General features: G+C 66.6%; 118 protein-coding genes and 5 tRNA genes (2 of these 123 running past the window's edge). 89 read left to right on the forward strand and 34 right to left on the reverse strand.

Going from position 1 to position 106938, the window contains the following annotated elements; all coding sequences use genetic code 11:
• Window positions 1-581: the 5' portion of a hypothetical protein gene (locus tag AncyloWKF20_RS03255; protein WP_279316519.1), read on the reverse strand. Its footprint begins 319 nt before the window's first position; the window shows 581 of its 900 coding nt (coding positions 1-581); it begins with the start codon at window positions 579-581; its stop codon lies beyond the left edge, outside the window.
• Window positions 582-1050: 469 nt separating this feature from the next.
• Here AncyloWKF20_RS03255 and AncyloWKF20_RS03260 point away from each other — a divergent pair, with 469 nt between their 5' ends.
• A complete protein-coding gene (locus tag AncyloWKF20_RS03260; RefSeq protein ID WP_279316520.1) occupies window positions 1051-1953 on the forward strand; it encodes a class I SAM-dependent methyltransferase in 903 nt (300 codons plus the stop codon).
• Between the two features lie 5 nt (window positions 1954-1958).
• Here the strand turns inward: AncyloWKF20_RS03260 and AncyloWKF20_RS03265 are convergent.
• Window positions 1959-2033 (reverse strand) — tRNA-Thr (locus AncyloWKF20_RS03265).
• A gap of 290 nt (window positions 2034-2323) precedes the next feature.
• On the opposite strand from AncyloWKF20_RS03265, the gene AncyloWKF20_RS03270 reads away from it, so the two are divergent.
• The 3 genes from AncyloWKF20_RS03270 to AncyloWKF20_RS03280 all read left to right on the forward strand — a co-directional run bounded on the left by AncyloWKF20_RS03270 (window position 2324) and on the right by AncyloWKF20_RS03280 (window position 3877).
• A complete protein-coding gene (locus tag AncyloWKF20_RS03270; RefSeq protein WP_279316521.1) occupies window positions 2324-2746 on the forward strand; it encodes a cysteine rich repeat-containing protein in 423 nt (140 codons plus the stop codon).
• Between the two features lie 29 nt (window positions 2747-2775).
• Window positions 2776-3402, forward strand: coding sequence for an OmpA family protein (locus AncyloWKF20_RS03275; protein ID WP_279316522.1), 627 nt, complete (start codon window positions 2776-2778; stop codon window positions 3400-3402).
• Between the two features lie 133 nt (window positions 3403-3535).
• The gene (locus tag AncyloWKF20_RS03280) at window positions 3536-3877 is read left to right on the forward strand and encodes a RidA family protein (protein WP_279316523.1); all 342 of its coding nucleotides are present in this window, start codon (window positions 3536-3538) and stop codon (window positions 3875-3877) included.
• 113 nt (window positions 3878-3990) lie between these two features.
• Here the strand turns inward: AncyloWKF20_RS03280 and AncyloWKF20_RS03285 are convergent, their stop codons facing one another.
• Together AncyloWKF20_RS03285 and AncyloWKF20_RS03290 are read right to left on the reverse strand one after the other, a co-directional pair.
• Window positions 3991-5664, reverse strand: a complete 1674-nt coding sequence (locus tag AncyloWKF20_RS03285) for an MFS transporter (protein ID WP_279316524.1) — start codon at window positions 5662-5664, stop codon at window positions 3991-3993.
• A gap of 351 nt (window positions 5665-6015) precedes the next feature.
• A complete protein-coding gene (locus AncyloWKF20_RS03290; RefSeq protein ID WP_279316525.1) occupies window positions 6016-6918 on the reverse strand; it encodes an RNA methyltransferase in 903 nt (300 codons plus the stop codon).
• A 246-nt stretch (window positions 6919-7164) separates the two neighbouring features.
• On the opposite strand from AncyloWKF20_RS03290, the gene AncyloWKF20_RS03295 reads away from it, so the two are divergent.
• Both AncyloWKF20_RS03295 and AncyloWKF20_RS03300 read left to right on the forward strand, forming a co-directional pair.
• A tRNA-Tyr gene (locus tag AncyloWKF20_RS03295) sits at window positions 7165-7249 on the forward strand.
• Between the two features lie 32 nt (window positions 7250-7281).
• A tRNA-Gly gene (locus AncyloWKF20_RS03300) sits at window positions 7282-7355 on the forward strand.
• Between the two features lie 44 nt (window positions 7356-7399).
• Here the strand turns inward: AncyloWKF20_RS03300 and AncyloWKF20_RS03305 are convergent.
• Window positions 7400-8038, reverse strand: a complete 639-nt coding sequence (locus AncyloWKF20_RS03305; protein WP_279316526.1) for a TetR/AcrR family transcriptional regulator — start codon at window positions 8036-8038, stop codon at window positions 7400-7402.
• A gap of 234 nt (window positions 8039-8272) precedes the next feature.
• Between AncyloWKF20_RS03305 and AncyloWKF20_RS03310 the strand changes: the two genes are divergently transcribed.
• The 13 genes from AncyloWKF20_RS03310 (at window position 8273) to rpoC (ending at window position 24489) form a co-directional block, all read left to right on the forward strand.
• Window positions 8273-9112: a DUF3313 domain-containing protein gene (locus tag AncyloWKF20_RS03310; RefSeq protein WP_279316527.1), complete on the forward strand. Its 840-nt coding sequence runs from the start codon at window positions 8273-8275 to the stop codon at window positions 9110-9112.
• Between the two features lie 139 nt (window positions 9113-9251).
• Complete coding sequence (gene tuf / locus AncyloWKF20_RS03315; protein ID WP_267582836.1) at window positions 9252-10442, forward strand: elongation factor Tu; 1191 nt, start codon at window positions 9252-9254, stop codon at window positions 10440-10442.
• Window positions 10443-10688: 246 nt separating this feature from the next.
• Window positions 10689-10765, forward strand: a tRNA-Trp gene (locus AncyloWKF20_RS03320).
• A 178-nt stretch (window positions 10766-10943) separates the two neighbouring features.
• On the forward strand, window positions 10944-11141 hold the full coding sequence (gene secE / locus AncyloWKF20_RS03325; RefSeq protein ID WP_267582849.1) for a preprotein translocase subunit SecE: 198 nt from the start codon (window positions 10944-10946) through the stop codon (window positions 11139-11141).
• Between the two features lie 11 nt (window positions 11142-11152).
• The gene (nusG, locus tag AncyloWKF20_RS03330; RefSeq protein WP_267582848.1) at window positions 11153-11683 is read left to right on the forward strand and encodes a transcription termination/antitermination protein NusG; all 531 of its coding nucleotides are present in this window, start codon (window positions 11153-11155) and stop codon (window positions 11681-11683) included.
• Between the two features lie 184 nt (window positions 11684-11867).
• Window positions 11868-12470, forward strand: a complete 603-nt coding sequence (locus AncyloWKF20_RS03335) for a DJ-1/PfpI family protein (protein ID WP_279316528.1) — start codon at window positions 11868-11870, stop codon at window positions 12468-12470.
• Between the two features lie 117 nt (window positions 12471-12587).
• Window positions 12588-12965 carry a ribbon-helix-helix domain-containing protein gene (locus tag AncyloWKF20_RS03340; RefSeq protein ID WP_267582846.1) on the forward strand — a complete coding sequence of 126 codons (378 nt, stop codon included), beginning with the start codon at window positions 12588-12590 and terminating at the stop codon, window positions 12963-12965.
• 228 nt (window positions 12966-13193) lie between these two features.
• Window positions 13194-13643 (forward strand): 50S ribosomal protein L11, encoded by a 450-nt coding sequence (gene rplK, locus AncyloWKF20_RS03345; RefSeq protein ID WP_267582845.1) that lies wholly within the window; start codon window positions 13194-13196, stop codon window positions 13641-13643.
• 4 nt (window positions 13644-13647) lie between these two features.
• Entirely contained in the window at window positions 13648-14349 is a 702-nt protein-coding gene (gene rplA, locus AncyloWKF20_RS03350; protein ID WP_279316530.1) for a 50S ribosomal protein L1, read from the forward strand.
• 468 nt (window positions 14350-14817) lie between these two features.
• On the forward strand, window positions 14818-15336 hold the full coding sequence (gene rplJ / locus AncyloWKF20_RS03355) for a 50S ribosomal protein L10 (RefSeq protein WP_279316531.1): 519 nt from the start codon (window positions 14818-14820) through the stop codon (window positions 15334-15336).
• Window positions 15337-15386: 50 nt separating this feature from the next.
• A complete protein-coding gene (gene rplL / locus AncyloWKF20_RS03360) occupies window positions 15387-15761 on the forward strand; it encodes a 50S ribosomal protein L7/L12 (RefSeq protein ID WP_279316532.1) in 375 nt (124 codons plus the stop codon).
• Window positions 15762-16042: 281 nt separating this feature from the next.
• Entirely contained in the window at window positions 16043-20173 is a 4131-nt protein-coding gene (gene rpoB / locus AncyloWKF20_RS03365) for a DNA-directed RNA polymerase subunit beta (protein ID WP_279316533.1), read from the forward strand.
• Between the two features lie 125 nt (window positions 20174-20298).
• Window positions 20299-24489 carry a DNA-directed RNA polymerase subunit beta' gene (rpoC, locus tag AncyloWKF20_RS03370; RefSeq protein ID WP_279316534.1) on the forward strand — a complete coding sequence of 1397 codons (4191 nt, stop codon included), beginning with the start codon at window positions 20299-20301 and terminating at the stop codon, window positions 24487-24489.
• 203 nt (window positions 24490-24692) lie between these two features.
• Here rpoC and AncyloWKF20_RS03375 read toward each other — a convergent pair whose 3' ends face one another.
• Entirely contained in the window at window positions 24693-25115 is a 423-nt protein-coding gene (locus tag AncyloWKF20_RS03375; RefSeq protein WP_279316535.1) for an organic hydroperoxide resistance protein, read from the reverse strand.
• 174 nt (window positions 25116-25289) lie between these two features.
• Here AncyloWKF20_RS03375 and AncyloWKF20_RS03380 point away from each other — a divergent pair, with 174 nt between their 5' ends.
• The 38 genes from AncyloWKF20_RS03380 to AncyloWKF20_RS03565 all read left to right on the forward strand — a co-directional run bounded on the left by AncyloWKF20_RS03380 (window position 25290) and on the right by AncyloWKF20_RS03565 (window position 51937).
• Window positions 25290-25745 (forward strand): MarR family transcriptional regulator, encoded by a 456-nt coding sequence (locus AncyloWKF20_RS03380; RefSeq protein WP_279316536.1) that lies wholly within the window; start codon window positions 25290-25292, stop codon window positions 25743-25745.
• A gap of 459 nt (window positions 25746-26204) precedes the next feature.
• The gene (gene rpsL / locus AncyloWKF20_RS03385) at window positions 26205-26576 is read left to right on the forward strand and encodes a 30S ribosomal protein S12 (protein ID WP_018390597.1); all 372 of its coding nucleotides are present in this window, start codon (window positions 26205-26207) and stop codon (window positions 26574-26576) included.
• A gap of 11 nt (window positions 26577-26587) precedes the next feature.
• The gene (gene rpsG, locus AncyloWKF20_RS03390) at window positions 26588-27058 is read left to right on the forward strand and encodes a 30S ribosomal protein S7 (RefSeq protein ID WP_279316537.1); all 471 of its coding nucleotides are present in this window, start codon (window positions 26588-26590) and stop codon (window positions 27056-27058) included.
• A gap of 27 nt (window positions 27059-27085) precedes the next feature.
• On the forward strand, window positions 27086-29161 hold the full coding sequence (fusA, locus tag AncyloWKF20_RS03395) for an elongation factor G (RefSeq protein ID WP_279316538.1): 2076 nt from the start codon (window positions 27086-27088) through the stop codon (window positions 29159-29161).
• A gap of 63 nt (window positions 29162-29224) precedes the next feature.
• Entirely contained in the window at window positions 29225-30415 is a 1191-nt protein-coding gene (tuf, locus tag AncyloWKF20_RS03400) for an elongation factor Tu (protein WP_267582836.1), read from the forward strand.
• 96 nt (window positions 30416-30511) lie between these two features.
• The gene (rpsJ, locus tag AncyloWKF20_RS03405) at window positions 30512-30820 is read left to right on the forward strand and encodes a 30S ribosomal protein S10 (protein ID WP_013166261.1); all 309 of its coding nucleotides are present in this window, start codon (window positions 30512-30514) and stop codon (window positions 30818-30820) included.
• A 22-nt stretch (window positions 30821-30842) separates the two neighbouring features.
• Window positions 30843-31574 carry a 50S ribosomal protein L3 gene (rplC, locus tag AncyloWKF20_RS03410; protein ID WP_267582835.1) on the forward strand — a complete coding sequence of 244 codons (732 nt, stop codon included), beginning with the start codon at window positions 30843-30845 and terminating at the stop codon, window positions 31572-31574.
• Window positions 31574-32197, forward strand: coding sequence for a 50S ribosomal protein L4 (gene rplD, locus AncyloWKF20_RS03415; protein WP_279316541.1), 624 nt, complete (start codon window positions 31574-31576; stop codon window positions 32195-32197). The genes rplC and rplD overlap by 1 nt, the downstream gene beginning before the upstream one ends.
• The gene (locus AncyloWKF20_RS03420) at window positions 32194-32490 is read left to right on the forward strand and encodes a 50S ribosomal protein L23 (protein WP_213356472.1); all 297 of its coding nucleotides are present in this window, start codon (window positions 32194-32196) and stop codon (window positions 32488-32490) included. The genes rplD and AncyloWKF20_RS03420 overlap by 4 nt, the downstream gene beginning before the upstream one ends.
• Before the next feature lie 22 nt (window positions 32491-32512).
• Window positions 32513-33346, forward strand: coding sequence for a 50S ribosomal protein L2 (gene rplB / locus AncyloWKF20_RS03425; protein WP_267582833.1), 834 nt, complete (start codon window positions 32513-32515; stop codon window positions 33344-33346).
• Between the two features lie 17 nt (window positions 33347-33363).
• Entirely contained in the window at window positions 33364-33642 is a 279-nt protein-coding gene (rpsS, locus tag AncyloWKF20_RS03430) for a 30S ribosomal protein S19 (RefSeq protein WP_267582832.1), read from the forward strand.
• 10 nt (window positions 33643-33652) lie between these two features.
• Window positions 33653-34033: a 50S ribosomal protein L22 gene (rplV, locus tag AncyloWKF20_RS03435; protein ID WP_018390605.1), complete on the forward strand. Its 381-nt coding sequence runs from the start codon at window positions 33653-33655 to the stop codon at window positions 34031-34033.
• Window positions 34033-34740 (forward strand): 30S ribosomal protein S3, encoded by a 708-nt coding sequence (rpsC, locus tag AncyloWKF20_RS03440; protein WP_267582831.1) that lies wholly within the window; start codon window positions 34033-34035, stop codon window positions 34738-34740. The genes rplV and rpsC overlap by 1 nt, the downstream gene beginning before the upstream one ends.
• Before the next feature lie 29 nt (window positions 34741-34769).
• Window positions 34770-35183 (forward strand): 50S ribosomal protein L16, encoded by a 414-nt coding sequence (rplP, locus tag AncyloWKF20_RS03445; RefSeq protein WP_267582830.1) that lies wholly within the window; start codon window positions 34770-34772, stop codon window positions 35181-35183.
• 11 nt (window positions 35184-35194) lie between these two features.
• Window positions 35195-35404 carry a 50S ribosomal protein L29 gene (rpmC, locus tag AncyloWKF20_RS03450; protein WP_279316543.1) on the forward strand — a complete coding sequence of 70 codons (210 nt, stop codon included), beginning with the start codon at window positions 35195-35197 and terminating at the stop codon, window positions 35402-35404.
• Between the two features lie 10 nt (window positions 35405-35414).
• Window positions 35415-35663 carry a 30S ribosomal protein S17 gene (rpsQ, locus tag AncyloWKF20_RS03455; protein ID WP_013166271.1) on the forward strand — a complete coding sequence of 83 codons (249 nt, stop codon included), beginning with the start codon at window positions 35415-35417 and terminating at the stop codon, window positions 35661-35663.
• Between the two features lie 73 nt (window positions 35664-35736).
• Window positions 35737-36105: a 50S ribosomal protein L14 gene (rplN, locus tag AncyloWKF20_RS03460; protein WP_163073307.1), complete on the forward strand. Its 369-nt coding sequence runs from the start codon at window positions 35737-35739 to the stop codon at window positions 36103-36105.
• Window positions 36105-36422 carry a 50S ribosomal protein L24 gene (gene rplX, locus AncyloWKF20_RS03465; protein ID WP_279316544.1) on the forward strand — a complete coding sequence of 106 codons (318 nt, stop codon included), beginning with the start codon at window positions 36105-36107 and terminating at the stop codon, window positions 36420-36422. The genes rplN and rplX overlap by 1 nt, the downstream gene beginning before the upstream one ends.
• A complete protein-coding gene (gene rplE / locus AncyloWKF20_RS03470; RefSeq protein WP_267582827.1) occupies window positions 36415-36972 on the forward strand; it encodes a 50S ribosomal protein L5 in 558 nt (185 codons plus the stop codon). Before rplX ends, rplE begins: the two co-directional genes overlap by 8 nt.
• 57 nt (window positions 36973-37029) lie before the next feature.
• The gene (rpsN, locus tag AncyloWKF20_RS03475) at window positions 37030-37335 is read left to right on the forward strand and encodes a 30S ribosomal protein S14 (protein WP_267582826.1); all 306 of its coding nucleotides are present in this window, start codon (window positions 37030-37032) and stop codon (window positions 37333-37335) included.
• 13 nt (window positions 37336-37348) lie between these two features.
• Window positions 37349-37747, forward strand: coding sequence for a 30S ribosomal protein S8 (rpsH, locus tag AncyloWKF20_RS03480; RefSeq protein WP_267582825.1), 399 nt, complete (start codon window positions 37349-37351; stop codon window positions 37745-37747).
• A 21-nt stretch (window positions 37748-37768) separates the two neighbouring features.
• Window positions 37769-38302, forward strand: a complete 534-nt coding sequence (rplF, locus tag AncyloWKF20_RS03485; RefSeq protein WP_279316545.1) for a 50S ribosomal protein L6 — start codon at window positions 37769-37771, stop codon at window positions 38300-38302.
• A 12-nt stretch (window positions 38303-38314) separates the two neighbouring features.
• Complete coding sequence (rplR, locus tag AncyloWKF20_RS03490) at window positions 38315-38677, forward strand: 50S ribosomal protein L18 (protein WP_267582823.1); 363 nt, start codon at window positions 38315-38317, stop codon at window positions 38675-38677.
• Window positions 38678-38719: 42 nt separating this feature from the next.
• A complete protein-coding gene (gene rpsE, locus AncyloWKF20_RS03495; RefSeq protein ID WP_152301896.1) occupies window positions 38720-39271 on the forward strand; it encodes a 30S ribosomal protein S5 in 552 nt (183 codons plus the stop codon).
• Window positions 39272-39297: 26 nt separating this feature from the next.
• Window positions 39298-39489, forward strand: coding sequence for a 50S ribosomal protein L30 (gene rpmD / locus AncyloWKF20_RS03500; RefSeq protein ID WP_267582822.1), 192 nt, complete (start codon window positions 39298-39300; stop codon window positions 39487-39489).
• 22 nt (window positions 39490-39511) lie between these two features.
• Window positions 39512-40003 carry a 50S ribosomal protein L15 gene (gene rplO, locus AncyloWKF20_RS03505; RefSeq protein ID WP_279316546.1) on the forward strand — a complete coding sequence of 164 codons (492 nt, stop codon included), beginning with the start codon at window positions 39512-39514 and terminating at the stop codon, window positions 40001-40003.
• A gap of 55 nt (window positions 40004-40058) precedes the next feature.
• A complete protein-coding gene (secY, locus tag AncyloWKF20_RS03510; protein ID WP_267582820.1) occupies window positions 40059-41390 on the forward strand; it encodes a preprotein translocase subunit SecY in 1332 nt (443 codons plus the stop codon).
• Window positions 41387-41971: an adenylate kinase gene (locus AncyloWKF20_RS03515; RefSeq protein ID WP_279316547.1), complete on the forward strand. Its 585-nt coding sequence runs from the start codon at window positions 41387-41389 to the stop codon at window positions 41969-41971. Before secY ends, AncyloWKF20_RS03515 begins: the two co-directional genes overlap by 4 nt.
• Window positions 41972-42154: 183 nt before the next feature.
• The gene (gene rpsM, locus AncyloWKF20_RS03520) at window positions 42155-42523 is read left to right on the forward strand and encodes a 30S ribosomal protein S13 (RefSeq protein ID WP_279316548.1); all 369 of its coding nucleotides are present in this window, start codon (window positions 42155-42157) and stop codon (window positions 42521-42523) included.
• 114 nt (window positions 42524-42637) lie between these two features.
• Window positions 42638-43027: a 30S ribosomal protein S11 gene (gene rpsK / locus AncyloWKF20_RS03525; RefSeq protein WP_267582817.1), complete on the forward strand. Its 390-nt coding sequence runs from the start codon at window positions 42638-42640 to the stop codon at window positions 43025-43027.
• Window positions 43028-43118: 91 nt separating this feature from the next.
• Window positions 43119-44174, forward strand: a complete 1056-nt coding sequence (locus AncyloWKF20_RS03530; protein ID WP_279316549.1) for a DNA-directed RNA polymerase subunit alpha — start codon at window positions 43119-43121, stop codon at window positions 44172-44174.
• 87 nt (window positions 44175-44261) lie between these two features.
• Window positions 44262-44687 carry a 50S ribosomal protein L17 gene (gene rplQ, locus AncyloWKF20_RS03535; protein ID WP_279316550.1) on the forward strand — a complete coding sequence of 142 codons (426 nt, stop codon included), beginning with the start codon at window positions 44262-44264 and terminating at the stop codon, window positions 44685-44687.
• Between the two features lie 229 nt (window positions 44688-44916).
• Window positions 44917-46290 (forward strand): DegQ family serine endoprotease, encoded by a 1374-nt coding sequence (locus tag AncyloWKF20_RS03540; protein WP_279317867.1) that lies wholly within the window; start codon window positions 44917-44919, stop codon window positions 46288-46290.
• Between the two features lie 5 nt (window positions 46291-46295).
• On the forward strand, window positions 46296-47612 hold the full coding sequence (locus AncyloWKF20_RS03545; RefSeq protein WP_279316551.1) for a replication-associated recombination protein A: 1317 nt from the start codon (window positions 46296-46298) through the stop codon (window positions 47610-47612).
• A gap of 36 nt (window positions 47613-47648) precedes the next feature.
• Window positions 47649-48032 (forward strand): fluoride efflux transporter CrcB, encoded by a 384-nt coding sequence (crcB, locus tag AncyloWKF20_RS03550; protein ID WP_279316552.1) that lies wholly within the window; start codon window positions 47649-47651, stop codon window positions 48030-48032.
• 47 nt (window positions 48033-48079) lie between these two features.
• Window positions 48080-49186, forward strand: coding sequence for an RluA family pseudouridine synthase (locus tag AncyloWKF20_RS03555; RefSeq protein ID WP_279316553.1), 1107 nt, complete (start codon window positions 48080-48082; stop codon window positions 49184-49186).
• A gap of 310 nt (window positions 49187-49496) precedes the next feature.
• Window positions 49497-50930, forward strand: a complete 1434-nt coding sequence (locus AncyloWKF20_RS03560) for an exopolysaccharide biosynthesis polyprenyl glycosylphosphotransferase (RefSeq protein WP_279316554.1) — start codon at window positions 49497-49499, stop codon at window positions 50928-50930.
• 224 nt (window positions 50931-51154) lie between these two features.
• Window positions 51155-51937, forward strand: coding sequence for a polysaccharide deacetylase family protein (locus tag AncyloWKF20_RS03565; protein ID WP_279316555.1), 783 nt, complete (start codon window positions 51155-51157; stop codon window positions 51935-51937).
• A gap of 183 nt (window positions 51938-52120) precedes the next feature.
• Here AncyloWKF20_RS03565 and AncyloWKF20_RS03570 read toward each other — a convergent pair.
• Window positions 52121-52205: transfer RNA gene (locus AncyloWKF20_RS03570), tRNA-Leu, on the reverse strand.
• A 182-nt stretch (window positions 52206-52387) separates the two neighbouring features.
• Between AncyloWKF20_RS03570 and lipB the strand changes: the two genes are divergently transcribed.
• Window positions 52388-53110 carry a lipoyl(octanoyl) transferase LipB gene (gene lipB, locus AncyloWKF20_RS03575; protein ID WP_279316556.1) on the forward strand — a complete coding sequence of 241 codons (723 nt, stop codon included), beginning with the start codon at window positions 52388-52390 and terminating at the stop codon, window positions 53108-53110.
• A 6-nt stretch (window positions 53111-53116) separates the two neighbouring features.
• On the opposite strand, the gene AncyloWKF20_RS03580 is transcribed toward lipB, so the two are convergent.
• Window positions 53117-53401 (reverse strand): acylphosphatase, encoded by a 285-nt coding sequence (locus AncyloWKF20_RS03580; RefSeq protein WP_279316557.1) that lies wholly within the window; start codon window positions 53399-53401, stop codon window positions 53117-53119.
• Window positions 53402-53535: 134 nt separating this feature from the next.
• Here AncyloWKF20_RS03580 and mgtE point away from each other — a divergent pair, with 134 nt between their 5' ends.
• The 3 genes from mgtE to AncyloWKF20_RS03595 all read left to right on the forward strand — a co-directional run bounded on the left by mgtE (window position 53536) and on the right by AncyloWKF20_RS03595 (window position 58149).
• A complete protein-coding gene (gene mgtE / locus AncyloWKF20_RS03585) occupies window positions 53536-54939 on the forward strand; it encodes a magnesium transporter (protein WP_279316558.1) in 1404 nt (467 codons plus the stop codon).
• Window positions 54940-55023: 84 nt separating this feature from the next.
• Window positions 55024-57339 (forward strand): bifunctional diguanylate cyclase/phosphodiesterase, encoded by a 2316-nt coding sequence (locus AncyloWKF20_RS03590; protein ID WP_279316560.1) that lies wholly within the window; start codon window positions 55024-55026, stop codon window positions 57337-57339.
• A 12-nt stretch (window positions 57340-57351) separates the two neighbouring features.
• Complete coding sequence (locus AncyloWKF20_RS03595; RefSeq protein ID WP_279316561.1) at window positions 57352-58149, forward strand: YdcF family protein; 798 nt, start codon at window positions 57352-57354, stop codon at window positions 58147-58149.
• Window positions 58150-58248: 99 nt separating this feature from the next.
• Here AncyloWKF20_RS03595 and AncyloWKF20_RS03600 read toward each other — a convergent pair whose 3' ends face one another.
• Both AncyloWKF20_RS03600 and AncyloWKF20_RS03605 read right to left on the reverse strand, forming a co-directional pair.
• On the reverse strand, window positions 58249-58491 hold the full coding sequence (locus AncyloWKF20_RS03600) for a DUF3253 domain-containing protein (RefSeq protein WP_279316562.1): 243 nt from the start codon (window positions 58489-58491) through the stop codon (window positions 58249-58251).
• Window positions 58492-58543: 52 nt separating this feature from the next.
• Entirely contained in the window at window positions 58544-59245 is a 702-nt protein-coding gene (locus AncyloWKF20_RS03605) for a DUF599 domain-containing protein (RefSeq protein ID WP_279316563.1), read from the reverse strand.
• A gap of 284 nt (window positions 59246-59529) precedes the next feature.
• On the opposite strand from AncyloWKF20_RS03605, the gene AncyloWKF20_RS03610 reads away from it, so the two are divergent.
• From AncyloWKF20_RS03610 to AncyloWKF20_RS03625, 4 genes are all read left to right on the forward strand, one after another.
• Window positions 59530-59658: a hypothetical protein gene (locus AncyloWKF20_RS03610; protein WP_267582802.1), complete on the forward strand. Its 129-nt coding sequence runs from the start codon at window positions 59530-59532 to the stop codon at window positions 59656-59658.
• A 107-nt stretch (window positions 59659-59765) separates the two neighbouring features.
• On the forward strand, window positions 59766-60440 hold the full coding sequence (locus AncyloWKF20_RS03615) for a glutathione S-transferase family protein (protein WP_279316564.1): 675 nt from the start codon (window positions 59766-59768) through the stop codon (window positions 60438-60440).
• A gap of 30 nt (window positions 60441-60470) precedes the next feature.
• Window positions 60471-60905: a DUF1489 domain-containing protein gene (locus AncyloWKF20_RS03620; protein WP_279316565.1), complete on the forward strand. Its 435-nt coding sequence runs from the start codon at window positions 60471-60473 to the stop codon at window positions 60903-60905.
• Between the two features lie 60 nt (window positions 60906-60965).
• Entirely contained in the window at window positions 60966-61136 is a 171-nt protein-coding gene (locus AncyloWKF20_RS03625; RefSeq protein WP_267582799.1) for a hypothetical protein, read from the forward strand.
• Between the two features lie 4 nt (window positions 61137-61140).
• Here AncyloWKF20_RS03625 and panC read toward each other — a convergent pair whose 3' ends face one another.
• A complete protein-coding gene (gene panC, locus AncyloWKF20_RS03630; RefSeq protein ID WP_279316566.1) occupies window positions 61141-61998 on the reverse strand; it encodes a pantoate--beta-alanine ligase in 858 nt (285 codons plus the stop codon).
• Between the two features lie 129 nt (window positions 61999-62127).
• Here panC and AncyloWKF20_RS03635 point away from each other — a divergent pair, with 129 nt between their 5' ends.
• The gene (locus tag AncyloWKF20_RS03635; RefSeq protein WP_279316567.1) at window positions 62128-62850 is read left to right on the forward strand and encodes a VWA domain-containing protein; all 723 of its coding nucleotides are present in this window, start codon (window positions 62128-62130) and stop codon (window positions 62848-62850) included.
• A complete protein-coding gene (locus tag AncyloWKF20_RS03640; protein WP_279316568.1) occupies window positions 62847-63545 on the forward strand; it encodes a DnaJ domain-containing protein in 699 nt (232 codons plus the stop codon). Before AncyloWKF20_RS03635 ends, AncyloWKF20_RS03640 begins: the two co-directional genes overlap by 4 nt.
• 9 nt (window positions 63546-63554) lie before the next feature.
• On the opposite strand, the gene AncyloWKF20_RS03645 is transcribed toward AncyloWKF20_RS03640, so the two are convergent.
• On the reverse strand, window positions 63555-65225 hold the full coding sequence (locus tag AncyloWKF20_RS03645) for a D-alanyl-D-alanine carboxypeptidase (RefSeq protein WP_279316569.1): 1671 nt from the start codon (window positions 65223-65225) through the stop codon (window positions 63555-63557).
• A gap of 353 nt (window positions 65226-65578) precedes the next feature.
• Here AncyloWKF20_RS03645 and AncyloWKF20_RS03650 point away from each other — a divergent pair, with 353 nt between their 5' ends.
• From AncyloWKF20_RS03650 to AncyloWKF20_RS03670, 5 genes are all read left to right on the forward strand, one after another.
• Window positions 65579-65917, forward strand: a complete 339-nt coding sequence (locus tag AncyloWKF20_RS03650; RefSeq protein ID WP_279317868.1) for a phasin family protein — start codon at window positions 65579-65581, stop codon at window positions 65915-65917.
• A gap of 339 nt (window positions 65918-66256) precedes the next feature.
• Entirely contained in the window at window positions 66257-66589 is a 333-nt protein-coding gene (gene clpS, locus AncyloWKF20_RS03655) for an ATP-dependent Clp protease adapter ClpS (protein WP_279317869.1), read from the forward strand.
• A 31-nt stretch (window positions 66590-66620) separates the two neighbouring features.
• Window positions 66621-69077 (forward strand): ATP-dependent Clp protease ATP-binding subunit ClpA, encoded by a 2457-nt coding sequence (clpA, locus tag AncyloWKF20_RS03660; RefSeq protein WP_279316570.1) that lies wholly within the window; start codon window positions 66621-66623, stop codon window positions 69075-69077.
• Window positions 69078-69249: 172 nt separating this feature from the next.
• Entirely contained in the window at window positions 69250-69984 is a 735-nt protein-coding gene (locus AncyloWKF20_RS03665; RefSeq protein WP_279316571.1) for an AzlC family ABC transporter permease, read from the forward strand.
• On the forward strand, window positions 69981-70334 hold the full coding sequence (locus tag AncyloWKF20_RS03670) for an AzlD domain-containing protein (RefSeq protein WP_279316572.1): 354 nt from the start codon (window positions 69981-69983) through the stop codon (window positions 70332-70334). Before AncyloWKF20_RS03665 ends, AncyloWKF20_RS03670 begins: the two co-directional genes overlap by 4 nt.
• 12 nt (window positions 70335-70346) lie before the next feature.
• On the opposite strand, the gene AncyloWKF20_RS03675 is transcribed toward AncyloWKF20_RS03670, so the two are convergent.
• The 4 genes from AncyloWKF20_RS03675 to AncyloWKF20_RS03690 form a co-directional block, all read right to left on the reverse strand.
• Window positions 70347-70769 (reverse strand): HIT family protein, encoded by a 423-nt coding sequence (locus tag AncyloWKF20_RS03675; protein WP_279316573.1) that lies wholly within the window; start codon window positions 70767-70769, stop codon window positions 70347-70349.
• A gap of 48 nt (window positions 70770-70817) precedes the next feature.
• On the reverse strand, window positions 70818-72116 hold the full coding sequence (locus AncyloWKF20_RS03680; protein WP_279316574.1) for a GNAT family N-acetyltransferase: 1299 nt from the start codon (window positions 72114-72116) through the stop codon (window positions 70818-70820).
• 135 nt (window positions 72117-72251) lie between these two features.
• The gene (locus tag AncyloWKF20_RS03685; protein ID WP_279316575.1) at window positions 72252-73016 is read right to left on the reverse strand and encodes a glycerophosphodiester phosphodiesterase family protein; all 765 of its coding nucleotides are present in this window, start codon (window positions 73014-73016) and stop codon (window positions 72252-72254) included.
• Between the two features lie 3 nt (window positions 73017-73019).
• Window positions 73020-73481 carry a RidA family protein gene (locus AncyloWKF20_RS03690; RefSeq protein WP_279316576.1) on the reverse strand — a complete coding sequence of 154 codons (462 nt, stop codon included), beginning with the start codon at window positions 73479-73481 and terminating at the stop codon, window positions 73020-73022.
• 147 nt (window positions 73482-73628) lie between these two features.
• Here AncyloWKF20_RS03690 and AncyloWKF20_RS03695 point away from each other — a divergent pair, with 147 nt between their 5' ends.
• Entirely contained in the window at window positions 73629-74456 is an 828-nt protein-coding gene (locus AncyloWKF20_RS03695) for a cell envelope integrity EipB family protein (RefSeq protein ID WP_279316577.1), read from the forward strand.
• Here the strand turns inward: AncyloWKF20_RS03695 and AncyloWKF20_RS03700 are convergent.
• Together AncyloWKF20_RS03700 and AncyloWKF20_RS03705 are read right to left on the reverse strand one after the other, a co-directional pair.
• Window positions 74413-75780 (reverse strand): DNA polymerase IV, encoded by a 1368-nt coding sequence (locus AncyloWKF20_RS03700; RefSeq protein WP_279316578.1) that lies wholly within the window; start codon window positions 75778-75780, stop codon window positions 74413-74415. The two genes, AncyloWKF20_RS03695 and AncyloWKF20_RS03700, sit on opposite strands and share 44 nt — an antisense overlap.
• Window positions 75781-75792: 12 nt before the next feature.
• The gene (locus AncyloWKF20_RS03705) at window positions 75793-76095 is read right to left on the reverse strand and encodes a DUF3572 domain-containing protein (RefSeq protein ID WP_279316579.1); all 303 of its coding nucleotides are present in this window, start codon (window positions 76093-76095) and stop codon (window positions 75793-75795) included.
• Between the two features lie 120 nt (window positions 76096-76215).
• On the opposite strand from AncyloWKF20_RS03705, the gene AncyloWKF20_RS03710 reads away from it, so the two are divergent.
• The gene (locus AncyloWKF20_RS03710; RefSeq protein ID WP_267582782.1) at window positions 76216-76587 is read left to right on the forward strand and encodes a response regulator; all 372 of its coding nucleotides are present in this window, start codon (window positions 76216-76218) and stop codon (window positions 76585-76587) included.
• 276 nt (window positions 76588-76863) lie between these two features.
• Here the strand turns inward: AncyloWKF20_RS03710 and rpmG are convergent, their stop codons facing one another.
• The 5 genes from rpmG to rnr form a co-directional block, all read right to left on the reverse strand.
• Window positions 76864-77031 (reverse strand): 50S ribosomal protein L33, encoded by a 168-nt coding sequence (gene rpmG / locus AncyloWKF20_RS03715; protein ID WP_267582781.1) that lies wholly within the window; start codon window positions 77029-77031, stop codon window positions 76864-76866.
• Between the two features lie 120 nt (window positions 77032-77151).
• Window positions 77152-78306, reverse strand: a complete 1155-nt coding sequence (locus AncyloWKF20_RS03720; RefSeq protein WP_279316580.1) for an MFS transporter — start codon at window positions 78304-78306, stop codon at window positions 77152-77154.
• A gap of 122 nt (window positions 78307-78428) precedes the next feature.
• Entirely contained in the window at window positions 78429-79169 is a 741-nt protein-coding gene (locus AncyloWKF20_RS03725) for an NUDIX domain-containing protein (protein WP_279316581.1), read from the reverse strand.
• A gap of 8 nt (window positions 79170-79177) precedes the next feature.
• Entirely contained in the window at window positions 79178-79627 is a 450-nt protein-coding gene (locus tag AncyloWKF20_RS03730; protein WP_279316582.1) for a DUF983 domain-containing protein, read from the reverse strand.
• 15 nt (window positions 79628-79642) lie between these two features.
• Complete coding sequence (rnr, locus tag AncyloWKF20_RS03735; protein ID WP_279316583.1) at window positions 79643-81904, reverse strand: ribonuclease R; 2262 nt, start codon at window positions 81902-81904, stop codon at window positions 79643-79645.
• Window positions 81905-82144: 240 nt separating this feature from the next.
• Between rnr and AncyloWKF20_RS03740 the strand changes: the two genes are divergently transcribed.
• Entirely contained in the window at window positions 82145-83623 is a 1479-nt protein-coding gene (locus tag AncyloWKF20_RS03740) for an MDR family MFS transporter (protein WP_279316584.1), read from the forward strand.
• 35 nt (window positions 83624-83658) lie between these two features.
• On the opposite strand, the gene topA is transcribed toward AncyloWKF20_RS03740, so the two are convergent.
• Window positions 83659-86334, reverse strand: a complete 2676-nt coding sequence (gene topA, locus AncyloWKF20_RS03745; RefSeq protein ID WP_279316585.1) for a type I DNA topoisomerase — start codon at window positions 86332-86334, stop codon at window positions 83659-83661.
• A 289-nt stretch (window positions 86335-86623) separates the two neighbouring features.
• Here topA and AncyloWKF20_RS03750 point away from each other — a divergent pair, with 289 nt between their 5' ends.
• On the forward strand, window positions 86624-86836 hold the full coding sequence (locus AncyloWKF20_RS03750) for a hypothetical protein (protein ID WP_279316586.1): 213 nt from the start codon (window positions 86624-86626) through the stop codon (window positions 86834-86836).
• On the opposite strand, the gene dprA is transcribed toward AncyloWKF20_RS03750, so the two are convergent.
• From dprA to AncyloWKF20_RS03770, 4 genes are read right to left on the reverse strand one after another with little or no spacing between them, the layout of a single operon-like run.
• The gene (dprA, locus tag AncyloWKF20_RS03755) at window positions 86833-87945 is read right to left on the reverse strand and encodes a DNA-processing protein DprA (protein ID WP_279316587.1); all 1113 of its coding nucleotides are present in this window, start codon (window positions 87943-87945) and stop codon (window positions 86833-86835) included. The two genes, AncyloWKF20_RS03750 and dprA, sit on opposite strands and share 4 nt — an antisense overlap.
• A gap of 12 nt (window positions 87946-87957) precedes the next feature.
• Complete coding sequence (plsY, locus tag AncyloWKF20_RS03760) at window positions 87958-88563, reverse strand: glycerol-3-phosphate 1-O-acyltransferase PlsY (RefSeq protein ID WP_279316588.1); 606 nt, start codon at window positions 88561-88563, stop codon at window positions 87958-87960.
• A 51-nt stretch (window positions 88564-88614) separates the two neighbouring features.
• On the reverse strand, window positions 88615-89931 hold the full coding sequence (locus AncyloWKF20_RS03765) for a dihydroorotase (RefSeq protein WP_279316589.1): 1317 nt from the start codon (window positions 89929-89931) through the stop codon (window positions 88615-88617).
• On the reverse strand, window positions 89924-90877 hold the full coding sequence (locus tag AncyloWKF20_RS03770) for an aspartate carbamoyltransferase catalytic subunit (RefSeq protein ID WP_267582770.1): 954 nt from the start codon (window positions 90875-90877) through the stop codon (window positions 89924-89926). The genes AncyloWKF20_RS03765 and AncyloWKF20_RS03770 overlap by 8 nt, the downstream gene beginning before the upstream one ends.
• 170 nt (window positions 90878-91047) lie before the next feature.
• Here AncyloWKF20_RS03770 and AncyloWKF20_RS03775 point away from each other — a divergent pair, with 170 nt between their 5' ends.
• Window positions 91048-91443 (forward strand): hypothetical protein, encoded by a 396-nt coding sequence (locus AncyloWKF20_RS03775; RefSeq protein ID WP_279316591.1) that lies wholly within the window; start codon window positions 91048-91050, stop codon window positions 91441-91443.
• A gap of 62 nt (window positions 91444-91505) precedes the next feature.
• On the opposite strand, the gene AncyloWKF20_RS03780 is transcribed toward AncyloWKF20_RS03775, so the two are convergent.
• From AncyloWKF20_RS03780 to AncyloWKF20_RS03790, 3 genes are all read right to left on the reverse strand, one after another.
• Complete coding sequence (locus AncyloWKF20_RS03780; protein ID WP_279316593.1) at window positions 91506-92438, reverse strand: AEC family transporter; 933 nt, start codon at window positions 92436-92438, stop codon at window positions 91506-91508.
• A gap of 5 nt (window positions 92439-92443) precedes the next feature.
• Entirely contained in the window at window positions 92444-92938 is a 495-nt protein-coding gene (gene ruvX / locus AncyloWKF20_RS03785) for a Holliday junction resolvase RuvX (RefSeq protein WP_279316594.1), read from the reverse strand.
• A 169-nt stretch (window positions 92939-93107) separates the two neighbouring features.
• Window positions 93108-93551 carry a helix-turn-helix domain-containing protein gene (locus AncyloWKF20_RS03790; RefSeq protein WP_279316595.1) on the reverse strand — a complete coding sequence of 148 codons (444 nt, stop codon included), beginning with the start codon at window positions 93549-93551 and terminating at the stop codon, window positions 93108-93110.
• 93 nt (window positions 93552-93644) lie between these two features.
• Here AncyloWKF20_RS03790 and AncyloWKF20_RS03795 point away from each other — a divergent pair, with 93 nt between their 5' ends.
• Window positions 93645-94886, forward strand: a complete 1242-nt coding sequence (locus AncyloWKF20_RS03795; RefSeq protein ID WP_279317870.1) for an MFS transporter — start codon at window positions 93645-93647, stop codon at window positions 94884-94886.
• Between the two features lie 95 nt (window positions 94887-94981).
• Window positions 94982-95686 (forward strand): metal-dependent hydrolase, encoded by a 705-nt coding sequence (locus AncyloWKF20_RS03800; RefSeq protein ID WP_279317871.1) that lies wholly within the window; start codon window positions 94982-94984, stop codon window positions 95684-95686.
• A 65-nt stretch (window positions 95687-95751) separates the two neighbouring features.
• Here the strand turns inward: AncyloWKF20_RS03800 and AncyloWKF20_RS03805 are convergent, their stop codons facing one another.
• Complete coding sequence (locus AncyloWKF20_RS03805; RefSeq protein ID WP_279316596.1) at window positions 95752-96687, reverse strand: hypothetical protein; 936 nt, start codon at window positions 96685-96687, stop codon at window positions 95752-95754.
• 144 nt (window positions 96688-96831) lie between these two features.
• Here AncyloWKF20_RS03805 and AncyloWKF20_RS03810 point away from each other — a divergent pair, with 144 nt between their 5' ends.
• From AncyloWKF20_RS03810 to AncyloWKF20_RS03835, 6 genes are all read left to right on the forward strand, one after another.
• On the forward strand, window positions 96832-97218 hold the full coding sequence (locus tag AncyloWKF20_RS03810) for a hypothetical protein (protein ID WP_267582763.1): 387 nt from the start codon (window positions 96832-96834) through the stop codon (window positions 97216-97218).
• A gap of 38 nt (window positions 97219-97256) precedes the next feature.
• Window positions 97257-97535 (forward strand): hypothetical protein, encoded by a 279-nt coding sequence (locus AncyloWKF20_RS03815; protein ID WP_279316597.1) that lies wholly within the window; start codon window positions 97257-97259, stop codon window positions 97533-97535.
• 104 nt (window positions 97536-97639) lie between these two features.
• Window positions 97640-97927: an Asp-tRNA(Asn)/Glu-tRNA(Gln) amidotransferase subunit GatC gene (gene gatC, locus AncyloWKF20_RS03820; protein ID WP_279316598.1), complete on the forward strand. Its 288-nt coding sequence runs from the start codon at window positions 97640-97642 to the stop codon at window positions 97925-97927.
• 5 nt (window positions 97928-97932) lie between these two features.
• Window positions 97933-99414: an Asp-tRNA(Asn)/Glu-tRNA(Gln) amidotransferase subunit GatA gene (gene gatA, locus AncyloWKF20_RS03825; RefSeq protein ID WP_279316599.1), complete on the forward strand. Its 1482-nt coding sequence runs from the start codon at window positions 97933-97935 to the stop codon at window positions 99412-99414.
• Window positions 99414-99710, forward strand: a complete 297-nt coding sequence (locus tag AncyloWKF20_RS03830; RefSeq protein WP_279316600.1) for a chorismate mutase — start codon at window positions 99414-99416, stop codon at window positions 99708-99710. The genes gatA and AncyloWKF20_RS03830 overlap by 1 nt, the downstream gene beginning before the upstream one ends.
• A gap of 105 nt (window positions 99711-99815) precedes the next feature.
• Window positions 99816-101255: an esterase-like activity of phytase family protein gene (locus AncyloWKF20_RS03835; RefSeq protein WP_279316601.1), complete on the forward strand. Its 1440-nt coding sequence runs from the start codon at window positions 99816-99818 to the stop codon at window positions 101253-101255.
• A gap of 22 nt (window positions 101256-101277) precedes the next feature.
• Here the strand turns inward: AncyloWKF20_RS03835 and AncyloWKF20_RS03840 are convergent, their stop codons facing one another.
• The gene (locus AncyloWKF20_RS03840; protein WP_279316602.1) at window positions 101278-101550 is read right to left on the reverse strand and encodes a DUF6455 family protein; all 273 of its coding nucleotides are present in this window, start codon (window positions 101548-101550) and stop codon (window positions 101278-101280) included.
• 155 nt (window positions 101551-101705) lie between these two features.
• On the opposite strand from AncyloWKF20_RS03840, the gene gatB reads away from it, so the two are divergent.
• Window positions 101706-103199 carry an Asp-tRNA(Asn)/Glu-tRNA(Gln) amidotransferase subunit GatB gene (gene gatB, locus AncyloWKF20_RS03845; RefSeq protein WP_279316603.1) on the forward strand — a complete coding sequence of 498 codons (1494 nt, stop codon included), beginning with the start codon at window positions 101706-101708 and terminating at the stop codon, window positions 103197-103199.
• Window positions 103200-103261: 62 nt separating this feature from the next.
• Here gatB and AncyloWKF20_RS03850 read toward each other — a convergent pair whose 3' ends face one another.
• Window positions 103262-104167, reverse strand: coding sequence for a LysR substrate-binding domain-containing protein (locus AncyloWKF20_RS03850; RefSeq protein ID WP_279316604.1), 906 nt, complete (start codon window positions 104165-104167; stop codon window positions 103262-103264).
• Between the two features lie 140 nt (window positions 104168-104307).
• Between AncyloWKF20_RS03850 and AncyloWKF20_RS03855 the strand changes: the two genes are divergently transcribed.
• The 3 genes in view from AncyloWKF20_RS03855 to AncyloWKF20_RS03865 are tightly spaced (at most 15 nt apart) and all read left to right on the forward strand, a layout consistent with a single transcriptional unit that may run on beyond the window.
• Window positions 104308-105294 (forward strand): tripartite tricarboxylate transporter substrate binding protein, encoded by a 987-nt coding sequence (locus AncyloWKF20_RS03855; protein WP_279316605.1) that lies wholly within the window; start codon window positions 104308-104310, stop codon window positions 105292-105294.
• A gap of 12 nt (window positions 105295-105306) precedes the next feature.
• Window positions 105307-105756 (forward strand): tripartite tricarboxylate transporter TctB family protein, encoded by a 450-nt coding sequence (locus AncyloWKF20_RS03860; protein WP_279316606.1) that lies wholly within the window; start codon window positions 105307-105309, stop codon window positions 105754-105756.
• Between the two features lie 15 nt (window positions 105757-105771).
• Window positions 105772-106938: the 5' portion of a tripartite tricarboxylate transporter permease gene (locus AncyloWKF20_RS03865; RefSeq protein WP_279316607.1), read on the forward strand. It continues 333 nt past the right edge of the window; the window shows 1167 of its 1500 coding nt (coding positions 1-1167); its start codon is at window positions 105772-105774; its stop codon lies off the right edge, out of view.

Below are 106938 nucleotides of genomic sequence, written 5' to 3' on the forward strand. Positions count from 1 at the left end.
GCGGCCGGCGCGTTCTTGGCCGAGAGGCTCGACGCGGAAGATCCGAGCGCACTCGCGCCGAGCGGACCCTTGGCGAGCTGGGCGGTGCGCGGCAGGTCCGGGGCGACCTGCGGGCGGCGGGGGCCGCTGATCGAGAGTTCGCGGCGCAGCTTGGCCCAGGTCTCCGCGAGTGCGGACGGATCCCAGCTCGGCTCCTTCTCGTCGATCTCCCACTTGGCGAGTGTCTCGGGCGTGGCGACGCCGGAATCGACGCGTGGGCGCGATTCGGCGGCCGGGGCATCGGCGCTTGCGGTTTCCTGCGGCTTGGCCGCGGCCGTCTCAGCCGTCGCGGTCACCGCCGCGGGCGGGGTGCTGACCAGCAAAGCGGGCGTGCTCACGGCGACAGCCGCCACCGCCGCGCCGGGAACGGCGACGTTCCACTTGCCGGTTTCCCACTCGTTGATCGCCCACATGACCGCCGCGCCGAGGCCAGCCCCGGCGCAGACATCGGTAATGCCGACGCCCGGCACGACGGCCAGATACAAGGCGCAGATCACGGCGACGCCGACATAGCACGCAGGTGCACGCCACTTGGATTGCATGTGCGGAATCCCCCGATCCCCTCGGATTTGATTCAACATAGCTGATTCGAAGGAATCTGAGGGCCTTACGCGAAATAAATGATGCGGAATCTCGGCGCCCGCGCCGCCAGCCGGGACCGCGCCCGCATCCTTGCCGCGCGGCGTGCCCGGCGCCGTCCGCGAGCGCGCTCTTCGGGCCGATTCCAACGCCGGTGGCGGCCTCTCGCGGGGTGTGTCGCGGCGGTGAGGGTAGGGCAAGAAATTGCGGATGTATTATGTATTATAGAAGTTGCGGATTGCTGGAATTATTGGGCAATGCCATTGTGTTGGCGTTGGGTTAAAAGCATCGTCGTAAGTAATCGCTGCCACCTCGTCAGAATTGGCGTGTGTCGATGCGGACGACAGCGTGCGGGACTTTAGTGCCGTGCAGGCCCGGCGATCGTCTCCGACCGCCGGGGGGAGCAGGCAGGCCGCCTGCGTGGAGGGGCGGATGCTGGCAACGCTGAAGACGCCTTTGTCGCGGCTGCGCCGCATCGTGCATTACGGGCGGCTCGCAGAGGCTAACCCGTTCCTGCGCTTCGCCAAGCCCGGCCATTTCTACTCGCCGGTGCCACCTGCTGACCTGCTGCTGGAGCGCCCCTCGCGGGAAGCGCGACGCGCCATGACCGAGGTGCCCGGCGTCGATCTGCGCGCCGACGCCCAGCGCGCGCTCGCCGCCCGGCTGATCGCGCGCTTCGGCGGCCTGCCGGACAGAGGGGAGAGCGCGCGCTACCGCCAGAACAACCAATTTTTCGAATTCGCCGACGCCTGGTCCACCTATGCGATGATGCGCGACGTTCAGCCCCAGCGGGTGGTGGAGGTCGGTTCCGGCCACTCCTCCGCGCTGATGCTCGATACCGTCGATGCCGATCCGTCCCTCAACCCCCGCTTCACCTTCATCGACCCGTTCCCCGAGCGGCTGTTGGCCCGGTTGAGCGCTGCGGACAAAGAGCGCAGCGAGATTCGCGTCGAGCGGCTTCAGGACGTGCCGCTAGAGGTGTTCACGGCGCTGGAGGCCAACGACATCCTGTTCATCGACAGCTCGCATGTCGTGCGCACGGGGAGCGATGTCGACTTCGCCTTTCGTGAGATCATCCCGCGCCTCGCGCCGGGAGTCGTGATTCATATTCACGACATCCTCTGGCCGTTCGAGTACCCCGAGCATTGGCTGAAGGAAGGCCGCGCCTGGAATGAGAGCTATTTCGTCCGCAGCTTCCTGCAGTTCAATGAGCGCTTCGAGATCCTGCTGTTCAACGCCTATCTGGCGTACCACCACGCGGATCTCTTCGCCGACACGCTGCCCGACTTCGTCGCGCGGCGCGGCGGGAGTCTGTGGCTGCGACGGGTGAGGTGACGAACTGGTGCCGGCTGAGGGGATCGAACCCCCGACCTTCGGTTTACAAAACCGCTGCACTACCGCTGTGCTAAGCCGGCGCGCCGCGTTGTCCGGCGCTGGCGGGCGCGGACCGGGCACCGCCGTCTTCCCGCAACTGGCGCCGGGCGTCAAGCGGGGCCGAGGGGGAAGCACGCGAGCCGCGCGCCGGCAATGGGTCGGGATGGCGGATTCATCGTGAATCTGGCCCGTCTCACCCAGAGTTCCTGACGCGGATCATTGCGTGTGACCTTGGGTTCTGCGACAGGAATACCATCGCGGCTCGACACGGTCGTCGAGTCGGAGCGGCCATGCGCCGCGCGATATGACTCGCACGGGAGGCGAGATGCACATGAAGGGAATGGTAATCGGGTTGGGGGCCCTCCTGCTGGCGGCGAGCGCCGGCACGGCGTCCGCGCAGACCATGAGCTACGCCCAGGCTGGCGCGCTCATCGCCAAGAGCTGCGGCCCCTCGATCGAGCGTTTCTGCTCGAACTTCAATATCGGCACTGGCGACGTGATGAACTGCCTGACGCAGCACCAGGATCAGGTGCCGCGCGCGTGCTTCGACGATTTCGCTGCCGCGCAGGCCTCGATCGCCAAGCGGGTCGCCGCGCAGAACGGTTCGTTCAAGATCTGTGCGCCGAGCGCTCAGGAATTCTGTTCGGGCGTGCAGCCGGGTGACGCCAACATGCTGAACTGCCTGCTGGCCTCGACCAAGGTCGTGCGTCCGGCGTGCAAGCAGGTGCTGCTCGACGCCGGCTGGGCGAACTGACGCAAACGGCAACGAGGGATAGACAGATCATGACCCGTTTCACCCGTTTCGTCGGCGGCCTCGCGCTCGCCGCGGCGCTTGCCGCTCCGCTGGCCAGCCCGGCCTCGGCGCAGACCGACCTCACCAACCAGCAGATCCTTCAGGGGCTGTCGGGCGTCACCAACAATGACCCCTCGCTCACCGTCGAGCTGCTGCGCAAGATGGCGCAGGACGCCGTCGCCGCGAACAAGCCGCTGTCGCTCGACAAGTCCGCGATCGCCAAGCTGCTCGACAAGCTGGCGCAGATCACGGTGCAGATTCAGTTCGCGCTGAACTCGTCGATCATCCGGCCGGAGTCCTATGAGACGCTGGGCGCGATCGCCGACGCGCTGCACCACCCGATCCTGTGGAACTACAAGTTCGTCGTCGTCGGCAACACCGACACGACCGGCACGCGCGCCTACAACCTGAAGCTCAGCCAGGAGCGCGCCGACGCCATCGTCCAGGCGCTCGTGGTGGTCTATCAGGTCTCGCCGGACCGTCTGCAGGCGCTCGGCCTCGGCCAGGAGGCGCTTCAGGTGCCCTCCAAGCCCGAGGATCCGATCAACCGCCGCGTGCAGATCTTCAACATCGGCACGCTGGGCCCGATGCCGAAGGCCGTCACCAACCCGCAGTGATGCGCGGCTGACCGCCGACGCGTGACCCGAAGGGCGGGGGCGGCGCTCCCGCTTTTCCTGTGCTACCAAGGCCGGCCGGTTCGCTCGAGGGCGTTCCGCCGGCCTTTCCTTTTTGAAAACCAGAGTTTGTCAGATGAGCATCAAGAGAATCGAGATCGGCCCGCGCATGAGCCAGGCGGTGGTGCACGGCTCCGTTGCCTACCTCGCCGGCCAGGTCGCGCTGGGCGATGGCGTCGCCGCCCAGACCAAGGGCGTGCTCGAGCAGATTGACGCGCTGCTGGCCGCCGCCGGCACCGACAAGACCAAGATCCTCGCCGCCACCATCTATCTCGCCGACATCTCGAAGTTCGGCGAGATGAACGCGGTGTGGGACAGCTGGGTCGCCGCCGGCCACACCCCGGCCCGCGCCACGGTCGAGGCCGCGCTGGCCACCCCGGATTATCTGGTCGAGATCGTCGTCACCGCCGCCGTCTGATCGGCGCCTGCGACAACAAAAACGGCCCCGTCCTGCGACGGGGCCGTTCTCGTTTGGGCGGTTCTCGTGTGTGCCGGCGGCACCCGGAGGCGCCGCCGGAGATGTGCGTCGGACTAGTGCCAGTCGTCGAGATTGCGGTTCTTGGTCTCCGGCAGGAAGATGACGCCGATCACCACGGTCATCAGAGCGACGATGATCGGGTACCACAGGCCGGAGAAGATGTTGCCGGTGGCCGCCACGATGGCGAAGGCGGTGGGCGGCAGGAAGCCGCCGAACCAGCCATTGCCGATGTGGTAGGGCAGCGACATGCCGGTGTAGCGGATGCGGGTCGGGAAGAGTTCGACCAGCAGCGCGGCGATCGGGCCGTAGACCATCGTCACATAGAGCACGAGGACGAAGAGAAGGCCGATCAGGGTGAGGGTGCGCTGGTCGCTCAGCACGCCGGCAATGGTCGGCTGCTTCACGATGCTGGCGTCACCCGCCTTGGGGTAGCCCGCGCCCTGCGCCGCCGCGACGATGGCCGCGCCGACCTTGTCGGTATCGGGGATGGTGACCGCCGTGCCATTGACCGTTGCGGCGGTCGCGGAGCCGGCGGGGCCGGGCACCAGCTCGTAATGCATCGAGTTGGTCGCCAGCGTGCGGCGGTAGACGTCGCAAGGCCGGGTGAAGACGCGCACGCCCACCGGGTCGAACAGCGTGCCGCACTGCTCCGGATCGGCGGCGATCTGGATCTTCACCGTCTCCGTCGCCTCGATGAGCTTCGGATTGGCGACGCGGGCGATGTTCTCGAACAGCGGGAAGTAGGTCACGGCGGCGATGAGGCAGCCGGCGATGAGGATCGGCTTGCGGCCGATCTTGTCCGACAGCCAGCCGAACAGGATGAAGAACGGCGTGCCGATGAGCAGCGAGGCGGCGATCAGCAGATTCGCCGTTGTGCCGTCGACCTTCAATGTCTGTGTAAGGAAGAACAGCGCGTAGAACTGGCCGGTGTACCAGACCACCGCCTGGCCGGCCGTGCCGCCGAACAGGGCGATCAGCGCGATCTTGGCGTTGGACCAGCGGCCGAAGGCCTCGGTCAGCGGCGCCTTGGAGCGGGTGCCCTCCGCCTTCATCTTCTGGAAGGCCGGAGATTCGCTCAGCTGCAGGCGGATCCAGATCGAGAAGCCGAGCAGGATGATCGACAGCAGGAACGGAACGCGCCAGCCCCAGGCGTTGAAGTCTTCCGGCGACATGGACAGGCGCAGGGTCAGGATGACCAGCAGCGACAGGAACAGGCCGACCGTCGCGGTGGTCTGGATCCACGAGGTATAGAAGCCGCGGCGCCCGTGCGGGGCATGCTCGGCCACATAGGTCGCGGCGCCGCCATACTCACCGCCGAGCGCGAGGCCCTGGGCGAGGCGGCAGATGATGAAGATCACCGGCGCGGCATAGCCGATCGTGTCATAGCCGGGCAGCAGGCCGACCACGAAGGTGGCGATGCCCATGAGCGTCATGGTGACGAGGAAGGTGTATTTGCGGCCGATGAGGTCGCCGAGGCGGCCGAAGAAAAGCGCGCCGAACGGGCGGACGGCGAAGCCGGCGGCAAAGCCGAACAGAACGAAGATGAACTTGGCCGTGTCATTGCTGCCGGGCACGAAGGTCATCGCGATGTTCGCGGCCAGCGAGCCCGCGAGATAGAAATCATACCACTCGAAGACCGTGCCGGCGGAGGAGGCGATAATAACCTTCCTCTCTTCCTTGGTCATGGGCGCCGCCTTGGCGGGCGCCCCTCCCGTCGTTACGCTCATGGTGTCGTCCCTTCCCCAGAAAAATCGCGTGAAAGTGCGTTCGCGCATCGCCGCGATGCACGTTAAAAACACCAGGCTCCTGGTGGAGCCGTGTCAGTATTTGCCGAACGATCTTGTGAGTTCCTCTGGGAACACCGTCGCTCGGGTCGTTTCCTCCCGAAAGCGGCCCGCGTGAGAGCGTTTGCGGCGCCGGTCCCGGATGTTGGCGCGCGGAATTCTTGCGTTCCGCCACTGCCTCAAAGGAAAGCTTGGCGAAAACGTAACCGTTTGACGATTGGCAATTGGTCGTAACAGCGGCTCTTCCGCCTTGCGGAAGAATTGTGCCGGCTCAGCGTGCGGTAATTCTGGCGCTCAGCCGGCGGGCTGGCCAATGGCGCGCCGCGCGATATGCAGGGCGAGGACGGCGGCGTTCGACACGTTGAGGCTGACGATGGCGCCGGGCAGGTCGATGCGCGCGAGCGTGTCGCAGGTCTGGCGGGTGAGCTGGCGCAGCCCCTTGCCCTCGGCGCCGAGCACCAGCGCGACCGGACGGCGCAGCGGCGTGTCGACGAGGTCCGCCGGCCCCTCGCTATCGAGGCCAACCACTTGAACGCCACTGTCTTTCAGCTCTTCGAGGGCACGGGCGAGATTGCCGACGAAGCAGAACGGCACATGCTCCAGCCCGCCGCTGGCGCTCTTGGCCAGTACGCCCGTGGCGGCCGGGCTGTGGCGCGCGGTGGTGATGATCGCGCCGACCTTCAGCGCCGCCGCCGAGCGCACGATGGCGCCGACATTGTGCGGGTCGGTGATCTGGTCGAGCACCAGCACGAGGTCGTTCTCGGCCGCGTCCACGAGCTTCAGCGAGGGCAGGGGATCGCACTCGGCAAAAAGCCCCTGATGCACCGCATCCGGCCCCACAAGGCGGTCGATCTCGCCGGGGCGTACCTGTTCGGGGGTGACCTTGAGCGGAATCGATTCGTCCTCGAGCCGCTTCAGCGCGTTTTCGGTCGCCATCAGCCGGCGCACCTTGCGGCGCGGATTGCGCAGGGCTTCCACCACGCTGTGCCAGCCATAGAGGATGGCGACATCGTCCGGCCATTCGCCGAAGGGGCGCCCGGCCGGCCGGGGGCGAGCCCCGCCCTTGCTGCCGCCACCCTTGCTGAAGCCGCCGCCCCCACCATAACCGCCGCCGAATACCTTGCCGCCGCCACGGCCAAAGCCGGGCTTTGCGGGGCGGGCGGGACGGTCGGACGGGGGTTTGGGACGGTCGTTCATGCCGCCTTCTGTCATGCCGCGCGGCGCTTGGCAATTTGCCGTGCGGGCGCGCGCCACTTGTCAGGCGGGCGCGCCATGCGGGGCGAGGTTGTCCACCGCCGCGGTGACGGCTTGGCGGGCGGGGTTGACAGGGCAGGGGCACCCCACCATAAAGCGCGCCGCACGGTGACGGCGCATCCTGATGTGTTGTCACCGACGGCCGTAACGGCCGGTGGTCGATGCCCTCGCGGCGCGACCGACGTGCGAGGGGGAGTGTCCCGAGCGGCAAAGGGGGCGGACTGTAAATCCGCTGGCTATGCCTTCGTAGGTTCGAGTCCTACCTCCCCCACCACGTCGCTCTCCGCTATGCTTGCCTCGGCCCTCGCGGGTGTAGCTCAATGGTAGAGCAACAGCCTTCCAAGCTGATGACGAGGGTTCGATTCCCTTCACCCGCTCCAGCCCTCATCGCGTCGTCTGATGGCCGCTCGCCGTTGAGGGATGATCAGGACGAATCACCAACCGTGCCGTTGATTGCCGGCAGGCGCGTGTCGGCGGCGCAGGCCAAGGCATCAAACGCCTTCTGAACGCAGGTCGCCAGCGACGCGGCGCTATCCGTCTCCACCCATTGGTCCATGCCGAGCCGCAGGGCGCCAACCGCCATCATCGCCGCCGCCTGCAGATGCGGGAGGTGATGAGGCGCCGGCCAGACGCGCCGCAAGGCCTCGACGATCGCCATTTCAAGCTGGCGCAGGCGCACGAGCCGCCCGGCATTGAGCTCATCGGCGCCGTGCAGAAAGCGGGCCGTCTCCACTGCGAGATTGGCGTCGATCGCGCCGGCGAAGTCGATCATGCCGGCTTTGAGCAAGCTCAGCGGCGGCTGGTCGGGCCGGCCGGCGGCTATGCCCGCCACGAGCGCCTCCAGAAAGCGGTCGATATGCTGGAAGACGATCTCCTCCTTGCTGGCGACGTAGGAGAAGATCGACCGCCGCGAAATGCCCGCTGCTGCCGCGATGTCGTCCAGCGTGGTCGCGCCATAGCCCTTCGCCAGAAACAGCTGAAGCGCCGCCTCGCGCAGCCGCTCCTGCGTCTGATGGCGCTTCAGCGCGCGCAGCCCTGTCGACGTTCGGGCCGTGTCCGCCATCGTTCTCGGCTCCCCGCGCTTCTGCCCGACGCGCCGCACCGGCCGCGCTCACGGGTCATCTGACCTTTGGACGACCTACGCCACAGATCGGCCATAGACAACTTGCACCGAGTGCAAACTTGCACTCAGTTGGTTGGTTCCATGATGATGATCAGCGCAGATCCGGGCCGGGAGCGGGCGGGCGGCGAGAGGGTTGGTCCGCCGGCCACCGCAGCGCGGGGTGTCCCTCCGCCCATGGACGGCGTGCGGGCGATGCGCGTGCTGGGGCTGATGGCGGGGCTGGCGGTCGGCGGCTGTGCCAATGCGCCGCTCGAGCAGGGTGGCACGCTGTCCTCCTATGCCGACCTCAAGCCGTCCAACGGCGTGCTCACCCAAGCTGCGCTGCGCGCCAACAAGGAGCAGGTGCTGGCCGCCCGCACGGTGCGCATCGTGCCGACGCGCTTCACCCCGGCGGCGCTGGAGGTGCCGTTCACCGACAAGCAGCGCGCGCTTGTTGCCAATGCCGTTGACCGCGCCCTCTGCGCCGGACTCAGCGAGCGCTTCGAGGTCGTGGCGGCCGATCAGCCTGCTGACCTCACCGTGCGGGCGAGCGTTACGCACATCACCCGTACCGACGCCACCATGGTCGCCGTTTCCAAGGGGCTCGGCATCGCCAAGAGCGTTGTGCTGCCGGATGTGATCGCCCCGACGCCGCGCCTGCCCATCGGGCTCGGCAGCCTTTCCATGGAGGCCGGCGCCTACGGGCCGAGCGGCGATCAGGTCGTGGCGATGACCTGGGCGCGTGGCGCCAGCGCGCTGGTTGGTGCCTCGCGCGCGGCGGAGGAGGGCGACGCCTATGTCCTCGCCGCCGAGTTCGGCGCCGATTTCAGCAGGCTGGTGGCGACCGGCGACACACCATTCGGAAAAATGCCGGACCTGCCCTCGGCCGAGAAGATCGGCGCGGCATTGAAGGGCACGCCGAAACATCCCGCCTGTGCCGCTTTTGGCCGCACGCCGGGCTTTGCTGACATGGTTGGCGACGGTCTCGGGTTGCCGCCCGACTGGACCGACAAGGGCGCAGCGCCGGCACCCTGAGGGCGGGGATCGCCCGTCTCTCCCCGACATCGCGGGACAGCGACGCCACAATTGCCGTGTGGCACTTGCGGAATTCTAGGAAACCGCCTATCCCACGCCCCGATTTTCGCGGCCCGTATGTCGCTGAAGGAAACGAGTTATGGCCAAAGAGAAGTTCAACCGTTCGAAGCCTCACTGCAACATTGGCACGATTGGCCATGTTGACCATGGCAAGACGTCGCTGACGGCGGCGATCACGAAGGTTCTTGCGGAGTCGGGCGGCGCGACGTTCACGGCGTATGACCAGATCGACAAGGCGCCGGAAGAGAAGGCGCGCGGCATCACGATCTCGACGGCTCACGTTGAGTACGAGACGGCGAACCGCCACTACGCGCACGTCGACTGCCCCGGCCACGCCGACTATGTGAAGAACATGATCACCGGCGCGGCGCAGATGGACGGCGCGATCCTGGTCGTGTCGGCGGCTGACGGCCCGATGCCGCAGACCCGCGAGCACATCCTTCTGGCCCGTCAGGTCGGCGTTCCCGCCCTGGTGGTGTTCCTGAACAAGTGCGACATGGTCGACGACGAGGAACTGCTTGAGCTCGTCGAGCTCGAGGTTCGCGAGCTTCTGTCGAAGTACGACTTCCCGGGCGACGACATCCCGATCATCCGTGGCTCGGCGCTGGTGGCGCTGGAGAATGGCGACCCGAAGCTCGGCCGCGACGCGGTTCTGAAGCTGATGGAAGCGGTCGACAGCTACATCCCGCAGCCGGAGCGTCCGGTTGACCAGCCGTTCCTGATGCCGATCGAAGACGTGTTCTCGATCTCGGGCCGCGGCACGGTTGTGACCGGTCGCGTCGAGCGCGGCATCATCAAGGTCGGCGAGGAAGTCGAGATCGTCGGCATCCGCCCGACCATCAAGACGACGGTGACCGGCGTCGAAATGTTCCGCAAGCTGCTCGACCAGGGCCAGGCGGGCGACAATGTCGGCATTCTGGTGCGCGGCACCAAGCGTGAGGACGTGGAGCGCGGCCAGGTCGTGTGCAAGCCGGGTTCGGTGAAGCCGCACACGAAGTTCAAGGCCGAGGCGTACATCCTGACGAAGGAAGAGGGCGGCCGCCACACGCCGTTCTTCACCAACTACCGTCCGCAGTTCTACTTCCGCACGACGGACGTGACGGGCATCGTGACGCTGCCGGAAGGCACGGAAATGGTGATGCCGGGCGACAACATCTCGGTTGACGTGGCGCTGATCGTTCCGATCGCGATGGAAGAGAAGCTGCGCTTCGCCATCCGCGAAGGCGGCCGCACCGTCGGCGCCGGCGTCGTCGCCGCCATCATCGAGTGATGATCCGCGGGGCGCTCCGGCGCCTCGCCCGAGACCCGCGCCAGCCACTGGCGCGGGTCTCGTCGTCTTCGGCGCCTGCCGATGACACGCCGATCGAGATTCGGGCCGTCAGTTCCGTGTCTTGGAGTTCCCCGCCGGCACGTCTTCCACACAGCCGGATGTGGAGCGAGGCGTCTGATCCGCTCTCCTCTCTTTACACGGGATGGACGGATCAACTAGGAAGACGCGGTCCGCGACGCGGACTGTAGGAGTGTAGCTCAACTGGTTAGAGCACCGGTCTCCAAAACCGGGGGTTGGGGGTTCGAGTCCCTCCACTCCTGCCACCCTCTCCGCCGGTGGCAGGCAAGGCAGCAAACGTCCCTTTGACGCGAAGCCGCTTTGCGGGCTATACGCCCGCTTCGCGCGTTTGGACGAACCGATCGCGGAAGGGCCCTCCCGGATCCTTCGCGACACACACAGGTGGCGGCGCGGCCCCTGCCACAGAGGCGTTTCGAGACGAAGATGGCGAAGACGAATCCGGTCGAGTTCTTTCAGCAGGTGCGCGCGGAAGCCCGCAAGGTCACCTGGCCGACCCGTCGCGAGACGTTGATCACCACCGCCATGGTTTTCGTCATGGTCGTGCTGGCCTCGCTCTTCTTCCTGGTTGCCGACCAGGTCTTGAGCTTCGTCATCGCGCATATCCTGCAGATCGGTCGTTGAGGAGACACCCGATGCCGATGCGCTGGTACATCGTCCACGCCTATTCGAACTTCGAGAAGAAGGTCGCCGATTCCATCAAGGAGCAGGCGGCGCAGCGTGGGCTCACCGATCTGTTCGAGCAGGTGCTGGTTCCGACCGAAAAGGTCGTCGAGGTGCGCCGTGGCCGCAAGGTCGATGCCGAACGCAAGTTCTTCCCGGGCTATGTGCTGGTGAAGATGGACCTCACCGACGAGGCCTTCCATCTCATCAAGAACACGCCGAAGGTCACCGGCTTCCTCGGCGCCGACAACAAGCCGATGGCGATTCCCGAGCGGGAGGCCATGCGCATCCTGCAGCAGGTTCAGGAAGGCATCGAGCGCCCGAAGCCCTCGATCAGCTTCGAGGTCGGCGAGACGGTCAAGGTCTCCGACGGCCCGTTCGCCTCGTTCAACGGCATTGTCGAGGAAGTCGACGAGGGGCGTTCGCGCCTCAAGGTCGCGGTCTCGATCTTCGGCCGTGCCACGCCGGTCGAGCTGGAATTTGGTCAGGTCGAGAAGACCTGACACGCCCACTAGGGCTGAGACGACGTTGCATCCCCGGGCTGGTCCCGGGGATTTTCGTTTTTGACGCCCCGCGCGTCCCCGCACCGGCAATAGCGGGTTAACACCCGCCCGCGCGCCACGCGCCTAGACTGGTCCTCCATCCGAGGCGGCGACGCCACGCCGCCCGTGATCCAGGGAGGACAAGATGGCTGCCAAGCGCATTCTCATGATCGTCGGCGACTTCGTGGAAGATTACGAGGTCATGGTGCCGTTCCAGGCGCTGCTCGCCGTTGGCCACACCGTCCATGCGGTGTGTCCCGACAAGAAGGCCGGCGACAGTGTGAACACCGCGATCCATGACTTCGAGGGCCAGCAGACCTATTCGGAGAAGCGCGGCCATAACTTCGCGCTCAACGCCAGCTTCGCCGATATCGACCCGGCCCGTTACGACGCCCTGGTCATTCCCGGCGGCCGCGCGCCGGAATATCTGCGGATGAACGCCCGCGTCATCGAGATCGTCCGTCACTTCTTCGACACCGCCAAGCCCGTCGCCGCGATCTGCCATGGCGCGCAGCTGCTGGCCGGCGCGCGCGTGCTGGAAGGGCGGACCTGCTCGGCCTATCCCGCCTGTCGCGCCGAGGTGGAACTTGCCGGCGGCATTTATGCCGACATCTCCATCGACGCTGCGGTGACCGACGGCAATCTGGTGAGCGCCCCGGCCTGGCCGGCACACCCCGCGTGGATTGGCCAGTTCCTCACCGTGCTCGGCACGCGGATCGTGCATGAGGAGGTGCGGCAGGCGGCGTGAGCCGGCATGCCGTGCGCGTGACACATCGCACGGCTTCGCCCGCGCGGCGAACGGGTCTATTCTGGCGGCGGCGGGCGTCCGGCCTGCCGCCGGCCATCCATCCCGAGGAGGCGACCCATGTGCAAGCTCTTCATCGAGGCCGACCGCACGCTGTGGCAGACGCGGCTGAAGTCGGTGCGCCTCAGCGGCTTCTCGACCAGCGTGCGGCTGGAGAACCTCTATTGGCAGGTGCTGGAGGAGATCGCCCAGCGCGACGGGATGAGCGTCTCGCAGCTTCTGGCCAAGCTGCATGAGGAACTCACCTTCGCCCATGGCGAGGTCGAGAACTTCGCCTCCTTCCTGCGCGTGTGCTGCGGGCGCTATCTCAGCCTTCAGCTCGAAGGCGACGTGCCGCGCGACATGGCGACACCGATCCGCAGCCTCGACGCCGATGCGATCCTTGCCCGAGAGGCGGGACGTGCCCGCGGCGGGCGACGCCTGCCAGACGCGGCCTGATCGGCGCTCGCAAAAGGGCAGGGGCCTTCCCCTGGCGCGCATTTTGCTGTAAGCGACCCTCGCATCCTAAGTGATGCCTACATCCGCGGGAGGCACGTCCGGTTCGCCAGCCGGAACACACGTGCCGCAACCGCGACCCGGAACCCACGTCGCCCACGGCTCCACATGGCCGTGCCGGCGTGTTTTGTGCTGATGGCCTGGCAGCCGTCAGTGCAGCAGGAGCCTTTCATGGCGAAGAAGATTACCGGCTATGTGAAGCTGCAGGTGCCGGCCGGCTCGGCCAACCCGGCCCCGCCGATCGGTCCCGCGCTCGGCCAGCGCGGCCTGAACATCATGGAATTCTGCAAGGCGTTCAACGCCCAGACCGCCCAGATGGAAAAGGGGATGCCGATCCCCGTCCTGATCACCGCGTATCAGGATCGTTCCTTCACCTTCGAACTCAAGACCCCCCCGGTCTCCTACTTCCTGAAGAAGGCGGCGGGTCTGGTCACGAAGAAGAAGCCCGGCTCGGGCTCGAAGACCCCCGGCAAGGGCGGCTTCGTCGGCAAGATCTCGCAGGAGCAGATGCGCGAGATCGCGGCGATGAAGATGAAGGATCTGAACTGCGACACCGTCGAATCGGCGGTCCGCATGATCGAGGGCTCCGCCCGTTCCATGGGCCTCGAAGTGGTGGGTTGAGCTGATGGCCAAGGTTTCCAAGCGTGTTCGCGCGGTGCGCGACGGTATCGATCCGGTGAAGCTCTACGGTCTCGACGAGGCCCTGGTGCTGCTCAAGGAGCGTGCCACCGCCAAGTTCGACGAGACCATTGAGGTCGCGATGAATCTCGGCGTCGATCCCCGTCACGCCGACCAGATGGTCCGTGGCGTCTGCAACCTGCCGAATGGCTCGGGCCGCACCGTGCGCGTCGCCGTGTTCGCCCGTGGCGCCAAGGCTGATGAAGCCAAGGCGGCGGGTGCGGACATTGTCGGCGCCGAGGATCTGCTCGAGACCATCCAGGGCGGCACGATCGACTTCGATCGCTGCATCGCGACCCCGGACCTCATGCCGCTGGTCGGTCGTCTCGGTAAGGTGCTCGGCCCGCGCGGCCTGATGCCGAACCCGAAGGTCGGCACCGTGACCATGGACGTCAAGGGCGCCGTCGAGGCGGCCAAGGGCGGCGCGGTCGAGTTCCGCGTCGAGAAGGCCGGCATCATCCACGCCGGCATCGGCAAGGCCTCGTTCCCGGTCGACAAGCTTGCCGAGAACATCCGCGCCTTCGCTGACGCCGTGGTCAAGGCCAAGCCGACCGGCGCCAAGGGCAACTATGTCCAGCGCATAGCGGTGTCCTCGACCATGGGCCCGGGCCTCAAGGTCGAGACCGCCTCGGTCCTGAACCCGGCCTGATGACCCGATCCGGCGGCCCCGCGGGTCGCGGGGCCGTGATCGGCTCAGGGTGGATTTGTCAAGCCCCGGATGCTATCAGGGGTGACAAATCCAGAACGACCCTCTATATGGGCGGTTTCGCGCTCGGCGACGAGTCGGGCGCGAGTCGATTAAATTTGAGGCTTTCATCCGAATAAAATCGGATGGAGAGGCCGGTAGGGCTCGCCCTGCCGGCTTTAAGTCCTGTCCGAGACTGCCGGCGCCCCTCGTCCGAGGTGGCTTAATCCCGCAGGGGCCAGCATAGACGGGGTACGACCGCGTGAAAGGTTCCGGTTTTCCGGGACTTGGATTTCGGCTCGAACCAGCGCCTTGGCCGGTTTACCGGTTCCCAAGGGGACAGGATGCTAACCGTTGCCACCCTTCCGGGTGGTGACAAGGCGCAAACCCGGCGGGGAAGGCTTTCTTCCTCGCCACCGGAGAGCAAGTGAAGTGGATCGAGCGCAAAAAGAAGAGCTCGTCACGTCGCTGTCCGATGTGTTCCAGAACACCTCGGTCGTCGTCGTGGCCCACTATTCCGGCCTCACCGTCGCCCAGATGTCGGCCCTGCGCCGTCAGATGAAGGCGGCCGGTGCGACCGTGAAGGTGGCGAAGAACCGCCTCGCGAAGATCGCTCTCGAAGGTTCGGAAGTCGCACATGTCGCGGCCCTGCTGAAGGGTCCGACCATTATCGCTTATTCGAGCGATCCTGTTGCGGCTCCGAAGGTTGCCGTGGAGTTCGCCAAGACCAACGACAAGTTCGTGATTCTTGGCGGCGCCTTCGGCAAGGCGGCCCTGAATGTGGATGGTGTGAAGGCTCTGGCCACCATGCCGTCCCTTGATGAACTGCGTGCGAAGCTGGTTGGCCTTATCCAGGCCCCGGCGACCAAGATCGCCCAGCTCAGCACCGCGCCGGCGGCCAAGCTCGCCCGCGTGTTCGCGGCCTATGCCAAAGAGAACGAAGCCGCGTGAGGCTTTACCGGTAATACTGGTTCGAACCGAAATCCAAGGACTTAAGTAAAATGGCTGACCTGTCGAAGCTCGTTGACGAGCTGTCCTCCCTCACCGTTCTCGAGGCTGCCGAGCTCGCGAAGCTCCTCGAAGAGAAGTGGGGCGTTTCCGCCGCGGCCGCCGTGGCCGTTGCCGCTGCCCCGGCTGGCGCTGCCGCGCCGGCTGCTGAAGAGCAGACCGAGTTCACCGTTGTCCTGGCCTCGGCCGGCGACAAGAAGATCGAGGTCATCAAGGAAGTCCGCGCCATCACCGGCCTGGGCCTCAAGGAAGCCAAGGATCTCGTCGAAGGCGCTCCCAAGGCCGTCAAGGAAGGCGTGACCAAGGAAGAAGCCGAGAAGATCAAGGCCCAGATCGAGAAGGCTGGCGCCAAGGTCGAGCTCAAGTGATCTGACGATCATTTCGAGGCCGCCGGTTTCCCCCGGCGGCCTCTGCCTTCGTCCACCGCCCTGGCGGGATGGGACGAGGCGGGAGGCCCCCGACGGCTTCCCCGACGATCCCGATGATGGGGGTCGTCCGGCGAGCCGTCGGATGCGCAACCCGGCAGGAGCGGCACAGTGTGCCGCGACCTGCCCGTATTGTTGCATGTGTGATGCGTCATCGCGGCTGTTGGGCATCTGCCCCTTGGAGCGGCTGACGCGACGGTTTTTCGGACGGAGCGAGGAGCGACATGGCGCAGACGTTCACCGGTCGTAAGCGGGTCCGCAAGTTTTTCGGCAAGATCCAGGAAGTGGCTGAGATGCCGAACCTCATTGAGGTTCAGAAGGCGTCCTATGACCAGTTCCTGCAGATCGACGAGCCGAAGGGCGGGCGTGCGGACGACGGCATTCAGGCGGTTTTCAAGTCGGTATTCCCGATCTCGGACTTTTCGGGCGCTGCCATGCTCGAATTCGTCCGCTATGAGTTCGAGCCGCCAAAGTACGACGTCGATGAGTGCCGCCAGCGTGGCATGACTTTCGCCGCGCCGCTCAAGGTCACCCTCCGCCTCATCGTGTTCGATGTCGATCCCGACACCGGCTCCAAGTCCGTCAAGGACATCAAGGAGCAGGACGTCTACATGGGCGACATCCCGCTGATGACCTCGAACGGTACGTTCATCGTGAACGGCACCGAGCGCGTCATCGTCTCGCAGATGCACCGCTCGCCGGGCGTGTTCTTCGACCACGACAAGGGCAAGACCCACTCCTCGGGCAAGCTCCTGTTCGCCGCGCGCATCATCCCCTATCGCGGCTCCTGGCTCGACATCGAGTTCGACGCCAAGGACATCGTGTTTGCGCGCATCGACCGCCGCCGCAAGATTCCGGTGACGAGCCTGCTCTTCGCCCTCGGTCTCGACGGCGAGGAAATCCTCAACACCTTCTACGAGACCATTTCCTTCACCCGCACGAAGGACGGATGGCGCATGCCGTTCGATCCCAAACGCATGAAGGGCTACAAGGCTGTCGCGGACCTTGTGGACGCCGATACCGGCGAAGTCGTCATCGAAGCCGGCAAGAAGATCACCGTCCGCCAGGCGCGCCTGCTCGCCGAGAAGGGCCTCAAGGCCCTCAAGATCTCCGATGAGGAGATGATCGGCCAGTATGTCGCCGAGGATCTGGTGAACCCCAGCACCGGCGAGATCTATGTCGAGGCGGGCGAGGAAGTCAGCGACAAGATGCTGAAGCAGCTTGTCGAGCTCGGCTATGACGACCTGCCGATCCTGGACATCGACCACGTCAATGTGGGCGCCTATATCCGCAACACGCTGGCCGTCGACAAGAACCTCACCCGTGAGGATTCGCTGTTCGACATCTACCGCGTGATGCGTCCGGGCGAGCCGCCGACGCTCGATTCCGCGCAGGCCATGTTCCACTCGCTGTTCTTCGATTCCGAGCGCTACGACCTCTCCGCGGTCGGCCGCGTGAAGATGAACATGCGCCTCGACCTCGACTGCCCGGACACGATGCGCGTGCTGCGCCGTGAGGACATCCTTGCGGTCATCAAGACGCTGGTCGAGCTGCGCGACGGCAAGGGTGAGATCGACGACATCGATCACCTCGGCAACCGCCGCGTCCGCTCCGTCGGCGAGCTGATGGAGAACCAGTACCGCGTCGGCCTGCTGCGCATGGAGCGCGCTATCAAGGAGCGCATGTCGTCCGTCGACATCGACACCGTGATGCCGCAGGACCTCATCAATGCGAAGCCCGTGGCGGCGGCGGTGCGCGAGTTCTTCGGCTCGTCGCAGCTCTCGCAGTTCATGGACCAGACCAACCCGCTGTCCGAGATCACGCACAAGCGTCGTCTCTCGGCCCTCGGCCCGGGTGGTCTGACCCGCGAGCGCGCCGGCTTCGAGGTGCGCGACGTGCACCCAACGCATTACGGCCGCATCTGCCCCATTGAGACGCCGGAAGGCCCGAACATCGGCCTCATCAACTCGCTGGCGACCTTCGCCCGCGTGAATAAGTACGGCTTCATCGAGGCGCCCTATCGCCGCGTGAAGGACAGCCAGGTTCAGGACGAAGTGGTCTATCTCTCCGCCATGGAGGAGGGAAAGTACTACGTCGCCCAGGCGAACATCCCGCTCGATTCGGAAGGTCGCTTCACCGAGGACCTGATCGTCTGCCGTCACGCCGGCGACGTTCTCCTCGTGACGCCGGACCGCGTCGACTTCATGGACGTGTCGCCGAAGCAGCTCGTCTCGGTCGCCGCCGCGCTCATCCCGTTCCTTGAGAACGACGACGCGAACCGCGCCCTCATGGGCTCGAACATGCAGCGTCAGGCCGTGCCGCTGGTGCGCGCCGATGCGCCCTTCGTCGGCACCGGCATGGAATCGATTGTCGCTCGTGACTCGGGGGCGGCCATCGCCGCCCGCCGCACCGGCGTCATCGACCAGGTGGACGCGACCCGTATCGTCATCCGCGCGACGGAAGAGAATGATCCGTCGAAGTCGGGCGTCGACATCTACCGCCTGCAGAAGTTCCAGCGCTCCAACCAGTCGACCTGCATCAACCAGCGTCCGCTGGTGCGCGTGGGCGACCGGGTGAAGAAGGGCGACATCATCGCGGACGGTCCTTCGACCGACCTCGGCGATCTCGCGCTCGGCCGGAACATCCTCGTCGCGTTCATGCCGTGGAACGGCTACAACTTCGAGGACTCCATCCTCCTCTCCGAGAATATCTCGAAGGGCGACATCTTCTCCTCGATCCACATCGAGGAATTCGAGGTGATGGCCCGCGATACCAAGCTCGGGCCGGAGGAAATCACGCGCGACATTCCGAACGTGTCGGAAGAGGCGCTGAAGAACCTCGACGAAGCCGGCATCGTCTATATCGGCGCCGAAGTGCAGGCGGGCGACATTCTCTGCGGCAAGATCACGCCGAAGGGTGAGTCCCCGATGACCCCGGAAGAGAAGCTGCTGCGCGCCATCTTCGGCGAGAAGGCGGCGGATGTGCGCGACACCTCGCTGCGCGTTCCCCCGGGCGTCACCGGCACGGTCGTCGAAGTCCGCGTATTCAACCGCCACGGCGTCGACAAGGACGAGCGCGCCCAGGCGATCGAGCGCGAGGAAATCGAGCGTCTGGCCAAGGACCGCGACGACGAGCAGGCGATCCTCGACCGCAACGTCTTCGGCCGTCTGGCCGAGATGCTCGATGGCAAGACCGGCGTGGCCGGCCCCAAGGGCTTCAAGAAGGATACGGCGATCACCCGTTCGGTGCTGGCCGACTATCCGCGCAGCCAGTGGTGGCAGTTCGCCGTCGCCGACGACCAGATGATGAGCGAGCTGGAAGCGATCCGTAACCAGTACGACGAGTCGAAGAAGCGCCTTGAGCAGCGCTTCCTCGACAAGGTCGAGAAGCTCCAGCGTGGCGACGAGCTGCCGCCGGGCGTGATGAAGATGGTCAAGGTCTTCATCGCCGTGAAGCGCAAGATCCAGCCGGGTGACAAGATGGCCGGCCGGCATGGCAACAAGGGCGTGGTCTCGCGCATTGTCCCGGTCGAGGACATGCCGTTCCTTGAGGACGGCACCCCGGTCGACATGGTGCTCAACCCGCTCGGCGTGCCCTCGCGCATGAACGTCGGCCAGATCCTCGAGACCCATATGGGTTGGGCCTGCGCCGGCCTAGGCAAGGTGATCGATCGGGCGATCGAGGCGTATCATCAGCAGAACGACATCGCTCCGCTGAAGGATGCCTTCGGCAAGATCTACGGTGAGGACGACACCATCGCCTCGCTGGACGAAGAAGGGCTCGTCGAGCTCGGTTCCAACCTGCGGCGCGGCGTTCCCATCGCCACGCCGGTGTTCGATGGCGCCCGCGAGGCGGACATCGAGCGCATGCTGGAACTGGCCGGTCTCGACAAGTCCGCGCAGTCCTCGCTCTATGACGGGCGCAGCGGTGACCAGTTCGACCGTAAGGTGACGGTCGGCTACATCTACATGCTGAAGCTGCATCATCTTGTCGACGACAAGATCCATGCGCGCTCGATCGGCCCGTACTCGCTCGTTACCCAGCAGCCGCTGGGTGGTAAGGCGCAGTTCGGCGGACAGCGCTTCGGTGAAATGGAGGTGTGGGCCCTTGAAGCGTATGGCGCTGCCTACACGCTGCAGGAGATGCTCACCGTCAAGTCCGACGACGTCGCCGGCCGTACCAAGGTCTACGAGGCGATCGTTCGCGGCGACGACACCTTCGAAGCGGGTATTCCCGAGAGCTTCAACGTTCTCGTGAAGGAGATGCGTTCGCTCGGCCTCAATGTCGAGCTGATGAACTCCAAGACCCTTTCGGCGGTGCCGGGCGCGGGCGAGAGCCTTCCAGCGGCTGAATGACCGACTGACTGACCAGCACGAGGGGCCGGACGCGGCCTATCGTGTTCGCCCTCGTCATAGACAGAACTTTCTGTGACCTCAGCGACCCGCGGCGGCGGGGCGGGGTCCAGCCGAAGGAGACGGCGATGAATCAAGAGGTCATGAATCTCTTCAACCCGGCGGCGCCGGCGCCGACTTTCGATCAGATCAAGATCTCGATCGCGAGTCCGGAAAAGATCCTTTCGTGGTCCTTCGGTGAGATCAAGAAGCCGGAGACCATCAACTACCGGACCTTCAAGCCCGAGCGCGACGGCCTGTTCTGTGCGCGCATTTTCGGGCCGATCAAGGACTACGAGTGCTTGTGCGGCAAGTACAAGCGCATGAAGTACAAGGGCATCATCTGCGAGAAGTGCGGCGTCGAAGTCACCCTCTCGCGCGTGCGCCGCGAGCGCATGGGCCATATCGAGCTGGCCGCCCCGGTCGCTCACATCTGGTTCCTGAAGTCGCTCCCGAGCCGCATCGGCCTGCTGCTCGACATGACGCTCAAGGATCTCGAGCGCATCCTGTACTTCGAATATTACTGCGTCATCGAGCCGGGCCTCACCCCGCTGAAGGAGCGCCAGCTCCTCTCGGAAGAGGACTATCTGCGCGCTCAGGAAGAGTATGGCGACGACTCGTTCACCGCGCTGATCGGCGCGGAGGCGATCCGCGAGCTGCTGCGCTCGATGGACCTGGAGAAGATCGCCGGCAATCTGCGCAAGGAGATCGCCGAGGCGACCACCGAGCTGAAGCCGAAGAAGCTCGCCAAGCGCCTGAAGATCGTCGAGGCCTTCCAGCTCTCCGGCAACAAGCCGGAATGGATGATCCTTACCCATGTGCCGGTCATCCCGCCGGATCTGCGTCCGCTGGTGCCGCTCGATGGCGGCCGCTTCGCGACGTCGGACCTCAACGACCTGTACCGCCGCGTCATCAACCGTAACAACCGCCTGAAGCGGCTGATCGAGCTGAAGGCGCCGGACATCATCATCCGCAACGAGAAGCGCATGCTTCAGGAAGCGGTCGATGCGCTGTTCGACAACGGCCGTCGCGGCCGCGTCATCACCGGCGCCAACAAGCGCCCGCTGAAGTCGCTCGCCGACATGCTGAAGGGCAAGCAGGGCCGGTTCCGTCAGAACCTGCTCGGCAAGCGCGTCGACTATTCCGGCCGTTCGGTGATCGTCGTCGGTCCCGAGTTGAAGCTGCACCAGTGCGGCTTGCCGAAGAAGATGGCGCTCGAGCTGTTCAAGCCCTTCATCTATTCGCGCCTCGACGCGAAGGGTCTGTCCGCCACCGTGAAGCAGGCGAAGAAGCTCGTCGAGAAGGAGCGTCCCGAGGTGTGGGACATCCTCGACGAGGTCATTCGCGAGCATCCGGTGATGCTGAACCGCGCGCCGACGCTGCATCGCCTGGGCATCCAGGCGTTCGAGCCGGTGCTCATCGAAGGCAAGGCGATCCAGCTCCACCCGCTGGTCTGCTCGGCCTTCAACGCGGACTTCGACGGCGACCAGATGGCGGTGCACGTGCCCCTGTCCATCGAGGCGCAGCTTGAAGCGCGCGTGCTGATGATGTCGACCAACAACATCCTGCACCCGGCGAACGGCGCGCCGATCATCGTGCCGTCGCAGGACATCGTGCTCGGCCTCTACTACCTGACCATGATGCGTGAGGGTGAGCCCGGCGAGGGCATGGCCTTCGCCAATATGGGCGAGATCGATCACGCCCTGGCCAACAAGGTCATCACCCTGCACACCAAGGTGCGCGGGCGCTATATCGGCGTGGACGAGAACGGCAACCCCGCCTCGAAGGTCTATGAGACCACGCCGGGCCGCATGAAGCTCGGTGAGCTGCTGCCGAAGAACGCCAAGACCCCCTTCGACGTCGTCAACAAGCTGATGACCAAGAAGGAGATCTCGAACATGATCGACACCGTCTACCGCCACTGCGGTCAGAAGGAGACGGTCATCTTCTGCGATCGCATCATGACGCTCGGCTTCACCAACGCCTTCCGCGCCGGCATTTCCTTCGGCAAGGACGACATGGTGGTGCCCTCCAAGAAGTGGGACATGGTCGAAGAGACCCGTGCGCTCACCAAGGAGTACGAGCAGCAGTACAATGACGGCCTGATCACCCAGGGCGAGAAGTACAACAAGGTCGTCGACGCCTGGGGCAAGTGCTCCGCGCGCCTCGCCGACGAGATGATGGCCGAGATCTCGGCGGTGAAGAAGGATCCGGTCACGGGTCGCGAGAAGCAGATCAACTCGATCTACATGATGGCCCATTCCGGCGCCCGTGGTTCGCGCGAGCAGATGCGTCAGCTCGCCGCCATGCGCGGCCTGATGGCTAAGCCGTCGGGCGAGATCATCGAGACGCCGATCATCTCGAACTTCAAGGAAGGCCTCTCGGTTCTCGAATACTTCAACTCGACCCACGGCGCCCGTAAGGGCCTCGCGGACACCGCGTTGAAGACCGCGAACTCGGGCTATCTCACCCGTCGTCTGGTCGACGTGGCGCAGGACAGCATCATCACGGTGCGCGACTGCGGCACGACGAACGGCATCGCGATGCGCGCCATCATCGATGCGGGCCAGATCGTCGCCACGCTCGGCTCCCGCGTGCTCGGCCGTACCGCGGCCGAGGATGTGATCGAGGGTGCGACCGGCAATGTGATCGTCCCGGCCGGCCACATGATGGACGAGGCCGATGTCGAGCGCATCAGCAAGGCCGGCGTGCAGGAGATCAAGATCCGCTCCGTGCTGACCTGCGAGGCCAAGAACGGCGTCTGCGGCACCTGCTACGGTCGCGATCTGGCGCGTGGTACGCCGGTGAACATGGGCGAGGCGGTCGGCGTCATCGCGGCGCAGTCGATCGGCGAGCCGGGCACCCAGCTCACCATGCGTACCTTCCACATCGGCGGCGCGGCGCAGCTCTCCGAGCAGTCCTTCATCGAGGCCTCGTTCGAGGGCACGGTGAAGATCCGCAACCGCAATGTGGTGCGGAACTCGGAAGGCGAGCTGATCGCCATGAGCCGCAACCTCTCCGTCCTGATCATCGATCATGACGGCTCGGAGAAGGCGGCTCACCGCATCCAGTTCGGCGCCAAGCTGAAGGTGGATGATGGCGACGCCATCAAGCGCGGCCAGCGCATCGCGGAGTGGGATCCCTACACCCGCCCGATCCTGACGGAAGTCGAGGGTACGGTCGGCTATGAGGATCTGGTCGAAGGCGCCTCGCTGAGCGAAACGGTCGACGAGTCGACCGGCATCGCCAAGCGCGTCGTCACCGACTGGCGCACCGGCCGTGGCTCGGAACTGCGTCCCTCGCTGGTGGTCAAGGGTGCCGACGGCAAGGTGCTGAAGCTGCCGCGCGGCGGCGATGCCCGCTACACGCTGCCGGTCGAGGCGATCCTCTCGGCCGATCCGGGTTCGCACATCAAGGCGGGCGACGTGCTCGCCCGTGTGCCGATGGAATCGGCCAAGACCCGCGACATCACGGGCGGTCTGCCGCGCGTGGCGGAGCTGTTCGAGGCGCGTCGTCCGAAGGATGCGGCGATCATCGCCGAAATCTCCGGCACGATCCGGTTCGGCAAGGACTACAAGAACAAGCGTCGCGTCACCATCGAGCCGCAGGACTCGAACGACGATGCGGCTGAGTACCTGATCCCGAAGGGCAAGCACATCCATCTGCAGGATGGCGACCTCGTCGAGAAGGGCGACTTCATCGTCGACGGCAATCCCGCGCCGCACGACATCCTGGCGATCAAGGGCGTCGAGGAACTCGCCGCCTATCTGGTCAACGAAATCCAGGAGGTCTACCGGCTCCAGGGCGTGCTCATCAACGATAAGCACATCGAGGTGATCGTCCGGCAGATGCTGCAGAAGGTCGAGATCGATGACGCCGGCGACAGCGACCTGCTCACCAACGAGCAGATCGATGCCTCCGAGCTGAACGAGATCAACGAGGTGCTCATCGCCGAAGGCAAAAAGCCGGCGGCCGGTCACCCCGTGCTGCTCGGCATCACCAAGGCCTCGCTGCAGACGCGCTCCTTCATCTCGGCCGCCTCCTTCCAGGAGACGACCCGCGTGCTCACCGAGGCGGCGGTCAACGGCAAGTCCGACGACCTCGCCGGCCTCAAGGAGAACGTCATCGTCGGCCGCCTCATCCCGGCGGGCACCGGCGCCCAGATGGCGAAGCTGCGCGTTACCGCAACGAGCCGCGACGAGCTCATCGCCGCGCAGAACGAGCAGGACGGCGTGGCGAGCAACGCCCCGCAGATCGAGGGCCCCGCGGCCGCCGAGTGATCGGCACCGCACGGCACATATAAGAAAGGGCCGCTCCTCACGGGGCGGCCCTTTTGCTTTAGCGGGCAGGGGGGGGACGGCGCACGCGGTGTCGCCGGTCTCGATGCGCCCCACATGCGCCACCCGCCGCAAAAAACAACAGGGCCGCCCCGTGAGGAGCGGCCCTGCGTCGTTTCAGGTCTCTGTCGGCAGGGTCCGCGCGATCAGGCGACGGTCAGGCGGACGTCCAGGCTGCCCTTGGTGGCGTGCGAGTAGGGGCACACGACATGGGCGCGCTGCACCAGATCTTCCGCCACAGCGCGCTCCAGGCCCGGCAGCTTGATGGTCAGCGCGACATCGAGGCCGAAGCCCTGGCCATCATCGCGCGCGCCGATGCCGACATCCGCCGTCACGGTGCTGTCGTCGGCGACCTTGATCTTCTGCTGGCCGGCGACGAACTTGAGGGCGCCGAGGAAGCAGGCGGAATAGCCGGCGGCGAAGAGCTGCTCGGGATTGTTGCCGGCGCCGCCGGGACCACCGAGCTCCTTCGGGGTGACGAGGTCGACCTTGAGAGCACCGTCCGCCGTCGCCGCCGAACCGGTACGCCCGCCTGTCGCCGTCGCCTGGGTCGCGTAGAGAACCTTCATGATCTTCTCTCCCATGTGAGGATGCCGCTGCATCCGAAAACCGTGCCGCGAAGAACCATCGCGTGCGATACAACCTGTCTAGCGACTCTCATTCCGTCTGTCCAGAAGAAAAATCGTGCACCAACAAATCGCGCGCGATATATATCGTTCAAGGGCAATGAAGGAGCCACGGCCATGGCGATGGACGACCTGCCGACCCTCGACGCGCAGTTCTGTTTCGCGCTCTACTCGGCGCTGCACGCGGTGACGCGGGCCTACCGCCCGGTGCTAGCGGAGTTGGGGCTGACCTACCCGCAATACCTCGTCATGCTTCTCCTCTGGGAGGAGGGAGAGCAGAGCGTCGGGAGCCTCGCCGCGCGGGTCCAGCTCGAATCGAGCACGCTCACCCCGCTGCTGAAGCGACTCGAATCTCAAGGGCTGGTCACCCGCCGGCGCAATCCCGCCAGCGAGCGGCAGGTGATTGTCGCCCTGACCGAGTCGGGGAGGGCTCTCCAGACGCGCGCTGGAGCGATGCCGGCCACCCTCCTGCGCGCGGCGGCCTGCCCGCCGGAGCAACTCGCGGCGATGCGGGACGGGTTGATGCAGATTCGCGATTCGATCGACTCATCTCTGCGCTCCACGCAGAACTGACCTTACGGTCGCGACTCCCGGCGCTAAGCGCCTGATTTTCGGTACACTCACGTGTCACAAAGCCCTGAAGCGACGCCGGATCGGCCCCGAACCCCGACCAATGCTTGCTTTCGGGCTTGACGAGAACCGAGTCGGCGCGTAGAAGGCGCCTACTTTCACGGCAGGCGGTTGGATTTACCGCGTTCGGACACCCTGTCTGGACACAGAAATCCAAGACGCTGCCGGGACGCATGCACGATCAATACCGGCGCATGATCGCGACTGACAGCTTGCTGTCGCGTGATCCTCTGAACGTTCAGCGCCCTCGGCCATGACTATGGCCGACGGCGCTTGTTTCGTTCGCAGCAATGGACCGTGCGGACTGTTCCGATCCGTCGAGAGCGAAATTGCGGTTGTAGCCGCGGAATTGGGTAGCGCGGAACACTCCTGTTCCGGCGCAGCGAGACGAAGGCGAGAGAAGTGCCGACGATCAACCAGCTGATCCGCAAGCCGCGGGAAGCCCAGAAGGCCCGGAACAAGGTTCCGGCGCTGCAGGCCAGCCCGCAGAAGCGCGGCGTTTGCACCCGCGTCTACACGACGACCCCGAAGAAGCCGAACTCGGCCCTTCGTAAGGTCGCCAAGGTACGTCTGACCAATGGCTACGAAGTCATCGGTTACATCCCCGGTGAGGGGCACAACCTGCAGGAACACTCCGTGGTGATGATCCGCGGCGGCCGCGTCAAGGATCTTCCTGGCGTGCGCTATCACATCCTGCGCGGCGTGCTCGATACGCAGGGCGTCAAGAACCGCAAGCAGCGCCGGTCGAAGTACGGCGCGAAGCGGCCGAAGTGAGGATTTGAGCGATGTCCCGTCGTCATCGTGCAGAGCGCCGTGAGGTCACCCCGGATCCGAAGTTCGGTTCCGAGGTTCTCAGCCGCTTCATGAACGCCGTCATGTATGACGGCAAGAAGTCGGTCGCCGAGGCGATCGTCTATGGAGCTCTCGATCTGGTCGAGAACCGCGCCAAGTCCGAGCCGCTGGGTGTCTTCACCCAGGCTCTGGACAATGTCAGCCCGGCCATCGAGGTGCGTTCGCGCCGCGTCGGCGGTGCCACCTACCAGGTGCCCGTCGAAGTTCGTCCGGAGCGCCGTCAGGCCCTGGCGATCCGTTGGCTGATCACGGCGGCGCGTGCCCGCAATGAGAAGACCATGGTCGAGCGTCTGTCCGGCGAGCTGCTGGACGCCTCGAACAATCGCGGCACGGCCGTGAAGAAGCGGGAAGACACCCACCGCATGGCGGAGGCGAACCGCGCCTTCTCTCACTACCGCTGGTGATGACGAGAGCCGGGACGAGGATCTGATATGTCGCGCATTCACGCTATCGAAGACTACCGCAACTTCGGCATCATGGCCCACATTGATGCCGGCAAGACCACCACGACCGAACGGATCCTCTATTACACCGGCAAGAGCCACAAGATCGGCGAAGTCCATGATGGCGCCGCCACCATGGATTGGATGACCCAGGAGCAGGAGCGCGGCATCACGATCACGTCGGCCGCGACGACCGCTTTCTGGCACGGCAAGCGCCTGAACATCATCGACACGCCCGGCCACGTCGACTTCACCATTGAAGTCGAGCGTTCGCTGCGCGTGCTCGACGGTGCCGTGTGCGTTCTCGACGGCAACCAGGGCGTCGAGCCGCAGACCGAGACCGTGTGGCGCCAGGCCGACAAGTACAACGTTCCGCGCATCGTGTTCGTCAACAAGATGGACAAGACCGGCGCTGATTTCTTCCGCTGCGTCGAGATGATCATCGACCGCGTGGACGGCAAGCCGGTGTGCTGCCAGCTGCCGATCGGTTCCGAGAACAACTTCAAGGGCGTCATTGACCTCGTCCGCATGAAGGCGGTCGTGTGGGACAATGAAGAGCTCGGCGCGAAGTATCATGACGAAGAAATCCCGGCCGAGCTGCTCGACCAGGCCGTCGAATATCGCGGCAAGCTGCTCGAGGCGGCTGTCGAGCTCGACGACGACGTGCTCTCCGCCTATCTCGACGGCGTTGAGCCGGACGAGGCGACCCTCAAGAGCCTGATCCGCAAGGCCGTAATCGGCCGCGTGTTCAACCCGGTGTTCTGCGGCTCGGCCTTCAAGAACAAGGGCGTTCAGCCCCTGCTCGACGCCGTCTGCGACTTCCTGCCGAGCCCGATCGACCGTGGCGCGATCAAGGGCATCGACTTCGACACCGAGGAAGAGACCGTTCGCAACCCGAGCGACTCCGACCCGCTGTCGGTCCTCGCGTTCAAGATCATGGACGACCCCTTCGTCGGCACGATCACCTTCTGCCGCGTCTATTCGGGCAAGCTCGAGACCGGCATGGGTCTGCTGAACTCGACCCGCGACAAGAAGGAGCGCGTTGGCCGCATGCTTCTCATGCATGCGAACAACCGTGAGGACATCAAGGAAGCCTATGCCGGCGACATCGTCGCCCTGGCCGGCCTCAAGGAAGTCCGCACCGGTGACACGCTCTGCGACCCGGCCAAGCCCGTGATCCTCGAGAAGATGGAGTTCCCCGAACCCGTCATCGAGATCGCGATCGAGCCGAAGTCCAAGGCCGACCAGGAGAAGCTGGGCCTCGCTCTGGCGAAGCTCGCGGCGGAGGATCCGTCCTTCCGCGTGTCGACCGATTTCGAAAGCGGCCAGACCATCCTCAAGGGCATGGGCGAACTGCACCTCGACATCAAGGTCGACATCCTGAAGCGCACCTACAAGGTCGACGCGAACATCGGCGCCCCGCAGGTGGCCTATCGCGAGACGATCACCAAGCGCACCGAAGTCGACTACACCCACAAGAAGCAGACCGGCGGTACGGGCCAGTTCGCTCGCGTGAAGTTCGTGGTCGAGCCGAACGAAGTCGGCAAGGGCTTCGCCTTCGAGAGCAAGATCATCGGCGGCGCGGTGCCGAAGGAATACATCCCCGGCGTCAACAAGGGTCTGGAGAGCGTGCTCGGTTCGGGCGTGCTGGCCGGCTTCCCGGTTGTCGACGTCAAGGTCGAGCTGGTTGACGGCGCCTATCACGAAGTCGACTCGTCGGCCCTCGCCTTCGAAATCGCCTCGCGTGCGGCGTTCCGTGAAGCCCTGCAGAAGGGCGGCGCGGTGCTCCTCGAGCCGATCATGAAGGTCGAGGTCGTCACCCCCGAGGACTACACGGGTTCGGTGATCGGCGATCTCAACTCCCGCCGTGGCCAGATCCAGGGCCAGGACATGCGTGGCAATGCGAACGTCGTGAACGCGATGGTCCCGCTGGCCAATATGTTCGGCTACGTCAACACGCTGCGTTCCTTCAGCCAGGGCCGCGCGACTTTCACCATGCAGTTCGACCACTACGAGCAGGTGCCGTCGAACGTCGCGCAGGAGGTTCAGGCCAAGTACGCGTGAGCGTCGGCCTGATCCTTCCAGCGAATTCGCATCCCATTCGAATACTGACCGACGGAGAGCACCGTGGCCAAAGAGAAGTTCAACCGTTCGAAGCCTCACTGCAACATTGGCACGATTGGCCATGTTGACCATGGCAAGACGTCGCTGACGGCGGCGATCACGAAGGTTCTTGCGGAGTCGGGCGGCGCGACGTTCACGGCGTATGACCAGATCGACAAGGCGCCGGAAGAGAAGGCGCGCGGCATCACGATCTCGACGGCTCACGTTGAGTACGAGACGGCGAACCGCCACTACGCGCATGTCGACTGCCCCGGCCACGCCGACTATGTGAAGAACATGATCACCGGCGCGGCGCAGATGGACGGCGCGATCCTGGTCGTGTCGGCGGCTGACGGCCCGATGCCGCAGACCCGCGAGCACATCCTTCTGGCCCGTCAGGTCGGCGTTCCCGCCCTGGTGGTGTTCCTGAACAAGTGCGACATGGTCGACGACGAGGAACTGCTTGAGCTCGTCGAGCTCGAGGTTCGCGAGCTTCTGTCGAAGTACGACTTCCCGGGCGACGACATCCCGATCATCCGTGGCTCGGCGCTTGTGGCGCTGGAGAATGGCGACCCGAAGCTCGGCCGCGACGCGGTCCTGAAGCTGATGGAAGCGGTCGACAGCTACATCCCGCAGCCGGAGCGTCCGGTTGACCAGCCGTTCCTGATGCCGATCGAAGACGTGTTCTCGATCTCGGGCCGCGGCACGGTTGTGACCGGTCGCGTCGAGCGCGGCATCATCAAGGTCGGCGAGGAAGTCGAGATCGTCGGCATCCGCCCGACCATCAAGACGACGGTGACCGGCGTCGAAATGTTCCGCAAGCTGCTCGACCAGGGCCAGGCGGGCGACAATGTCGGCATTCTGGTGCGCGGCACCAAGCGTGAGGACGTGGAGCGCGGCCAGGTCGTGTGCAAGCCGGGTTCGGTGAAGCCGCACACGAAGTTCAAGGCCGAGGCGTACATCCTGACGAAGGAAGAGGGCGGCCGCCACACGCCGTTCTTCACCAACTACCGTCCGCAGTTCTACTTCCGCACGACGGACGTGACGGGCATCGTGACGCTGCCGGAAGGCACGGAAATGGTGATGCCGGGCGACAACATCTCGGTTGACGTGGCGCTGATCGTTCCGATCGCGATGGAAGAGAAGCTGCGCTTCGCCATCCGCGAAGGCGGCCGCACCGTCGGCGCCGGCGTCGTCGCCGCCATCATCGAGTGATCTAACCAATCCCGAAGGGCGCGGGATGCTCGCGCCCTTTTTTCGTGGTGCTCGTAATAGAGCCCTATTGACGAGCCCTCTGGGAGCCTGAAGTCAATGAACGGCCAGAACATTCGGATCCGCCTCAAGGCGTTCGACCACCGCATACTCGACGCTTCGACGCGCGAAATCGTCTCGACGGCGAAGCGCACGGGCGCCCAGGTCCGCGGCCCCATTCCGCTGCCGACGCGGATTGAGAAATTCACCGTCAATCGTTCGCCTCACGTGGACAAGAAGTCTCGTGAACAGTTCGAAATGCGGACGCATAAGCGTCTGCTGGACATCGTCGACCCGACCCCCCAGACCGTGGACGCGCTGATGAAGCTCGACCTCGCTGCGGGTGTCGACGTCGAGATCAAGCTCTGAGAGAAGGCGAGGGGACACGGCCATGCGGTCAGGCGTCATCGCCCAGAAGGTCGGCATGACTCGCATCTTCAATGATGCGGGTGAACATGTTCCGGTCACTGTGCTGAAAGTCGATAATTGCCAGGTGGTTGCTCACCGTACGCTCGAGAAGAACGGCTACACCGCCGTCCAGCTCGGTGTCGGCAAGGCGAAGCCTCAGAACACCACCCGCGCCATGCGCGGCCACTTCGCGGTTGCGAAGGTTGAGCCGAAGCGCAAGCTCGCGGAGTTCCGCGTCGAAGAGGGTGATCTCATCCCCGTCGGTGCCGAGCTGACCGTCGATCACTTCGTGGTCGGCCAGTTCGTCGACGTGACCGGCACCTCCATCGGTAAGGGTTTCGCCGGTGGTATGAAGCGTCACAACTTCGGCGGTCTGCGCGCCACGCACGGTGTGTCGATCTCGCACCGTTCGATCGGTTCGACCGGTGGTCGTCAGGATCCCGGCAAGACCTTCAAGAACAAGAAGATGCCCGGCCACATGGGCGTCGACACCGTGACCACGCAGAACCTCAAGGTCGTTCTGACCGACGTTGAGCGTGGGCTGATCGCGGTTGAGGGTGCAGTCCCCGGTAACAAGGGCGGCTGGATCCTGGTGGCCGACGCGGTGAAGAAGAAGCTGCCGGCCGAAGCGCCGAAGCCGGGCAAGTTCCGTCTTCCGGGCTCCGAGGCCGAGGCGGCTCCGGCGGCTGAAGTTGCGGCCGAGGAGAACGTGTGATGGTCGAACTCGCGGTCAAAACCCTCGACGGCGCCGAAGCCGGCTCCGTGACCCTGTCGGACGAGATCTTCGGTCTCGAGCCGCGCCAGGACATCCTGCACCGCATGGTGGTGTGGCAGCTCGCCCGCCGCCAGGCCGGCACGCACCAGACCCTGTCGCGCGCGGACATCAACCGCACCAAGCGGAAGATGTACAAGCAGAAGGGCACCGGCGGCGCTCGCCACGGTGCGGCTTCCGCTCCGCAGTTCCGTGGCGGCGGCCGGGCGTTCGGTCCGGTCCAGCGCAGCCATGCCAGCGACCTGCCCAAGAAGGTCCGTGCGCTCGCTCTGAAGCACGCGCTCTCGTCCAAGGCGAAGGACCAGCGGATCGTCATCCTCGATGACGCCACGCTCTCCGAGCCCAAGACCAAGCTGCTCAAGGAGCGCCTGGCGGGTCTCGGCCTGTCGAACGCCCTCGTGATTTCGGGCGCCGAGGTGGATGCCAATTTCGGCCTCGCCTCGCGCAATATCGGTCACCTTGACGTGCTGCCCGTGCAGGGCATCAACGTCTACGACATCCTGCGTCGCCAGACCCTGGTTCTGACGAAGGCGGCTGTCGACGCTCTGGAGGCGCGCTTCAAATGAGTCTCGATCCGCGCCACTACGACGTGATCGTGTCCCCGGTCATCACCGAGAAGGCCACGGCGGCGTCCGAGCACAACAAGGTCGTCTTCAAGGTTGCTCTGACGGCTACCAAGCCGCAGATCAAGGAGGCGGTCGAGAAGCTCTTCGACGTGAAGGTCGAGAGCGTCAACACGCTGGTCCGCAAGGGGAAGACGAAGTTCTTCAAGGGCCGCAAGGGCGTGCAGTCCGACGTGAAGAAGGCGGTTGTTACCCTCGCCGAGGGTCACACCATCGACATCACGACGGGTCTGTGAGCCGGGATCAAGGATCAGAGACATGGCGCTCAAAACCTTCAAGCCGGTAACGCCGAGCCTTCGCCAGCTCGTCATCGTCGACCGCTCGGCCCTGTACAAGGGCAAGCCGGTCAAGACGCTGACCGAGGGCAAGAACGAGTCCGGCGGCCGCAACAATCTCGGCCGGATCACCGTCCGCTTCCGCGGCGGCGGCCACAAGCAGGCCTACCGCCTCGTCGACTTCAAGCGCGCCAAGCGCGATGTGCCGGCGGTCGTCGAGCGGATCGAGTACGATCCGAACCGCACCGCCTTCATCGCCCTCATCAAGTATGAGGATGGCGAGCTCAGCTACATCCTGGCCCCGCAGCGCCTCGCTGTCGGCGATCAGGTGATCGCGTCGAAGAACGTCGACGTGAAGCCCGGTAACACCGCGCCGCTCGGCAACCTGCCGGTCGGCACGATCGTGCACAACATCGAGCTGAAGATCGGCAAGGGTGGTCAGATTGCCCGCTCCGCCGGCTCCTACGCTCAGATCGTCGGCCGCGACCAGGGCTACGTGATCGTCCGCCTCAACTCGGGCGAGCAGCGTCTGGTTCACGGCGAGTGCTGCGGCACGGTGGGCGCGGTTTCGAACCCCGACCACATGAACACCAACCTGGGCAAGGCCGGCCGCAAGCGCTGGCTGGGCCGTCGCCCGCATAACCGCGGCGTCACCATGAACCCGGTCGATCACCCGCACGGCGGCGGCGAAGGCCGCACCTCGGGCGGACGTCATCCGGTCACCCCGTGGGGCTTCCCCACCAAGGGTAAGAAGACCCGGAAGAACAAGTCGACCGGCAAGTTCATCGTGTCCAGCCGGCACGCCCGCAAGAAGTGAGCGAGGGGAACTGAATTATGTCTCGATCGGTCTGGAAAGGTCCGTTCGTCGACGGCTACCTCCTCAAGAAGGCGGAAGCCGCGCGCTCGTCGGGTCGTCACGACGTGGTCAAGATCTGGAGCCGTCGCTCCACGATCCTGCCGCAGTTCGTTGGCGTCACCTTTGGCGTTTACAACGGCAACAAGCATGTGCCGGTCTCGGTGTCCGAGGACATGGTAGGCCACAAGTTCGGCGAGTTCGCCCCGACCCGTACCTATTACGGGCACGCGGCGGACAAGAAAGCCAAGCGCAAGTAGAGGTAGGGTCATGGGTAAGGCAGCTCGTCCGCGCACGCTCGCGGATACGGAAGCCAAGGCGGTTGCACGCAATCTCCGCGTGAGCCCCCAGAAGCTCAACCTCGTCGCGGGCCTGATCCGCGGGAAGAAGGTCGCGACGGCTCTGGCCGATCTGCAGTTCTCCCGCAAGCGGATCGCTGGCGACGTGAAGAAGTGCCTGGAATCGGCTATCGCCAATGCCGAGAACAATCATGAGCTGGACGTCGACGATCTCATCGTCGCCGAGGCGCATGTCGGCAAGGGTCTCGTCATGAAGCGCTTCGCGGCGCGGGCTCGCGGTCGCGCCAGCCGGATCGAGAAGCCGTTCTCGCATATCACGATCGTGGTCCGTGAAGTCGAGGAGAAGGCCTGATGGGTCAGAAAGTTAATCCCGTCGGGCTGCGGCTCGGCATCAACCGCACCTGGGACTCCCGCTGGTTCGCCAGCAAGGGCGAGTACGGCCAGCTGCTGCATGAAGACATCAAGATCCGCGAGATGCTGCAGAAGCTGCTCAAGCAGGCTGCCGTCTCCAAGATCGTGATCGAGCGTCCGCACAAGAAGTGCCGCGTCACCATCCACTCGGCGCGTCCGGGCGTGGTGATCGGCAAGAAGGGTGCGGACATCGACAAGCTCCGCAAGAAGGTCGCCGAGATGACCAACTCGGAGGTCTTCATCAACATCGTCGAGATCCGGAAGCCGGAAATCGACGCCCGCCTGGTGGCCGAATCAATCGCCCAGCAGCTCGAGCGTCGCGTGGCTTTCCGTCGCGCCATGAAGCGCGCCGTCCAGTCGGCGATGCGTCTGGGCGCCGAAGGCATCCGCATCAACTGCGCGGGACGCCTTGGTGGCGCTGAGATTGCGCGTCTCGAGTGGTATCGTGAAGGGCGCGTGCCACTTCACACCTTGCGCGCGGACGTGGATTACGGTACGGCCACCGCCTTCACGACCTACGGCACTTGCGGTGTCAAGGTCTGGATCTTCAAGGGCGAGATCCTCGAGCACGATCCGATGGCGCAGGACAAGCGCGCCGCGGAAGGTGAGTCGTCGGGTGGTCGCTCCTCGCGTCGCGACGCGGCGTGAATTGAGACAGAAGGAATAAGAGGCGCGACATGCTGCAACCGAAGCGCACAAAGTTCCGCAAGCAGTTCAAGGGCCGTATCAACGGCGCTGCGAAGGGCGGAACTGACCTCAACTTTGGCCAGTTCGGGCTGAAGGCCGTTGAGCCGGAGCGCGTTACCGCGCGCCAGATCGAAGCCGCGCGTCGTGCGCTGACCCGTCACATGAAGCGTGCCGGTCGCGTGTGGATCCGCGTCTTCCCGGACGTGCCGGTGTCGAAGAAGCCGACCGAAGTCCGCATGGGTAAGGGCAAGGGCGCTCCCGAATATTGGGCCGCCAAGGTCAAGCCCGGCCGCATCATGTTCGAGATCGATGGCGTGAGCCAGGATATCGCGCGTGAGGCACTCACTCTCGCTGCCGCGAAGCTGCCGATCAAGACGCGCTTCGTCGAACGCATCGCCGAGTGACGGAGGGAATGATGACGAAGGCTTCCGACATTCGGACGAAGACCGCGGACGAGCTCTCGGACGAGCTGCTCAAGCTGAAGAAGGAGCAGTTCAACCTGCGCTTCCAGAAGGCGACCGGTCAGCTCGACAACACGGCGCGGGTGCGTCAGGTCCGTCGCGATATCGCGCGGGTCAAGACCGTCCAGGCGCAGAAGGCCGCGTCCGCGGCCAAGGCGAAGTGAGGAGATAGCGATGCCGAAGCGTTTGCTGCAGGGCGTCGTGGTGAGCGACAAGCAGGACAAGACCGTCGTGGTCCGGGTCGAGCGCCGTTTCACCCATCCGCTGCTGAAGAAGACCGTCCGCCGTTCCAAGAAGTACCATGCCCATGATGAGGGCAATGTGTGGAAGGAAGGCGACACCGTCTGGATCGAGGAGCACCGCCCCTTGTCCAAGCTCAAGAACTGGATCGTGGTCCAGGGCGAGAAGCGGGCTGAAGTCTGAGCGCCCGGAAACGGGATTGAGGGGCGCGCGCCGGTAACGGCTGCGCGCGGTTTTTGCGAGAAATAGGTGCGTCATGATCCAGATGCAGACCAATCTCGACGTCGCGGACAATTCCGGTGCGCGTCGCGTCATGTGCATCAAGGTGCTTGGCGGCTCGAAGCGTAAGTATGCCCATGTCGGCGACATCATCGTGGTGTCGGTGAAGGAAGCTATTCCGCGCGGCCGTGTTAAGAAGGGCGACGTGATGAAGGCGGTCGTGGTTCGCACGGCCAAGGACATCCGTCGCGTCGATGGCACCGTGATCCGGTTCGACCGCAATGCGGCCGTCCTGATCAACAACAACAAAGAGCCGGTCGGCACGCGTATCTTCGGGCCGGTTCCGCGCGAACTTCGTGCGAAGAACCACATGAAGATCATCTCGCTGGCACCGGAGGTGCTGTGATGGCTGCCAAGATCAAGAAGGGCGACAAGGTCGTCGTACTCGCCGGTCGCGACAAGGGTCGCTCGGGCGAGGTGTTCGAGGTGCTTCCGAAGGAAGGTACTGCCAAGGTGCGCGGTATCAACCTGGTGAAGCGTCACCAGCGGCAGACGCAGACCCAGGAAGGCGGGATCATCTCCAAGGAGGCTCCCATCGACCTGTCGAACATCGCGATTGCCGATCCGAAGGATGGCAAGCCGACCCGCGTCGGTTTCCTTGTGCAGGCTGATGGCACCAAGGTGCGCGTCGCCAAGCGCTCGGGGGAGAAGATCGATGGCTGAGACCAACTACACGCCGCGGATGAAGGCTTTCTACGAGGAAAGCATCCGCAAGCAGATGGTCGAGCAGTTCGGCTACAAGAACGTCATGGAAGTGCCGGTCATCGAGAAGATCGTCATCAACATGGGCGTTGGCGAAGCGACCGCCGATACCAAGAAGGTGCAGACCGCCGCCGGCGACCTCGCGCTCATCGCCGGCCAGAAGCCGGTCGTGACCCGCGCCCGCCAGGCGATCTCGAACTTCAAGCTGCGCGAGAACCAGCCGGTCGGCGCGAAGGTCACCCTGCGCAAGACGCGTATGTACGAGTTCGTTGATCGGCTCGTGAACATCGCTCTTCCCCGCGTGCGTGACTTCCGCGGCCTGAACCCCAAGAGCTTTGACGGCCGTGGCAACTTCGCCCTCGGCATCAAGGAGCATATCGTGTTCCCGGAGATCAACTACGATAAGGTTGATCAGATGTGGGGCATGGACATCATCGTCTGCACGACGGCGAAGACGGACGACGAGGCGCGCGCGCTTCTGAAGGCCTTCAACTTCCCGTTCCGTCAGTAAGCATCCCCTTCCGGCAGTGGGGCTACGGCCCCAAACGCGGAGACTAGGAGCAAATTTATGGCCAAGAAGAGCTCGGTCGAAAAGAACGAACATCGCCGGAAGCTCGCCAAGAGCTACGCCGGCAAGCGTTCGCGTCTCAAGGCCCTGGTGAGCAACAAGGAACTGCCGATCGAGGAGCGCTTCGCCGCGGTCCTCAAGCTCGCGGAACTCCCGCGTAATTCGGCGAAGGTCCGCATCCGCAATCGTTGCGAGGTGACGGGCCGTCCGCGCGCTTACTATCGCAAGCTGAAGATGAGCCGTATCGCCCTTCGTGAGCTTGGCTCGCAAGGGCAGATCCCCGGCCTCGTGAAGTCGAGCTGGTGAGGAGGGCCTGACCATGTCCACGACTGATCCGATCGGTGATCTCATCACCCGCATCCGCAACGCTCAGATGCGCCGCAAGGAAACCGTGCTCACGCCCGGCTCCGTCCTGCGCGCCCGCGTTCTCGACGTGCTGGCCTCTGAAGGCTTCATCCGCGGCTATTCCGCGTCTGAGCCGGTCAATGGCCGCACCGAGTTCCAGATCGAGCTGAAGTACTATGACGGCGAGCCGGTGATCCGCGAGATTTCGCGCGTCTCCAAGCCGGGCCGCCGCGTCTACTCGTCGGTGAAGACCCTTCCCCGCGTCGCCAACGGTCTCGGCGTCGCTGTCGTCTCCACGCCCCAGGGTGTGATGGCGGACCACGAAGCCCGCGACAAGAACGTGGGCGGCGAAGTCCTCTTCACGGTCTTCTGATCGGGGAGGCAGAGAGAGCACATGTCCAAGATCGGCAAAGCCCCCATCACCGTCCCGGCCGGCGTCACCGCCACCGTGGAAGGTCAGACCGTCAAGGTGAAGGGCCCCAAGGGCGCCCTTCAGGTCAACGTCGTCGACGAGATCGACGTGAAGCTCGAGGCCGGGACGCTCCTGTTCGCGCTGCGTGGCGAGACCAACCGGCACAAGGCGATGTGGGGTCTGTCCCGCACGCTCGTCGCCAATGCCGTCGAAGGCGTGACCAAGGGCTTCGAGAAGAAGCTCGAGATCACCGGCGTCGGCTATCGCGCCGCTGTGCAGGGCAAGTCGCTCAGCCTGGCCCTCGGTTTCAGCCACGACGTGAACTATCCGATCCCGGAAGGGATCCAGATCGTCACGCCGAAGCCGACCGAGATCGTGATTTCCGGCATTGACCGCCAGCAGGTTGGTCAGGTCGCCGCCGAAATTCGCGATTATCGTGGCCCCGAGCCGTACAAGGGCAAGGGCGTCAAGTACGCTGGCGAATTCATCTTCCGCAAGGAAGGCAAGAAGAAGTAACGGAATCGAACCATGGCTCAGTTCAAGGACGCTACCGAGCGCCGCAAGGCGCGTGTCCGTCGTGCGATCCGCGCGACGGCGAACGGGCGGCCGCGCCTTTCGGTGCATCGTTCGTCGAAGCACATCTATGCGCAGATCATCGACGATGCGCGCGGCGTCACTCTCGCCGCCGCGTCTTCGCTCGAGAAGGATCTGCGGGACAGCCTGAAGACCGGCGCGGACGTCGCGGCGGCTCAGGCGATCGGCAAGCTCGTGGCGGAACGCGCCATTGCGGCCGGAGTGAAGGACGTCGTGTTTGACCGCGGCGCTTTCATTTATCACGGCCGTGTCAAGGCGCTCGCCGATGCCGCCCGCGAGGGCGGCCTCAACTTCTGAGATCACGAGCGGGATCCCCCGCAGAACGACGAGGATAAGATCATGGCTCGTGAACGTGAGCGTGAACGCGAGGATCGCGACAACACGTTCGTGGACAAGCTGGTCCACATCAACCGTGTCGCGAAGGTTGTGAAGGGTGGCCGTCGCTTCGGCTTCGCCGCCCTGGTTGTGGTCGGCGACCAGAAGGGTCGCGTCGGCTTCGGCCACGGTAAGGCCCGTGAAGTGCCGGAAGCCATCCGCAAGGCCACGGAAGCCGCCAAGCGCGCGCTGATCCGCGTGCCGCTGCGCGAGGGCCGGACCCTGCACCACGACGTGCATGGGCATCACGGCGCCGGCAAGGTGATCCTGCGTGCGGCTCCGGCCGGTACGGGCATCATCGCGGGCGGCCCGATGCGCGCTGTCTTCGAGACGCTCGGCATGCAGGACGTGGTGGCGAAGTCGTTCGGCTCGTCCAACCCGTACAACATGGTTCGGGCGACCTTCGATGCGCTGAAGAACCAGGACAGCCCGCGTCTGGTGGCTGCCCGCCGTAGCCTCAAGGTGTCGCAGCTTCAGTCGCGCCGTCGTGTCGACGACGCCGAAGCGACCGACTGACGCCCTGAAAGGTAGTGGAGCTTATCATGGCGAAGACCACCAATACGGTCACGGTCGAGCAGACCGGCAGCCCGATCCGCCGCCCCGGCGCGCAGCGGGCGACCCTCATCGGCCTCGGCCTCAACAAGCTCGGGCGTCGTTCGACGCTCGAAGACACCCCGGCGGTGCGTGGCATGATCTTCAAGGTTCGCCACCTCGTCCGCGTCGTCGAAGCGTGACGGCGTCGAAGGAGACAGGGCGATGAGCAACCTGAACGACATCAAGGACAATGCCGGCTCGCGCAAGAAGCGGATGCGCGTCGGTCGCGGCATCGGCTCCGGCAAGGGCAAGACCGGCGGTCGTGGCGTGAAGGGTCAGACCTCGCGCACCGGCGTCGCCATCAAGGGCTTCGAAGGCGGCCAGATGCCGATCCATCGTCGCCTGCCCAAGCGCGGCTTCCACAACATCTTCGCGCTGGATTGGAACGAGGTTTCCCTCGGCCGCATCCAGACCGCGCTCGATGCTGGCAAGCTCGACGCCAAGGCGACGATCACCCAGGCGGCGCTGGTCGAGGCGGGCGTTCTGCGCCGCGTCAAGGCGGGCGTGCGCGTGCTCGGTTCTGGCGAGCTGACGGCCAAGGTCACCCTCGAAGTGGCGCACGCCACCAAGTCGGCGGTCGAGGCAATCGAGAAGGCCGGCGGCAAGGTGACGCTTCTCGCGTCCAAGGCCGAGGCTGGCGAAACGGCGGCCTGACGCTTAAGTCAGGCCTACCGATCTTTTCAGGGCACAGTCGAGGGAGCGAAGCCCCATGGCCTCGGCAGCAGAACAGCTCGCGGCAAACCTCAATTTCGGTGCTCTGGCAAAAGCCGACGAACTCAAGAAGCGCATCTGGTTCACACTGGGTGCGCTTCTCGTGTATCGGCTGGGCACCTATATTCCGATGCCCGGGATCAATCCCGACGCGCTCGCGGACGTCTTCAAGACGGCGCAGCAGGGCATCATCGGCCTCTTCAACATGTTCTCGGGCGGCGCGGTCTCGCGCATGGCGATCTTCGCCCTGAACATCATGCCGTACATCTCCGCCTCCATCATCATTCAGCTCCTCACCACCGTCTCCCCGACGCTGGAAGCGCTGAAGAAGGAAGGCGAGGCGGGCCGCAAGACCATCAACCAGTACACGCGCTACCTCACCGTGGTGCTCGCCGTGTTCCAGTCCTACGGCATCGCCGTCGGCCTTGAAGGCTCGGGCGCGGTCGTGGCGGATCCCGGCTGGTTCTTCCGCATCTCGACCGTCATCACCCTCACGGGCGGCACGATGTTCCTGATGTGGCTGGGCGAGCAGATCACCTCGCGCGGCATCGGCAACGGCATCTCGCTGATCATCTTCGCCGGTATCGTGGCGGAGCTGCCCTCGGCGATCGCCAACACGCTGGAACTCGGCCGCCAGGGCGCGATCTCGACCGGCCTCGTGCTGGCGGTGATCCTGATGGCCGCCGCGGTCATCATGTTCATCGTGTTCATGGAGCGGGCCCAGCGCCGGCTGCTGATCCAGTACCCGAAGCGCCAGGTTGGCAATAAGGTGTATGAGGGCCAGTCCTCGCACCTGCCGCTGAAGCTGAACACCTCGGGTGTCATCCCGCCGATCTTCGCCTCCTCGCTGCTGCTCATCCCGACCACGGTCGCGAGCTTCATGCAGGGGCAGGGGCCCGGCTGGCTGACCACGGTGACCACGCTCATCGGTCACGGCCAGCCGCTGTTCATGCTGCTCTATGTGCTGCTGATCGTGTTCTTCTGCTTCTTCTACACGGCCATCGTGTTCAATCCGGCGGAGACGGCGGACAATCTGAAGAAGCATGGCGGCTTCATCCCCGGCATCCGTCCGGGCGAGCGTACCGCCGAGTACATCGACTATGTGCTGACTCGCATCACCGTCATCGGTGCGGCTTACCTTGCGATCGTCTGCTTGTTCCCCGAGATTCTCATCTCGTACGCAGCGGTGCCCTTCTACTTCGGCGGCACCTCCCTGCTCATCGTGGTGAGCGTGACCATGGATACCGTGGCACAGGTTCAGGGGCACCTGCTGGCGCATCAATATGAGGGTCTGGTCAAGAAGGCCAAGCTCAAGGGGAAGCGTCGATGAGGTTGATACTGCTCGGACCGCCGGGTGCCGGCAAGGGCACCCAGGCGCAGCGCCTGGTGGCACGCTACGGCATCGTGCAGCTGTCCACGGGTGACATGCTGCGCGAGGCGGTTCGGGACGGCACGCCGATCGGCCTCAAGGCCAAGGCGGTGATGGATGCCGGCAAGCTGGTGTCCGATGACATCGTCATCGGCATCATCTCCGACCGAATCGACCAGGCGGACTGCGCCAACGGGTTCATCCTCGATGGCTTTCCGCGGACCGTCGCCCAGGCCGAGGCGCTCGACGGCATCCTTGCCGAGAAGGGCCTGAAGCTCGACGCCGTGATCGAGTTCAAGGTTGACCAGGACAAGCTGGTCGACCGCATCCTGCAGCGGGCGCGCGAGACCGCCGCCCGCGGGGAGCCGGTCCGCAAGGATGACGACCCGGAGATCTTCAAGACCCGGCTCGCCGCCTTCAATCGCGATACCGCGGTCGTCGCTCCCTACTATGCGGAGCGCGGCCTGCTCACGGCGGTTGATGGCATGAAGCCGATCGACGAGGTGTCCGAGGCTATCGCCGGGCTGCTCGAGACCGTCTAGATCATCCGTGCGGCTTGACAGGGCGAGTGAATCGCCCTATGAGCCGCGCTTCACTTAATCGGGTGCCGCGCATCGACATCATTCAGTGATGTCGCGCGGTCTCGTGCGTATCTCCGCAGGGGCCGGGCTCCACCGGACGCGGGGTCATCTTCCGGCTTGCCGGACTCACATGGAGAAGCCGTCGTGGCTCGTATTGCAGGCGTAAACATTCCGACCAACAAGCGCGTCATCATCGCGCTTCAGTACATTCACGGCATCGGCCCGAAGTTTGCGGCCGAGATCGTCGACAAGGTCGGCATCGCCGCCGACCGTCGCGTGAACCAGCTCTCCGACCAGGAAGTGCTGCAGATCCGCGAGACCATCGACCGCGACTACATTGTCGAGGGCGATCTGCGCCGTGAAGTGTCGATGAACATCAAGCGTCTGATGGATCTCGGCTGCTACCGTGGCCTGCGTCACCGTCGTGGCCTTCCGGTCCGCGGCCAGCGCACGCACACCAATGCCCGCACCCGCAAGGGTCCGGCCAAGCCGATCGCCGGCAAGAAGAAGTGATCGGGCGGGCTTCGGCCCGCCTTTTCGTGCCGGCGCGCCCGCGCGCCGGTCGTTTCGTTTGTACATTGTCCCGAGCGCCTGGAATAACGGGCGCGCCTGAAGGATCCGAGGTCCATGGCCAAAGAAGCTACCCGCGTTAAGCGCCGCGAGCGCAAGAACATCGCCTCCGGCGTCGCGCATGTGAACGCGTCGTTCAACAACACCATGATCACGATCACCGACGCCCAGGGCAACACGATTTCGTGGTCCTCGGCCGGTGCCATGGGCTTCAAGGGTTCGCGCAAGTCCACGCCGTATGCGGCGCAGGTTGCCGCCGAAGATTGCGCCCGCAAGGCTGCCGAGCACGGCATGCGCACCATCGAGGTCGAGGTGTCGGGCCCCGGTTCGGGTCGCGAGTCGGCTCTGCGCGCCTTCCAGGCCGCCGGGTTCACCGTGACGTCGATCCGCGACGTGACCCCGATCCCGCACAATGGTTGCCGTCCGCGCAAGCGTCGGCGCGTCTGACGCTGTTTAACTGCGGCGGCGCGTCCCGCGCCGCAACAGCCGCTGCGTTTGGCATTCCCTCCCGGTGTTGGCCGGGGATGGTGTCGGCGGGTTGAATTCCCGAGGCACTGTCGAAAGCAAGGGTGACGTCGTGATTCAGAAGAATTGGCAAGAGCTGATCAAGCCCGAGAAGCTCGAAGTTTTGGTCGGCAGCGATCCGAAACGCCTTGCGACCGTGGTCGCCGAGCCGCTGGAGCGTGGCTTCGGCCTGACGCTCGGCAATGCGCTGCGTCGCATCCTGCTCTCCTCGCTGCAGGGCGCTGCGGTCACCTCCGTGCACATTGACGGCGTGCTCCACGAGTTCTCGTCGATCCCCGGCGTGCGCGAGGACGTGACCGACATCGTGCTCAACATCAAGGACATCGCCATCAAGATGGCGGGCGATGGTCCCAAGCGCATGGTGGTGAAGAAGCAGGGTCCGGGCATCGTCACCGCCGGTGACATCCAGACCGTCGGCGACGTGCAGGTGCTGAACCCCGAGCTGGTTCTGTGCACGCTGGACGACGGCGCCGAGATCCGCATGGAGTTCACGGTCGACACCGGCAAGGGCTATGTTGCCGCCGACCGCAACCGCCCCGAGGACGCGCCGATCGGTCTCATTCCGGTCGACAGCCTGTACTCGCCGGTGAAGAAGGTCTCCTACAAGGTCGAGAACACCCGTGAGGGTCAGATCCTCGACTATGACAAGCTGACCCTGACGATCGAGACCAACGGCTCGGTCGCTCCCGAGGACGCGCTGGCTTACGCCGCCCGCATCCTGCAGGACCAGCTCGAGATCTTCGTGAACTTCGAGGAGCCCAAGCGCGAGGCCGAGAGCCCCGCGATGCAGGAGCTGCCCTTCAACCCGGCGCTGCTGAAGAAGGTGGACGAGCTCGAACTCTCCGTCCGCTCCGCGAACTGCCTGAAGAACGACAACATCGTCTATATCGGCGACCTGATCCAGAAGACCGAGGCGGAGATGCTCCGTACCCCGAACTTCGGCCGCAAGTCGCTGAACGAGATCAAGGAAGTGCTCGCCAGCATGGGCCTGCATCTCGGCATGGAAGTGCCGGGCTGGCCGCCGGAGAACATCGAGGATCTCGCCAAGCGGTTCGAAGATCACTACTGAGCCACGTCTACTTCGTCTTTTACGCGGCGTTCGAGCCGTCACATTCACCCTTCGGCTCGAAAGCCGCCGTACGACAGGATACTCGCCATGAACCACGGCAAAGCCTATCGCCGGTTCAACCGGACCGCAGAGCACCGCAAGGCCATGTTTGCCAATATGGCCCAGGCGCTCATCACCCACGAGCAGATCGTCACCACCCTGCCCAAGGCGAAGGATCTTCGCCCGGTGGTGGAGAAGCTGATCACCCTCGGCAAGCGCGGCGGCCTCCATGCCCGCCGTCAGGCGATCGCGGAAGTTCGCGACGTCGCCGTCGTGCGCAAGCTCTTCGACGTCATCGGCCCGCGCTACAAGGAGCGCAACGGCGGCTACACCCGCATCATCAAGGCGGGCTTCCGCCACGGTGATTCGGCCGCCATCGCCGTGATCGAGCTGGTCGACCGCGACGAGAGCGCCAAGGGCGCCGCCGACCTCGCCCGCCACGAGGCGGCCAAGGCTGAGAACGCCGCGGCCTGAGCCCGGCTTTTTCCAGCGACACGATCGGGGCGGCTTCGGCCGCCCTTTTCTTTTGCGCGGCGGGCGCACGCGCCTACCCTTTTTCCGCCGCCTCGGGAGGGCTATATCTCGGGTCATGATGCGCACCCGCTCTCTCCTTCTCGCCAGCTTGTTTCTCGCCGCCAGTCTCGGGCCGATGCACGCGCAGGTGCCGGCGGGATCGCCCGCCGCCGCGCAGCCGGCGCCGCCCATGCCGATGCCGGTTCAGCCGGCTGGGCCGCGCGTGCCGGCCTCGCGCGCCGAGATCGGGCTGAGCTTCGCCCCCGTGGTGGCGAAGACGGCGCCGGCCATCGTCAATGTCTACGCGATGCGCGCGGTCCAGACCCGGCGCGGCGCCTCGCTGCTCGAAGACCCGTTCTTCCGCCGCTTCTTCGGCGCGCCGGACGGGCCGGGCTTCGGTGGCCCGAGCGAGCGCATCCAGCGGGCGCTGGGGTCGGGCGTGATCGTCGATCCCTCAGGCCTCGTCGTCACCAATAACCACGTCATCGAGGGGGCCGACGAGGTCCGCGTGGCGCTGGCCGACAAGCGCGAATTCGACGCCGAGATCCTGCTGCGCGACCCGCGCACCGATCTCGCCGTGCTGAAGCTCAAGGGCGGGAAGGGGGCTTTCCCCTCCGTCGTTCTGGGCTCGTCGGATGATCTGCTGGTCGGCGACATCGTGCTCGCCATCGGCAACCCGTTCGGTGTCGGCCAGACGGTGACGCAGGGCATCGTCTCGGCGCTCGCCCGCACGCAGGTCGGGATCACCGACTACCAGTTCTTCATCCAGACCGACGCGGCGATCAATCCCGGCAATTCCGGTGGCGCGCTGGTGGATGGCGCGGGCCGCGTGGTCGGCATCAACACCGCGATCTTCTCCCGGTCCGGCGGCTCGCAGGGCATCGGCTTCGCCATTCCCGCCGACATGGTGCGCGTCGTGCTGCAATCGGCGCTGAGCGGGGGCACCTCGGTGCGCCGCCCGTGGCTCGGCGCGACGCTGCAGTCGGTCAATCAGGACATCGCCGACAGCCTCGATCTCGCCCGTCCCGTTGGCTCGCTGGTGCAGACCGTGCGACCGGGCAGCCCGGCGGAAAAGGGCGGCCTGCGCGTCGGCGACCTCATTGTCGGCGTCGCCGGTCAGGAAGTCGACGACCCCGATGCCTTCGGCTACCGCTTCGCCACCCGCCCGCTCGGTGGCAGCGTGGCGGTAACGGTCGTCCGTCAGGGCAAGGAGCTGACCCTGCAGATCCCGCTCCAGCCGGCGCCCGAGAGCACGCCGCGCGAGGAGGTGACGGTGACCAACCGCTCGCCGCTCGGCGGCGCCACGGTGGTGAACCTGTCGCCCGCCGTCGCCGAGGAGTTGCGCACTGTCGAGGCGGAAAGTGGCGTCGTCGTGCTGGCGATCGTCGACGGCTCGCCGGCGGAGATGACCAATCTGCGCGCGGGCGATGTGATCCTTGAGGTGAACGGCGTGAAGATCACCCGCACGGCCGATCTGGTGCGGGTCACCGGCCAGCCGGCGCGGGTGTGGCGCATCACCCTCCAGCGCGGCGGGCGCACGCTCACCGCCATGCTGCCGGGTTGACGGCGTTGAGCGATCTCTTTGGCGCCGGCGGTCTGGACTCCTCGGTGCCCCGTCCCCTCGCGGACCGGCTGCGCCCGCAGAACCTTGCCGAGGTCGTCGGCCAGGAGCACCTCACCGGCCCCGACGGCCTGCTCACCCGGCTCGCCGGCGGGCGGTCCTTCGGTTCGCTGATCTTCTGGGGCCCGCCCGGCACCGGCAAGACCACCGTCGCCCGGCTGATTGCCCGGCAGACCGACCTGCATTTCGAGCAGATCTCTGCCATCTTCACCGGCGTCGCCGAGCTGAAAAAGGTGTTCGAGGCCGCGCGCGGCCGGCGCGCCGTGGGGCAGGGGACGCTGCTCTTCGTCGACGAGATCCACCGCTTCAACCGCGCCCAGCAGGACAGCTTCCTGCCCGTGATGGAAGACGGCACGATCACGCTGATCGGCGCCACCACGGAAAACCCATCCTTCGAGCTGAACGCCGCGCTTCTGTCCCGCGCGCGCGTGCTGGTGTTCAAGTCGCTCGACCCCGAGGCCATCGAGCGCCTGCTGCAGCGCGCCGAGGCGATCGAGGGGCGGCGCCTGCCGCTCCAGCCGGAGGCCCGCACCGCGCTCGCCGGCATGGCGGATGGCGACGGGCGCTATCTGCTCGGCCTGGTCGAGGAACTGCTTGCGCTGGCCGACGGCGCGGACCTCGACGTCGCCGCCCTGTCCGAGACGGTGCAGAAGCGCGCGCCGATCTACGACAAGGGGCAGGACGAGCACTACAATCTGCTGAGCTGTTTCCATAAGAGCCTGCGCGGTTCGGACGTGAACGCCGCCATGTACTGGGCCGCGCGCATGATCGTCGGCGGCGAGGATCCGGGCACCGTGTTCCGCCGCCTGTGCTGCGCCGCGTCCGAGGATGTCGGCATGGCCGACCCGCAGGCCATGCCCATGGTGGTGGCCGCCTGGACCGCCTTTGACCGCGTCGGCTGGCCGGAGGGCCGTCTGTTCCTCGCCCAGGCCATCGCCTATGTGGCGACCGCTCCCAAATCGAACGCCGCCTACGCGGCCTTCAACGCGGCCATGTCCCTGGCGCAAAAGACCGGATCGCTCGCGCCGCCGAAATCTATCCTGAACGCACCGACGAAGCTGATGAAGGATCTCGGCTACCACGCCGGCTATCGCTACGATCACGATTATCCGGATGCGTATGCCGGGCAGGAGTTCTTCCCCGACGAGCTGGCGGGCGAGCGCCGGCCGGAGCTGTACCAGCCGAATGAGCGCGGTTTCGAGCGCGAGGTGAAGAAGCGGCTGGATTACTGGGCGCGGCTGCGTGCCGAGCGCCAAAGTCGCTGAGAAACAGGCCGCGGACAGGAGCGAGGTTAGGCCGGCATGAACAGCATGGTGATGATCTTCATCGGGGCAGGCATCGGCGGCGTGCTGCGCAACGCCGTCAACATGCTGGCGATGCGCCTGTTCGGGATGCATTTTCCCATCGGCACCATGGCGATCAACATCGTCGGCTCCTTCGTGATCGGTCTCGTCGCCGGCTGGCTCACCTTTCGCGCCGAATGGGCGTGGAGCTATCACGCGCGCGTCTTCATCATCACCGGCATTCTCGGTGGCTTCACCACCTTCTCCTCCTTCTCGCTCGACACCGCCCTGCTGGTGGAGCGCGGCGAGATGGGGCTGGCGGCGCTCTATGTTGGCGGCTCGGTCGCCCTTTCCCTCGTCGCGGTGTTCGGCGGTCTGACCATCATGCGCGCTCTCGCGTGACGGCGGGCCTTGTCTCGGCTATGTGCTGGGGCAAGGAGAATTTCCACATGGCCGTAGAAACACGCCTCGTCGACCGCGACGAAGAGGGAATGCGGCTCGACCGCTGGTTCAAGACGCATTTTCCGGACCTGTCGTTCGGGCATCTGCAGAAGCTGCTGCGCGGCGGGCAGATCCGCGTCGATGGCGGCCGGGTGAAGACCAATAGCCGCCTGTCCGCCGGGCAGAGCGTCCGCATCCCGCCGCTCGACGAGAAGCCCAAGCTTTCCGCCGCCGATTTCCTGGACGCGCAGGAAGGCAAAGCCCCCCTGCGCGAGCGGGCGGCCCCCGGTGAGCGGGCGGAAGGCTCTGGCGAGCGGGCCGAGCCCTCCACTTCGCTCGCGGCGCCGGCCGTCAGACGCGCCAGTTCGGATGACAAGGACGCCGTCGCGCTCCGCCAGATGACGCTGTATGAGGACCGCGACGTTCTCGTGCTGAACAAGCCCTTTGGGCTGGCGGTTCAGGGTGGCTCCGGCACCTACCGCCATGTCGATGGCATGCTGGAGGCGCTGCGCGGCGATGATGGGCAGAAGCCGCGTCTTGTGCACCGCATCGACAAGGACACGTCCGGCATCCTGCTGGTCGCCAAGACCCGCCTGTCGGCCTCGACGCTCGCCAAGACCTTCCGCTCCCGTTCGGCTCGCAAGGTCTATTGGGCGCTGGTGCCCGGCGTGCCGCGCCCGGCGCAGGGGCGCATCTCGACCTATCTGGCCAAGGATGAGGCGGCCGAGCGCATGCGCGTCGCCCGCCACGGCGATGACGAGGCGAGCCACGCCATCTCGTATTACGCCGTCGTCGACCATGCGGCGCAGAAGATGGCCTGGCTGTCGATGAAGCCCGTGACCGGCCGGACGCACCAGCTGCGCGCCCATGCGGCGCATATCGGCCACCCGATTGTCGGCGATCCGAAATATTTCGATATTGAGAACTGGCCGCTGCCGGGCGGGTTGCAGAACCGCCTGCACCTGCTGGCGCGCCGCCTTGTCATCCCGCACCCGCGCGGCGACAAGCTGATCGATGTCTCGGCACCGCTGCCCCCGCACATGCAGCAAAGCTGGAGCGTGCTCGGATTCGACGCGACTCAGTACGATCCCATCGTCGAGGCGCCGGAGTCCTGACACTTCGGTCCGGCCCTACGGGGCCGTTCCCGGGCACCATGCTGCACTGCAACGTGTCCCCCGTGCAACGCTTGTGCAGGAAGTGCACATACGGACGACCTAATACCGTACCGCCCCATAGTCGTGGCATGGTTATCGCCTGTATCCTTCGTGCTAGTTGCAAATCATCGCTGTCTCGGCGCTAGAGCCGTTCGAAATCGCCCGTAACGATACGCCGACTGATGCGGAAAGTCGGTGGTCTGATGGGCGTGCGGCCTTGCTGACGAGGCGGTAGTGCCCATGAGTTGCCGGCTGTGGGGGACAGTCATCAATGAGCGAGATCGGAACTTTTTACGAGCTCTCCGAACGCACATCCGGTGAGGGGCGGAAGGACCGCGCGCGCTCGCGGGCGCTGTTGAGCCGCCATCGCAATCTCCTGCGTCTCAGCCTCATGCTGGGTGCTGTCGTCGCGGACATCGTGACGATTGCCCTGTCGGGTATTCTGGGCGGCGTGATCCGTCACGGTGATCTGTCGCCGAGTGAATGGGACCGGACGCTGGCGCTGCTTGCCCCGTCCTTCCTTCTCGCGGCGATCGCCCTGCGGGCCTACAACGTCCGCACGCTGCGCTCCTACAGCCGGTCGATCCTTCGGGTGCTCACGGCGCTGGTCATCGCCGCGGCCATCAGCTTCAGCGCTACCTTCGCGATGAAGGTCAGCGCCGAACTCTCCCGCCTTGAAGTCGGCTACACCCTGCTGCTCGCGGCCCTGCTGCTGGCCCTCATGCGGGCGGTCGGCGTCAGCATGATCCGCAAGCTGTTCTTCTCCGTGGTCGAGCCGCGCATCGTGGTCCTGACCGACGGTGTCGGCATGGAGCGTCGCACCGGCAACATGATGACCATGATGGTCAATGTGCGGAAGCACAACATCGTGCCGGCGCTGAGTGACCCGATGTTCTTCGACCGGGTGAGCCGCACTGTGCGTGACGCCGACCGGGTGGTACTGGCCTTCTCGGACGCCGACGAGCGGCTGAAATGGGCCGAGGCGATGCGCCTTAGCGGGCTCGACGCGGAAATCATCGCCGATCTCGGCGACGTGCAGCCGCTGGCGATCTCGCACTGGCAGAATCACACCACGCTGGTGATCTCGCGCGGGCCGATGAAGCTCGGCGAGCGACTGCTCAAGCGCGCCTTCGACCTCGCCGTTACCAGCGCCATGCTGCTGGTCGTCGGTCCGGTGATCGCCGTCTGCGCCGTTCTGGTGAAGCTCGACTCGCCCGGCCCGGCCTTCTTTGTGCAGGAGCGGGTGGGGCGCAACAATCGGACCTATCGCTGCTTCAAGCTGCGCACCATGCGGACCGACCTGCTCGACACGACCGGCAGCGTATCGGCCTCCCGCGGCGATCCGCGCGTGACCCGCGTCGGCAACTTCCTGCGCCGCACCAGCCTCGATGAGCTGCCGCAGCTCTTCAACGTGCTGAACGGCGATATGAGCCTCGTCGGCCCGCGCCCGCACGCGCTCGGCTCGCGGGCGGAGGGGGCGCTGTTCTGGGAACTGATCCCGGATTACTGGAGCCGCCACACCATGAAGCCGGGCGTGACCGGGCTCGCTCAGGTGCGTGGCTATCGCGGTGCCACCCATAGCCGTGTCGACATCGAGCGCCGCGTGGCGGCCGATCTCGAATACATCAATGGCTGGTCGCTCTGGCTCGACATCAAGATCCTCATCATGACGATAAAGGTCGCCGTTCACCACAACGCCTATTGAGCGCGCGCCCGCGCAGGTGCGCCAGGCTCTTCAGTGTGGCGCCGCCGCTCTTGCGGCGAAAGGGCCTCACCTGTTGCGCCGCCGCTCTGGCGGCGGAAGGTTCGTGACGTGTTGCGCCGCCGCTCCGGCGGCGGAAGGTTCGTGACGTGTTGCGCCGCCGCTCTGGCGGCGCTTGGGCGAACGGGGTAGCTAGGCGCGGGTTCGTTCCGCGCGCCGGAGTTGCCATGCGCCGCCTTGCCACGCTTGTCCTCGTCACCACCCTCGCGGCACTCCCCGCGCTGCCCGCTCTCGCGGCCACCGCCTGCGAGGGGCGCCTCGGCACGTCGCGCGTGATGGAGGTGCAGGCGGCTGGCCTGCAGGTCGGCACCAAGCATTTCCCGCAGACGCTCGATCTCGCCGAGGGCGAGGTGGTGCTGACCTTCGACGACGGCCCGCATCCCGGCACGACCGAGACGGTGCTGCGCGCGCTGGCCAAGGAATGCGTGCGGGCGACCTTCTTCCTCGTCGGGCGGGCGGCGGCGGCGCATCCCGAGATGGTGCGCCGGATCATCGCCGAGGGTCACACGGTCGGCCATCACAGCCAGACCCACCCGATGACGCTGGCGGATCTGCCCTTCGACAAGGCGGTCGCCGACATTGAGAAGGGGTTCGCCTCGGTCGACAAGGCGGCCTATGGCGCCGCCGGGCCGCATCCCCGCGTGCCGTTCTTCCGCTTCCCCGGCTTCGGCTCCTCGCCGGCTCTGCTGGACTATCTGGCCAAGCGCGGGGTGGGGGTGTTCGGGGCGGATCTCTGGGCGGGGGACTGGAACCCGATGACGCCCGAGCAGCAACTCGAGCTCACCATGACCCGGCTCGACCATGAGCGGCGCGGCATCATTCTGTTTCACGACACGCGGGCGCAGACCGCCAAGATGATTCCCGCCTTCCTCACCGCGCTGCGGGAGAAGGGCTACCATGTCGTGCATATCGTCCCGGCCGGCGTGGCGACGGCCGTCGCGCCGAACTGAGCGGGGAGGGGCGGGGCGCTGGCGCGAGGATGGCGCCCCGAAGGTCGGCCGGAAGCACCGACGGCGACCCGAAGGTCCAGCCAGAAACAACAACGGCGACCCGAAGGTCCAGCCAGAAACAACAACGGCGACCCGAAGGTCGCCGTGCGTCAGACTCAGAATGTAAGCACCATTCTGAGAGAATGGTGCGGTCGAGAGGACTCGAACCTCCACGGTGTTACCCACTGCCACCTCAAGGCAGCGCGTCTACCAATTCCGCCACGACCGCATCGCCCGGAGCCGGCTGGACGCTGTGAAGCGCTGGCCGGCGGGAGCGGGGCATCGTCTAACAGATCGATTGAGGGTCCACAAGAGCCGCGCGCCGGGCTGTGGACAGAGTTGCGCCGCGCGCACCGATGGCAGGTGGACAGGCGGGGAGACAGATGCGCGCGGAATGATTATCTCTGCGCCATGGACGCGACCACCAGCCCCGCCACCTCCGCCCGCGACGACCTTGCCGCCCGGCTTCTGCCGCAGCCCGGCAGCCCGCCCGTGCGCTGGCGGGTGACCCCCGGCTTGACCGACTATGCTGAGGCGCTGGCGGAGATGGACCGCCTCGCCGCCGCCATCGCCGGCGGGGAGGAGGACGAGCTGGTCTGGCTCATCGAGCATCCCCCGCTCTACACCGCCGGCACCAGCGCGCGCCTGGAGGATCTCGTCGATCCCGACCGCTTCCCGATCCATCCGGCCGGGCGGGGCGGGCAGTACACTTATCACGGCCCCGGCCAGCGCGTGGCCTATGTGATGCTCGACCTCAAGCGCCGCACGCCGGATGTGCGCCGCTACGTCGCCGCGCTGGAAGAATGGCTGATCCGCGCACTCGACGCCTTCAATGTGCGCGGCGAGCGCCGGGAGGACCGCGTGGGCGTGTGGGTGCGGCGCCCGGCGAGTGAGGAGGGCGAGGACAAGATCGCCGCCATCGGCATTCGCCTGCGCCGCTGGGTGACGATGCACGGCATCTCGCTCAATGTGGAACCGGACCTCACGCATTTCGACGGCATCGTGCCCTGCGGCGTGCGCGAGCATGGCGTGACCAGCCTCGTGGCGCTTGGCCGGCCGGTCGGCATGGACGATGTCGATCTCGCCCTGCGCCGCGAATTCGAGGCGATCTTCGGCCCCACCGTCGCCGTCTGAAGCGCGCTACACCGTCGGCCACACCTCGAATCCGTCCCCGCCGTCGTCCGGCGCCTCGCTGACCTCGATCCGGTCGACCCGCGCTGTCGGCGGGCCCCGGTGAGCGGCGGCGACCATCGCGTCGATAACGTCCGTCTCGCCGCGCAGCAGCGCTTCCACCGTGCCCTCGCGCCGGTTGCGCACCCAGCCCGTGAGCCCGCGCCGGCGCGCCTCGGCGGCGAACCAGGCGCGGTAGCCGACGCCCTGCACGCGCCCGCCGATGAGAAGTCGCACCGCCTTCATCGCCGTCATGAGACCTGACCTGTTGCCGGGGCACCACGCGCGCGCGGCATCGCTCGCACGCGACAGTGATCGGTTTGCCTTCCCGTAGGATGCTTCATAAGAACGGTTCACGTCACCCCATCCGAATCCGGCCGGAGAGCGGCATGCGCGAAGAGACCGATCTCGCCGCCTCCCGCTCGGGGCGCGGCCCGGAGCCGGAGGTCGATCCCATCGACGTGCCCGGCTTCGTCGAGGCCATCGTTGGCGCCATCGACGCGGGCGACGCCGATGTGCTGCGCGGTCTCGTCGCGGACCTGCATGAATCCGATGTGGCGCGCCTGCTCGAGGCGCTGCCGGCGTCCGAGCGGCCCCGCCTGATCGAACTGCTCGGCGCGGATTTCGACTTCACCGCGCTGACCGAGCTGGACGAGACCGTCCGCGTCCAGATTCTTCAGGGGCTGTCGACGCAGACCGTCGTCGAGGGCATGCGCGACCTCGATTCCGACGACGCGGTCTACATCCTCGAAGACCTCGACGACGACGAGAAGCAGGCGATTCTCGCCCAGCTGCCGATCCCGGATCGGGCGACCCTGCAGCGCAGCCTCGACTATCCCGAGGAAAGCGCCGGCCGGCGCATGCAGACCGAGTTCATCGCCCTGCCGCCCTTCTGGACGGTCGGCCAGGCGCTGGACTATATCGGCGAGACCGAGGGGCTGCCGGAGACCTTCTTCGAAGTCTTCGTGGTCGATCCGTCCTACCGCCTCAGCGGCTCGGTCCCACTCGACCGCCTGCTGCGCACCAAGCGCGGGGTAAAGCTCGGCGAGGTGCTGACGCCCGACCGCCATGTGGTGAACGTCACGGACGATCAGGAGGGTGTGGCCCGCGTCTTCGAGCGCTACAACCTCATCTCCGCGCCGGTGGTGGACAGCGGCGGCCGTCTCGTCGGTGTGCTCACCGTCGACGACATCGTCGACGTGATCCAGGAAGAGGCGGATGAGGATCTGAAGGCGCTCGGCGGCGTCGCCAGCGACGAAGAGCTGTCCGACAGTTTCTGGTACATCGCGCGCAGCCGCTTCACCTGGCTGTTCCTGAACCTGATCGCGGCCAATCTTGCCTCCTTCGTCATCTCCCTGTTCGAGGGGGAGTTGCAGAAGATGGTGGCGCTGGCGGTGCTTATGCCGATCGTCGCCAGCCAGGGCGGCAATGCCGGTACGCAGACCATGACAGTCGCCGTGCGGGCACTGGCCACGCGCGAGCTTCGGCCGAGCAATGCTGGCCGCATCATCGGCCGCGAGCTTCTCGTCGGGCTGTTCAACGGCGTGGTCTTCGCCGTCATCATGGCGGTCGTGGTCTTCGCCCGCTTCGGCGTGCTTGATCTCGGCTTCGTCATCGCCCTCGCCATGATCATCAATCTGGTGGCGGCCGCGCTGGGCGGCATTCTCATTCCGCTGGCGCTGGACCGCCTGAAGGTGGATCCTGCCGTCTCATCCGGGCCCTTTGTCACCACCATTACCGATGTGGTGGGCTTTTTTGCATTCCTCGGCATCGCTTCGCTCTGGTTCGCCTGATGCCGATTGTTTAAAAATTCGAAGGACTTCAACCGGCATTAAGAAACCCCGCCCTATCGTGCAGGTATCCAAGGGAGGGAAGAGATGTGGGCGCCCATCGGCCGGCTTCGCGGGCATGTTCCCGTAGCCCGGCCTGATGAACGGGCTGGGCCGACGCGTCGCCAGATTGGCAGCGCCCGGCTGGCGCGCACCGGTGACCGGATGATCCTCGCGGTGGCGCTGGTCATCGCCGCCGCCATCGCCTCCATGATCGCCTTCTCGCTGCTGGCCGCCGAGCGTGTCGACCAGGCCGCCCGCGACCGCTGGAACGTGCTCATCCTCGAAAGCCTCAGCCGGCGTGCCGGCGATCTGCAGCGCGATCTCGCCAGCTTCGCGCATTGGGACGAGTCGGTGCTGCGCACCGCCTATTTCCTTGATGTGAACTGGGTGCACGAGAATTTCGGCCGCTGGCTGCACGATACGCAGGGCCATGACCGTTCCTATGTCGTGCTGGAATCGGGGCTTGGCTACGCGGCCATCAATGGTTCGCTCATGCCGACCGACATCGCCCCGTTCGACGCCGATGCGATGCTGCCGCTGGTGCGCGGGGTGGAGGCGGCCTTCAAGGAGCAGGTGGCGCAGGCCGCTCTCACCACGCGGCAGAACGAGCGCCCGCGTGAACTGCCGCCGGTGTTCCGCGCCGGCTATATGCGCGTGGAAGGCCGGCCGGCTCTGGTCGGGGCGATCAGCATCACGCCGGATTACGGGCGCGTCGTTTCCCCGACGCGGGTGCCGCCCATCGCGGTCACCGTGGTCTTTCTCGATGCCGGCTTCCTGGGCGACCTGATCGCCGAGCTGCATGTCGTCGCCCCGACCATCACCAATGCGCCGCCGGAAGAGAGCCGGCAGTCGGTGTTGATCCCGTTCCATGACGGCACCATCGCGCCGGCCTGGTTGAGCTGGATTCCGGAGAATCCCGGCGCCTCGCTGCTGCGCGCGCTGCTGCCGGCGCTGATGGGGACGGCGATCCTGCTGCTCGCCGCGGCGATCATCATCCTGTGGTACGCCCGCCGGGCGACGCATGAGCTGGCCAAGAGCGAGGCGCTGGCCTCGCGCCTCGCCTATGTCGATTCGCTCTGCGGCCTCGCCAACCGGGCGATGCTGATGCGCACGCTGCGCGACCGGCTGGTGCGCGTCTCGCCGGGGGCGCGTCTTGCCGTGTTCTTCCTCGATCTCGACGGTTTCAAGGACATCAACGATACGCTGGGCCACCATGTCGGCGACATGCTGCTGGCCGAGATCGGCGCCCGCCTCGGAGCGCTGAAGCTGCCCTCGCTGCTGGCCTCCCGCTTCGGCGGCGACGAATTCGTGCTGCTCGCGACGGTCGGCGACGACGATCAGGAGATCGAGGCTATCGGCGCGGAGGTGCTCGACACGGTGCGGCGCCCGGCGCGTATCGCCGGTCAGATGCTGGCGCTCAGCGGCTCCATCGGCGCGACGGTGGCCCCGGACCATGGCACCGAGGCAAGCGAGCTCATCCGGCTGGCCGACATCGCCGTCTACCGCGCGAAGTCCGAAGGGCGCGGCTGTTTCCGCCTGTTCACCCCGCGCATGGAACGGGAGGTCGTGCGTCGCCGCGATCTGGAGATCGAGCTTCGACGCGCCCTCGCGGAGGGCGAGCTGGCGGTCTATTACCAGCCGCAATTCTCGGTCGATGGCGAAACCGTCATCGGCTTCGAGGCGCTGGTGCGCTGGCTGCACCCAGTGCAGGGCCTCATCTCGCCGGGCGAGTTCATCCCGGTGGCCGAGCAGTCCGGGCTGGTGACCGAGCTCGACATGTGGGTGCTGCGCCGCGTCTGCGAACAGACGCGCGGCTGGGGCGACACGAAGGTGGCGGTCAATCTCTCGCCGGTCGATTTCCGCAGCCGCGACCTCGCCGATACGGTGCGGGGCATCCTGCGCGAGACGGATTTCCCGCCGGAGCGGCTGGAGATCGAGATCACCGAGAACCTGCTGTTCGGCAACCAGCCGGAAGCTTTCGCCGCGCTCGCCGCGCTGCGCAATCTCGGCATTCGCATCGCGCTGGACGACTTCGGCAGCGGCTATTCCTCGCTCGGCTATATCCGTCGCTTCCGCGTCGACACGATCAAGATCGACCGCAGCTTCATCCAGAACATCGGCCATACCGAGGATGCCGCCGCGATCATCGACTGCGTCGTCCGGCTGGCGCGGGCGCTCGCCATCACCGTCACCGCCGAGGGGGTGGAGACGCGCGAGCAGCTGCGCTACCTCCAGTCGGTCGGCTGTCATCACGTGCAGGGCTTCCTGCTCTCCGCCCCGGTGCCACTGGTGAGCGTCGGCCGCTTTCTGGAGCGCACCGTGCGCGGCGAGGGGACGTCCCTGTCGCAGGCGCAGCGCTGAGCGGAGCGGCCCATGTTCTTCACCCTCTCCAAGCTCGTCTGGATGGCGGTCGTGCCGTCCACACTGCTCACCCTCACTGCACTCATCGGCCTGACTGTTCACCTCACTGCACCGCGCTGGCGGGTCGGGCGCGTGCTGATGGCGGTTGGAATCGTCGGCCTGCTCTTGGCCGGTCTGGGGCCGTTCGGGCGCATGATGACGCAGGCTCTGGAAGACCGCTTCCCCGCCTTCGTCGATGATGAGCAGCCGATAGCCGGTATTATAGTACTAGGAGGCGCGGAGCTGCCGGACATCACCGCCGCGCGCGGCCAGCCGGCCTTTCAGGAATCGGCGGAACGGCTTTTCGCCTTGGCCGATCTCAGCCGCCGCTACCCCGATGCCCGCCTCGTTTTCAGCGGCGGCAGCGGGCGCCTCGATCCCCCACCGATCGCCGAGGCAGACGTGATCCGGCAGGTGCTGCCGCAGATCGGCGTCGATCCCGGCCGTGTCACTTTCGAGGGGAGGTCGCGCAACACGGCAGAAAATGCACGACTTACCAGAGAGTTAGTCACCCCGGTCGCGGGCGAGCGCTGGCTGCTGGTGACCTCCGCCATGCACATGCCGCGCGCCATGGGCTGCTTCCGCGCGGCGGGATTCCCGGTCACCGCCTATCCAGTGGACTACCGCACGACGGGGCAGGGGGCCGTCTGGCGCCTGTTTGGCTCGGTGGCCGAGGGGCTGCAATTCGTCGACAGCGCGCTGCGCGAATGGGTGGGGCTGGTCGTGTATTATGTTACCGGTCGCACCAGCGCGCTGTTCCCCGCGCCCTAGAGCATTTTCGAGCGAAGTGGATTCCGGTTCGCGTGAAGAAAATGCGTCGAAACAATAAGCTAGAGCTTCTCCGGTGAACTGGAATTCACCGGAGAAGCTCTAGGCTTCGGGCGGGATGCCCGGCAGGCCGAGCCGATAGACACCGCGGAAATCGTCCGGGTCGACCGGCTTGCCCTTTCGATAGATCACCAGCCGCCCCTCCCGCGCCATGCGCTGCGCCACCCGCCGCAGCACCGGCAGCGCCGCCTGCCACTCCGGCCCCTTGGCCACACTGCGCGCCACATCCTCCGGCGCCACCGAGCGCCCAGCGGATTCCGCAACAGCCAGAATGGCTTGCTCCATGGCCTCCTCTGACGGCAGGCGCGGGCGAGGGGCAGTTTGGCTCGTCGGCTTCTCAGTCACGGCTGGTCTCCGGCTCGGGGTCATCCAGGATCCAATGGGCGTCCTTGCCGAACTGCCGGTTGGTCATGACGATGAAGATGGCGAAGGTGGCGGCCATGAAGGCCCATGCGTTCACATACCAGCCGAGATAGCCCAGCGCGAAGAAGAAGGCGCGCTGTCCCCGGTTGAAGTGCCGGCCGGCGAGCGTCGCCATGCGGGCGGCCTTGCGCACATGGATCTGCGCCTCCGGCGTCGCGGCATCGCGGGCGGGCGGCGTCGAGCCCAGCAGGATGGTGGTATAATTGAACAGTCGGTAGGCCCAGGCGAATTTGAAGAAGGCGTTGGCGAAAATCACCGTGAGCCCCAACGTCTTGAGTTCCCAACTGGTCCGGTTGGGCTCGACGAAGGGCAGGTCCATGAAGATCGCCATCACCGCGTCGGTGGATTGCAGGATCGCCAGCGTGGCACCGATCGCCAGCAGCGAGGTGGAGGCGAAGAAGGCGGTACCATTTTGCAGCGCGGCGACGATCTGGGCATCGACGATCCGGTTGTCGCGCAGCAGCATGCGCTGCATCCATTCCAGCCGGAACCGGTCCATGCGCCGGTTGAACGAGCGCCGCTCCGACCAGCCACCCTCCATCAGAAAGTGATAGACGATCCAGGAGCCGATGAAGGCGCTGAAGGCGATGGCGTCGAGATAGGTAAAGCCGAACATGGGGTTGGAGTGCCTTGCGCCGCAGGGCCGCGGCGAGACCGCAGGCTCCGTATGGTGATCCGTCGATCCGTCCGCTTCAAGAGCCGCCCGCGCGAATGCACAGCGGTGCGCGGGTGCCGAATCCAAGCTTGCGCGTGCCTAGCAGGGTTGCATGGGACGCGGGGGATTGTGACCATTTCGCGATTGCGAAAGTGATAACGTTTCATTAAGTTTTGTATCAATCCGGCGCGGCGAACAAACGAGGTTCCCGAGCGCCGAGAGGTGAACCTATCTAGGGATTTTCCATGTCTTCCCTTTCCGAGCACTCCTCCTGCTGGGGAGTTGCACGCTGGACGGTTGTCGCCTTCCTGGCCGCCGTCGCTCTTGTCTACATCTTCGGTGGCTTCCAGGCCGTTCAGGTCGCGGCGGGCTGAGCGGACGGTAGCTCGATCAATGGTGCTGATAGGCGCCATGACAGCTGTGCGTTTGCATCCGATGGTGCTCTCGTCGATGGTTAGCCCCTCATTCGGGGGACATGTCCATGGCGCTTAAGCTTATCATCGGAAACAAGAACTACTCATCCTGGTCGCTGCGGCCGTGGATCGCCCTTAAGGCGGCGGGCATTCCCTTCGAGGAGCAGACGATTGCACTCGAAGCCCCCGACTTTAAGGCGCAGGCCTATGCTGCCTCGCCGGCGGGCCGGGTGCCGGTCCTCATCGACGGCGATGCCGTGGTGTGGGAATCCATCGCCATTCTGGAACATCTCGCCGAGCGTTTCCCGGATCGCGGCTTGTGGCCCAGCGATCCGGCAGCGCGGGCGCATGCGCGCTCTCTGGCGACCGAGATGCATGGCGGCTTCGGCGCGCTGCGCAGCGCGGCGCCGATGAATCTGTGGCGCCCCATCGAGGTCCGTCCCATGCCGGACGCCGCCCTGAAGGATGTGAAGGTGCTTTCGCGCCGTTGGGCGGAGGCACGCGAGCGCTTTGGCCAGGGTGGCGATTTTCTCTACGGATCGTTCGGCGCCGCCGATGCGATGTTCGCCCCCGTGGCGACGCGGCTGCGCACCTATGGCATCCCGATGGATGCGACCACGCAGGCCTATGTCGACGCGATCCACGCGCATCCGGCCTTCGTAGAGTGGAAGACGCTGGCCCTGCAGGAGACCGGCATCGTTCCCGAAGACGAGGTCGACTGGCCGGTCGTCAAGCGGGTATAAGCCCTCTCCCCGCCGCCGGATCCGTCATTCATGCCGCTCCATCTTCTCAAGCTCTGCGTTGGCGCCGAGTCGGTGCAGGATCTCGAAGAGTGGATCGCGCAGGATCTGGCGGCCAAGGCGGCGCGCGGCGCCCCGGCGGAGCAGTTCCATACCACCCGCATGGTGCCGAATCGGGCGGCGGAGATCGTCGACGGTGGCTCGCTCTATTGGGTCATCAAGGGGGAGGTGGCCTGCCGCCAGCGGCTGACCGCGATCCGTCCCTTTGTGGCGACGGACGGCATCCGCCGTTGCCATCTGGTGCTGGAGCCCGTGGTGCAGCGTGTTCAGCCGCGCCCTCATCGTCCCTTCCAGGGGTGGCGTTATCTTACCGCCGCCGACGCCCCCGCCGACCTTTCCGAAGGCTCGGCGGACGTCGCGCTGCCCGAGACGCTTCGGCGGGAACTGCGATCGCTCGGCCTGCTCTAGGCCCTGAGGGAAACCCCATCCGGCCTGCCGCGTTGTCCCTGGCAACCAGGGAGACGAGCGATGAAACAGGATTCGGACGACCACCGCGAAATCGTCGGTGACGAGGTGGTGGTGAAGGCCAATGTCGAGGAGCGCCAGGCGGTCGAGGTGAAGCCCATGCGCTACGTGCTGGGCATCGGCATGGCGCTCGTCATCATCGGCTTCGCCATCAGCTACCTGACGGTAACATAAGGCCTCAACTCGGCACGGCGATGTTGTCGATGAGACGCGTCGTGCCGATACGTGCCGCCACCAGAAGCCGAACCGGCCCCTCGGCAAGCGATTGGATGGGCGCCAGCGTCTGAGCGTGGCGCGCCTCAAGATATTGAAGGTCAAAGCCAGCGCCAGAAACCGTGACCCGCGCCGCCTCAACAGCGTGGGCGATGGGGGTGCCGGTGGTAATCGCCGCCGCCGCATCATTAAGCGCGCGGTAGAGAACCGGGGCGGCCGCGCGTTCATCGGCTGAGAGATAGACGTTGCGCGAGGAGAGGGCGAGGCCGTCGGCCTCCCGCAGGGTGGGTACGCCGATGACGTTGAGCGGCAAATCGAGATCCCGCGCCATCCGCGTCACGACCTGAAGCTGTTGATAATCCTTCTCGCCGAACATCGCGACGTCGGGCGCCGCCTGAATGAACAGCTTGGCGACCACCGTGGCGACGCCGGAGAAGTGGGTGGGACGAAAGTCCGTTTCCAGACCGAGGGCCGGGCCGGTTAGCGATACCGTGGTCGCGAAGCCCTCTGGATACATCTCCGCGACATCCGGCACGAAGGCGAGATCAGCGCCGGCTGCGCTGGCCTTGGCGAGATCGGCCTCCAAGGTGCGCGGATAGCGGCTCAGATCTTCCGTCGGGGCGAACTGCGTCGGATTGACGAAGATGGTCAGCACCACACGGTCGGCATGTTGGCGCCCAGCGGTCATCAGCGCCATATGACCCGCATGGAGCGCGCCCATGGTCGGCACAAGCGCAATGCGTTCTCCGGCGGCGCGCCAGGCCGAAACCTGCTGGCGCAATTCCTGGACGGTGTGGACGGGCCGGACGGTCGTGCGGGGCATCGCGGCGGTCTCCTCATCGCAAGCGCCGGCACGGTCTAGCAAAGTCGTCCCAGTGGTCAACCATGCGCGAGGCGCTGTCTCGCGGGGCAGCGCGCCGCTACACTCGCCGCGAATCCGATCGAGGCCTTGATGACTTCGGACAAGACACGCCTTTCCACACCCGCCGTTGCGCCCACGGCGAACGTTGCCGCCTTCCTGGCGGAGGTGGAGGCGCGGGCGCCGGCGCCGCTCGCGACCGGGCAGCGCGGCCGCCTGATATTTGGCCTCGACGCGACGATGAGTCGGCAGCCGACCTGGGACATGGCGTGCCGACTGCAGGCGGAGATGTTCGAGGAGGCCGGCAGGATCGGCGGGCTCGACATGAAGCTCGTCTATTTCCGCGGCATCAATGAATGCCGTGCCTCGCCCTGGATCACTGAGGGTGCGCGGCTTGGCGGGCTTATGGCCAAGATCGACTGCCGGGGCGGGCGCACGCAGATCGGTCGCGTGCTCAGGCATGCTGTCAACGAAGCCGCGCAAGGCCCTGTTGGTGCTCTTGTTTTCGTCGGCGACGCGATGGAGGAATCGCTGGATCACCTCTGCGCCGAGGCTGGGCCACTGGCGCTGCGGGGCATTCCGGCCTTCCTGTTTCAGGAAGGGCACGACCGTGATGCCGAGCGGGCGTTCCGTGAAATCGCCCGGCTCACCAAGGGTGCTTGGTGCCGGTTCGATGCCGGCTCCGCCGACCAGTTGCGCCAATTGTTGCGCGCGGCGGCCAGCTACGCCGCCGGCGGGACCAGCGCGCTCCAGGCGCTGTCGGCCTCATCAACGGGCGCGCGTTATCTTCTGTCGGCCATGCAGGACGGCCAATGATCAATCTGCTCGTCGGGGCTGCAATCGTCGCCCTGCTTTATTACGGCCTGAAGGCATTCGGCCGGGCTGACGCCAAGGCGCTGGTGCGGATGGGGAGGGGCGTCGGGGGAACGGTCACCCTGCTGTTGGCGGGCTTCCTGGGCATGCGCGGCCATATCGAGACCGCGATCCCGCTCGGCATCTTCGGACTGTCGCTGATCGGCTGGAATCTTCGGGGCGGCATGCCCTGGGATCGGCCGAAAACGACCAAGGGGCGGACATCGTCCGTCCGAACCGCCGCGCTCGATATGCAGCTCGATCACGACAGTGGCCGTCTGTCGGGCACCGTGACCATCGGTCCTTATGCGGGTAGGCCGCTCGATGCCATGGACGTCGCCATGGTGGCCCGCCTTGCCCTGGAGCTTGATCCGGAAAGCCGCCAGCTACTCGAAGCGTATCTGGACCGCCGGGCGCCCGGTTGGCGTGAACACGCTCAGCGCGACGCGGGCGGGCGGGGCGCTGATGCGCCGCGCCGTGGCACGATGACGGAAGAGGAGGCTTACCAGATCCTGGGGCTTCCGGCGGGGGCGGGGGCGGATGACATCCGCAAGGCTCACCGTTCCCTTATGAAGAAACTCCATCCCGACCAGGGCGGGTCGAATTATCTCGCTGCCCGGGTGAACGAAGCCAAGGATATCCTGCTCCAGCGCCATTGAGGCCTCCCGTCAGTTCCGGAAGACCATGCAGCCGAAGTCGCTGCGCTTCAGCGCGGCGCAGGCCTTGCGGGCCGCGGCCTCGGCATCGAAGCCAGCGAAGCGGGCGCGCACGACATTGGACTTGACCGCCTCGGTGTAGGGATCGGCCTTGGAGAGGGCCGAGCCAGCCTTCTGCTTGGCCTTGGCGAGCTGGGCACGGGCGTCGGTCTCGCTGCCATAGGCGCCGATCTGGATGCCCCAGCCACCGGCACGGGGGCGGGCGGCGGTTTCGGCGCGCTCGGTCTCCTGCATCGGAATTTCGGTTGGGCCGGCGCTGGCGAGCTGAACCTTCTTGATGGCCTGCTGGGCGGGCGCCGCAGCCGGCGCGGCCGCCACCGTCTGGCCGGTGCTGGTGAAGGCCAGAGTGCCAAGGATGCCGGGCTGGTTGCTGAAGGTGGCGGTGGGCGCGGCGGGGCGCGCGACCGGAACGGTCTTCACAGCCACGGGGACGATCGGGCTGGCGGCGCCGGCGACCGTGGTCGGAGCGGCCGCGCGGACCGACGGGGTCGGCACGGAGGCGGTCGTCATCTCATCGGTCTCGCCCGGAGCCGGCAGGGCGGCGGCGGAGGCCATAGCGACGCGCGGATTGGCGGTGGGAACCGGAATGACCTCGGGGGCCGCGGCGACTGCCGCCACGGGCGCCGGCGTCGGGGCCTGAGCGACGGCGACAGGCGCGGCGGCGACCGCGATATCGTCGACGGCGCCCGGAGCGGTGTTCATGCGGGCGACCATCTGGCGGCCGGCATAAGCGCGGGGCAGGGCTTCGGTGACGAGGGCCGCCATCCGGTTGTCGCGAGAGGCGGCGCTGGCGCCACCCATGACGACGGCAATGACATACCGCCCGTCGCGCTTCACGCTGGTCAGCAGGTTGAAGCCGGACGCGTTGGTGTAGCCGGTCTTGATGCCGTCCACGCCCTCGATGCGGCCGAGCATCCGGTTGTGATTACGGATCGCGACGCCGCGATACATGAAGCTGCGCTTCTCGAAATAGGCGTAGTAGGTCGGGAACCGCTCCTGGATCGCGCGGCCGAGCGTGGCGAGATCGCGTGCCGTGGTGACCTGCTGCGGATCGGGCAGACCGTTCGGATTCTTGAAGGTGGTGCGCGACATGCCCAGCGAGCGGGCGCGCTGCGTCATGCGGCGGGCGAAGGACGACGAATCGCCCGCGAGGTTCTCGGCGATCACCACCGCGACATCATTGGCCGAACGGGTGACCAGCGCCTGGATCGCGTCCTCGACGGAGATGGTGGAGCCGGCCTTCACGCCGAGCTTGGAGGGCTGCTGCGCCGCCGCATAGGCGGAGACCCGAAGCTGGGAGTCGAGGCGAAGCCGCCGGGCCTCAAGCTGCTCGAACAGCAGGTACAGCGTCATCACCTTGGTGACGGACGCCGGGTGACGGAGCGCGTCGGCGTTCTCTTCGTGGAGGACGCGGCCCGTATTGGCGTCGATGACGATATCGGAGTAGCCGCGCTGCCAGATGCCGTCATTGGCGACGGTGCGGGTGACCGCGGCCTTGTTGCGCGCCTGCTTCGGCTTCTTTTTCGACGCCGCCTCAGCGACGCCCCCGCCCAGCAATGACGCCGCCAGCAACACCACGCCGGCACGCATGGCATACGTGCCGATAAGCCCCGGAACCCGCATCTACCTGTCTCGCCTACTCATCTCGGCTAGCGCCGGTACACTACGATCGGCAGGCCTTCGGCAAAGCCGCACGCATCCGGCGCACTAGCCCTGAACTGAAGGAACGTTGCCGAGCGATCACTTCGCAAACCTTAAGAAGAGTGCGGTTACGAAGTGGTAAACCCCAGGCCCATCATCCCTCTCGATGTGGCGATAAAATGGGCTGGTACCCTTGTGTGGGCCTGTCATGTTGCGATGCACAAAAATGCCTTGACGATCATGTTGCGGCGCATTAGAACAATCACAGGGAGACGCTTCCCAAGCGGCGCGAGTGGGCAGAACCCGGCACGCGTGAAACAACACAGGAGCAGGCGATCATGCAGAACATCGACGACCTCCAGAAGCTGGGCAAAGACAACCTCGAACTGGCCATGAAGAGCTTCGGCACCGTGTCGAAGGGTGTTCAGGCGATCGCCGTCGAGATGGCCGATTATTCGAAGAAGTCCTTCGAGGAGAGCACTGCGACGGCTGAGAAGCTGTTCGGCGCCAAGACCCTCGACAAGGCGGTCGAGATCCAGTCGGACTATTTCAAGCACGCCTATGAGAGCTTCGTCTCGCAGGCGACCAAGCTCGGCGAGCTGTATGCCGATCTCGCCAAGGAGAGCTATAAGCCCTACGAAGGCATCATCGCCAAGATCCCCGGCGCGAAGTGATCCTTCGCGAAATGTGATCAGCGCGGTTCAGGCGTTTCCGGCTTGCGGTAGCCGCGGAGCCCGGTGCCGAACAGAGTTTTTGAAAGGCCCGGCCGCAAGGTCGGGCCTTTCTCGTTGCTGGGTGATTTCGAGCGTGTGGCGATGCTGTGACACGACAAGGCTACCGCCGCGCAAGCTTGAACGGCTCCATTGTCACCGGATTGCGACAGAGAGACCCGATCGGGCCTCTGGCGCGAGTGGGGGGCGCTACCTATTATGTCTGAGCAAGCCCCGGCATGTTGCCGGTAAGGTCCAGCCTGAATGTCAGCATCTGATATCGAAACGCTGCCCCTGATCCTGATGGCCGACGACGAGCGTCGTCGGCGCAGCGACAGCCCGCCGGGGACGGCGGTGATTACCCGGACGAAGCCGCAGGTGAAGCGGCCAAGCCTCTACCGGGTGCTCCTGCTCAACGACGACTACACGCCAATGGAGTTCGTCGTGCACGTGCTGGAGCACTTCTTCACCAAAAACCGGGAGGAAGCCACCCAGATCATGCTGCACGTGCATCAGCATGGCGTGGGCGAGTGCGGCGTCTACACCTATGAAGTGGCCGAGACAAAGGTCACCCAGGTGATGGACTTCGCACGCAAGCATCAGCATCCTTTGCAGTGCGTCATGGAGAAGAAGTGACGCCCCGCGACGGCTAAACGAAGAGGTCCCGATGCCCACCTTCTCCCGCAGCCTCGAGCAGTCGCTTCATCGGGCCCTCGCGCTCGCCAATGAACGCCACCACGAGTACGCCACCCTCGAGCACCTGCTGCTGTCGCTGGTCGACGACCAGGATTCGGCGGCGGTCATGCGCGCCTGCAACGTCGATCTCGAAAAGCTCCGCCGCAATCTCGTCGAGTACATCGACACCGAGCTCGACAATCTCGTGCAGGATGGCGGCGAGGACTCCAAACCCACCGCCGGTTTTCAGCGCGTCATCCAGCGCGCGGTGATCCATGTCCAGTCGTCCGGTCGCGAAGAGGTGACCGGCGCCAACGTTCTCGTGGCGATCTTCGCCGAACGCGAGAGCCACGCGGCCTATTTCCTGCAAGAGCAGGACATGACCCGCTATGATGCGGTGAACTACATCAGTCACGGCATCGCCAAGCGCGCCGGCATGTCGGAAAGCCGTCCTGTCCGTGGCGCCGAGGAGGAGACGGAGACGAAGACCGGGGAGGACACCAAGAAGAAGGCCGATGCGCTCGACGCCTATTGCGTGAACCTCAACAAGAAGGCGCGCGAAGGCAAGATCGACCCGCTCATCGGTCGGGACAGCGAGATTCACCGCACCATCCAGGTGCTGTGCCGCCGCTCCAAGAACAACCCGCTCTTCGTGGGCGATCCCGGCGTGGGCAAGACCGCCATCGCCGAGGGCCTCGCGCGGCGCATCGTCAACGGCGAAGTGCCGGAGGTGCTGAGAAAGGCCACCGTCTTCTCGCTCGACATGGGCGCGCTGCTGGCCGGCACCCGCTACCGCGGCGATTTCGAGGAGCGCCTCAAGCAGGTGGTCAAGGAGATCGAGGCCTATCCCGACGCCATCATGTTCATCGACGAGATTCACACCGTCATCGGTGCCGGTGCGACGTCGGGCGGCGCGATGGATGCCTCCAACCTCCTCAAGCCGGCCCTCGCCGCCGGCACGCTGCGCTGCATCGGCTCGACGACCTACAAGGAGTACCGCCAGTACTTCGAGAAGGATCGCGCCCTTGTGCGTCGCTTCCAGAAGATCGACGTGCCGGAGCCGACGGTGCCGGATGCGATCGAGATCCTGAAGGGGCTTAAGCCTTATTTCGAGGACTATCACCGCCTGCGCTACACGAATGAGGCGATCAAGGCGGCGGTGGAGCTCTCGGCCCGCTACATCCACGACCGCAAGCTGCCGGACAAGGCGATCGACATCATCGACGAATCCGGCGCGGCGCAGATGCTTCTGCCGGAAGGCCGGCGCAAGAAGACCATCGGCGTCAAGGAGATCGAGGCGACGATTGCCACCATCGCCCGCATCCCCCCGAAGACCGTCTCGAAGAGCGACACGGAAGTGCTCGCCGGCCTCGAGACCACGCTGAAGCGTGTGGTGTACGGCCAGGACAAGGCGATCGAGGCGCTGGCGTCGGCGATCAAGCTCGCCCGTGCCGGCCTGCGCGAGCCGGAGAAGCCGATCGGCTCCTACCTGTTCTCGGGCCCGACTGGCGTAGGCAAGACGGAAGTCGCCAAGCAGCTGGCGTCGAGCCTCGGCGTGGAGCTCCTGCGCTTCGACATGTCGGAGTATATGGAGCGGCACACCATCTCGCGGCTCATCGGCGCGCCTCCCGGCTATGTCGGCTTCGACCAGGGTGGACTGCTGACCGATGGCATCGACCAGCACCCGCATTGCGTGCTGCTGCTCGACGAGATCGAAAAGGCGCATCCCGATCTGTTCAACATCCTGTTGCAGGTGATGGACCACGGGAAGCTGACGGACCACAACGGCAAGCAGGTCGATTTCCGCAACGTCATTCTCATCATGACGACGAATGCCGGCGCGGCGGACCTGTCCAAGTCGGCCTTCGGCTTCACCCGCTCCAAGCGGGAAGGGGACGATGTGGAGGCGATCAACCGACTCTTCGCGCCGGAGTTCCGCAACCGCCTCGACGCCATCATCACCTTCGCGCATCTCACCAACGAGGTCATCGCGCTGGTGGTGGAGAAGTTCGTCCTCCAACTCGAGGCGCAGCTCGCCGACCGCAACGTCACGATCGAGCTGTCGGACGAGGCGACCGCGTGGCTGGTGGAGCGTGGCTATGACCAGCAGATGGGCGCGCGACCCATGGGCCGCGTGATCCAGGAGCACATCAAGAAGGCGCTGGCCGACGAGGTGCTGTTCGGCAAGCTGCGCTCCGGCGGTCATGTCCGTGTTGTGCTGAAGACCGATGAGGATGGCGACTCCTCGCTCACCTTCGAGTTCCCGGAGGGGCCGATCACCCCGAAGCCGGAGAAGATCGAGCCGGTGAAGGCCAAGCGCGCCCCGCGCCGCAAGGCGCCCGCCAAGGCGGCACCCAAGGTGGCGAAGGCCACCAAGCCGGCGGGTGAGGGCGGTCGTCCTCGTCCTGGCGGCTCCAAGGTGCCCAAGGTGCCGCTCGTGAAGGCCTGAACCGATCAGCCTGAAAAACAGCCCCGCCGGGTCATGCCGGCGGGGTTTTTCGTTGATGGTGCCTTGGTGTGGCTGACCGGCATCTGAGGCCGGGGCGCGCCGAAGGAGGCGCTTGACCCCACCGGGTGAAGGGTCGATGAACGGGCGTCCCGTTGAGCCCTCGATGTCTCCCGTGCCCGAGCTTGCGCCACCTGCCCAGCTTTCCGCCACCCGCTGGTTTCTGCGCGGCATGGCGGGTTCTCTTGCCGTGCCCGGCTTCGTGCTGGTGGCGACCTTCGTTGGCTTTGGTGGCCTGCTGCACGATGTCGGCTTTCCGATTGGCGCGGGACTGCTCTCCACCCTGTTCATCTGGGCATTGCCGGCCCAGGTGATTCTCGTCGGCGGCATCGGTGCGGGTGCCTCCCTCCCGGCCGTCGCGGTGGCCGTGTGTCTTTCGGGCGTGCGCCTCTTGCCGATGGTCGTCTCGGTAATGCCGCTGATGCGCGGGCCGAAGCCCCGGCTGTGGCGCGAACTGGTCTGCGCGCATTTCATCGCCATGACCATGTGGGTGGAAGCCCTGCGCCTGCTGCCGCATGTGCCCAAGGTGGGGCAGCCCACCTATGCGATGGGCCTCGGCACCGGCATGACCCTGATGAGCATGGCCGGCACGGCCTTCGGCTTCTATCTGACGAACGTTCTGCCGGGACCGTTCGCTGTCGCCCTGCTGCTGCTGACGCCGATCTCCTTCACCATCCTCTTGGTGCGCAACGCAAAGGCGCCCGTGGACTGGCTGGCGATCGGCCTGGGCGCTGCCATTTCGCCACTTGCGGTGAATTCTCCGGGCGGCCTGGATCTTTTCTGGGCCGGCGTCGGCGGTGGCACGCTCGCCTTCTTGATCGCCCGTTACGGTTTCCGGAAGGCGGCATGAGCTTCATCCAGACGGAACTCGGCGCGGTGCTCGTCGTGCTCATCGTCGGCTTTCTGCCGAACGAGGTCTGGCGCGTGCTTGGCGTGCTGTTCGGTCGCCGAATCGACGAAGACGGCCTGTGGATGCAATGGGTGCGCGCCGTGGCGACGGCGCTACTCGCGGCCGTCGTCGCGCGCCTGCTGCTTGTGCCGAACGGCGCGCTGGTGGCGCTGCCCTTCTGGCTGCGCGCCGGCTCCGTGCTGATGGGGCTCGGCGGCTTTCTCGCCTTTCGCCGCTCGGTTCTCGCCGGTGTCCTCGCCGCCGAGGCGCTGCTCGTTGCCGGCGCCTGGTGGCTCGGGGTTGGTGGCTGACACCCGCCATCTCTAGCCGGCGAGGGCGGCCTTCAGCTTCGCGGCATTCTCGGTCAGGATTTCCGGCGCTTCCATTTTGGATTGCGGCGGCAGCAGCTCGATGCCCTCGAAGCGCGGAATCACATGCACATGCAGGTGGAACACCACTTGTCCGCCGGCCGTCTCGTTGAACTGCTGCACGGTGATGCCATCCGCGCCGAAGGCGCTCATCTGCGCCAGAGCGACCTTCTTGGCGACCTGGATGACATGGGCGAGATCATCAGGGGCGATGTCGAGAATGTTGCGCGCCGGTACCTTGGGGATGACCAGCGTGTGTCCCGTCGAGCGCGGCATGATGTCGAGAAAGGCGAAGGCCTTCTCGTCTTCATAGACGCGGTGCGCCGGCAGCTCGCCGCGCAGGATCTTGGCGAAGATGTTGTTGGGATCGTAGGCCATGACGTCCTCCCCTGTTGCGGCTCCTGATCGCAAGCCGGGCCGCGTGGGTCAAGGCTCCTCCTCGGGCGGCGTGCTGGCGAGGTCGTGGCGGAACGGGCCGGCATCGGCGAGTTCCGTCCCGAGCTCGGCCATATAGCGGCGCTCGCTGGCGAGGTAATTGGCCACGGCGGCGCGCAGGCCGGGATCGGCGATGTAATGGGCCGAGCGCGTCGTCACCGGCAGATAGCCGCGTGCCAGCTTGTGCTCCCCCTGCGCCCCAGCCTCGACCGTCCCGAGCCCGCGGGAGATCGCGAACTCGATGGCCTGGTGGTAGCAGACCTCGAAATGCAGGAAGGGGTGATGCTCGATCGCGCCCCAGTGGCGACCATAGAGCGTGTCGGGCCCAATGAAGTTTATCGCCCCGGCGATCCAGCGTCCCGCCCGCTTGGCCATGACCAGCAGGATCTGGTCGGCCATGCGCTCGCCGATCAGCGCATAGAAGGCGCGGGTGAGGTAGGGGCGCCCCCATTTGCGGGCGCCGGTCTCCAGATAGAAGGCGAAGAAGGCGTCCCACACCTCCTCCGTCAGGTCCGCGCCGGTGAGCCAGTGGATGGTGACGCCTGCCTCCAGCGCCTCGCGCCGCTCGCGCCTGATCGCCTTGCGCTTGCGGGACGCAAGCTCACCCAGAAATGCCTCATAGTCGCCATAGCCGCGATTGTGCCAGTGGAACTGCTGGTCGGTGCGCGGCAGAAAGTTCTGGTCTTCCAGCGCGGTGGCATCGGCTTCGGTGAGGAACGTCGCATGCACGGAGGAGACGCGGCGCATGTTCGCCAGCGTCACCAGCCCACCAGCGAGGGCGGCACGGACGGCTTCCCCCGGCGCGTCGGGGCTTGCCATGAGGCGCGGGCCGGTCGCCGGGGTGAACGGTACGGAGACCTGAAGCTTGGGGTAATAGCGCCCGCCGGCGCGCTGATAGGCCTCCGCCCAACCATGGTCGAAGACGTATTCGCCTTGCGAGTGCGATTTGAGATAGGCCGGGCACGCCCCGATGACGCGGCCCTCCTCATCCTCAAGCACGAGATGCTGCGGCAGCCAGCCGGTCTCGGCACAGGCCGACCCTGATTCTTCCAGCGCGCTCAGAAAAGCGTGGGAAACGAAGGGGTTGAGGACCGGCTTCGCAAGCGGCGCTGCAGCGACTTCAACGGTCGATCCAGAGATCCTTTTTTTCTCGAGATCATTATTTATCAATGACTTCGATGAGTTATCTAATGTGAGCTGCGAGCCACTGGCGGCGCACCGATTCCAGGCGTCGGCGGGAATCGCAGCGATGTCGCTCTCGACCCGGAGGGTGAACGTGCTGTCAGGCATGGGGGTGGGATGGCTCGTGCGGGATGGGGCAGCGCTAGTCTGCGCGCCTTTGCGAGCGAACGGAAGCGAGCTCACGACCTTGCGAAGTGCCGCATCGGCATCCCTGAGCGACAGGCACGGCGCGTCCCTCAGCTCTCAGGGGCGGAAGCCCTCGAAGATCATCTGGTCGGCATGCCGCGCCGCCGTCGCGCGATCCTGCGCCGAGCGGACGGTCCAGGTCAGCACGGCGACCCCATGGGTGCGCTGCGCCCAGGTGACCGCCTCCGAGGGCAGCTCCTTGACGTAGTGGGCGAGGAAATGGGGCTGCATCTCCGCAAAGGGCTCAAGCGCGCCCCAGGCGCTCTTGGTCTCCGGTGTGAGGAAGTCCCACTCCGGGTCGTCATAGCGGTGCTCCATGGTGAAGCCGCGCGGGATATGCGGCGCCAGCTGGCGCACGCTGGCCACCAGAGCAGGATCGAACGACATCAGCGCCGCCGGACCCTCATAGCCCGCCAACACCTCGACCGCCCGGCGCGCCACCGCGTCATTGCCGTCGAAATGGCTCTTGAGCTCGATGACCAGCGGCGTGCGGCCGGCGACGCGCGCGAGCAGGTCGTCCAGCGTCATGGTGCGGTCGGACGTGCCGCGCAGCTCCAGTGCCTGGAACTGCGCGGTGCTGAGCGTCTTGGCCGGGCCGGTGCCGAGCGTCAGGCGCTCCAGCGTGTCGTCATGGAACACCATCGCCTCGCCATCGGCGGAGAGCTGGATGTCCACCTCGATGGCATAGTTGCCGGCGAGCGCCGCATCGACGGCGGAGGGCGTGTTCTCAATGATGCCAGCCGCCGCATCATGCAGCGCGCGATGGGCAATCGGCCGGGCGGTGAGCCAGGCCGGCGCTGCGGACGGGACGGGGACCGGCATGGCTCAGGCGAACTCGATGACGGCGTCGATCTCGACGCTGACATTGAACGGCAGGGCGGCCACACCGACGGCCGAGCGCGCGTGACGGCCGGCATCGCCGAACACCTCGACAAAGAGATCGGAAGCGCCGTTGACCACCTTGGGCTGATCGGTGAAGTCCGGGGCAGAGTTGACGAAGGCGACGAGCTTCACCACGCGCGTCACCCGGTCGAGTTCGCCAAGCGCGGCCTTGATCTGCGACATGAGATTGATGGCGCACTGGCGCGCGGCCGCACGCCCGGCGTCGAGATCGGCCTCACCGGCGAGCTTGCCGCTCAGGAATACGCCGTCCTTCACCGACACCTGACCGGAGATCCAGAGCTGGTTGCCGCTGATGACCGTCGGCACATAATTCGCCACCGGCGCGGCGGCGACGGGAAGGGTGATGCCGAGGGCCGCAAGCTTGGCCTCAACCTGACCGGACATGGCTGTCTCCGTGCTAAGATGCGGCGAGACGCAGCGTGGTTTCCCACTTTCGCCCTTGTTCTCGCCTTGAGTTCGGGGTGCGATGTTTGTCCGATCGTTCTGCCGCGCGCAAGCGCATGCGCGGCGTGCCCGAGGAATCTTGTTTTTATGTCCGCCACTGCTTTCCTTCGCGGCCTGACCGCCTCCGCCGTCCTCGTTCCGATGCTGGCCGCAGCGGCACCCGCCTGGGCGGTGCAGCTCTCGCCCCATCGCGCGACCTATGCGCTTTCCCTCGACGGCAGCACGCCGGCCAAGCGCGTCAACGGCGCGCGCGGCGAGATCGTCTATGAGCTGCGCGGCAATGCCTGCGCCGGCTACTCGGTGCAGTTGCGCCAGAGCACGGATCTGGAAACCGAAGGCGGGCGGCTCAACAGCTCGATCACGACCGCGACCTGGGAAGACGGTGATGGCAATGCCTTCCGCTTTCGCGTCGTGAACACGGTCAATGACGAGTCTCCCGAGGAGGCCGACGGCGTGGCGGAGCGGCGCGACGGGCAACTGGTCGTCAAGGCGACCAAGCCGGAGGAGGGCACCATCCGCCTCGCCAAGGGCGTGTTATTGCCGACCCAGCATGTGGTGAAGGTGCTCGACGCCGCCGGCCAGGGCGAGAGCCTCGTCGAGGCCCCGGTCTATGACGGGTCCCCCGACGCCAAGAAGGTGTTCGATACGCTGACCGTCATCGGCAAGGGCTCGAATGATCCCAAGGGTCTGGAGGATGCGGCCATCAAGAGCGATCTCGCCGGGCGGATGCGCTATCCGGTGACCATCAGCTATTACGAGCGCGGCACGGACACGCAGACGCCCGACTACACGATCAGCTTCGACCTGTTCGATAACGGGGTCAGCCGCGCGCTGAAGCTCGATTATGGCGACTTCGCCCTGCGCGGCACGCTCACTTCCTACGAGGCGCTGCCGCAGGAGAATTGCGCGAAGTAGCCGGCCCCGGCTCCGCCGGCTCTGGGGCGTTGCGGTGCGGCTGGGGCGCTGCCGTGCGAGGGGATGCGTCGAGCGCGATGCCCCGGTCGATGATGCCCTTGCCGAATTTGGCGCGTAGCTGATCGGTCGCCAGTTCGGCCAGCCCCTTCTTCGTCGCCTGCACGTCGATCAGATCGCCGGGGTCCGCGAGCGCGAGATCCGCCAGTTCCGAGACGCCCACGCCGATCAGCCGGAAGCGGCGCCCATCTGCCTCCTTCTCCAGCAATTCGCGGGCATGGGCGAAGATGCGATGGGCGAGGCGTGTGGGGTCTTCCAGCGAGCGCGCGCGGGTGAGCAGCTTGAAGTCGGCCGTCTTCAGCTTGAGCGTGACCGTTCGCCCGGAAAGCTCCGCCGCCTTCAGTCGGTCCGAAAGCTTGCGCGACAGCGCGTAGAGCTCCGTTTCCAGCGCGCGAAAATCGCTGATGTCGCTGTCGAACGTCGTTTCGGTCGAAACGCTCTTGGTCTCCCGCTCGGGGTTTACCCGCCGGTCATCAATGCCGCGCGCCAGACGCCAGAGGCGCAGCCCCTCCGCCCCGAAGCGCCGGGCCAGAGCGGTCTCGTCCGCCGCCTGAAGGTCGCCGATCAGCCGGTAGCCTTCGCGCGCGAGGCGCTCCTGCGTGGCGGCGCCGACGCCCCAGATGGTGCCGACACTGCGCGGGGCGAGAAAGGCTGGCGCCTCTGCCGCCCCTATGACCGCGAAGCCGCGTGGCTTGTCGAGATCGGAGGCGATCTTGGCGAGGAACTTGTTCGGCGCCAGTCCGACGGAGATGGTGACACCGATCTCGGCCTCAATTGCGCGGGCAAAGCGGCCGAGCGTGCGCGCCGGGCTCGTCCCGTGCAGGCGCTCGGTGCCGGACAGGTCAAGGAAGGCCTCGTCGATCGAGAGCGGCTCGACCAGCGGTGTGAGCCGCAGCATCCGCTCGCGAATTTCCCGGCCGACGGCGACGTATTTCGCCATGTTCGGTTTCACGATCACGGCCTCGGGGCACAGCGCCCGCGCCTTGAACATCGGCATGGCCGAGCGCACGCCCTTCACCCGCGCGAGGTAGCAGGCGGTTGAGACGACACCACGCCGGCCGCCGCCGATGATGACGGGCACGTCGCGCAGGCTAGGGTTGTCCCTCTTCTCGACCGCCGCATAGAAGGCATCGCAGTCGATATGGGCGATGGTGAGCCGGTCGAGTTCGGCATGGCGCACCACCCGCGGGCTGCCGCACTCAAGGCAGCGCGGCGCGCCCTGCGCGTCCCGCAGGCAGTCGCGGCAGAAGCCCGGCATGCCCGCCATGTCGGCCCTCGCTCAATCCTCGGGGAGGTCGGCGTGGAACAGGATCTCGCGCGCCGCCACCACATGGCCGGGGTCGATCTTGGCGCCCTCGGCATAGGCGATCAGCAGATCCTGCCGGTTGATGAGGTAGTCCAGCAGCGCCACATGGAAGGTTGTGGAGCCGGCGATGCCGCGCAGATCCGCCGGGGAGAGTCCACTCTCGGCCAGAAAGGGGCCGATCCGCTCCGGGTCGGCGGCGAGAAAGCCGAGCGCACCGAGGCTCACTTCGCGCGCGGCTTGCTGGTTGGATAAAGGCTTGGAATTGCGAAGCCGCATTTGGGGTTCCGTAAGGAATGGACGGGTAAGCTCAGATCAGAAGATGGGCCTTGCGCTTGCTGACTTTGGCCCGCGTACGGACCGTCGACGACGAAGTTCAGGACTCACGGACCGAGCCATATGCCCAAGACCGTTCTGATCGTGGAAGATAATGAGCTGAATATGAAGCTCTTCAACGATCTTCTCGAAGCCCATGGCTATATCACGGTCGGCACCCGTCATGGCGCCGAAGCGCTAGTTCTTGCCCGCTCACATCGGCCGGATCTGATCCTGATGGATATCCAGCTGCCGGAGATGTCCGGCATCGACGTGACGCGGGCGCTAAAGGCTGATCCCGACCTCAAGGCGATCCCAGTGATCGCGGTCACCGCCTTCGCCATGAAGGGCGATGAGGAGCGCATCCGCGAAGGCGGTTGCGAGGCCTATCTGTCGAAGCCGATTTCGGTCAGCAAGTTCCTTGAGACGGTGCGCCACTTTCTGCCCGAGGCCTGATCGACGACGCGATCGAATCGTTCGCGAGGGGTCGATGTACCTGTTGCGTTCTCACGCTGATCGGATAGCCTTGCAACCCTGAACGCCATACCCTGCGGAGTGCTCGGGTCCGCCGCATCTCCTGGGTCCGTGGGGTCAGGCCGGCGGGCGGCGTGATGGAAGGCCTCTCCGTTTCGCCACCGCCGGCCGTCTCCTCGACCGAACAGCGATCCGACCAACAAAAAAGGCGCCTTGCGGCGCCTTGTTCGTTTCAAGTGATGGCCCGAAGGCCAGATATCACTTGATCTTGCCTTCGCGGAACTCGACGTGCTTACGCACGACCGGATCGTACTTCTTGACGACCAGCTTGTCGGTCATGGTGCGCGAGTTCTTCTTGGTGACGTAGAAGAAGCCGGTGTCGGCGCTCGACACGAGCTTGATCTTGATGGTCGTTGCCTTGGCCATTGACCGGGTCTCCTGGGGCGTGGCCTCGGCCACGTCTAAAAAATCGGGTTCGCGCGGCAGCGAAGCCGCTCGTTGGGCGTCCGTATCGCGGATCAGCCCCGGAATGTCAAGAAAGCTAGCTCAGCGGTCGCGCCAAATCTGACCGGCGACCACCACCGAGTAGAAGATGAGAAAGCCCGCAAGGCTCCACGCAAAGCCGTGCGGATCCACGGCCTGCATGCCTGCCCCCACCGCTGTCGGGCCGAAGGTCAGGCCGAGCGAGTAGAGCATGACGAAGGCGGCGTTGGCGGTGGCGAGCCGCGCCCCATCGAATCGCGCACCGAGCAGCGCGAGGCCGACCGTGTAGAGGCCGCACACGATTCCCGTCGTCAGGAACACGGTCGCCCACATCGCCCAGCTATCGGCCGCGAGGGAGGGGATGAGCAGGGCGCCACCGAATCCGAGGGTGCTGCAGACCAGCAGCAGCTTGCGCCGGTCCACCCGGTCGCTGAGCAGGCCGAGGGGGAGTTGCAGGAACACATTTCCCAGTTCGGCGATGGTGAGCAGCAGGGCCGCCTGCCCGTCATCGAGGCCGCGCCGCAGCCCGTAGAGCGGCAGGAAGTTGATGAGGCCGGTCTCGACCGCGCCGAAGATGAAGGCGGCGAGCGTTGCCGCCGGGGCGATCAGCATGAGGCTGAACAGCCCGCCCGTGCTCTCCTTCTCCACCACCGGTGCGCTCGACGCGCCGATCAGCACCGGAATGGCCGCGAGCCCGAACATGGCGGCGCCGGCCAGATAAGGCGGCCAGCCGGTCGTGCCGACGAGCGTTAGAATGGCGGGCCCGCCGGCGAAGCCGCAGGAGAGCACGGTCCCGTAAATGCCGATGACCAGCCCGCGCTTGCCGGGCGGCGCCGCCGCGTTGATCCAGAACTCGCTGATGATGAACAGCACGGAGAGCGCCGCGCCGAACATGAAGCGCAGGGGAAACCACAGCAGGAACGAACTGGTGACCTTGAATCCGAGGAGCGAGACCGCGGCGACGAGGATCGCCCCCATGAGCAGCGGCCCGGCACCGAGGCGTCCGACCAGCTTGGTGATGACCGGTGCGATCGCCAGTGTGGCCAGCCCGCCTACTGCCGTGTTCATGCCGATCCAGGCGCTGGAGATGCCGCGCGAATCCAGTTCAAGCGCGAGCAGCGGGATCGACAGAGCAAGGCCGAAGCCGACCGCGGAAATGGCACCAATGGCGGCGGCAATGGAGGCGATATTGACCGCGGGAGCGGCAGGGGCATGCATGGACGGCACCTGAAAGCTGCGAGGCAGACGCCTCCGCCGAGGGCTCTACCCCATGGCTCACGAAAGTCGAATGACTTTTGGCGATGCGCTCATGCACGCGGATTGTGAGTCGCGTACGAGCCTCAGGCGATCGTGTCGCGGTACATCCGCCCGCCACGGGCGAAGTAATAGGGCACGGGCAGCCAAGGCTTGTTGCCGGAGCCGAGCCGGGCCTCGATCTCCTCGATGATGGCGCGGGTGATCTGCGGCACCTCCGCCTTCTTCGCTTGGGCGATGGTCAGCCAGGCCGTCTCCACCAGCTCGCATTCTTCCCCGACCACGCCCTCCAGCCGGTGCGCGATAGTGCTGGCATCCGCCATGAAGAAGCGCGTGTCGAAGCGGCGAGGCAGGCCGGGCGGGGTCACGGCGCGCGCGACGAAGGTCAGTTCCTCAAGGTTCGGGTAGATCGCGGCCTGGGTGAAGGCCTCCCATCCCGCCGGCGCCCCTTCGGGCGCCCCGGCCTCGTCTATGCCGAGGAGCAGCCCGGTTTCCTCGCACAGCTCGCGGATGGCGCAGAGTGCCAGCGCCCGCGCCCGGCCCGGACTCGGGCGCGTCACCCGCTCCATCAGGCGGCGCTCGCTTACCTCGTCGAGCATGCCGAAGACCGACATCTGCCGGTCCTGCGGGTCGAGTCGCCCGCCGGGGAACACGAACTTGCCGGGCATGAAGCGCAAGGACGGGTTGCGCCGGCCAAGCAGCAGGCGCGGCGTGCGGGCCGAACGGTCGACCAGGATCAGTGCCGCGGCGTCCACCGGACGAATGGCGGCGTTCGGCGGGGTGGGGCGCTTCAGATCGAAGCGCTCGGAAACGTCGTGAAGGCTCATGGTCAGGCTCAGGGCTTCAGCAGGACGGCGCCGGAGCGCTGGCTGGGCGGCACGGGATCATACTCGCTGTCACCGCGATCAAAGCCATGCATGCGGATCGCCCATTGATAGCCGATCAGCGCGCCCTTCACCGGGGGCAGGAGCACGAGCGACAGGATAAGCGTCATCGGCAGCCATATGATGAGGTGGATCCACAGATCCGGGTGCAGCGCCATCTCCACCGCCAGCAGCAGCGGCACGACGATGTGGCCGACAATGGTGATGACCATGTAGGGCGGCGCGTCGTCGGCGCGGTGGTGCCACAGCTCCTCGCCGCAGCTCGGGCAGTGCTCGTTGACCTTGAGATAGGAGGCGAAGAGCTTGCCTTCGCCGCAGGCCGGGCAACGCATCCGGAAGCCGTTCGCGATTCCCGTGCCGACGGAGCGCGGAGGGGTGGGATGCGAGGACGTCATCGTCATGGTGGCACTCCGGCGCTAGCGGCGCTTGCCGCCGCGCGGCGGGCGGGCAGGGCGTTCATCGGGCCGGCGGAAGCGACCACGCGGCCCGCGCGGGCCGCGTGCCGCACCGCTGACGCGACTGCCCTCAGATAGGAGCTCGAATCGCAGCGCGCCAGCCACCGGCGCCGCCTCAACCAGCTTCACTTCGACGCGGTCGCCGAGCCGATGCATCTCGCCGGTCTGGTCGCCGATCAGCGCGTGACGAGCCTCGTCATAGCGGTAATAGTCATGGCCGAGCGTGACGGCTGGGATGAAGCCATCCGCCCCGGTGTCGTCCAGGGCGACGAACAGACCGGCCTTGGTGACGCCGGAGATGCGCCCCTTGAAGGTCGCGCCGATCTGCTCGGCCATGTGATGGGCGATCAGCCGATCAATCGTCTCGCGCTCCGCCGCCATGGCCCGCCGCTCGCTGGCGGAGATACGGGCGGCGATTTCGGCCAGCTCCTCCGGCGTCGTGCTCTCCGGCAGGCCGTCGCGGCCGAAGCCGAGGGCGCGGATCAGCCCGCGATGGACGATCAGGTCGGCATAACGGCGGATCGGCGAGGTGAAATGGGCGTAGCGGCGCAGATGCAGGCCGAAATGCCCGTAATTCTCCTGCGCATATTCCGCCTGAGCCTGGCTGCGCAGGATCACCTGATTGACCAGCGGGGCATATTCCGTGTCGGTGAACCGCGCCAGGATCTCGTTGAACTGAGCCGGTCGGACGGTCTCGGTCTTCGGCATCTTGATGTCGAGCGTCTGGAGAAACTCGCGCAGGCTCGACATCTTCTCCAGCGAAGGCTGGTCGTGGACGCGGTAGATGAGTGGAATCCGCTTCTCTTCCAGCGTCTCGGCCGCCGCGACATTGGCGAGGATCATGAACTCCTCGATCAGCTTATGGGCATCGAGGCGCTCAGGGACGATGACACGGTCCACCGTGCCGTCCGGCTTCAGCAGGATCTTGCGCTCGGGCAGGTCGAGGTCGAGCGGGGAGCGGGCATCGCGGGCCTTCTTCACCAGCGCGTAGCCGTCCCACAGCGGGCGCAGCACGTCGTCGAGCAGCGGTTGCGTCACCTCATCCGGCTGGCCGTCAATCGCCGCCTGCGCCTGCGCATAGGCCAGCTTGGCAGCCGAGCGCATCATGATGCGGTGGAAGCTGTGCGACTTCTTGCGGCCATTCGGCCCGATAACCATGCGCACGGCGAGGGCGGGGCGGTCCTCCAGCGGGCGCAGCGAGCACAGGTCGTTGGAGATCCGTTCCGGCAGCATCGGCAACACGCGGTCCGGGAAATAGACCGAGTTGCCGCGCACCAGCGCCTCGCGGTCCAGCGCCGAGCCGGGCTGCACATAGGCGGCGACATCGGCGATAGCGACGGTGAGGATGAAGCCGCCGGCATTCGCCGGATCGGTGTCCGGCGTCGCGTGCACGGCGTCGTCGTGGTCCTTGGCGTCCGGCGGGTCGATGGTGAGCAAGGGCAGGTCGCGCCAGTCCTCGCGTCCGGCGAGGCTCGCGGGCCGCGCGGCCTCAGCCTCCGCGAGAGTGTTGCGACGGAACACGCTGGGGATGCCATGGGCGTGGATGGCGATGAGGCTGATCGCCTTCTCCGTGGCGATGGAGCCGAGCCGCTCCTTCACCTTTGCCGTGGGCAGGCCATAGGCGTGGTGGCGGACGATCTCGACCGAGACCAGATCGCCTTCCTCCGCGCCATTGGCAAAATCCGGCGGGATGGCGAGTTCCCGGCCCATATTGCGCTTGTCGATGGGAATCAGCCGGCCGCCGCCCTGCGCGTCGCGGCGGTAGAGGCCGAGCACCAGCGTGCGGGACTTCTCCAGCACCTTGAGCACATGGCCGGTATGCCGCACGCGGCCGTCCGCCTCGGAAATCTCCTCGGTCTTCAGCAGCACCCGGTCGCCGACGGTCGGCGCGGGGCCGGCAAGCCGACCGCGGCGGGCCAGTTGCACCAGAATGCGCGGCGCCTCGCCATGCTCGTCCTCGTCCCAGTCGATCGGAACGGCAAGCAGCTCGCCGTCCTCGTCGCGCTCGACCACCTCGGACATGACGACAGCGGGAAGCGCGCCCGGCAGATGCAGCTTGCCGCGCTTGCGCCCGATCAGCCCTTCATCGGCCAGTTCGCGCAGCATCGCCTTGAGCACGATGCGGTCGCCGCCATCGAGGCCGAAAGTCCGGGAAATCTCCCGCTTGCCGACATCCCCGCCATGGGTGGCGATGAAGGCGATAAGCTCCTCGCGGGTCGGCAAACCCTTCGGCTGGCGCGGTGCCGGGGCTTTACGGGGCTTCGGTCGAGAGGGCTTTCGCACGATTCACAGGTTCCTGGCTGGTATCTGACGCTAGCGGCATCACGTCCGCGCGTCGACCAACGATCCGGGCGGGGGCGGAGTTCGTTCGTCTTTTCGTTCGTCGAGCCTCTTGCCTTTACTGGCTCGCGCGACAATTGTCCCGGGCCCCGGGGGCAGGGCACGCATTTTGAGAGACGTGACATGGATGCCCGTTCGCCTGATGCCGAAGCGGCCCCGCTGGACCACGCCGACATCAGGACCATCATCATCGGCGTCATGCTGGCGATGTTCCTCAGCGCGCTGGATCAAACCATCATCGCCACGGCGCTGCCGACCATGGGCGCGCATTTCGGCGATCTGGAGAATCTTTCCTGGATCGTGACCGCCTATCTGCTCACCGGAACGGCGGTAACGCCGCTGGTCGGCAAGCTCGCGGACATTCACGGGCCGCGTCCCATCCTGCGCATCGCCATTGCACTGTTCCTCATCGGCTCGGTCGCCTGCGCCCTTGCGCCCAGCATGCTCTGGCTGATCGCGGCGCGGGCGGTGCAGGGGCTCGGCGGCGGTGGGCTCATTGCGCTGGCGCAGACCATTGTCGGGCTGATGATCGCGCCGCGCGAGCGTGGCCGCTATCAGGGCTATTTCGCGGCCGTGTTCATCACCTCGAGCATCGCCGGGCCGGTCCTCGGGGGCTTCTTCGCCGAGCATCTGCACTGGTCGCTGATCTTCTGGATCAACCTGCCCATCGGTCTCGCCGCCGCGGCCATGAGCGACCGGGCCCTGCGCCGCCTGCCGGCGCATCACCATCCCCACCGGCTGGATCTTCTCGGCGCCCTGCTGATGTGCGTCGCCACCGTGGCCCTGCTGCTGGCGCTCAGCTGGGGCGGGGCACGCTATCCCTGGCTGTCGCTCCCGATACTTGGCCTCATGGCCGCCTCCATCGTGCTTTGGCTCGCCTTCTTCGCGCGGGTCGCCACCGCGAGTGAGCCGCTGCTGCCGGTCAGCATCATGGGTAACAAGGTGGTGCGCGCGGGCGTGCCGGCCGCCGCCTTCGCCATGGGCACGCTGGTTGGCCTGTCGATCGTGCTGCCGCTCTATCTCGAGGGCGTGCTTCGCCTCACCGCGAGCGAATCAGGTGTCGCACTCATTCCGCTGATGTCCGGCGTGGTGGTAGGCGCGACCGGGGCCGGGCGGATGATGGGGCGGGTGCGGCACTATAAGCGCATTTCGCTGCTCGGGCTGGTCGCGGCGATCCTGGCTTTGGCGCTGCTGGCGCTGGAGCCTCGGGGCCTACCCATCTGGCTGTTCGCCGCCTGCCTCGCCCTGACCGGGATCGGGCTCGGCACCGTGCTCCCCGTCTCGACGGTTGCCGTGCAGAACGCCGTGCCCATGCCGCAGATCGGCGTGGTGACCGGGATGGTGAACTTCTTCCGCTCGCTGGGCGGTGCCGTGCTCACGGCCGGCTTTGGCGCCATCGTGGTCGGCGCCTCCGGCGTGGAAGGTGGACGCCTCATGGAGCAGATGCTGGTTGCCGGCACCGACCCCGTTCCGCTGGCGCATGCGTTCCGCTGGGTGTTTATAGCCGGGGCGGGCGCACTCACCCTGTCGCTCATCGCCATGCTGGCGATGGAGGAACGCCCGCTGCGCTCTGGCGAGGGACCGGCCCCGCTACCCGAATAAGGGCGCGGCGCCCGGTAAATTGACCAAGGGCGCGATTAAGCGCCCTTGGCCGTGCGCTTCGCGGGCGCCTTGGCTGTCTTCTTGGCCGGGGCCTTCTTCGCTGCCGGCTTCTTGGTCGCCGGCGCATCCGCGCTCTTGCTCGCCGTCTTGGTCGCGCTGCGCGTGGTGCGGCCGGCGGGCTTGGCGGGAGCCAGCGCCGCTCTCGCCTCGATCAGCTTCACCGCCTCGTCCATCGTCACGGCCGCAGGATCGACATCCTTCGGCAGCGTGGCGTTGACCTTGCCGTGGTTGACATAGGCGCCGAAGCGGCCGGGCCGCACGGTCACCACGCCGCCCAGCGTCGGATGCTCGCCCAGTTCACGCCCGCCGGCCGCGCCGCGTCCACGCCCGGGGCCCTTGTTCTGCTTGTCGGCGATCAACGCGACGGCGCGGTTGAGACCGATGGTCAGGACATCGTCGCCCGCCTCGAGGTTGGCGTAGGTCTTGCCGTGCTGGACATAAGGCCCGAACCGCCCGATGCCGGCGAGGATGGGTTCCCCGCTCTCCGGGTGGCGGCCGATGTCGCGCGGGAGCGAGAGCAGAGCCAGCGCGGCGTCGAGGTCGACATCAGCGGGCGCGAGGCCCTTGGGCAGGCTGGAGCGCTTCGGCTTCTCGCCATCCTTGGCTTCGCCGAGCTGGAGATAGGCGCCGAAGCGGCCATCGCGCAGCGAGACTTCCAGCCCCGTCTCCGGGTCGGTGCCGAGCACGCGGTTGCCGCTCGCCTCCGCGCCATTCTCGCCCTCGCCGGACTGCACGGCCAGCGGGCGCGTGTACCGGCATTCAGGGTAGTTCGAGCAGCCGATGAAGGCGCCGAACTTGCCGACCTTGAGCGAGAGCCGCCCCGTGCCGCAGGTCGGGCACAGGCGTGGATCCGTGCCGTCTTCCTTGGGCGGGAACATGTGCGCGGTCAGCATCTCGTCGAGCGCGGAGATCACCTCGGAGACGCGCAGATCCTTTGTCTCGCCGACAGCGGCGGTGAAGTCGCGCCAGAAGTCGCGCAGCACGTCCTTCCAGGCGAGCTCGCCGGCGGAAATCTGGTCGAGCTTCTCTTCGAGATCCGCCGTGAAGTCGTATTCGACATAGCGGTCGAAGAAGCTTTCGAGGAACGCCGTGACGAGGCGCCCCTTGTCCTCGGGCACCAGTCGGCGCTTGTCGAGCCGCACATATTCGCGGTCGCGCAGCACGGCGAGCACGGAAGCGTAGGTCGAGGGTCGGCCGATGCCGAGCTCTTCCATGCGCTTGACGAGCGAGGCTTCCGAGTAGCGCGGCGGCGGCTCGGTAAAGTGCTGGTCGGCCTTGATGCCCTTATTGGCGAGGGCGTCGCCAGCGGTCATGGCGGGGAGGCGGCGGTTCTCCTCGTCCTCTTCCTCATCGTCGCGGCCTTCGCGGTAGAGGGTGAGGAAGCCGTCGAACTTGATGACGGTGCCGGTGGCCCGCAGGTCCAGAGCGCGACCGCCCGCCGTGGCGGCGATGTCCACCGTGGTGCGTTCCAGTTCGGCCGATTCCATCTGGCTGGCGACAGTCCGCAACCAGATCAGCTCATAGAGCCGGGCCTGCTCGGGTTCGAGATAGCGCGCCACATCCTTGGGGCGGCGCGAGACGTCCGTCGGCCGGATCGCCTCATGGGCTTCCTGCGCGTTCTTCGCCTTGGTGGTGTATTTGCGCGGCGCGGCGGGGACGTAGCGGTCGCCATAGTCCTGGCCGATGACGGCGCGGGCGGCGGTCACCGCTTCCGGCGCCATGTCCACGCCGTCGGTACGCATATAGGTGATGAGACCGACCGTCTCGCCGCCGACATCCACGCCCTCATAGAGGCGCTGGGCGACGCGCATGGTCGAGGCCGGCGCAAGGCCGAGCTTGCGGCTCGCCTCCTGCTGCAGTGTCGAGGTGGTGAAGGGCGGGTACGGGTTTCGACGGCCAGGCTTGGCCTCGACGGAGCTGACGCGATAGTCCGCGCTCTCCAGCGCTGAGCGGAAGGCGGCGGCTTCCTCGGCCGTGCCGACATCGAGGCGGGAAATCTTCTGGCCATCCGCACCGACGAGCCGCGCCTCGAACTGATCGGCGCGCGGCGTCGCGAGCTGGGCGACGATCGACCAGTATTCCCGCCGCACGAAGGTCTCGATCTCGCGCTCGCGGTCGCAGACCAGCCGCAGCGCGACGGACTGCACGCGGCCGGCCGAGCGGGCTCCCGGCAGCTTGCGCCACAGCACCGGCGAGAGGTTGAAGCCGACGAGGTAGTCGAGCGCGCGTCGGGCCAGATAGGCGTCAACGAGCGCGCCGTCGATCTGCCGCGGGTGCTTCATCGCCTCCAGCACGGCCTGCTTGGTGATGGCGTTGAACACCACGCGCGAGATCGGCTGCCCCTTGAGGGCGCGTTTTTCCTTCAGCACCTCCAGCACATGCCAGGAGATCGCCTCGCCCTCGCGATCCGGGTCGGTGGCGAGGATGAGACCGTCCGCCTCCTTCACCGCGCGGGCGATGTCCGACAGCCGCTTCTGCGACTTTGGATCAACGTCCCACAGCATGTGGAAGTCGTGCTCAGGATCCACCGAGCCATCCTTGGCCGGCAGGTCACGCACATGGCCATACGAGGCGATCACCTCGTAGTCCGGTCCCAGATATTTGTTGATCGTCTTGGCCTTCGCAGGCGATTCGACGATTACGACCTGCATCAGCCCGCGCGTCCGTTGGTAGTCTAGCCCAAAGCGGCCCGGAAAATGGGGGAGCCGCCCCGGCGTGTCAAATGCCCCCGGCCTCCTTGCCGCACGAGAGGCCGCTTCCGCAAGGGGGAACCGCCCGCAAGCCCGGTGTTTTCGCCGAGCGTGCTGCAATGCGGAAGAAAGTGCGCTCCTGCAAGAGATGGATTGCAATTCTTGATTTAGTTTATCACCCTATGTGCAATTATTTGGTGCGTACCCATTCCGTCACAACCGATTGTCCGCTTTCAAGAGCAGGTTTCTCGTGAACGAGCAGCCGTGTGATCATTGCCGAAGCCGAGACACGGCTTCCTACATCGCTGACATGGCGCGCGAGCTGGCGGGCCTCGCCAGCGAGCGCGATCTGGTGATCCTGCGCTATCTCCTGCAGATGGCGAGCGAAGAGGCGCGGTCTATCGCCGGCCTGCCTGTCCCCGAGGTGGAGAGACCGCTCGAGGCGCCCGAGAATCGCGGCTAGAGCAGCGAGACGCGACCGCCGCCATGGCGCTCCAGCCGCCCGGCAAGCTCCAGCTCCAGCAGCAGGATCTGCACCGCGCCGGCTGAGAGGCCGGACATGGCGATGAGATCGTCCACCGGCAGGGGCGTAGGTCCCAAGAGTTGCAGCAGCCGCCCGCGCGCGTCGTCGCTCGGGTCGGGAATGTCGAAGCCGGCATCGCTGCCTTCCTCGGCGTCGAGCGTGCGAGGGGCCTCGTGCAGCAGCGACAGCCCTTCCAGCACCTCGCTGGCGCTGGTCACCAGCGTCGCGCCCTGGCGGATGAGCGCGTTGGTGCCACTGGCGCGCGGATCGAGCGGCGATCCGGGCACCGCGAACACCTCGCGCCCCTGCTCACCCGCCAGGCGTGCCGTGATGAGTGAACCGGAGCGATCCGCCGCTTCGACTACGACGACGCCCCGCGAGAGACCGGAGACCAGCCGGTTGCGCCGGGGAAAATCGCGCGCCCTCGGCTCCCATCCCATCGGCATTTCGCTGAGCACGACACCCTGCTCGGCGATGGCGCGCATGAGCGGCTCGTTCTCGCGCGGGTAAGGGCGATCCAGTCCCCCGGCTAGCACCGCGATGGTGCCGGTGCCGAGGCTCGCTTCATGCGCCACCGCGTCAATGCCACGCGCCAGGCCGGAGACCACGACCCAGCCAGCCTCTCCCAGGCCGCGCGCCAAACGTGCCGTCATGGTGCGCCCGGCGCCCGAGGCGTTGCGCGAACCGACAATCCCGACGCACGGGTGGTTGAGCAGGTCGATCCGGCCGAGAACGGCAATCAGCGGCGGAGCATCGTCGATCTCGCGCAGCAAGGCGGGATAGTCCGGCTCGCCGAGGGCAAGGAACTGCCCGCCGAGCCGTTCCAGGGCCTGCATTTCGGCCTCGGCTTCAGTGGGACTCGGGACGCGCGGGGGAATGAGCCCGCCGCCGCGCCGTGCGAGTCCCGGCAGCGCATCCAGCGCCGCGGCCGCGCCGCCATAGCGGTTGATCAGGTTGCGGAAGCTGCGCGGGCCGACATTCTCGGTGCGGATCAGGCGGAGCCAGTCGCGGCGTTGGTCGTGATCGAGACGAACGCCGCGTGGTGCCACCCCTGCCGCTCCCTAGCCCTTCTTGCCGATCTTGCCTTCGGTGCCCGCGAGCAGCCGGGAAATGTTCGCCCGGTGCATGAACCAGAGCAGGGCGGCCAGGATCGCCAGCAGCAGCCCCGTGGGCGCCGGGGCGACGATGAAGGCGGCGAGCGCCGTCAGCACGCTGGCGACCAGCGCTGCCAGCGAGGAATAGCGGGTGATGAAAGCGACGGCGAGCCACGCGGCGGCAAAGACCAGCGCCGCTTGCCAGGCCAGCGCCAGCGTCACGCCAAGAAAGGTCGCCACGCCCTTGCCGCCCTTGAAGCCGAGCCAGACGGGGAAAAGGTGACCCAGAAACGCGCCCAGCGCCGCCGGCAGTGCGGCGGCCGGACCGATGAGGGTAGCGGCCAGCAGCACCGCTACCGTGCCCTTGAGCGCGTCGCCTAGCAGCGTCGCCGCCGCGAGGCCCTTGCGGCCCGTGCGCAGCACATTGGTGGCGCCGATATTGCCGGAGCCGATGCTGCGAATGTCCTGCGTCCCGGCCATCCGGGTCAGGATGAGGCCGAACGGGATGGAGCCCAGCAGATAGCCAAGCAGCAGGGCAATGACGCTCGGCAGGGTGGGAAGCGACCAACTCATGCCAGCGACCTTAAAGGCTTTGTGCCGAAAGGGAACTCGGCAGTGTTTTGATCAGACATATTCATAGACGGTGCGGCCGGCGACCAGCGTGCGCACCACACGACCCTCGAAGCGGGCCTCGTCGAACGGGGTGTTGCGGCAACGCGACTTCAGGTTCGCCGCGTCGAGGATCCACGCCTCGTCCGGAGCGATCAGCGCGATATCGGCTGGGCTCCCCGGACGCAGCGAGCCCGCCGGCAGGCCGAGCAGTTCGGCCGGCCGCGTCGACATGGCGCGGATCAGCGCCATCAGCGGCACGGTGCCGTCATTCACCAGCCGCAGCCCGGCGGCGAGCATGGTCTCCAGCCCGATGGCGCCGAAGGCGGCTTCGGAGAAGGGCAGGCGCTTCACGTCGACATCCTGCGGGTCATGGTCCGAGACGACGACGTCAAGCAGCCCCTCGGCGACGGCTTGCACCAGCGCCAGACGATCGTCTTCCGAGCGAAGCGGCGGGGTCAGTTTGAAGAAGGTGCGGTAGCCCACCACGTCGCGCTCATTCAGCGTGAGATGGTTGATGGAGGCGGACGCCGTGACGTTCAGCCCCGCATCCTTCGCCCGGCGCAGCACATCCAGCGATTCCGGGCAGGTGAGCGAGGCGGCGTGGTAGCGCCCGCCGGTGATCGAGGCGAGCCGCACATCGCGCTCGAACACGATGGTTTCCGCCGCCTTGGGCATCCCCGCGAGACCGAGGCGCGAGGCGAGCTCGCCCTCATTCATCACGCCCTCGCCGGCAAGCGACTTGTCCTCGGTGTGGTGGACGATCAGCGCATCGAAATCGCGCCCATAGGTGAGCGCGCGCCGCAGCACCTGCGCCGAGCCGACCGAATGGGTACCATCGGTGAAGGCGACCGCCCCCGCTTCGCGCAGCAGGCCGATCTCGGTCATCTCGCGGCCTTCCAGCCGCTTGGTCAGCGCCGCCATGGGAAGGACGTTGACGATGGCGGTGTCGCGCGCCCGGCGCATGACGAAGTCGACGATGGCGGGCTCGTCGATGATCGGGTCGGTCTCGGGCTGGCAGATGATGGTGGTCACGCCACCGGCCGCCGCCGCCTGGCTGGCCGATGCCAGTGTTTCCCGATGTTCGGCGCCCGGCTCGCCGATGAAGGCGCGCATGTCGACGAGGCCGGGCACCGCGATGAGGTGTCGGCAGTCGACGATCTCGGTGCCTTCCGGCAGGCCCGCCGACTTCAGATTGGCGGCGAAGTCCTTCACCACGCCGTCGGCGATGAGCAGGTCGCCATGCGCGTCGAGGTCGCGCGAGGGGTCGACCACCCGCGCATTGGCGAGGAGGATCGGGCGGGCGTCGTGGATCGGGCGGAGGTCACGCATTGGGCAGGTTCCGCGACAGCGCGTCCAGCACGGCCATGCGGACGGCGACGCCCATCTCGACCTGCTCGCGGATGAGGGACTGGGCGCCATCGGCGACCGCCGAATCGATCTCGACGCCGCGATTCATCGGGCCCGGATGCATCACCAGCGCATCGGGCTTGGCAAAGCGCAGCTTCGCCTCATCAAGCCCCCAGAAGTGGAAATACTCTTTCACCGAAGGCACATAGGAGCCGTTCATGCGTTCCCGCTGGAGCCGGAGCATCATCACGATGTCCACATCAGCAAGGCCGCGCTTCATGTCGCCATAGACATCGACGCCGAAGCGCTCGATGTCGCGCGGCAGCAGGGTCGGCGGCGCGATCACCCGCACCTGCGCACCCAGCGCGTGCAGCAGCAGGATGTTGGAGCGGGCGACCCGCGAATGGATGATGTCGCCGCAGATGGCGACGGTCAGGCCCTGGATGCGGCCCTTGTTGCGGCGGATGGTCAGGGCGTCGAGCAGCGCCTGAGTGGGATGCTCATGCGCGCCGTCCCCGGCGTTCACCACCGAGCAGTCGACCTTGCGGGCGAGCAGTTCCGCCGCGCCGGAGGCGCTGTGGCGCACGATCAGCACGTCCGGATGCATGGCGTTCAGCGTCGCCGCCGTGTCGATGAGCGTTTCGCCCTTCTTCACCGAGGAATTGCCGACCGACATGTTCATCACGTCGGCGCCGAGGCGCTTGCCGGCGATCTCGAACGAGGACTGGGTCCGCGTCGATGCCTCGAAGAACAGGTTGATCTGGGTGCGGCCGCGCAGGGTTGCCCGCTTCTTCTCGACCTGTCGGTTGAGGAGCACGAACTCTTCGGCGAGGTCGAGCAGCCCGACGATCTCGTCGGGGGAAAGGCCCTCGATGCCGAGCAGATGGCGGCGCTGGAGGGTAAAGCTGGCAGTCGGGTTCGATGTCATATCGAAGTCGGCTGGATAGACGCACCGGGCCCCCGCCGCAAGCCATAAAGCACGCTGTCCCAACGTTTCGGCGCCGCCGGCGGTCCGCCGGGAGCGGGCACCGGGGAACCGTCGCGGCGCCTTTGCGTTGTCTCGGCACGGCGCCAGAGCGCGCAAATGGAGTAACGACGATGACCCACTCGGTTGAGAATACCAGGGCCGGCATCGGCAAGATTGCCGGCATCGGCTTCGCGGCGGCGCTGACCGCACTGACCAGCCTGCCTGCCGCTGCGGCCCCCGTGTCGCTGGGCGGTGGCGTGCCGCAGGCGGTGCGCACGGTGCCAACGGCCCCGGTTGAGAATGTGCGTTGCCGCGGCTGCGCGGTGGGTGTCGGCATCGCCGCTGGCGTGATCGCCGGCGCGGCCATCGCCAACGCCACCCGTCGTGATCGGTATTATGATGCCGGCCCCGGCTATTACGACGAAGGCCCCGGCTATTATGGTCGCCCGGTCTATAGCCGCAGTCCCGGCCGGTGCTGGGTGGAGACCAACCCGCACCGCGGCACCGGCTACTGGGCCCGTTGCTGATCGCCCTTGAATATCAACGGATTAAACGAGGCGGCGCCGCAAGTGCCGCCTTTTTTCTGCCGCTAGATATACGCGACCAGCCCGATGACGAGCGGCATGGTCAGCGCCGCGAGCAGTGTCTGCAGGGTGAGGATTTCCGCCAGCAGCGGGGCGTCGCCCCCCATCTGCCGGGCGAGCACATAGCCGTTCGGCGCGGAGGGCACGGCGCTCGCCACGGCAACGATGAGCAGGTCCACCTCGTGGAGCTTCAAGCCCCAGCCGATGGCAACGGCGACGGCCGGCAGGACCAACAGCTTGAGAACACTCGCGAACCAGGTCGCCGCGCGCGGCCGCCGCAGGTCGCCAAGACGCAGGCCGGCGCCCACCACCAACAGGCCCAGCGCCAGCGAGGCGCGGCCGAGCACATCGGCGAAGGTGACGATTACCGGCGGGATGGGAATGTGCAGGGCGTTGATGATGCCGCCGGCGACGCAGGACCAGATGAACGGGTTGCGAACCAGCTGGAGAACCATCAACTTCTTGCTGCTGCTGCCGTTTTCGCCGTGACGGGCGAGCACCATGACGCTCAGCGCGTTCAGCACCGGGATCATCACGGTGAGCCCGACCGCCGCCACCGCCAGCCCGGCCGGCCCGGCAATGGCGCCGGAAACGGCCAGCGCAATATAGGTGTTCCAGCGCAGCGCGCCCTGAAAAACCGAGGTGTAGGAAGGACTTGACAGCTCCAGCCAACGGCTCAGCGGGCGGCGGGCGAGCGTCAGGGCGACGGCGAACAGGGCGATGGAGCCGAGCAGCGCGGCCGAGACCTCCATCACCGCCACCTTGCCGAGTTCGGCGCGGACGATGGAGACCACCAGAAGCGCCGGGAACAGCACGAAATAGGTCAGCCGCTCCAGCGCGATCCAGTGCGAGGCTTCCGGCAGAAGGCCGCGCTTCAGCACCGCGCCGAGGGCGATGACGAGGAAGACCGGGACCAGCGCGCCGAGCACTGCTTCCATGCTAACTACCTGTCAGAAAATATGTTTTCAGCGATGAAGCGCAGCCGGTCGAGGGCGCCCTGCAGGATGAAGACGGCGGCTTGCTGGTCCACGACTTCGGCGCGGCGGGCGCGGCTCATGTCCATGGCGAGCATGTCGCGCTCGACCGCGGCGGTGGAGAGCCGCTCGTCCCACAGGATGATCGGCAGCTCGGTGAGCTTGGCGAGGTTGCGGGCGAAGGCGCGGGTGGACTGGGCGCGCGGGCCTTCCGAGCCGTCCATATTGACCGGCAGGCCGAGCACGAAACCGGCGGCGTGGCGGGCGCCGGCGAGCGCCAGAATCCGCTGCGCATCGGGCGTAAACTGTTTGCGCGCAATGGTTTCCACCGGGGCGGCGAGGCGCCGGTCGGGGTCGGAGGAGGCGACGCCGATGGTCTTGGTGCCGAGATCGAGCCCCACCAGCCCGCCGCGCGGGGGCAGGAGAGGGGCGGCCTCGACGATGGTGAGAATGGCTGCGGGCATGATGCCGAGCGGCCTAGCACGCCCCCGCACCGGGCGCCATGGCGGGGCGAATATGCCGGTCGAAATGCGTGACCAGTGAGTGCAGTGAGGTGACCAGTCTGTACAATCGGGTGACCAGTGAGTGCAGTGAGGCCAAGGTCCGGCGCGCACGCCTCACCGGGGATCGCTCTCAGCGCGGGCGGCCGCGCGGCGGGGGCGATCCGCCCCTCTCCCGATCCCGGCCACGGGCGCCGGCGACCTCGACCAGCCGCCGGAAGGTGGGGCATTCCATATGTGAGGGGGCCGGGCAGTCTGCGACATGGCGGAGCGTGTCGCGCAGCGCCGTCAGCTCGCGGATCGTCCGGTCGATGGCGTCGGCCCTGGCGTGCAGCACGTCGCGCGGCAGGCTCGGCTCGCCGTTCGGGCCGAACATGGCGGCGATCTCGCCGAGCGAGAAGCCAGCGGACTTGCCCATGGCGATCAGCGTGAGCCGCAGCAGCACCTCGGGGGCGAATTGCCGGCGCAGGCCATGCCGCGACACCGGGGATATCAGCCCGGCTTCCTCATAAAAGCGCAGCGCCGAGGGCTTCATCCCGCTGCGCGCGGCGACCTCGCCAATATCCAGCAGCTTCATGCTTGACCTCAACTCGACTTGAAGTGGCAGCCTGCGTTTGAAACGGGTTTCCGGCAAGGGGAGATGGCCATGCGGCCGAGGCAGGCGCGGCAGATGGATGGGGACGACGCCGGAGCGCCGTCGGGGCGCATAGCCGCGCGCACCGTGGCGACGCTGGCGCTGGCGATGCTGCTGGGCTCGCTCGGCACCAGCATCGCCAATATCGCGCTCCCCACGTTGGCCGAGGCCTTCGCGGCGCCATTCGCGGCGGTGCAGGCGGTGGTGGTCGCCTATCTCGCGGCGCTGACGGTCGCGGTGGTCATCGCCGGGCGGCTGGGCGACCGCTATGGGCTGAAGCCGATGCTGGTCGCCGGCCTTGGCCTGTTCGCGCTCGCCTCGCTGTTCTGCGCGCTGGCCCCGAGCCTGCCGCTGCTGATCGCCGCGCGGGCGCTTCAGGGCAGCGGCGCGGCCTTTCTGATGACGCTCTCCATGGCGCTGATGCGGCAAACGGCGAGCCCGGCCCGCCTCGGCCGCGTCATGGGTCTGCTCGGCACCGTCTCGGCGCTGGGGACGGCGCTCGGCCCGGTTCTCGGCGGGCTGCTGATTCCGGTGGCCGGCTGGCGTGGCATCTTCGCGGTGCTGGTGCCGCTGGCCCTCTTGGCGCTCGTGCTGGCCATCGCGATGCCGCCGGGCGCGGCGGCACGGGAGAGCCGCGCTTCTTCCCCGCCGGGGGTGGCGGTGATCCGGGGGCTGGTGCCCAATCTCCTCGTCAATCTGCTGGTCGCCGCCGTGATGATGACGACGCTGGTCGTCGGCCCGTTCTATCTCGGCATCGCTCTTGGGCTGACGGCGACGCAGGTCGGCCTCGTCATGGCGGTCGGCCCGGCGATTTCGGTCATCAGCGGCGTCCCGTCCGGGCGGCTGGTCGATGCGGGCGGGCCGTTCCTTGTGGGAGCTGTCGGCCTCGGCCTGCTGGCGGGCGGCGCCTTTCTGCTCGCGCTGCTGCCGAACCTTGTCGGGGTGACCGGCTATGTGCTCGCCACGGCGGTGGTGACGCCGGGCTACCAGCTCTTTCAGGCCGCCAACAACACGGCGGCGCTGGCGGATGTGCCGCCGGATCGGCGGGGTACGGTCGCCGGGCTGCTTAACCTCTCGCGCAATATCGGCCTGATCGCCGGCGCCTCGGTGATGGGCGCGGTCTTCGCCTTCGGCGTGGGGACGGACGCCTTCGCGCGGGCGACGCCCACGGCCATCGCGGCGGGGATGCAACTCACCTTCCTGCTGGCGGGCGCGCTGATGCTTGTCGCGATCGGGCTTGTCGCGGGCGCACGTCGCGGTGCCGCCGACCGGGGCTGAGCACCCCGCGGCTGCCGGACCGGCACCTTGTGCCACCCATCCGGCGCACTATCTTGCCGCCGTCATCCGCCGGGAAAGCCCCAAGGGAGAGCATGATGAAGATTACCTGGTACGGCCACGCCGCCTTTCGTCTGGAATTTGCCGGCACGGCGGTGCTGGTCGACCCCTTCCTGTCCGGCAACCCGACCTTTACCGGCACGGTGGACGAGGCGAGCCAGGGCGTGAGCCACATCCTGCTCACCCATGGCCATGGCGACCATGTCGGCGACACCGTCGCCATCGCCAAGGCGACGGGCGCGACGGTGGTGGCCAATGCCGATCTCTGCGGCTGGCTCGGCACGCAGGGGCTCGACAAGCTTGAGATGATGAACACCGGCGGCACCATCCATCTGCCGGGCTTCACCGTCAGCATGGTCCGCGCGGACCATTCCTCCGGCATGGTGGTGGACGGGGCGAGCGTCTATCTCGGCAACGCCAACGGCCTCATCGTCAAGGCGCCGGGCGAGCCGACGCTCTGGCACATGGGCGATACCGACATCTTCTCCGACATGGCGCTGATCGCCGAGATCCACCGCCCGGACATCGTGATCCTGCCGATCGGCGACCGCTTCACCATGGGGCCGGAAACCGCCGCCGTGGCGGTGACGCGCTATCTCGGCGGGCTGACCATCATTCCCGCTCATTACGCCACCTTCGGCCTGCTGGAGCCGAATGCCGACCGCTTCGTGTCCTTGGTCGGCGAGGAAGCGACGGTGGTGGTGCCGCCGCTTGGCGTCGCCCACGACTTTCCCAAGCCGTGACGCGCTGAAACCCTAACATCCGACGCCACGCCGCCGGCGGACCGCCCGGCGGGGTGGCGACCGGTTCACGCCGCGTCCGATACCGACGTGGCACCGATCGCCGCCAGGCCCGCGCGGGAGGCGCGGGTCAGTCGTGCGAGGGCGGTGGCCATCAGCATCTGCATGGCCTCCACCAGCGCCGGCTCGGCCAGTACGCCGCCCTCGCTGCTTCGCCCGCTGTCCCGCCGCACGAGGCCCGCTTCGGCGGCGGCGCGCAGCATCTCCATCACATGCGAGCGGGAGATCCGGCATTCGCGGGCGAGATGGGCGACGCTCAAGGCCGTGCCGGTGCGCGCCGCGTCGAACAGGCTGAAGGCCACCATCAGCCCGCCGTCGCGGTCGGCGAAGATTTCAAGGCAAGGCAGTTCGCCGACAATGCGCCAGCCGGCGCGGAACGGCACCAGCATCGTGTCGACGAAGGGCTCGAGGAAGCGCGGATTGTCGAGATGGGCGGCGGCGCGGGCGCCCTCCGGCGAGGCCGGGGCCATCGCTTCCAGCATGCCGCGCCAGCGCGTCGTGTGGATCGCCATCATGCGCGGGGTGAGGGCCAGCCGGTGACGGCGCCGGTCCGCGTCCGGGGCCTGGACGACCAGCCCGAGCAGCCGGCAGGCGGCGAGCACCGCCGTCACCCGGCCGGGACTGCACAGACGCAGCGCCGTGGCCTCCGCCTTCAGGCGCCCGGCGGTGAGGCCGGGCGAATCGGGCGCCGATTCGAGGTGCATGCTGAGCATCAGCAGCGCGAGGGCGATGCGCCCCCGGTCGTTCAGGATGCGCGTGAGCAGCACATTGCCGCGATACTGCGCGCTGAGGCTGCGGGCCGCCGCGAAGGCCGTGGCCGGGAAGGCGGGATGCTGGCGCAGCGCCTCGCGCTCGACTGATTCGAGGGCGAGCAGCGCGGCAAGCGCCTCTGCCTCCATCGGAGCGGAACTCGCGGCAGCGGCGGAAAAGGCTGGCGGCATCATGCGTCCGGTTCGGCGGGCTGATCCGTTATCGGTGCGTGGCAGGCCGAGATGCCACGATCCGATCAATAATCGACATTGCCGTTTATGTCCGGCGGCGCATTATCGCGCCGCTTCCGCTCCGTGATGTCAACCTAAGGAGGCGATATGACCGGAAAACTCTCCCTCAGCGCTCTGTCGGCTGCGGCCATCCTTGCCGGCGGCCTTGCGATGCTAGGGCCGTCCCCCGCCTCGGCGGCGGTAATCTACTGCACCGGCCCCGGCGTTCCTGTCGGCTGCGTGGTGCGGCCGACGCCCGCGGTGCGCGCGGCGGTGTACTGCACGCGCCCCGGCTATCCCGTCGGCTGCGTCGGCACCGCCCCGGCGGCGCGGGCCGCCGTCTACTGCACCCGTCCGGGCTACCCGGTCGGCTGCGTCGGCGGTGTCGGTGCGCCCGGCGTCGGTGCGCCCGGCACGCCGAACTCGCGCGCCGTGGCGCGCCCCGGCCCGGGGGTCAATGGCGGCGGCGGGGTCAATATGCCCGGCCTGCGCTGATCCCCGCTTCTCTTTTCTTCGTGTTCCAGGAGATGACCATGACGATTCTTTCCCGCGCCGCCGCTGTCGGCGTGCTTCTCGCCCTCGGTGCCGCGTCGCCGGCTTTCGCCGATGCCGCCGCCGGCAGCGCCTGCGCCGCCAAGCTCCCCGCCGCCGGCCAGCAGATTTATGCCGGCGCGGTGAACGCGGGCGGCGATGTGCGCGCGGCGATCACCAGCTCGGCCCGCTCGCTTGTCATGTCCGGCCAGATGGACCAGGGCACGGCGCGCGCCAACGCGGAAGCCGCCGGCAAGTGCCTGGAATTGGCGCGCTCCTGATCGCAGCCGATGCCCACGCCCCGCAATGCGCCGCCCCGCGCGTTGCGGGGCGCGGTGCCCGCCTGCTATAGGGCGCGCATCGTTCTCGTTGAGTGGGATTTCGGATGTCGGTCGATCAGGCGACGGTCCGGCGGGTCGCGCATCTCTCGCGCATCGCCGTGACGGAGGAAGAGGTAAGCCACCTCCAGGGCGAGCTGAACGCCATCCTCGCCTTCGTGGAGCAACTCGGCGAGGTGGACACCACCGGCGTCGAGCCGATGACCAGCGTCATTCCGATGACGCTGCCGCTGCGGACGGACGCCGTCACCGACGGCTTTTATCCCGAGCGCGTGCTGGCCAACGCCCCGCTGGCCGAAGACGGCTTCTTCGCCGTGCCGAAAGTGGTGGAGTGAGCGCGATGACCGATCTCACCCGCCTCACCATCACCGCCGCCCGCGAAGGGCTGGCGCAGGGCCATTTCACCGCCACCGAGCTCACCACCGCCTATCTCGGCGCCATCGAGAGCGCCGGGGCGCTCAACGCCTATGTGCTGACCACGCCGGAGAAGGCGCTGGACATGGCCAAGGCGAGCGACGACCGCATCGCCAAGGGCGAGGCCGGGCCGCTCGAGGGCATTCCGCTCGGGGTGAAGGACAATTACGCCGTGGACGGCGTGCGCACCACGGCCGGCTCCAACATCCTCAAGAACTTCGTCCCGCCCTATGAATCGAGCGTGACCGCCAATCTCTGGCAGGCCGGCGCGGTGCTGCTGGGCAAGCTGAACCAGGACGAGTTCGCCATGGGCTCGTCGACCGAATCGAGCGCCTTCGGCCCGACGGTGAACCCCTGGCGGCGCACCGGCTCGACGCAGCCCCTCGTGCCCGGCGGTTCCTCCGGCGGCTCGGCGGCGGCGGTGGCGGCGCATCTGGCGGCCGGCGCGGCGGGCACCGATACGGGCGGCTCGATCCGCCAGCCGGCGGCCTTCACCGGCACGGTGGGCATCAAGCCGACCTATGGCCGCTGCTCGCGCTGGGGCATCGTCGCCTATGCCTCCTCGCTCGACCAGGCTGGGCCGATCGCCCGCTCGGTGAACGACGCGGCGCTGCTGTTGCGCGCCATGGCCGGGCACGACGCCAAGGATTCCACCAGCGTCGACCTGCCGGTGCCGGATTATCAGCAGGCCTGCGGCGCCTCGGTGAAGGGCAAGCGCATCGGCATTCCCCGCGAATACCGCGTCGACGGCATGTCGGCCGAGATCGCCGCGCTGTGGGACAAGGGCGCGCAGATGCTGCGCGACGCCGGGGCGGAGATCGTCGAGATCAGCCTGCCGCACACGAAGTACGCCCTGCCGGCCTATTACATCGTGGCGCTGGCCGAGGCCTCGTCCAACCTCGCGCGCTATGACGGCGTGCGCTATGGCGAGCGCGTGGCCGGCCGCGACATTGTCGAGATGTATGAGAAGACCCGCGCCGCCGGCTTCGGCGCGGAAGTGCGCCGGCGCATCATGATCGGCACCTATGTGCTCTCGGCCGGCTATTACGACGCCTATTACCTCAAGGCGCAGCAGGTCCGCACGCTGATCAAGCGCGACTTCGAGACCGCCTTCGCCGGCGGCATCGACGCCGTGCTCGCCCCCGCCACCCCGTCGCCCGCCTTCGGCATCGGCGAGAAGTCGGGCGCCGATCCGGTGGAGATGTATCTGCAGGACGTGTTCACGGTGACGCTGAACATGGCTGGCCTGCCGGGCATCTCGGTGCCGGCCGGGCTCTCCACCGAGGGCCTGCCGCTCGGCCTCCAGCTCATCGGCAAGCCGTTCGAGGAGCAGGAGCTGTTCGCGCTCGGCCAGGTGATCGAGGATGCGGCCGGCCGGTTCGACATCCCGGAGAAGTGGTGGCTGTGATGGCGCGGATCCTGCCCGAGAACGAGCGCGCGCTCGCGCCCTTCCGGGCGGAGATCGACCATATCGACGCGCAGATGGTCGAGCTGCTCGCCCGCCGCTTCGAGGTGGTCAAGCACGTCATCGCCATCAAGCAGGCGGAGGGCCTCGCGGCTCTCCTGCCCGAGCGGGTCGAGGACGTCGTCGAGAAGGTGATGGCGCAGGCCGAGATCAAGGGCGTGCCGCCGGAGCTCGCCGAGAAGCTCTGGCGCGTGCTGATCGACTGGGTGGTGGCCTACGAGAACGAGCGGCTGGGGTAGCGCTCAAAGCCCCGCCAAATCCTTGTAGTGCTTACGTTACGGCGTTCACGGTGCTGTCAAGAACCGCGCCTAGAAGCGGCCTTCCTCGTCCGATGGGAGGCTCCCGTGACGCTGCATCCGCTCTCCACTGCCGGCCGTGCCGCCGCTCTCGGCCTGCTGCTGGCGCTCGCCGCGCCGGCCGCCTTTGCCGCCGGGCTTTCCGACCTGCCGCATAATCAGGGCCTCGTCGCCAGCGGACAGCTGCCGGCCACGCTGCGCGACCGGTTCGGCGAGACCTTCGGCTCCGGCTCCGGCATGACCCTGCTGTCCTGGACGAAGACCGCCACCGGCTATGCCGGCGAGTTCCTGCTGCTGCCGGACCGCGGCTACAATGTCGAGGGCACGACCGACTACCACGTCCGCCTCAACCGGCTGTCCATCGCCTTCGACACCCCGGCGCCAGGCAAGGCGGCGGTGGCGACGCTGAAGCTGGAGGACAGTTTCCTGCTCACCGACACCACGGGCACGCCGATGAGCGGGCTCGATCCGGTGACGCTCAACACCACCAATGGCGTCGGCCCGGCAGGCGGGCTCGGCCTGCCCGGCGCGGCGACCGGCGCGGTCAGCCTCGATCCCGAGGCCATCGTGCGGCTGCCGGATGGCTCGCTGATGATCTCCGACGAATACGGGCCGGCGCTCTATCACTTCAGCGCCGAGGGCCGGATGCTCTCCGCCACCCTGCCGCCGGCCGCCTTCCTGCCGATGCGCCAGGGCAAGCTCGATTTCTCGTCCAACAATCCCGGCCCCGGCGCGCCCAAGCCCGGGGTGGAAGACCCCGAGACCGGCCGGCAGAACAATCAGGGCTTTGAGGGCCTCGCCTATGAGCCGGCGACCAAGCGCCTGACCGTGGTGCTGCAAAGCGCGCTGCGGCAGGATGGCGGCGACAAGAAATCCACCCGCCAGAACACCCGCGCTTTGGTTTATGACGCGGCTGATCCCGACCATCTCGCGCTGGTCGGCGAATATGTCGTGCCGCTGCCGCTGTTCAAGGATGGCGACAAGACGCTGGTGGCCGCGCAGAGCGAGCTGGCGCCTCTGGGCGATGGCCGCTTCCTGCTGCTCTCGCGCGACAGCAATAATGGCTGGGGCGTGAAGGGCGATACCTCGCTCTACCGCCGCGTCGATCTGCTCGATTTCACGGGTGCCACCAACATCGCCGGCAGCGCCTTCGACGGGCTGACGCCAGTGGCGCCCAAGGGCGTGGTCGTTCCCTCCGTGACGCCAGCGACGCTCACCGGCCCGGTGGTCGACCTCAACGACAATGCCGAGCTGGCCAAGGCCGGCCTGCACAATGGCGCGCCGCATGACGCGACCGACCTGTCGGAGAAGTGGGAATCGATGGCGCTTGCGCCGGCGCTCGATCCGGCGCACCCGAACGACGTTTTCCTGCTGATCGCCAATGACAACGACTTCCTGACGACGCAAGGCCATCAGGTCGGCGCCGACTACAAGGCCGATGCCGATGTCGACACACGGGTGCTGATCTACCGGCTTTCGCTGCACTGACCGGTTGCGGCCGGGCCGGGGGCTACGCTTCCAGCGCGGCCGTTTCGCGGGCGATGGTTTCCGCCACCCACTGCGCGAAGTGACCCTCGTTGCGGCAGAAGCCGGGCACCGGGTCGGCGGGGGATTTGTCGGCCATCCAGTGATGGCACTCCTCCGCCGCGCGACAGCCGAGGCACCGCTGGGCGGCGGCGCGCAGCTCCTCGTCGGAGACGATGCCGCTGTCGGGGGACAGACCGGCATGTTCCATCATGGCGCGGAACAGGGCCAGCCGCTCGTCGATCGTGTCCACCTGCATGAAAGCCTCCCCGTGACGCGGGAAAGCATGGACGCGGAGGGTTCTCGCGGCCTTGATCTGGCTCAACGCGGTCATCCGGCCCGCGTGGCGGTTGTCGAAGCCGCGCGCGCGGGGTAGGGAAACGGCCAGTACAGCCGAACGAGCAGGTCCGACCGATGAACATGCACGCCCGCCCCGCCGACCCGAAGAAGCTCATCAAGGGTGCGACCGGCGACTGGGAGATCGTGATCGGCATGGAAATCCATGCCCAGGTGACCTCCAACTCGAAGCTGTTCTCCGGCGCCTCGACCGAATTCGGCGGCGACCCGAACAGCCATGTCTCGCTGGTCGACGCGGCCATGCCGGGCATGCTCCCCGTGATCAACGAGGAATGCGTCAAGCAGGCGGTGCGTACCGGCCTCGGGCTGAAGGCGCAGATCAACAACCGCTCGGTGTTTGACCGGAAGAACTATTTCTACCCGGACCTGCCGCAGGGCTACCAGATCAGCCAGTACAAGAGCCCCATCGTCGGCGAGGGCGTGGTGCTGGTCGACACGCCGGACGGGCCGATCGAGGTCGGCATCGAGCGCCTGCATCTGGAGCAGGACGCGGGTAAGTCGATCCACGACCTGCACCCGACGCAGTCCTTCGTCGATCTCAACCGCTCGGGCGTCGCGCTGATGGAGATCGTCTCCAAGCCGGACCTGCGCTCCTCCGAGGAAGCCAAGGCCTATGTGACCAAGCTGCGCACCATCCTGCGCTATCTCGGCACCTGCGACGGCGACATGGAGAAGGGCTCGCTGCGCGCCGACGTGAACGTCTCCGTGCGCAAGCCGGGCGATGATTTCGGCACGCGCTGCGAGATCAAGAACGTCAACTCCATCCGCTTCATCGGCCAGGCCATCGAGACCGAGGCCCGCCGGCAGATCGGCATCATCGAGGATGGCGGGAAGATCGAGCAGGAGACCCGCCTGTTCGATCCCGGCAAGGGCGAGACGCGCTCCATGCGTTCCAAGGAAGAAGCGCATGACTACCGCTACTTCCCCGACCCGGACCTGCTGCCGCTGGAATTCAGCCAGGCCTTCGTCGACGAGCTGGCGTCGCATCTGCCCGAGCTGCCGGACGAGAAGAAGGCGCGCTTCATCCGCGACTATGGCCTGTCCGCCTATGACGCGGATGTGCTGGTCGCGGAGAAGGAGACGGCGGATTATTACGAGGCGGCGGTGGCCCATGGCGGCACCGTGCGCGACGCCAAGGCGGTGGCGAACTGGGTGATGGGCGACGTTTCCGCCTTCGCCAATGCTTCCGGCCTCTCGGTCTACGAGACCCACATCACCCCGGTGCAGATCGCCGGGCTGGTCGACCTGATTGCCGACGGCACCATCTCCGGCAAGATGGCCAAGGACGTGCTGGCGATCATCATCGCCGAGGAAAAGGACGGCCACCCGCGCGCCATCGTCGAATCGCGCGGCATGAAGCAGGTCACCGACACCGGCGCCATCGAGGCGGCGGTCGATGCCATCATCGCCGCCAACCCCGACAAGGTGGCGCAGGTGCAGGCCAAGCCGACCATGCTCGGCTGGTTCGTCGGCCAGGTGATGAAGCAGACCGGCGGCAAGGCCGCGCCGCAGACGGTGAACGACCTCCTGAAGGCCAAGCTGGGCATCTGAGGCGGGGGCGCCCGTCGGCGCCCGTCGGCGCCCCCTTGCCGGCCCGCGTCGCGCGCGACGGGTTAGAGGTCGGACTCCGGCCGCGTCACCAGATCCTGCAAGGTGTGGTGAAGGGCGGGGATGGCCGGGTTGGTGTTGCCCGGCCGCCAGATGGCATGCAGCTCGACGATCGGGGACGCGCCGGTCGCGAGGGGACGTAGCGCCACGCCCTCGAAGCGCAGATTGCGCGCGGCGCGGGGCACGAGAGCGACGCCCAGGCCGGCCTTCACCAGGCCGAGGATCGAGTGAACCTGGCTGATATGCTGCACATAGCGCGGCGTGATCCCCGCGGTGGCGAAGAGTGTCGCCAGCAGATCGTAGAAATAGCGGGCCTCATAGGGCGAATAGGTCACCATGGGCTGGCGGTCGAGATCGGCCAGCTGGACCTCGGGAGCGCGGGTGAGGGGGTGACCTTCCGGCGCGGCCATCATCAAGGGCTCGCGCACCACGCAGAGCGAGACGACTTCCCGGCGGTTGAAGGTGGGGCGGACGAGGCCGACATCGATCAGGCCGGAGGTCAGCGACTCGAACTGGTCGGTCGACACCATCTCCTTCAGCACGAGGTCGATGCCGGGCGCCGCCGCGCGGAACTGGGTGATAAGGCGCGGCAGGAAATCGTAGCCGGAGGCGGCGGTGAAGCCGAGGGTGATCGAGCCGACATCGCCGCTCGCCGTCCGCCGCGCCGCCAGCGCCGCCCCCTCGGCGAGGCGCAGGAGGCGCCGCGCCTCCGGCAGGAAGCTGTGCCCGGCGCGGGTGAGGCTGACCGAGCGGCTGGTGCGCTCCAGCAGCTTCACGTCCAGCGTATGCTCGAGCAGCTGGATCTGCCGGCTGAGGGGAGGCTGGGTGAGATTGAGGCGCGCGGCGGCGCGGCCGAAATGCAGTTCCTCGGCAACGGCGACAAAGCAGCGGAGATGGCTGAGCTCGAACATTGATCCAAAAGTGGCATTGATCAATGCCGAGAACAACTCATTGTCGCATCGAAAGCGACCTAGATTGAAGGTGGAGGCGACGACGCCACCCAACAAGCAAGGCGCAACGTCGCCATCGCCACTCCCTGGAGGTAACGCCAATGAGCCTTCGCATTCTCAAGGCGGCCGCGGCCGCTCTCGCTCTTTCCGTCCTCGCGCCGGCTTTCGCGGCCGGCCCCGCCGCCGCGCAGAGCTTCGATCGCCCGGTGCGCATCGTCGTGCCCTTCGCCCCCGGCGGCACGTCCGACATTCTCGCCCGCCTGATCGCGCCGAAGCTCTCCGAGGCCGTCGGCCAGCCGGTGGTGGTCGAGAACAAGCCGGGCGCGGCCGGCAATATCGGCGCGGACACCGTCGCCAAGGCACGCCCCGACGGCCATACGCTGCTGCTGATGGATATCGGCTCGCTCGCCATTGCCCCGAGCCTGTTCCCGGACCTGTCCTACAATGTCGAGGCCGATCTCGCGCCGGTCGGCATGGTGATGTTCGGTCCCTATGTGCTGGCGGTGAACCCCGCCGTGCCGGCCAAGAACGTCGCCGAGCTGGTCGCCTATGCCAAGGCCAATCCGGGCAAGCTGGCAGTCGCCAATTCCGGCGTGGGGGCGCTCAACCACATCACCGCCGTCGCGCTGGCGCGCGATCTCGGCATCGACTGGAAGAACGTGCCCTATAAGGGCGGCGCGGCCGCCTCGCGCGCGGTGGTGTCCGGCGAGAGCACGGTCATCATCAACGGCGCCACGGCGACGCTGCCCTTCGTCACCAATGGCCAGCTGGTCGGTATCGCCGTCACCGGCGACGAACGTCTGGCCGCGCTGCCGACTGTCGAGACCTTCAAGGAAGCCAAGCTCCCGCTGAGCGACGCCGGCACCTGGCAGGGCCTGCTCACCACCGGCAAGACCCCGCCCGAGGTGGTCGCCCGGCTCAATGCCGAGCTGAACAAGATTCTCGCCATGCCGGACATCAAGGAAAAGATCGCCGAGCAGGGCGGTTCGGTGCGTCCCGGCTCGCCGGAGAACGTCAAGACCTGGCTCGCGACCAACATCAAGAGCTGGGGCGACATCGTCCGCGCTGCCGACATCAAGACCAACTGAGCGGAGCGCGCCGTGACCCGCCGCCGCTTCGACTGGCCGGACCTTGCGTTCGGCGCCTTCCTCATCGCCGTGGCGGCGGGCACCCTCGTCGCCACGCGCGGGCTCAACGGTGGCACCGCCGCCGATATGGGGCCGGGCTACATGCCTCGCGCCATTGCCCTGATCCTGCTGGCCTTCGGCCTGTTCTTCGCCGGGCGGGGCCTGCTGCGCGGCCATGCCGGGATCGACCCGGTTCAGCTGCGCCCCATTCTGGGCGTCGGCGCGGCGGTGGGCGTGTTCGCGCTGCTGATCGAGAATGCGGGGCTCGCGCTCGCCTCCTTCGCCGCCATCCTCATCGCCGCCGTGGCGAGCCGCGAGAGTCGCTTCGTCGAGGTGATCGTCTTCGGCTTCGCCATCACCGCCGGCGCGGTGCTGCTCTTCATCAAGGCGTTGGCTCTGCCCGTCTCCATCTGGCCCTGGTGAGCATTCAGACGCGCCATGGAACTCTTCGACAACCTCCTCCTCGGCCTCTCGACCGCGCTGCAGTGGAACAACCTGTTCTACTGCCTGATCGGCGTCGTGATCGGCACGGCCATCGGCGTGCTGCCGGGCATCGGCCCCATTCCGACGGTGGCGCTGCTGCTGCCCTTCACCTTCGGCCTTGCCCCGGCCTCCGCTCTCATCATGCTCGCCGGCATCTTCTACGGCGCGCAATATGGCGGCTCGACCACGGCGATCCTCGTCAATGTGCCCGGCGAGACCTCCTCGGTCGTCACCTGCCTCGACGGGCATGAGATGGCCAAGCAGGGCAGGGCGGGCCCGGCGCTGGCCATCGCGGCCATCTCCTCCTTCTTCGCCGGCACCGTCGCGACGGTTGTCATCGCCGTGCTCAGCCTGCCGCTCGCGGCGCTGGCGCTGAAATTCACCGCGGTCGAATATTTCAGCCTGCTCGTGCTCGGCCTGTTCGCCGCCGTCATCCTCGCCCATGGCTCGGTGGCGAAGTCGCTCGCCATGGTGTTTCTCGGCCTGCTGATCGGCACCGTCGGCATCGACGTGAATTCCGGCATTGCCCGCATGACCTTCGGCGTCCCCGCGCTGGCGGACGGGCTGGATTTCGTGCCGGTCGCCATGGGCATGTTCGGCCTCGCCGAGATCATCGCCAATCTGGAACGCCCGGCCGTGCGGCAGGTAGTGAGCCAGAAGCTGCGCGACCTCATCCCCACCCGCGCCGATCTCAAGGCCGCCTTTCCGGCCATGCTGCGCGGCACCTTCATCGGCTCGGCGCTTGGCGTGCTGCCCGGCGGTGGCGCGGCGCTGCCGCCCTTCACCGCCTATGCGCTGGAGAAGAAGCTGGCCAAGGATCCCTCGCGTTTCGGCAAGGGCGCCATTGAGGGCGTCGCCGGGCCGGAGGCCGCCAATAATGCCGGCGCGCAGACCAGCTTCATCCCGCTGCTGACGCTCGGCATCCCCGCCAACGCGCTGATGGCGCTGATGATCGGCGCGCTGATGATGCAGGGCATCCAGCCCGGCCCGCAGGTGATGACCGAGCAGCCCGAACTGGTCTGGGGCGTCATCGCCTCCATGTGGACGGGCAATCTGATGCTGCTGATCATCAACCTGCCGCTGGTGGGCCTGTGGGTCTCCATGCTGAAGATCCCGTACCGG

This window comes from Ancylobacter sp. WKF20, assembly GCF_029760895.1.
Taxonomy (GTDB): domain Bacteria; phylum Pseudomonadota; class Alphaproteobacteria; order Rhizobiales; family Xanthobacteraceae; genus Ancylobacter.

Excerpts from the sequence above, each read along its gene's own strand:
- AncyloWKF20_RS03260 (WP_279316520.1), top strand. The coding sequence starts at position 1,051 with ATGCTGGCAACGCTGAAGACGCCTTTGTCGCGGCTGCGCCGCATCGTG.
- AncyloWKF20_RS03270 (WP_279316521.1), top strand. The coding sequence starts at position 2,324 with ATGAAGGGAATGGTAATCGGGTTGGGGGCCCTCCTGCTGGCGGCGAGC.
- AncyloWKF20_RS03275 (WP_279316522.1), top strand. The coding sequence starts at position 2,776 with ATGACCCGTTTCACCCGTTTCGTCGGCGGCCTCGCGCTCGCCGCGGCG.
- AncyloWKF20_RS03280 (WP_279316523.1), top strand. The coding sequence starts at position 3,536 with ATGAGCATCAAGAGAATCGAGATCGGCCCGCGCATGAGCCAGGCGGTG.
- AncyloWKF20_RS03285 (WP_279316524.1), bottom strand. The coding sequence starts at position 5,664 with ATGAGCGTAACGACGGGAGGGGCGCCCGCCAAGGCGGCGCCCATGACC.
- AncyloWKF20_RS03290 (WP_279316525.1), bottom strand. The coding sequence starts at position 6,918 with ATGAACGACCGTCCCAAACCCCCGTCCGACCGTCCCGCCCGCCCCGCA.
- AncyloWKF20_RS03305 (WP_279316526.1), bottom strand. The coding sequence starts at position 8,038 with ATGGCGGACACGGCCCGAACGTCGACAGGGCTGCGCGCGCTGAAGCGC.
- AncyloWKF20_RS03310 (WP_279316527.1), top strand. The coding sequence starts at position 8,273 with ATGGACGGCGTGCGGGCGATGCGCGTGCTGGGGCTGATGGCGGGGCTG.
- tuf (WP_267582836.1), top strand. The coding sequence starts at position 9,252 with ATGGCCAAAGAGAAGTTCAACCGTTCGAAGCCTCACTGCAACATTGGC.
- secE (WP_267582849.1), top strand. The coding sequence starts at position 10,944 with ATGGCGAAGACGAATCCGGTCGAGTTCTTTCAGCAGGTGCGCGCGGAA.
- nusG (WP_267582848.1), top strand. The coding sequence starts at position 11,153 with ATGCCGATGCGCTGGTACATCGTCCACGCCTATTCGAACTTCGAGAAG.
- AncyloWKF20_RS03335 (WP_279316528.1), top strand. The coding sequence starts at position 11,868 with ATGGCTGCCAAGCGCATTCTCATGATCGTCGGCGACTTCGTGGAAGAT.
- AncyloWKF20_RS03340 (WP_267582846.1), top strand. The coding sequence starts at position 12,588 with ATGTGCAAGCTCTTCATCGAGGCCGACCGCACGCTGTGGCAGACGCGG.
- rplK (WP_267582845.1), top strand. The coding sequence starts at position 13,194 with ATGGCGAAGAAGATTACCGGCTATGTGAAGCTGCAGGTGCCGGCCGGC.
- rplA (WP_279316530.1), top strand. The coding sequence starts at position 13,648 with ATGGCCAAGGTTTCCAAGCGTGTTCGCGCGGTGCGCGACGGTATCGAT.
- rplL (WP_279316532.1), top strand. The coding sequence starts at position 15,387 with ATGGCTGACCTGTCGAAGCTCGTTGACGAGCTGTCCTCCCTCACCGTT.
- rpoB (WP_279316533.1), top strand. The coding sequence starts at position 16,043 with ATGGCGCAGACGTTCACCGGTCGTAAGCGGGTCCGCAAGTTTTTCGGC.
- rpoC (WP_279316534.1), top strand. The coding sequence starts at position 20,299 with ATGAATCAAGAGGTCATGAATCTCTTCAACCCGGCGGCGCCGGCGCCG.
- AncyloWKF20_RS03375 (WP_279316535.1), bottom strand. The coding sequence starts at position 25,115 with ATGAAGGTTCTCTACGCGACCCAGGCGACGGCGACAGGCGGGCGTACC.
- AncyloWKF20_RS03380 (WP_279316536.1), top strand. The coding sequence starts at position 25,290 with ATGGCGATGGACGACCTGCCGACCCTCGACGCGCAGTTCTGTTTCGCG.
- rpsG (WP_279316537.1), top strand. The coding sequence starts at position 26,588 with ATGTCCCGTCGTCATCGTGCAGAGCGCCGTGAGGTCACCCCGGATCCG.
- fusA (WP_279316538.1), top strand. The coding sequence starts at position 27,086 with ATGTCGCGCATTCACGCTATCGAAGACTACCGCAACTTCGGCATCATG.
- rpsJ (WP_013166261.1), top strand. The coding sequence starts at position 30,512 with ATGAACGGCCAGAACATTCGGATCCGCCTCAAGGCGTTCGACCACCGC.
- rplC (WP_267582835.1), top strand. The coding sequence starts at position 30,843 with ATGCGGTCAGGCGTCATCGCCCAGAAGGTCGGCATGACTCGCATCTTC.
- rplD (WP_279316541.1), top strand. The coding sequence starts at position 31,574 with ATGGTCGAACTCGCGGTCAAAACCCTCGACGGCGCCGAAGCCGGCTCC.
- AncyloWKF20_RS03420 (WP_213356472.1), top strand. The coding sequence starts at position 32,194 with ATGAGTCTCGATCCGCGCCACTACGACGTGATCGTGTCCCCGGTCATC.
- rplB (WP_267582833.1), top strand. The coding sequence starts at position 32,513 with ATGGCGCTCAAAACCTTCAAGCCGGTAACGCCGAGCCTTCGCCAGCTC.
- rpsS (WP_267582832.1), top strand. The coding sequence starts at position 33,364 with ATGTCTCGATCGGTCTGGAAAGGTCCGTTCGTCGACGGCTACCTCCTC.
- rplV (WP_018390605.1), top strand. The coding sequence starts at position 33,653 with ATGGGTAAGGCAGCTCGTCCGCGCACGCTCGCGGATACGGAAGCCAAG.
- rpsC (WP_267582831.1), top strand. The coding sequence starts at position 34,033 with ATGGGTCAGAAAGTTAATCCCGTCGGGCTGCGGCTCGGCATCAACCGC.
- rplP (WP_267582830.1), top strand. The coding sequence starts at position 34,770 with ATGCTGCAACCGAAGCGCACAAAGTTCCGCAAGCAGTTCAAGGGCCGT.
- rpmC (WP_279316543.1), top strand. The coding sequence starts at position 35,195 with ATGACGAAGGCTTCCGACATTCGGACGAAGACCGCGGACGAGCTCTCG.
- rpsQ (WP_013166271.1), top strand. The coding sequence starts at position 35,415 with ATGCCGAAGCGTTTGCTGCAGGGCGTCGTGGTGAGCGACAAGCAGGAC.
- rplN (WP_163073307.1), top strand. The coding sequence starts at position 35,737 with ATGATCCAGATGCAGACCAATCTCGACGTCGCGGACAATTCCGGTGCG.
- rplX (WP_279316544.1), top strand. The coding sequence starts at position 36,105 with ATGGCTGCCAAGATCAAGAAGGGCGACAAGGTCGTCGTACTCGCCGGT.
- rplE (WP_267582827.1), top strand. The coding sequence starts at position 36,415 with ATGGCTGAGACCAACTACACGCCGCGGATGAAGGCTTTCTACGAGGAA.
- rpsN (WP_267582826.1), top strand. The coding sequence starts at position 37,030 with ATGGCCAAGAAGAGCTCGGTCGAAAAGAACGAACATCGCCGGAAGCTC.
- rpsH (WP_267582825.1), top strand. The coding sequence starts at position 37,349 with ATGTCCACGACTGATCCGATCGGTGATCTCATCACCCGCATCCGCAAC.
- rplF (WP_279316545.1), top strand. The coding sequence starts at position 37,769 with ATGTCCAAGATCGGCAAAGCCCCCATCACCGTCCCGGCCGGCGTCACC.
- rplR (WP_267582823.1), top strand. The coding sequence starts at position 38,315 with ATGGCTCAGTTCAAGGACGCTACCGAGCGCCGCAAGGCGCGTGTCCGT.
- rpsE (WP_152301896.1), top strand. The coding sequence starts at position 38,720 with ATGGCTCGTGAACGTGAGCGTGAACGCGAGGATCGCGACAACACGTTC.
- rpmD (WP_267582822.1), top strand. The coding sequence starts at position 39,298 with ATGGCGAAGACCACCAATACGGTCACGGTCGAGCAGACCGGCAGCCCG.
- rplO (WP_279316546.1), top strand. The coding sequence starts at position 39,512 with ATGAGCAACCTGAACGACATCAAGGACAATGCCGGCTCGCGCAAGAAG.
- secY (WP_267582820.1), top strand. The coding sequence starts at position 40,059 with ATGGCCTCGGCAGCAGAACAGCTCGCGGCAAACCTCAATTTCGGTGCT.
- AncyloWKF20_RS03515 (WP_279316547.1), top strand. The coding sequence starts at position 41,387 with ATGAGGTTGATACTGCTCGGACCGCCGGGTGCCGGCAAGGGCACCCAG.
- rpsK (WP_267582817.1), top strand. The coding sequence starts at position 42,638 with ATGGCCAAAGAAGCTACCCGCGTTAAGCGCCGCGAGCGCAAGAACATC.
- rplQ (WP_279316550.1), top strand. The coding sequence starts at position 44,262 with ATGAACCACGGCAAAGCCTATCGCCGGTTCAACCGGACCGCAGAGCAC.
- AncyloWKF20_RS03540 (WP_279317867.1), top strand. The coding sequence starts at position 44,917 with ATGCCGATGCCGGTTCAGCCGGCTGGGCCGCGCGTGCCGGCCTCGCGC.
- crcB (WP_279316552.1), top strand. The coding sequence starts at position 47,649 with ATGAACAGCATGGTGATGATCTTCATCGGGGCAGGCATCGGCGGCGTG.
- AncyloWKF20_RS03555 (WP_279316553.1), top strand. The coding sequence starts at position 48,080 with ATGGCCGTAGAAACACGCCTCGTCGACCGCGACGAAGAGGGAATGCGG.
- AncyloWKF20_RS03560 (WP_279316554.1), top strand. The coding sequence starts at position 49,497 with ATGAGCGAGATCGGAACTTTTTACGAGCTCTCCGAACGCACATCCGGT.
- AncyloWKF20_RS03565 (WP_279316555.1), top strand. The coding sequence starts at position 51,155 with ATGCGCCGCCTTGCCACGCTTGTCCTCGTCACCACCCTCGCGGCACTC.
- lipB (WP_279316556.1), top strand. The coding sequence starts at position 52,388 with ATGGACGCGACCACCAGCCCCGCCACCTCCGCCCGCGACGACCTTGCC.
- AncyloWKF20_RS03580 (WP_279316557.1), bottom strand. The coding sequence starts at position 53,401 with ATGACGGCGATGAAGGCGGTGCGACTTCTCATCGGCGGGCGCGTGCAG.
- mgtE (WP_279316558.1), top strand. The coding sequence starts at position 53,536 with ATGCGCGAAGAGACCGATCTCGCCGCCTCCCGCTCGGGGCGCGGCCCG.
- AncyloWKF20_RS03590 (WP_279316560.1), top strand. The coding sequence starts at position 55,024 with ATGTGGGCGCCCATCGGCCGGCTTCGCGGGCATGTTCCCGTAGCCCGG.
- AncyloWKF20_RS03595 (WP_279316561.1), top strand. The coding sequence starts at position 57,352 with ATGTTCTTCACCCTCTCCAAGCTCGTCTGGATGGCGGTCGTGCCGTCC.
- AncyloWKF20_RS03600 (WP_279316562.1), bottom strand. The coding sequence starts at position 58,491 with ATGGAGCAAGCCATTCTGGCTGTTGCGGAATCCGCTGGGCGCTCGGTG.
- AncyloWKF20_RS03605 (WP_279316563.1), bottom strand. The coding sequence starts at position 59,245 with ATGTTCGGCTTTACCTATCTCGACGCCATCGCCTTCAGCGCCTTCATC.
- AncyloWKF20_RS03610 (WP_267582802.1), top strand. The coding sequence starts at position 59,530 with ATGTCTTCCCTTTCCGAGCACTCCTCCTGCTGGGGAGTTGCACGCTGG.
- AncyloWKF20_RS03615 (WP_279316564.1), top strand. The coding sequence starts at position 59,766 with ATGGCGCTTAAGCTTATCATCGGAAACAAGAACTACTCATCCTGGTCG.
- AncyloWKF20_RS03620 (WP_279316565.1), top strand. The coding sequence starts at position 60,471 with ATGCCGCTCCATCTTCTCAAGCTCTGCGTTGGCGCCGAGTCGGTGCAG.
- AncyloWKF20_RS03625 (WP_267582799.1), top strand. The coding sequence starts at position 60,966 with ATGAAACAGGATTCGGACGACCACCGCGAAATCGTCGGTGACGAGGTG.
- panC (WP_279316566.1), bottom strand. The coding sequence starts at position 61,998 with ATGCCCCGCACGACCGTCCGGCCCGTCCACACCGTCCAGGAATTGCGC.
- AncyloWKF20_RS03635 (WP_279316567.1), top strand. The coding sequence starts at position 62,128 with ATGACTTCGGACAAGACACGCCTTTCCACACCCGCCGTTGCGCCCACG.
- AncyloWKF20_RS03640 (WP_279316568.1), top strand. The coding sequence starts at position 62,847 with ATGATCAATCTGCTCGTCGGGGCTGCAATCGTCGCCCTGCTTTATTAC.
- AncyloWKF20_RS03645 (WP_279316569.1), bottom strand. The coding sequence starts at position 65,225 with ATGCGGGTTCCGGGGCTTATCGGCACGTATGCCATGCGTGCCGGCGTG.
- clpS (WP_279317869.1), top strand. The coding sequence starts at position 66,257 with ATGGCCGACGACGAGCGTCGTCGGCGCAGCGACAGCCCGCCGGGGACG.
- clpA (WP_279316570.1), top strand. The coding sequence starts at position 66,621 with ATGCCCACCTTCTCCCGCAGCCTCGAGCAGTCGCTTCATCGGGCCCTC.
- AncyloWKF20_RS03670 (WP_279316572.1), top strand. The coding sequence starts at position 69,981 with ATGAGCTTCATCCAGACGGAACTCGGCGCGGTGCTCGTCGTGCTCATC.
- AncyloWKF20_RS03675 (WP_279316573.1), bottom strand. The coding sequence starts at position 70,769 with ATGGCCTACGATCCCAACAACATCTTCGCCAAGATCCTGCGCGGCGAG.
- AncyloWKF20_RS03680 (WP_279316574.1), bottom strand. The coding sequence starts at position 72,116 with ATGCCTGACAGCACGTTCACCCTCCGGGTCGAGAGCGACATCGCTGCG.
- AncyloWKF20_RS03685 (WP_279316575.1), bottom strand. The coding sequence starts at position 73,016 with ATGCCGGTCCCCGTCCCGTCCGCAGCGCCGGCCTGGCTCACCGCCCGG.
- AncyloWKF20_RS03690 (WP_279316576.1), bottom strand. The coding sequence starts at position 73,481 with ATGTCCGGTCAGGTTGAGGCCAAGCTTGCGGCCCTCGGCATCACCCTT.
- AncyloWKF20_RS03695 (WP_279316577.1), top strand. The coding sequence starts at position 73,629 with ATGTCCGCCACTGCTTTCCTTCGCGGCCTGACCGCCTCCGCCGTCCTC.
- AncyloWKF20_RS03700 (WP_279316578.1), bottom strand. The coding sequence starts at position 75,780 with ATGGCGGGCATGCCGGGCTTCTGCCGCGACTGCCTGCGGGACGCGCAG.
- AncyloWKF20_RS03705 (WP_279316579.1), bottom strand. The coding sequence starts at position 76,095 with ATGCGGCTTCGCAATTCCAAGCCTTTATCCAACCAGCAAGCCGCGCGC.
- AncyloWKF20_RS03710 (WP_267582782.1), top strand. The coding sequence starts at position 76,216 with ATGCCCAAGACCGTTCTGATCGTGGAAGATAATGAGCTGAATATGAAG.
- rpmG (WP_267582781.1), bottom strand. The coding sequence starts at position 77,031 with ATGGCCAAGGCAACGACCATCAAGATCAAGCTCGTGTCGAGCGCCGAC.
- AncyloWKF20_RS03720 (WP_279316580.1), bottom strand. The coding sequence starts at position 78,306 with ATGCATGCCCCTGCCGCTCCCGCGGTCAATATCGCCTCCATTGCCGCC.
- AncyloWKF20_RS03725 (WP_279316581.1), bottom strand. The coding sequence starts at position 79,169 with ATGAGCCTTCACGACGTTTCCGAGCGCTTCGATCTGAAGCGCCCCACC.
- AncyloWKF20_RS03730 (WP_279316582.1), bottom strand. The coding sequence starts at position 79,627 with ATGACGATGACGTCCTCGCATCCCACCCCTCCGCGCTCCGTCGGCACG.
- AncyloWKF20_RS03740 (WP_279316584.1), top strand. The coding sequence starts at position 82,145 with ATGGATGCCCGTTCGCCTGATGCCGAAGCGGCCCCGCTGGACCACGCC.
- topA (WP_279316585.1), bottom strand. The coding sequence starts at position 86,334 with ATGCAGGTCGTAATCGTCGAATCGCCTGCGAAGGCCAAGACGATCAAC.
- plsY (WP_279316588.1), bottom strand. The coding sequence starts at position 88,563 with ATGAGTTGGTCGCTTCCCACCCTGCCGAGCGTCATTGCCCTGCTGCTT.
- AncyloWKF20_RS03765 (WP_279316589.1), bottom strand. The coding sequence starts at position 89,931 with ATGCGTGACCTCCGCCCGATCCACGACGCCCGCCCGATCCTCCTCGCC.
- AncyloWKF20_RS03770 (WP_267582770.1), bottom strand. The coding sequence starts at position 90,877 with ATGACATCGAACCCGACTGCCAGCTTTACCCTCCAGCGCCGCCATCTG.
- AncyloWKF20_RS03775 (WP_279316591.1), top strand. The coding sequence starts at position 91,048 with ATGACCCACTCGGTTGAGAATACCAGGGCCGGCATCGGCAAGATTGCC.
- AncyloWKF20_RS03780 (WP_279316593.1), bottom strand. The coding sequence starts at position 92,438 with ATGGAAGCAGTGCTCGGCGCGCTGGTCCCGGTCTTCCTCGTCATCGCC.
- ruvX (WP_279316594.1), bottom strand. The coding sequence starts at position 92,938 with ATGCCCGCAGCCATTCTCACCATCGTCGAGGCCGCCCCTCTCCTGCCC.
- AncyloWKF20_RS03790 (WP_279316595.1), bottom strand. The coding sequence starts at position 93,551 with ATGAAGCTGCTGGATATTGGCGAGGTCGCCGCGCGCAGCGGGATGAAG.
- AncyloWKF20_RS03795 (WP_279317870.1), top strand. The coding sequence starts at position 93,645 with ATGGATGGGGACGACGCCGGAGCGCCGTCGGGGCGCATAGCCGCGCGC.
- AncyloWKF20_RS03800 (WP_279317871.1), top strand. The coding sequence starts at position 94,982 with ATGAAGATTACCTGGTACGGCCACGCCGCCTTTCGTCTGGAATTTGCC.
- AncyloWKF20_RS03805 (WP_279316596.1), bottom strand. The coding sequence starts at position 96,687 with ATGATGCCGCCAGCCTTTTCCGCCGCTGCCGCGAGTTCCGCTCCGATG.
- AncyloWKF20_RS03810 (WP_267582763.1), top strand. The coding sequence starts at position 96,832 with ATGACCGGAAAACTCTCCCTCAGCGCTCTGTCGGCTGCGGCCATCCTT.
- AncyloWKF20_RS03815 (WP_279316597.1), top strand. The coding sequence starts at position 97,257 with ATGACGATTCTTTCCCGCGCCGCCGCTGTCGGCGTGCTTCTCGCCCTC.
- gatC (WP_279316598.1), top strand. The coding sequence starts at position 97,640 with ATGTCGGTCGATCAGGCGACGGTCCGGCGGGTCGCGCATCTCTCGCGC.
- gatA (WP_279316599.1), top strand. The coding sequence starts at position 97,933 with ATGACCGATCTCACCCGCCTCACCATCACCGCCGCCCGCGAAGGGCTG.
- AncyloWKF20_RS03830 (WP_279316600.1), top strand. The coding sequence starts at position 99,414 with ATGGCGCGGATCCTGCCCGAGAACGAGCGCGCGCTCGCGCCCTTCCGG.
- AncyloWKF20_RS03840 (WP_279316602.1), bottom strand. The coding sequence starts at position 101,550 with ATGCAGGTGGACACGATCGACGAGCGGCTGGCCCTGTTCCGCGCCATG.
- gatB (WP_279316603.1), top strand. The coding sequence starts at position 101,706 with ATGAACATGCACGCCCGCCCCGCCGACCCGAAGAAGCTCATCAAGGGT.
- AncyloWKF20_RS03850 (WP_279316604.1), bottom strand. The coding sequence starts at position 104,167 with ATGTTCGAGCTCAGCCATCTCCGCTGCTTTGTCGCCGTTGCCGAGGAA.
- AncyloWKF20_RS03855 (WP_279316605.1), top strand. The coding sequence starts at position 104,308 with ATGAGCCTTCGCATTCTCAAGGCGGCCGCGGCCGCTCTCGCTCTTTCC.